Origin of the sequence: Nocardia fusca NBRC 14340 (assembly GCF_001618425.1) — a bacterium.
Lineage (GTDB): Bacteria > Actinomycetota > Actinomycetes > Mycobacteriales > Mycobacteriaceae > Nocardia > Nocardia fusca.
Window position 1 is genome coordinate 1 of record NZ_BDCU01000045.1, and the last position, 82865, is coordinate 82865.

Annotated in this window: 79 protein-coding genes; 41 read left to right on the plus strand and 38 right to left on the minus strand. The window is 67.9% G+C overall.

What is annotated here, in order from left to right; translation table 11 throughout:
- Positions 1-41: 41 nt before the first annotated feature.
- Positions 42-1259 carry a DUF445 domain-containing protein gene (locus tag NF4_RS27710; protein ID WP_063130398.1) on the minus strand — a complete coding sequence of 406 codons (1218 nt, stop codon included), beginning with the start codon at positions 1257-1259 and terminating at the stop codon, positions 42-44.
- 734 nt (positions 1260-1993) lie between these two features.
- Between NF4_RS27710 and NF4_RS27715 the strand changes: the two genes are divergently transcribed.
- From NF4_RS27715 to NF4_RS27760, 10 genes are all read left to right on the plus strand, one after another.
- Positions 1994-2680, plus strand: coding sequence for a TetR/AcrR family transcriptional regulator (locus NF4_RS27715; RefSeq protein ID WP_084533535.1), 687 nt, complete (start codon positions 1994-1996; stop codon positions 2678-2680).
- 127 nt (positions 2681-2807) lie between these two features.
- Positions 2808-4211, plus strand: coding sequence for an ABC1 kinase family protein (locus tag NF4_RS27720; RefSeq protein ID WP_063130342.1), 1404 nt, complete (start codon positions 2808-2810; stop codon positions 4209-4211).
- Between the two features lie 36 nt (positions 4212-4247).
- Positions 4248-5489 carry a saccharopine dehydrogenase family protein gene (locus tag NF4_RS27725; protein WP_063130343.1) on the plus strand — a complete coding sequence of 414 codons (1242 nt, stop codon included), beginning with the start codon at positions 4248-4250 and terminating at the stop codon, positions 5487-5489.
- Positions 5486-6160, plus strand: a complete 675-nt coding sequence (locus NF4_RS27730; protein WP_063130344.1) for a class I SAM-dependent methyltransferase — start codon at positions 5486-5488, stop codon at positions 6158-6160. Before NF4_RS27725 ends, NF4_RS27730 begins: the two co-directional genes overlap by 4 nt.
- A gap of 181 nt (positions 6161-6341) precedes the next feature.
- Complete coding sequence (locus tag NF4_RS27735; protein WP_063130345.1) at positions 6342-6770, plus strand: hypothetical protein; 429 nt, start codon at positions 6342-6344, stop codon at positions 6768-6770.
- Positions 6763-7326, plus strand: coding sequence for a hypothetical protein (locus NF4_RS27740; protein ID WP_063130346.1), 564 nt, complete (start codon positions 6763-6765; stop codon positions 7324-7326). The genes NF4_RS27735 and NF4_RS27740 overlap by 8 nt, the downstream gene beginning before the upstream one ends.
- Entirely contained in the window at positions 7323-8063 is a 741-nt protein-coding gene (locus NF4_RS27745; RefSeq protein ID WP_063130347.1) for an ESX secretion-associated protein EspG, read from the plus strand. Before NF4_RS27740 ends, NF4_RS27745 begins: the two co-directional genes overlap by 4 nt.
- Positions 8064-8075: 12 nt before the next feature.
- Entirely contained in the window at positions 8076-8921 is an 846-nt protein-coding gene (locus NF4_RS27750) for a polyphosphate kinase 2 family protein (RefSeq protein ID WP_063130348.1), read from the plus strand.
- Between the two features lie 139 nt (positions 8922-9060).
- Positions 9061-9807: a DsbA family protein gene (locus tag NF4_RS27755; protein WP_063814735.1), complete on the plus strand. Its 747-nt coding sequence runs from the start codon at positions 9061-9063 to the stop codon at positions 9805-9807.
- A complete protein-coding gene (locus NF4_RS27760) occupies positions 9804-10370 on the plus strand; it encodes a vitamin K epoxide reductase family protein (protein WP_063130349.1) in 567 nt (188 codons plus the stop codon). The genes NF4_RS27755 and NF4_RS27760 overlap by 4 nt, the downstream gene beginning before the upstream one ends.
- A 19-nt stretch (positions 10371-10389) precedes the next feature.
- Here the strand turns inward: NF4_RS27760 and NF4_RS27765 are convergent, their stop codons facing one another.
- The 6 genes from NF4_RS27765 to NF4_RS37000 form a co-directional block, all read right to left on the minus strand.
- Complete coding sequence (locus NF4_RS27765) at positions 10390-11460, minus strand: S1C family serine protease (protein WP_084533537.1); 1071 nt, start codon at positions 11458-11460, stop codon at positions 10390-10392.
- Positions 11461-12060: 600 nt separating this feature from the next.
- Positions 12061-13116, minus strand: a complete 1056-nt coding sequence (locus NF4_RS27770; protein WP_063130351.1) for an NAD(P)-dependent alcohol dehydrogenase — start codon at positions 13114-13116, stop codon at positions 12061-12063.
- Between the two features lie 417 nt (positions 13117-13533).
- Positions 13534-15861 carry a 5-methyltetrahydropteroyltriglutamate--homocysteine S-methyltransferase gene (gene metE / locus NF4_RS27775; protein ID WP_063130352.1) on the minus strand — a complete coding sequence of 776 codons (2328 nt, stop codon included), beginning with the start codon at positions 15859-15861 and terminating at the stop codon, positions 13534-13536.
- 588 nt (positions 15862-16449) lie between these two features.
- Complete coding sequence (locus NF4_RS27780; protein ID WP_084533523.1) at positions 16450-17319, minus strand: 3-hydroxybutyryl-CoA dehydrogenase; 870 nt, start codon at positions 17317-17319, stop codon at positions 16450-16452.
- Positions 17320-17951: 632 nt separating this feature from the next.
- Positions 17952-19241 (minus strand): isocitrate lyase, encoded by a 1290-nt coding sequence (gene aceA, locus NF4_RS27785; protein WP_063060249.1) that lies wholly within the window; start codon positions 19239-19241, stop codon positions 17952-17954.
- Positions 19242-19812: 571 nt separating this feature from the next.
- Complete coding sequence (locus tag NF4_RS37000) at positions 19813-20607, minus strand: ADP-ribosyltransferase (protein ID WP_198165504.1); 795 nt, start codon at positions 20605-20607, stop codon at positions 19813-19815.
- A 565-nt stretch (positions 20608-21172) separates the two neighbouring features.
- Between NF4_RS37000 and NF4_RS27795 the strand changes: the two genes are divergently transcribed.
- Entirely contained in the window at positions 21173-22162 is a 990-nt protein-coding gene (locus NF4_RS27795) for an XdhC family protein (protein WP_063130401.1), read from the plus strand.
- 106 nt (positions 22163-22268) lie between these two features.
- A complete protein-coding gene (locus NF4_RS27800) occupies positions 22269-23216 on the plus strand; it encodes a hexose kinase (RefSeq protein ID WP_063814740.1) in 948 nt (315 codons plus the stop codon).
- A 21-nt stretch (positions 23217-23237) separates the two neighbouring features.
- Here the strand turns inward: NF4_RS27800 and ramB are convergent, their stop codons facing one another.
- The 5 genes from ramB to NF4_RS27825 form a co-directional block, all read right to left on the minus strand.
- Positions 23238-24644 carry an acetate metabolism transcriptional regulator RamB gene (gene ramB, locus NF4_RS27805; protein WP_030524624.1) on the minus strand — a complete coding sequence of 469 codons (1407 nt, stop codon included), beginning with the start codon at positions 24642-24644 and terminating at the stop codon, positions 23238-23240.
- Positions 24645-24795: 151 nt separating this feature from the next.
- A complete protein-coding gene (locus tag NF4_RS27810) occupies positions 24796-25149 on the minus strand; it encodes a DUF3349 domain-containing protein (RefSeq protein WP_063130354.1) in 354 nt (117 codons plus the stop codon).
- Positions 25149-25430 carry a hypothetical protein gene (locus NF4_RS27815; protein WP_063130355.1) on the minus strand — a complete coding sequence of 94 codons (282 nt, stop codon included), beginning with the start codon at positions 25428-25430 and terminating at the stop codon, positions 25149-25151. Before NF4_RS27815 ends, NF4_RS27810 begins: the two co-directional genes overlap by 1 nt.
- On the minus strand, positions 25430-26635 hold the full coding sequence (locus tag NF4_RS27820; RefSeq protein WP_063130403.1) for an inorganic phosphate transporter: 1206 nt from the start codon (positions 26633-26635) through the stop codon (positions 25430-25432). The genes NF4_RS27815 and NF4_RS27820 overlap by 1 nt, the downstream gene beginning before the upstream one ends.
- A gap of 70 nt (positions 26636-26705) precedes the next feature.
- Positions 26706-27962: a multidrug effflux MFS transporter gene (locus NF4_RS27825; RefSeq protein ID WP_232330677.1), complete on the minus strand. Its 1257-nt coding sequence runs from the start codon at positions 27960-27962 to the stop codon at positions 26706-26708.
- Between the two features lie 51 nt (positions 27963-28013).
- Here NF4_RS27825 and NF4_RS27830 point away from each other — a divergent pair, with 51 nt between their 5' ends.
- Positions 28014-28493, plus strand: coding sequence for a MarR family winged helix-turn-helix transcriptional regulator (locus NF4_RS27830; protein WP_063130356.1), 480 nt, complete (start codon positions 28014-28016; stop codon positions 28491-28493).
- 64 nt (positions 28494-28557) lie between these two features.
- On the opposite strand, the gene NF4_RS27835 is transcribed toward NF4_RS27830, so the two are convergent.
- From NF4_RS27835 to NF4_RS27845, 3 genes are all read right to left on the minus strand, one after another.
- On the minus strand, positions 28558-30381 hold the full coding sequence (locus NF4_RS27835) for an acyl-CoA dehydrogenase (protein ID WP_063130357.1): 1824 nt from the start codon (positions 30379-30381) through the stop codon (positions 28558-28560).
- 168 nt (positions 30382-30549) lie between these two features.
- Positions 30550-31419, minus strand: coding sequence for a nuclease-related domain-containing protein (locus tag NF4_RS27840; RefSeq protein WP_063130358.1), 870 nt, complete (start codon positions 31417-31419; stop codon positions 30550-30552).
- Between the two features lie 173 nt (positions 31420-31592).
- Positions 31593-31970 carry a VOC family protein gene (locus tag NF4_RS27845; protein ID WP_063130359.1) on the minus strand — a complete coding sequence of 126 codons (378 nt, stop codon included), beginning with the start codon at positions 31968-31970 and terminating at the stop codon, positions 31593-31595.
- Between the two features lie 177 nt (positions 31971-32147).
- On the opposite strand from NF4_RS27845, the gene NF4_RS27850 reads away from it, so the two are divergent.
- The 6 genes from NF4_RS27850 (at position 32148) to NF4_RS27875 (ending at position 36293) form a co-directional block, all read left to right on the plus strand.
- Entirely contained in the window at positions 32148-33041 is an 894-nt protein-coding gene (locus NF4_RS27850) for a patatin-like phospholipase family protein (protein ID WP_063130360.1), read from the plus strand.
- A 300-nt stretch (positions 33042-33341) separates the two neighbouring features.
- On the plus strand, positions 33342-33998 hold the full coding sequence (locus NF4_RS27855; RefSeq protein ID WP_063130361.1) for an SRPBCC family protein: 657 nt from the start codon (positions 33342-33344) through the stop codon (positions 33996-33998).
- The gene (locus NF4_RS27860; RefSeq protein ID WP_063130362.1) at positions 33998-34396 is read left to right on the plus strand and encodes an ArsR/SmtB family transcription factor; all 399 of its coding nucleotides are present in this window, start codon (positions 33998-34000) and stop codon (positions 34394-34396) included. Before NF4_RS27855 ends, NF4_RS27860 begins: the two co-directional genes overlap by 1 nt.
- A 271-nt stretch (positions 34397-34667) precedes the next feature.
- Complete coding sequence (locus tag NF4_RS27865) at positions 34668-34820, plus strand: hypothetical protein (protein WP_157120645.1); 153 nt, start codon at positions 34668-34670, stop codon at positions 34818-34820.
- A gap of 85 nt (positions 34821-34905) precedes the next feature.
- Positions 34906-35622: a polysaccharide deacetylase family protein gene (locus tag NF4_RS27870; protein WP_063130364.1), complete on the plus strand. Its 717-nt coding sequence runs from the start codon at positions 34906-34908 to the stop codon at positions 35620-35622.
- A gap of 125 nt (positions 35623-35747) precedes the next feature.
- On the plus strand, positions 35748-36293 hold the full coding sequence (locus tag NF4_RS27875) for a carboxymuconolactone decarboxylase family protein (protein ID WP_063130365.1): 546 nt from the start codon (positions 35748-35750) through the stop codon (positions 36291-36293).
- Between the two features lie 12 nt (positions 36294-36305).
- Here NF4_RS27875 and NF4_RS27880 read toward each other — a convergent pair whose 3' ends face one another.
- The 4 genes from NF4_RS27880 to NF4_RS27895 form a co-directional block, all read right to left on the minus strand.
- Entirely contained in the window at positions 36306-36731 is a 426-nt protein-coding gene (locus tag NF4_RS27880; protein ID WP_157120646.1) for a hypothetical protein, read from the minus strand.
- Between the two features lie 355 nt (positions 36732-37086).
- A complete protein-coding gene (lpdA, locus tag NF4_RS27885; protein WP_063130367.1) occupies positions 37087-38490 on the minus strand; it encodes a dihydrolipoyl dehydrogenase in 1404 nt (467 codons plus the stop codon).
- Between the two features lie 10 nt (positions 38491-38500).
- A complete protein-coding gene (locus NF4_RS27890) occupies positions 38501-39904 on the minus strand; it encodes an MFS transporter (RefSeq protein ID WP_157120647.1) in 1404 nt (467 codons plus the stop codon).
- Positions 39905-39966: 62 nt separating this feature from the next.
- Positions 39967-40653 (minus strand): ZIP family metal transporter, encoded by a 687-nt coding sequence (locus NF4_RS27895; RefSeq protein ID WP_063130369.1) that lies wholly within the window; start codon positions 40651-40653, stop codon positions 39967-39969.
- Positions 40654-40898: 245 nt separating this feature from the next.
- Here NF4_RS27895 and NF4_RS27900 point away from each other — a divergent pair, with 245 nt between their 5' ends.
- A complete protein-coding gene (locus NF4_RS27900) occupies positions 40899-41531 on the plus strand; it encodes a TetR/AcrR family transcriptional regulator (protein ID WP_063130370.1) in 633 nt (210 codons plus the stop codon).
- Between the two features lie 43 nt (positions 41532-41574).
- On the plus strand, positions 41575-42435 hold the full coding sequence (locus NF4_RS27905) for an alpha/beta hydrolase family protein (protein WP_063130371.1): 861 nt from the start codon (positions 41575-41577) through the stop codon (positions 42433-42435).
- A gap of 9 nt (positions 42436-42444) precedes the next feature.
- On the opposite strand, the gene NF4_RS27910 is transcribed toward NF4_RS27905, so the two are convergent.
- Positions 42445-44517 carry a prolyl oligopeptidase family serine peptidase gene (locus tag NF4_RS27910; RefSeq protein WP_063130372.1) on the minus strand — a complete coding sequence of 691 codons (2073 nt, stop codon included), beginning with the start codon at positions 44515-44517 and terminating at the stop codon, positions 42445-42447.
- Positions 44518-44640: 123 nt separating this feature from the next.
- Complete coding sequence (locus NF4_RS27915; protein WP_157120648.1) at positions 44641-45762, minus strand: alpha/beta fold hydrolase; 1122 nt, start codon at positions 45760-45762, stop codon at positions 44641-44643.
- Positions 45763-46266: 504 nt separating this feature from the next.
- Here NF4_RS27915 and NF4_RS27920 point away from each other — a divergent pair.
- On the plus strand, positions 46267-47100 hold the full coding sequence (locus NF4_RS27920) for a siderophore-interacting protein (RefSeq protein ID WP_063130374.1): 834 nt from the start codon (positions 46267-46269) through the stop codon (positions 47098-47100).
- A 174-nt stretch (positions 47101-47274) separates the two neighbouring features.
- Here the strand turns inward: NF4_RS27920 and NF4_RS27925 are convergent, their stop codons facing one another.
- Positions 47275-48291, minus strand: a complete 1017-nt coding sequence (locus NF4_RS27925) for an ABC transporter substrate-binding protein (RefSeq protein ID WP_063130375.1) — start codon at positions 48289-48291, stop codon at positions 47275-47277.
- A 93-nt stretch (positions 48292-48384) separates the two neighbouring features.
- Here NF4_RS27925 and NF4_RS27930 point away from each other — a divergent pair, with 93 nt between their 5' ends.
- The 3 genes from NF4_RS27930 to NF4_RS27940 are packed head-to-tail and all read left to right on the plus strand — an operon-like array spanning position 48385 to position 51355.
- A complete protein-coding gene (locus NF4_RS27930) occupies positions 48385-49488 on the plus strand; it encodes a FecCD family ABC transporter permease (protein ID WP_063814736.1) in 1104 nt (367 codons plus the stop codon).
- Positions 49485-50567, plus strand: coding sequence for a FecCD family ABC transporter permease (locus NF4_RS27935; RefSeq protein WP_063814737.1), 1083 nt, complete (start codon positions 49485-49487; stop codon positions 50565-50567). Before NF4_RS27930 ends, NF4_RS27935 begins: the two co-directional genes overlap by 4 nt.
- Positions 50564-51355, plus strand: coding sequence for an ABC transporter ATP-binding protein (locus NF4_RS27940; protein WP_063130376.1), 792 nt, complete (start codon positions 50564-50566; stop codon positions 51353-51355). The genes NF4_RS27935 and NF4_RS27940 overlap by 4 nt, the downstream gene beginning before the upstream one ends.
- Positions 51356-51408: 53 nt before the next feature.
- Here NF4_RS27940 and NF4_RS27945 read toward each other — a convergent pair whose 3' ends face one another.
- A complete protein-coding gene (locus tag NF4_RS27945) occupies positions 51409-51888 on the minus strand; it encodes a MarR family winged helix-turn-helix transcriptional regulator (RefSeq protein WP_063814738.1) in 480 nt (159 codons plus the stop codon).
- Positions 51889-52004: 116 nt separating this feature from the next.
- Here NF4_RS27945 and NF4_RS27950 point away from each other — a divergent pair, with 116 nt between their 5' ends.
- Positions 52005-53009, plus strand: a complete 1005-nt coding sequence (locus tag NF4_RS27950; RefSeq protein WP_063130378.1) for an SMP-30/gluconolactonase/LRE family protein — start codon at positions 52005-52007, stop codon at positions 53007-53009.
- 150 nt (positions 53010-53159) lie between these two features.
- On the opposite strand, the gene groL is transcribed toward NF4_RS27950, so the two are convergent.
- From groL to NF4_RS27980, 6 genes are all read right to left on the minus strand, one after another.
- Positions 53160-54785, minus strand: a complete 1626-nt coding sequence (gene groL / locus NF4_RS27955) for a chaperonin GroEL (protein ID WP_063130407.1) — start codon at positions 54783-54785, stop codon at positions 53160-53162.
- Positions 54786-55125: 340 nt separating this feature from the next.
- Positions 55126-55419, minus strand: coding sequence for a DUF222 domain-containing protein (locus tag NF4_RS27960; protein ID WP_063130379.1), 294 nt, complete (start codon positions 55417-55419; stop codon positions 55126-55128).
- A 168-nt stretch (positions 55420-55587) separates the two neighbouring features.
- The gene (locus NF4_RS27965; RefSeq protein WP_063130380.1) at positions 55588-56349 is read right to left on the minus strand and encodes a Clp protease N-terminal domain-containing protein; all 762 of its coding nucleotides are present in this window, start codon (positions 56347-56349) and stop codon (positions 55588-55590) included.
- A gap of 58 nt (positions 56350-56407) precedes the next feature.
- Entirely contained in the window at positions 56408-57331 is a 924-nt protein-coding gene (locus tag NF4_RS27970) for a CDP-alcohol phosphatidyltransferase family protein (RefSeq protein ID WP_063060223.1), read from the minus strand.
- The gene (locus NF4_RS27975; RefSeq protein WP_063130408.1) at positions 57331-58056 is read right to left on the minus strand and encodes a phosphatidylserine decarboxylase; all 726 of its coding nucleotides are present in this window, start codon (positions 58054-58056) and stop codon (positions 57331-57333) included. The genes NF4_RS27970 and NF4_RS27975 overlap by 1 nt, the downstream gene beginning before the upstream one ends.
- Before the next feature lie 142 nt (positions 58057-58198).
- On the minus strand, positions 58199-58459 hold the full coding sequence (locus NF4_RS27980; protein ID WP_063130381.1) for a GlsB/YeaQ/YmgE family stress response membrane protein: 261 nt from the start codon (positions 58457-58459) through the stop codon (positions 58199-58201).
- A gap of 263 nt (positions 58460-58722) precedes the next feature.
- Between NF4_RS27980 and NF4_RS27985 the strand changes: the two genes are divergently transcribed.
- Positions 58723-59769 carry a beta-ketoacyl-ACP synthase III gene (locus NF4_RS27985; RefSeq protein ID WP_063130382.1) on the plus strand — a complete coding sequence of 349 codons (1047 nt, stop codon included), beginning with the start codon at positions 58723-58725 and terminating at the stop codon, positions 59767-59769.
- Here NF4_RS27985 and NF4_RS27990 read toward each other — a convergent pair.
- Positions 59744-60196, minus strand: a complete 453-nt coding sequence (locus NF4_RS27990) for an SRPBCC family protein (protein ID WP_063130383.1) — start codon at positions 60194-60196, stop codon at positions 59744-59746. The genes NF4_RS27985 and NF4_RS27990 overlap by 26 nt on opposite strands.
- Before the next feature lie 199 nt (positions 60197-60395).
- Between NF4_RS27990 and NF4_RS38145 the strand changes: the two genes are divergently transcribed.
- From NF4_RS38145 to mnhG, 9 genes are all read left to right on the plus strand, one after another.
- Positions 60396-60557, plus strand: coding sequence for a hypothetical protein (locus NF4_RS38145; RefSeq protein ID WP_157120649.1), 162 nt, complete (start codon positions 60396-60398; stop codon positions 60555-60557).
- A gap of 107 nt (positions 60558-60664) precedes the next feature.
- Entirely contained in the window at positions 60665-61135 is a 471-nt protein-coding gene (locus NF4_RS27995) for a hypothetical protein (RefSeq protein WP_063814739.1), read from the plus strand.
- A 281-nt stretch (positions 61136-61416) separates the two neighbouring features.
- Entirely contained in the window at positions 61417-63669 is a 2253-nt protein-coding gene (locus NF4_RS28000; protein WP_063130409.1) for an AAA family ATPase, read from the plus strand.
- A gap of 161 nt (positions 63670-63830) precedes the next feature.
- Complete coding sequence (locus NF4_RS28005) at positions 63831-66620, plus strand: Na+/H+ antiporter subunit A (protein ID WP_063130385.1); 2790 nt, start codon at positions 63831-63833, stop codon at positions 66618-66620.
- Positions 66617-66997 (plus strand): Na(+)/H(+) antiporter subunit C, encoded by a 381-nt coding sequence (locus NF4_RS28010; RefSeq protein ID WP_063130386.1) that lies wholly within the window; start codon positions 66617-66619, stop codon positions 66995-66997. The genes NF4_RS28005 and NF4_RS28010 overlap by 4 nt, the downstream gene beginning before the upstream one ends.
- Positions 66994-68589, plus strand: a complete 1596-nt coding sequence (locus tag NF4_RS28015) for a Na+/H+ antiporter subunit D (protein WP_063130387.1) — start codon at positions 66994-66996, stop codon at positions 68587-68589. Before NF4_RS28010 ends, NF4_RS28015 begins: the two co-directional genes overlap by 4 nt.
- 8 nt (positions 68590-68597) lie before the next feature.
- On the plus strand, positions 68598-69140 hold the full coding sequence (locus NF4_RS28020) for a Na+/H+ antiporter subunit E (protein ID WP_063130410.1): 543 nt from the start codon (positions 68598-68600) through the stop codon (positions 69138-69140).
- Positions 69137-69397 carry a monovalent cation/H+ antiporter complex subunit F gene (locus NF4_RS28025; RefSeq protein WP_063130388.1) on the plus strand — a complete coding sequence of 87 codons (261 nt, stop codon included), beginning with the start codon at positions 69137-69139 and terminating at the stop codon, positions 69395-69397. The genes NF4_RS28020 and NF4_RS28025 overlap by 4 nt, the downstream gene beginning before the upstream one ends.
- Positions 69394-69741 carry a monovalent cation/H(+) antiporter subunit G gene (mnhG, locus tag NF4_RS28030; RefSeq protein WP_063130389.1) on the plus strand — a complete coding sequence of 116 codons (348 nt, stop codon included), beginning with the start codon at positions 69394-69396 and terminating at the stop codon, positions 69739-69741. The genes NF4_RS28025 and mnhG overlap by 4 nt, the downstream gene beginning before the upstream one ends.
- Here the strand turns inward: mnhG and NF4_RS28035 are convergent.
- The 5 genes from NF4_RS28035 to napA all read right to left on the minus strand — a co-directional run bounded on the left by NF4_RS28035 (position 69701) and on the right by napA (position 74529).
- Entirely contained in the window at positions 69701-71155 is a 1455-nt protein-coding gene (locus tag NF4_RS28035; protein ID WP_084533531.1) for a phosphatase PAP2 family protein, read from the minus strand. The genes mnhG and NF4_RS28035 overlap by 41 nt on opposite strands.
- An 89-nt stretch (positions 71156-71244) precedes the next feature.
- Positions 71245-72390 carry a glutamate--cysteine ligase gene (locus tag NF4_RS28040; RefSeq protein WP_063130390.1) on the minus strand — a complete coding sequence of 382 codons (1146 nt, stop codon included), beginning with the start codon at positions 72388-72390 and terminating at the stop codon, positions 71245-71247.
- Positions 72391-72411: 21 nt separating this feature from the next.
- Entirely contained in the window at positions 72412-73104 is a 693-nt protein-coding gene (gene sodC, locus NF4_RS28045; protein WP_063130391.1) for a superoxide dismutase[Cu-Zn], read from the minus strand.
- A 125-nt stretch (positions 73105-73229) separates the two neighbouring features.
- Positions 73230-73793: a LytR C-terminal domain-containing protein gene (locus tag NF4_RS28050; protein ID WP_063130392.1), complete on the minus strand. Its 564-nt coding sequence runs from the start codon at positions 73791-73793 to the stop codon at positions 73230-73232.
- A gap of 388 nt (positions 73794-74181) precedes the next feature.
- Positions 74182-74529 carry a nucleoid-associated protein NapA gene (gene napA, locus NF4_RS28055; protein ID WP_030524682.1) on the minus strand — a complete coding sequence of 116 codons (348 nt, stop codon included), beginning with the start codon at positions 74527-74529 and terminating at the stop codon, positions 74182-74184.
- A gap of 247 nt (positions 74530-74776) precedes the next feature.
- Between napA and NF4_RS28060 the strand changes: the two genes are divergently transcribed.
- From NF4_RS28060 to NF4_RS28070, 3 genes are read left to right on the plus strand one after another with little or no spacing between them, the layout of a single operon-like run.
- Positions 74777-75367, plus strand: coding sequence for a peptide deformylase (locus NF4_RS28060; RefSeq protein WP_063130393.1), 591 nt, complete (start codon positions 74777-74779; stop codon positions 75365-75367).
- Positions 75357-76367, plus strand: coding sequence for an N-acetylglutamate synthase, CG3035 family (locus NF4_RS28065; protein WP_063130394.1), 1011 nt, complete (start codon positions 75357-75359; stop codon positions 76365-76367). Before NF4_RS28060 ends, NF4_RS28065 begins: the two co-directional genes overlap by 11 nt.
- 51 nt (positions 76368-76418) lie before the next feature.
- Entirely contained in the window at positions 76419-77234 is an 816-nt protein-coding gene (locus NF4_RS28070; RefSeq protein ID WP_063130411.1) for an exodeoxyribonuclease III, read from the plus strand.
- Positions 77235-77239: 5 nt separating this feature from the next.
- On the opposite strand, the gene NF4_RS28075 is transcribed toward NF4_RS28070, so the two are convergent.
- Complete coding sequence (locus tag NF4_RS28075; RefSeq protein WP_232330679.1) at positions 77240-77818, minus strand: Uma2 family endonuclease; 579 nt, start codon at positions 77816-77818, stop codon at positions 77240-77242.
- Between the two features lie 294 nt (positions 77819-78112).
- Here NF4_RS28075 and thiC point away from each other — a divergent pair, with 294 nt between their 5' ends.
- Positions 78113-79741, plus strand: coding sequence for a phosphomethylpyrimidine synthase ThiC (gene thiC, locus NF4_RS28080; protein WP_063130395.1), 1629 nt, complete (start codon positions 78113-78115; stop codon positions 79739-79741).
- Between the two features lie 127 nt (positions 79742-79868).
- The gene (locus NF4_RS28085) at positions 79869-81014 is read left to right on the plus strand and encodes a GTP-binding protein (protein WP_063130396.1); all 1146 of its coding nucleotides are present in this window, start codon (positions 79869-79871) and stop codon (positions 81012-81014) included.
- A gap of 214 nt (positions 81015-81228) precedes the next feature.
- Here the strand turns inward: NF4_RS28085 and NF4_RS28090 are convergent, their stop codons facing one another.
- Positions 81229-81852 (minus strand): NAD(P)-dependent oxidoreductase, encoded by a 624-nt coding sequence (locus tag NF4_RS28090; protein ID WP_063130397.1) that lies wholly within the window; start codon positions 81850-81852, stop codon positions 81229-81231.
- 122 nt (positions 81853-81974) lie between these two features.
- Positions 81975-82748, minus strand: a complete 774-nt coding sequence (locus NF4_RS28095) for a helix-turn-helix domain-containing protein (protein ID WP_439956776.1) — start codon at positions 82746-82748, stop codon at positions 81975-81977.
- Between the last annotated feature and the right edge of the window lie 117 nt (positions 82749-82865).

Genomic DNA, 82865 nt, shown 5'->3' on the forward strand with positions numbered 1-82865 from the left:
GCCGGTCTTCGCCCGGGCTCGCCGTGCCCCGGTCCGCACACTCACCCCCCGAACATCACATGCGAGACCGTATAGATCGCCAACCCCGCCAGACTGCCGACCACCGTGCCGTTGATCCGGATGAACTGCAGATCACGCCCCACCTGGACCTCGATCTTCTTACTGGCCTCCTCCGCATCCCAGCGGGCGACCGTATCGCTGACGATGGTGGCGATCTCGTCGGCGTAGTTGGCGGCCAGGTAGCGGGCGCCGCGCTCGATCCAGCTGTCGACCTTGGCTCGGGTCTCGGTATCGTCGCGCAGGCGTTCGCCCAGCTGCCGGACGTTTTCGGCGACCTTGCGGCGCAGGGTGCTGTTCGGGTCGTCGGCGGATTCGAGGATCAGGCGTTTGGCCGCCCGCCAGGTCGCCTCGGCGAGGCCGGTGATCTCCTCCCGGCCCATGATCTCGGTTTTGATCCGCTCGGCCTTGGCGATCATCGTCTCGTCGTACTGCAGGTCGTGGGCGAAATCCTCCAGGAAGCGGTTGGCGGCCAGCCGGACCTCGTGATCGGGGGTGGAGCGCACCTTCCAGGTGAACTCGACCAGCTCCCGGTACACCTTCTCCGACAGCAGGACGTTCACGAATTTCGGCGCCCACTGCGGGGCCTCACCGTTGACGATCCGGTCGATCGTCTCCTGGCTGCCGAGCGCCCACTGGTGGGCACGTTCGGCGAGCAGATCCAGTAGCGGCAGCTGCCGGTTGTCGGCCAGCAGCTCGGCGAGGACACGGCCGATCGGCGGACCCCACAGCGGTTCGGCGATCCGTTTCACGATGGTGTTGTCGATGACCTGTTCGACATCCTCGTCGCGCAGCACCCCCACGACCGCGCGCAGAATCGTCGAACTCTCGTCGGCCACCCGGGCCGCGTTACCGGGCGCGGCCATCCAGCGCCCGATCCGCCACGGGATCTGCGCGGAGTTCACCTTCGCCGTGACCACATCGGGGGACAGGAAGTTGGTGCCCACGAAATTGCCGAGACTGGCCCCGAGCTGATCCTTCTTCCGGCGGATGATCGCGGTGTGCGGGATCGGCAGGCCCAGCGGATGCCGGAACAACGCCGTCACCGCGAACCAGTCGGCCAGCGCACCGACCATCCCCGCCTCGGACGCCGCCCGCACATACCCGACCCAGTCGCCGGCGCCGCCGCGCGACTCCAGCCACCGGCACACCAGGTAGATCACCGTGGCCACGGCCAGCAGGCCGGTGGCGACGGCCTTCATCCGCCACAGGTCACGTCGTTTGGCCGCGTCATCGGTGAGGGTCGCGAACACGCCCGGCGGTTCCGCCTGCCCGCCGGGGGCGGTCGTCCCGGGGGCGGAGTCGAGCACCGCACTACTACCGGTCGGTTTCTGCATACTCCCATTCTGCTGTGTTTGTTTGCGGCGCCTCCGGCGCCGCGGGTCGGGGCCTGTGACCCCGATTCTTCCCTCCTCCGCTCAGTCGCTGCGCTCCTTCGCTCTGTCGCTCCAGAACCGGGGGCGGGCCCCGACCACCGAGGCCGACCCTCCGGAATAGACAGAAGGTTGCATGCTTGCGTGCGCCTCGACCAGCCTGGGGAGGCTCACATCACTGTCAGTGCTCAATGGTCACCGATCTATGGACGGACCTGCAGCACGCGCTCAGTCGCTGCGCTCCTTCGCTCTGTCGCTCCAGAACCGGGGGCGGGCCCCGACCACTGAGGTAGACCATCCGGCATAGGCGAAAGGTGAATGTGGACGTACACCTCGACAAACCGGAGCTCAGCGCATTGTCGGTGCTCGTTCATCGGACACAGACCTCCGGAGGGCTGAGCGCGCGCGTGGGAGTGTGGGATCTGCCGCACAGACGCCAAACGAGGCACCTGGGCAGGGATGGGGCCTAGAGTGGAACGCACGTGAACCGTCCGACCGAGGAGCCCACGCTGTCCACCGAAGATCTGCTCGATATCGGGACATCCGCCGATCGATCGGCGCCGGTGCGTACCCCGCGGACCGACGGGCGCAAGCGGCGCTGGCGCCAGCACAAGATCGACCGGCGCGAGGAACTCGTCGACGGCACGCTGGCCGCGGTGCGCACCCGCGGCGGGAATGCCGGCATGGACGAGATCGCCGCCGAGATCGGTGTGTCCAAGACCGTCCTCTACCGCTATTTCTCCGATAAGAACGACCTGGTCAACGCCGCGATGCAGCGGTTCATCGAGATCACCCTGATGCCGCGCGTCTACGGCGCGATCAGCCTCGATGCCGACGAGTATCGGCTGGTGCGGTCGGCGCTGGCCGAATACGTGGGCGCGGTCGACGAGGATCCCGAGGTGTACCGGTTCATCATGGGCACCGGTTCGGGCGATCCGTCGTCGCTGGCCGATTTCGAGAGACTGTTCGCGGAGGTCGTCGCGGCCGCCATCACCGAGCGCGGCAGTGCCCGCGGTATCGAGACCGAAGGGGTGATGCTGTGGTCCTATGTGCTGGTCGGCGGCATCCAGCTCGCGACCCACTGGTGGACCACCCATAAGACACTTCCCCGGGAAGAGGTCATCGACTACCTCACGATGATGGTGTGGAGTGCCATCGAGGGAATGGCGCGAGCCGGTGGTTCGCGAACCAAGTTCGCCGAACAGGAGCATGTGCTGCCCCCGGTCTCCCCCGGCGACCAGGCCGTCTGAGTCGGCGGGCTCGCCTGGCTCGACAACCCGGCCGGGTTGGCTAGTCTGATTGCCGTGCGGTGACGAGGAACCGGCTGTGTTCCTCTGTTGTCGTAGGCGCGGCGTCGGCACCAACGGAGGTTCCTCGATGGCGAAACAAGTGCCGACATCCCGGCTGGCCCGCGGCACCAAACTGGGTGCGGTGGCAGCCGGATCGATGATGCGCAAACAACGCGCCCGGCTCTCGATGCGCGGCCGGTCCGAGGCGGTACGGGCCCGGATGGCCGAGGAGTCGATCCTCCGCAGTACCGAACAGTTGGTCATGGTGCTGGGCACCATGAAGGGCGTGGCCATGAAACTGGGCCAGATGATGTCGGTGCTCGACCTGGACCTGGTGCCGCCGGAGCATCGGGAACGGTTCCAGAAACGGCTCGCGGTACTGCGCAATGCCGCGCCCTCGGTGTCCTTCGAGGCCATGCGCGCGGTGATCGAAGAGGATTACGGGCAGCCCCTGGACGCGGTGTTCGCCGAATTCGAACCCGAGGCCATCGCGGCGGCCTCCATCGGACAGGTCTATCTCGCCCGGTTGCACAACGGCCGCCAGGTCGCGGTGAAGGTGCAGTACCCGGGCATCGATGCGGCGGTTCGGGCGGACCTGAAGAATCTGAACATGTTCCGGCGGGTGCTGCAGTCGGCGATGCCATGGGTCACCCCGGCGGTTCTCGACGAACTGCGGCTGAACATGGAAGCCGAACTCGACTATCACATCGAGGCCGAAACCCAGCGCGATATCGCGGAGCTCTACGCCGACCACCCGTTCGTCGTGGTCCCGCGGCCGGTCCTCGAGCACAGCACCAGACGGGTGCTGGTCACCGAGTATCTGGCCGGTACCGCGTTCGAGGACATCCGCCGGATGCCACGGGCCGAGCGTGACCGGGTCGGCGAGATCATCTACCGCTTCTATGTGGGATCGCTGTTCAACTTCAACGAGTTCTGCGGCGACCCGCACCCGGGTAATGTGCTGCTCGCCGCGGACGGCCGGGTCGGGTTCCTCGATTTCGGGCTGTTCAACCGGATGGATCCCGAACATGTCCGGTTCGAGGCGATCTGCCTGTGCGCGGCCGCCGAGGACCGCGGCGCGGATCTGCGTGAGCTGATGATCCAGCGGGGGGTCATCGATTCGGCGGACGAGATCGGGGTCGAGGAATGCCTGGAATATGTGCTCTCGGCGTCGGAATGGTGCCTGGTGGACCAGGAACTCACCATCACCCCGGAACTGGCCAGTGGCGCGTTTCTGCTGGCAGTGGACCCGCGGTCCAGTGAATTCTCCGGGATGAAACAACAGAATCTACCGCCGGAGCATCTGTTCTCCCGGCGGGCCGATTTCCTGACCTTCGGCATGCTGGGTCAGCTCGAGGCGACCGCCAATTGGCATCGCATCGCCCGGGAATGGTTGTACGGCGAAGAGCCGGTCACCGAACTCGGGCGGCTCCATCGACAGTGGCTGGCCGGACGCCGGCCGGCCAAACGCGGTAAGCGGCGTACGGGCTAGCGCCGCGGCACCGGACATATCCAAGGGGTTCTATCCATGACCGACACTCGCGAATTCGACCTGATCGTCTTCGGCGCCACCGGCTTCGTCGGCAAGCTCACCGCCGGGTACCTGCGGGGCGCGGCACCGGCCGGGGCGAGGATCGCGCTGGCCGGACGTTCGGCGGACAAACTCGCCGCGGTCCGCGACGAGATCGGAGCCGCGGACTGGGGTCTGGTGGTGGCCGATACCACCGATCAGGAGTCGATGGACGCGCTCGCCGCCCGCACGACCGCCGTCATCACCACGGTCGGCCCGTATCTGCGCTACGGGATGCCGATGGTCGCGGCCTGCGCGAAGGCCGGTACCCACTACGCGGATCTCACCGGCGAACCGCTGTTCATCCGCGACGCCATCGACAGCTACCACGACGAGGCCGCGCGCACGGGCGCCAAGATCGTGAACTCGTGCGGCTACGACTCGGTGCCTTCGGATCTGAGCGTCTATCAGCTCTATCGACGGTCCGTCGCGGACAATACCGGCGAGCTCGGCGACACCACCCTGGTCGCGACCCTGCGCGGCGGGGTCAGCGGCGGCACCATCGATTCGGGCCGGGCGATGATGGAGGCGGTCGCGGCGGACAGATCGAAGGGCGCGGTACTCAGCCACCCCTATTCGCTGAGCCCCGACAGATCCATGGACCCCGACGTGGGCCGCCAGTCCGATCTCACCCTGCAGCGGGGACGCGAGATCGACCCGAGTCTGGACGGCTGGGTCGGCACCTTCGTCATGGCCTCGCACAACACCAAGATCGTGCGCCGGAGCAACGGCCTGCTCGGCTGGGTGTACGGCAAGAATTTCCGCTACCGCGAGACCATGGGTGCCGGGAACTCGGCCCTGGCGCCGGTGATCGCGGCCGGTATCTCCGGCGGTATCGTCGCCGGGATGGCGGCCGGCGGTCTGCTGTCCCGGTTCGGCGCCGGTCGCGCGGTGCTCGACCGGGTGCTGCCCGCGCCGGGCACCGGACCGAGCGAGGCCACCCGGGAGAGCGGCTGGTTCCGCATGCGCACCTACACCCGCACATCTTCCGGCGCCCGGTATCGCGCCGATTTCGCCGGTCTCGGTGACCCCGGGTACAAGGCGACCGCGGTCATGCTCGGCGAGAGCGGTCTCGCACTGGCCTTCGACGACAAGCCCGAACTCGCCGGTGTGCTGACGCCCGCCGCGGCTATGGGCGACGCGCTGACCGCACGGCTGCGCGCGGCCGGGATGACGATCGATGTCGAGCCGCTGGGATGAACCTCGCTCGGCGCACCATGAACGCCCCGGCACTGGCGGCGGTCTACGAAAAGGTCTGGCGGCCCGCGGTGTTCTATCTGGCCACCGGCCGCACGACCGCCGCCGATCGCCGGTTCGCGGTGGAGTCGCTACACCTCGACAGGTCGCGGCGCGTCCTGGATATCGCTTGCGGGCCCGGTAATTTCACCCATTTCCTGAGCGAGCACGTACCGGCCGACGGGTATGTCACGGGGATCGACTATTCGCCGCCCATGCTGGCGCGCGCCCGCGCCGACAATGCCGGGCCCCGCGCCGGATACGTACGCGGCGATGCGCGCTCTCTGCCGTTCGCCGACGAGACCTTCGACGCGGTTTGCTGTTTCGGCGCGCTGTACCTCATCCCCGACCCGTTGGTCGCGGCTCGGGAGATGATCCGCGTGCTGGCGCCCGGCGGCCGGATCGCCGTCACCACCAGCCATCGCCCGGACAACCCGGTCGGCGAATTGACCCGGCTCACCGCGGGAGTGAGCGGACTGCGCATGTTCGGCGGCCGGACCTTCCCGGAGTTGTTCGCGACGGCCGGATTGGTCGATATCGACCAATCCGTACACCGCTTCTTCCAATACGTGACCGCTACCCGCCCGGGCGCGGCGGGGCGCGCGGCCGGCCGGCCGGCGACGTCCGGCCTCTGACGGATTCCGCGACAGAAGTGCTCGACCCGTTGCCACCCCTCGATACACTGCTGCCCGCGGCCCGCCACGCGTGCGCCAATTCACAGCCGAATCCCTATGACCGGCGGGTTTTCCCCGGCGTACGCGGCTACTCGTCGGTAGAGTCGGCTGGCGTACCCACGGGCCGGAAGGGGGATTCCAGATGTCGGTACCGGAGGTGGGGCAGAGCACGGCTCGGCAGCTCTACACCGCGGCCACGGCCGGGGGCGAGAACTCCTTCACCCTCGCCGAGGACGTCGCGCTGCGCTTGGCCGAGGCCTGCGACACCCTGGTCGCCGATCTCGAAGCAGCGCGGGCCGGCGGCCACCGCATCGCCGAAACCCCCGGCACCGCCGGTTTCCCCGATCTGCCCACCGGGCACGCCCTCGCCGCGGGGTTCCGCGGTAAGGCAGTGCAGTACCTGGAAACCCTCACCGCGCTCCAGGAGACGGCGCTCCGCTTCAAAGCCGCCTATCTCGCCGCCGGCGGCCGGCTCGCCGAGGCCGATCTCGCCAACCGCGCCGCTCTCGCCGTGGTGGCGGCACATCCCGGCCTCGGCCCCGACCGACACGACGAGGACGGCCATGGCTGAGCCCGCCGGCACCGACCCGCCCTACGCGCCCGAACGCGAATGTTTCGGCAGTTTCACCCATCAGGAGATCTGGGACCGGGTGCACGAGGTCCTCGATCCCGGTGCGCTCGCCGCCGCCGCGGCGGCGTGGCAGTCGAACGCGGACGCCGTGGCGGATGCCTTCGCCGTGTTCACCGACACCACCCGGCGCGAATTCGAGCGCTGGTCGGGACACTCGGCGAACGCGGCCCGGCAGGCGACACGGGAGTTCATCGCCGGCGGTGACGAAACCCATGAGGCGTGCCGCGCACTCCAGCGCCTGATGGAGGGCAATACCGAAGCGGCACAGACCTTGCGGTCGGCGCTGGCCCCGCCGCAACCCTATCGTCCGCTCGACGACCCGGCGGCCGAGGCCGTACACGGCGGCCGCCGCCGGATGGACCACGATATCGCCGCCGCCGCGGCCGCCGCCGATGCGCAGGACGCGATGACCACCATCTACAACCCCACCCTCCCGGCTTCCGGCGACCGGGTACCCCGGTTCCCCGGCACGGGCGGCGGGAGCCCGCGCCGGTGAAGTGGATCCTGACCCCGGACGAGTTCAGTTACGTCTGGGCCAATGAGACAAGCCTGGATCGCCGGCCCTACCCGGTGAATCTGGCCCCGGCCAGCGCCGTGCGCACCGAATCCGAACTGGATGCGCTGCGATTACCACAGCGGTTCGCCAGACAGGCCGACCCGGATCTGGCAGCCGCGCTCATGCTCTGCGCCCGCCCGGACGCCACCGCAGTCACGATTTCCGGAGAGCGCCCGGCGCTCATCCGCAACGGCGACCAGCCGAATGCCGAGCAGATCCTCGGCTTCGCCGCCGTTATCGATCATCACGCCGCCGTCCTGCACGCCACACCCACGAAGGTCACCGTTCACATGTGCCATGCCCGGGACCTCGGGGGCCGGCTGGTCCAGTTGATCGGTTCCGCCCGCCCCGGCGCCCACGGCCCGTTCCACCAGCCCCAGGACGCGGTACTCACCGACGCTCCCCTGTCCACCTGCGACGGCGACGGAGACGCCGCCCGCTTTCGTGCGGCGCTGCGCGAACCCGTCGACGCCCGCGGTTTCATCACCGTCACGGTGGCGCCGGAGGAGCCCATGTCTCCGCCCACAGTGCACCGCAGCTGGCTCGATATCCGTGACGACGGCCGCTATCTCCTCACCACCGCCGATGTACTGACCCTCGCACCGGTCAGCGATGCGGAGTTCGCCGACAACCTGCAGAGCCTGGCCCGCATCCGCGGCAGCACTCCCGGACTGTGATAGGCCTGTCCGATGTCCGAGCTATGGAAAACCCCCGCGAGCCGGGCCCTGCGCGCCGACGGCCTGCGTATCGCCGATATCGATACCTCTGCCCGGCCCGGGTTCCGCGGTGGCAAGAAGGACGGGGAAGCGCTGCTGACCGAACGCGGCAAGGTGCTGGCCGGTTTGCAGGAGAAGCTCTACGCCAACGGCCGCTCCGGTGACAATCGCAGCGTGCTGTTGGTCCTGCAGGGGATGGATACCGCCGGCAAGGGTGGAATCGTGCGCCATGTCATCGGCTCGGTGGACCCGCAGGGCGTCGATCATGCCGCGTTCGGCGTGCCGACCGAGGAGGAGAAGCGGCACCACTTCCTGTGGCGGATCCGCAAAGCCCTGCCGCGGGGCGGGCAACTCGGGGTGTTCGATCGCTCCCATTACGAAGATGTCCTGGTCGCCCGGGTCCATGAGCTCGTGCCCGAAGCGGTCTGGCAGCAGCGCTACACCGAGATCAACGATTTCGAACAGGAGCTGACCGAAGCGGGAACCGAACTGGTGAAGGTCGCGATGTTCGTTTCGCTCGACGAGCAGAAGAGAAGGCTGCGGGAGCGGCTGGAACGACCGGACAAATACTGGAAATTCAGCCCCGGCGATATCGACGAGCGCGCCTATTGGCCCGCCTACCAGCAGGCCTATCAGGATGTGCTGGATCGCACCTCCACCGATTACGCGCCCTGGTACGTGCTGCCCGCCGACGCGAAGTGGTTCTCCCGCCTGGCCGTCACCGAACTGCTGATCGAGGCGTTCCAGAAACTGGACCTGAGCTGGCCGCCGGCGAATTTCGACCCGGCTGCCGAACTGCGCCGGCTCGACACAGCCTGACCGGCGCGGACCGGTGAGTTATGGAAACTCTCAGCAAGCCGGACAATGATGGGCGGTGCGCCGGGCAGCCCGGCGCCCCCTGGCGAACCTACGAGTGGTCGGGGCAGGCGAGGTGAGGGAAAGGCGTGGTGAACGCACGGTGAGCAAAAACCCCGGGCGGCCGAATCCGCTGGTGGCGGGCGCGCGCGCGGACCGCAACCGCAAGATCGCGATACAGGTCGGCGTGGCCGCCGTACTGGTCGCGCTGGTCGCCGCGATCGGTATCGGCCTGGCCGTGCGCAACTCCGGTTCCGACGATGTGGGCGCCATCCCGGCGGCGGCAACCGATAACGGCGCAATCCGGGTGGGACAGCCCGACGCGAAGGCGACCGTGCGGATCGTCGCGGATATGCAGTGCCCGGTTTGTGCACAGTTCGAGACCGACCACGCCGAACTGCTGAGCGAATCGGTTACCGACGGCACCGCCGCGATCGAATACAACATCGTGGCTTACCTGGACAAGATGTCCAGCACCGAATACTCCACCCGGGCCGCGAACGCCTCCTACTGTGTCGCCGATACCGGCACCGGCCGATACCAGGATTGGCTGAAGCTGATGTTCCAGCAGCAGCCGCCCGAAGGCGGCGCCGGCCTGACCGACGAACAGCTCATCGCCATCGCGCAGCAGGCGGGCTATACCGACCCCGCCATCGCCGACTGCATCACCGACCGCAGATACGAGGGCTTCGTCGGCGCGAAATCCCAGGAATCGCTGGACGAGGGCATCGACGGCACTCCGACGGTTTTCGTCGACGGTGAAAAGGTCGACCTCGCGCTGAAGCAGGACCGGACGGGCTTCGACACCGCGCCGCTGACCGCCGCGATCCAGGCGGCTGCGGGCCGGTGACCCGGACATCGCCGCCTGCCGCCTGGACGCTGCTGCTGTGCGGTCTGGCCGGCTGGATCGCCGCATTCGTCCTGCTGGTCGAAGACTTCAAACTGCTCAGCGAGCCCGGCTACATCCCCTCGTGCAGCTTGAACCCGGTGCTGTCCTGCGGTTCGGTGATGGCCACCGATCAGGCGTCGGTCCTGGGCTTTCCGAACCCGATCATCGGGCTGGCCGGGTTCTCGGTGGTGGTGACGCTCGGCGTGCTCTCGGTCGCGGGGGTGGTGCTGCCCCGCTGGATCTGGATCGGTCTGTGGCTGGGGACGGCCGCCGGAACACTGTTCATCTGCTGGCTGATCTTCCAGAGCCTGTACCGCATCAATGCCCTGTGCCCCTACTGCATGGTGGTGTGGGCGATCATCACACCGCTGCTCGCCGTCCTCACCGAACAACTGTGGGGTAACGATCGGGGTGCGCTGCGGGTGGTCGCGGAATGGCGCTGGACCTTCGTCGCGGTCTTCTACGCCGTGGTGCTGGTGCTGGTGTTCCTGCGTTTCCAGGACTACTGGCTGTCGCTGTTCTGATCGGCGTCGCCGGCCTGCCCTAACCCGGCGTGCCGGCGACCAGCCGCACCGCCACGAACCGTTCGCTGCCGTCGGGTGCTCGCACGCCCAGCCGCACCGTTTCGGCCGGTTTGCGGGTGTCGATCGCCGCGCGCAGCGCGCGTGCACTCGTGACGGCGCGACCGTCCAGCGAGGTGATGATCTCTCCGGCCGTCAGGCCCGCCACCTGCGCGGGCAGCCCGTGGATCGCCATATCGATGCGGGCGCCCTGCGGTCGCGCGTCGGAGATCAGTACTCCTAGGGTGGCGGTGGGGCCGATGTGCACGGAGTCGGTGGGCGTACCGGACCGGATCTGCCGCACGATGCGCATCGCGGCGTCGATGGGCACCGCGTAACCGTTGGGTGGATCCTCGGCCGCGCCGGGTGGCGGGTCTCGATTGCCGGAGGCCGCCGCGATCACCCCGACGACCGCACCGCTGGAATCGGTCACCGCCCCACCGGACTGGCCCGCGCTGACCGCCGCCTCGATCTCCAGCATTCCGGTCAGTGCCTGCCGGGACAGGTCCTGCTGGTTCAGGGCCATGATCGTGCTGTCCAGATCGCTGATCTCCCCGGTGACCGCGGTGGCCGTGCCGCTGCCGCCGGCGTTACCGATGGCCAGGACCTCGTCCCGGACACGCAGCCCGGCCGAACTGCCGATCCGCGCGGTGGCCAGCCCACGCGCGCCCGCGAGGGAGAGCAGGGCGATATCGGCGTGGGCGTCGTAGCCGAGCACCTCGGCGGTGTACACGGCACCGTCGGAAACGCGGCTGACCCGCACCGTCTTCGCACCCTTCACGACATGGTGGCTGGTGAGCACCTGTCCTTCTCCGGTGAGGACTATGCCGGATCCGGCCGCCGCGGCGCCGAACGGACGGGCGGCGGCGGTGATGTTGACCAGTACCGGGGAGATACCGCGTGTCACCTCGCTCGCGTTCAGCGGGGTCCGCGGCGCGGGACGGACGGGTGTGGCGACGACACTGCGGCCGGGTTGCGCCAGGCCGGGTAGTTCGCCCCGGTAGCCGAACAGGGCCCCGAGGGCCAGCACCGCGGCGCAGAGGGTAACGAGCACGCGACCCCCGCCGGTGGGCCCGCGGGAGCCGGTGCTCTGCCACTGGTTGTCCAAGGAGCCTCCCGCTGCCGCAGCCGATCACGACCATTGTCGCCCGGATCAACGCGCGATAGTCGAGTTTCATCCCCTTGTCGCAAGTTATCCACAGGTATCCCCAGTTATCCACAGGCCGGCGCGGACTTGGGGAAACACCGGCCGGATACCTGTTGATTCGTTACCACCGGTACGCCGAGGTCACATCCGTGTCACATCCCCGCGGCGGCCTTTTTCACCGCCCGGCCGAAAACCGGCCCGGATGTCGGCGTCTGCCCGCACGGAACGGCCCACGGGCGCGATCGGGAATACGGCCGCTCGTTATCCGGCGGAAACCGAATCAATAGAATTCCGTATCCCGGGCCCCGACACCCGGAAATCCATCCACAGCCGCTCGGCCTTCATCCACACCGCGGAGCTCGGTTTTCCACAGCCTTCTCCACAGTGTGGATAATCGGCGCGCACGAGCCGGAATCTCTTTGTTCGACGGTGACCGATTGTTCGACGACGGCCGATCGAATCGACTTTGCGGACCCGGAATCCGCGGGAACACACCGGCGGAAACACTCAGATGGTCGCAGTATCGATGACGAACCGATACCGCACATCACTGGCCACCACGCGCTCGTACGCGCTGTCGATCTCGTCCGCGGAAATCAACTCGATTTCCGCCCCGATTCCGTGCTCGGCACAGAAATTCAACATCTCCTGCGTTTGCTCGATACCGCCGATCATCGAACCCGACAGCGAGCGCCGGCGGCCGGCCAGGACCCGGGCCTGAACCTGGAGCGGGGCCTCCGGCAGTCCCAGCACGACCAGCGTCCCGTCCAGCCGCAGCAGCTTCATGTAGTCGTTGATCGGCAGATCCGCGGATACGGTGTTGATGACGAGATCGAAGCTGCCGCGCAACTCCCGGAACACCTGGGCATCACTGGTGGCGTAGTAGTGGTGCGCACCGAAACGCTTTCCGTCGTCCTGTTTGCTCAGCGAATGGCTGAGGACCGTCACCTCGGCGCCCAGCGCGGCGGCGATTTTCACACCGATATGGCCGAGCCCGCCCATTCCGATGATCGCGACCTTTTTCCCGGGTCCCACACCCCATTGTCGTAAAGGCGAATACAGGGTGATTCCGGCGCACAACAGTGGCGCGGCCACCGACAGATCGATTCCCTCCGGGATGGCGACCACGAAGTTCTCGGTCACCACGATCCGGGTGGCGTATCCGCCCATGGTGTGCCCGCCCGGCTGCACCTCCTCCGGCACCCGGGAGTTGTAGGTCATCACCGCGCCACGGGTGCAGAACTGCTCCTCGCCCGCCAGGCACGACTCGCAGACTCCGCAGGAGTCCACCATGCAGCCGACACCCACCCGGTCGCCCACCCGGTGGCGGCTCACCGCCGACCCCACGGCAGCGACGGTCCCCGCGATCTCATGCCCCGGCACACACGGATAAGCCGCGCCGCCCCACTCGTTACGGGCGGTGTGGATATCGGAATGGCAGATCCCGGCATACGCGATATCGATCAGGACATCGCGGGGCCCGAGCTCCCGGCGTTCGATGGTGACCTTCTCGAACGCGGCGTCGGGCCCGGCCATCGCATAGGCGCCTACAGCAGTACTCATGCGTCCATGCCTACCGGCGCATACCGGATTTGCCAAGGTGGTGTGACTTTCGGCGCCCGGACGTGAAGGTAGGGTGCGGGCCTGCTCGTGAAGGTGCTGTGTTTTCGGCGCGCTGGCGCGCGCGGGGTTGAGGCCCCCTGGGTCTCGCCGTTTCGGCCTCGAGACTCGAGCTTCGCGCATGCGCTTCGAGGCCGAAACGGCGAGACGGGCCTCAACCCTTGGAGGTGTCTCGCAAAACTCGACGCATGGGGTTACGTCGGCATTCGGCGATCGGATCCGCATGTGGAGTTCGGGTCCGGACGCGGCAGAAGTAGGGTCGCCTGTTATCCATCCGCTGCCGGTGTCTCGGAGACCGCGCGAGTGGACATCAGGAGAGGCACGCGATCCCGTTCCCGGAAGCTGCGCAGAGTTCTGCTCTCACTCCGGGGCGGGACCGAGGTCCTGCTCGGCTTGCAGGCGGCGGCGGACTCGGCGGGCGGCGGCGACCATATTGCGGAGAGCGGGGTCGAGCTGCCAGTGGTGGCGGGTCTTGAGGCCGCCGTCCGGGTTGGCCCAGAGCCGATCCGGGCCGACCGCCGCGGCGGCCGCGGTGAGCAGTTCATCCAGTTCGTCGATATCCGGGATGCGGGCCGAACGGCTCTCGTACACGCCCGGGCCGACCCCGTTACTGAGCCCGTGGCCGGAGGCGTAGTCCTCCTCCAGCGCTTTCAGCACCCACTCGATGGACCGGGTGGCGACGATCGCGGTGACGTCGGCGTCGAGCTGTTCGATGGCCTGGACGATCTCGGTACGGCCCGAGTACGGGATATGGGTGTGGATCTGGGTACCGGGCGCCACACCGGAGGTCGCGAGCCGGAATGCCCCGATCGCCCAGCGCAGGTATTCGGCGCGGCCTTCGGGCCGGGCCGGCCACAGCTCCCGCAGCGCCGGTTCGTCGACCTGGATGATGCCGATACCGGCGCGTTCCAGATCCACGACTTCGTCGCGGATCGCCAGCGCCACCTGGTCGGCCGTCTCGTAGAGCGGCTGGTCCTGCCGGACGAACGAACGCGCCACCATGGTGACGGGCCCGGTGACCATGCCCTTCACCGGTTTGTCGGTCAGCGATTGGGCATAGGTGATCCACTCCACCGACATCGGAGCCGGCCGCGACACGTCGCCGTAGATGATCGGCGGACGCACACAGCGCGATCCGTACACCTGCACCCAGCCGAAATGCGTGGTAGCGAAACCGTCCAGCAATTCGGCGAAATACTGGATCATGTCGTTGCGCTCGTGCTCGCCGTGCACCAGCACATCGAGACCGATATCTTCCTGCAACGCGATGGTGGCGGCGATCTCCGCCTCGATCTTCTTACGGTATTCGTCGTAGGACAACCGGCCCTCACCCAGCTGGTGGCGGGCCTGCCGGGCTTCGACGCTCTGCGGATAGGACCCCAGCGTGGTGGCGGGCACCGGCGGCAGTTGCAATTTCTGCTCTTGCGCGGCCCGGCGCTCGGCATAGGGTGCGCGTTCCCGCATCTGCGGGGTAATGGCGTAGACCCGCTGGCGCACCGCGTGTTTCTGTTTGAAATGCACTTCGCCAGGACGTTTACGCCATTTGTCCGAGGGCCCCTCGGTGAGCGCTTTGGCCAGTGAGACGACCTCGCCGACTTTCTGCTTCGCGAAAGCGAGCCGATCGGCCACATTCCCGTCGATATCGTATTCGGCGAGAACGTCGTAGGGCACGTGCAGCAGCGTGGTTCCGGTGGAGACCACCAGGTCCGGGCACACCTTGGCGAGTTCGTTCAGATATTCCAGGGTGACGTAGCGGTCGGCCCGCCACACATTCGTGCCACTGATGACCCCCGCGTAGAGCCGTTTGCGGCGGATACCCGGGATCTGCGCCAGATCTTCGGGCCGGACCCGGTAGGACGCCAGATCGAGGCCGATCGCCTCCACCCCGGTACCGGCGAGAATGCGCAGCGCCTCACCGAAGTCGCCGTACTGTCCGGTGACCAGGATGCGCGGCCGCAGCGGCGCCTTGGACAGCCGGTCGTAGACGCGGGCGAAGGCGGCGAGTTCGGCGGCCGAGCGTTCGGCGGTGAAGCAGGGTTCGTCCAGCTGCACACAGGTGGCGCCGCGCCGCGCCAGGATCTCGAACAACTGCTCGTAGACCGGGAGCAGCCGGTCCAGCAGATCGATGGTGTCGAACCCGGCCGATTCACCGGGCACACTGCCCGCCTTGGACAGCAGCAGCAGCGACACCGGCCCCAGCACCACCGGCCGCTGCTCGATGCCCGCCGCCATCGCCCGGTCCCATTCGTCCAGCAGCGCCTCGGGGTGCAGGGAGAATTCCGTATCGGCATCGAGTTCCGGCTGCCGGTAGTGGTAGTTGGTACCGAAGAAACGCACCAACTCCAGCGGCGGTAGATCGGGCCGGCCGCGCGCCATCAGGAAATAGAAATCCAGCGGGTCGAGATCGGCGCGGTATTCCGCGAAACGGGACGGGAACGCGCCGAAGAGCAGCGCATTGTCGAGCACGTGGTCGTAGAAGGAGAAGGTGTTCCCCGGGACCTGGGTCAGCCCGGTGGCGGCGAGCTCGTTGAACTGCTGCTCCTGGATATCGCGCCCGACCGCGCGCAGCTCTTCCCGGGTGATCGCCCGCCGCCAGTACGCCTCGAGCGCGCGCTTGAGCTCCCGGTGCGGACCGATCCGCGGATACCCGAGCACACTCGAGCCGAACCCTTCACCGACGTTGACCATTGCCGACCTCCTTGTTTATTTGCCCCGCCTGCGGCGGGGCGGGTCGGGGCCCTGTGACCCCGATTCTTCCCTCCTCCGCTCAGTCGCTGCGCTCCTTCGCTCTGTCGCTCCAGAACCGGGGGCGGGCCCCGACCACCGAGGTAGACCATCCGGAGCAGACAGAAGGTTGCCTGCCGACGTGCGCCTCGACCAGCCTGGGGAGGCTCACGTCACTGTCAGTGCTCAATGGCGGCACACGCTCCAGAACCGGGGCAGGCCCCGACCATGGATGCCGCCTACCTGGGTAGACGATAGGTCCTGCGACCAGTGCACGAGAGCTACCCGAAGCGAAGGGTTACACATAATCCCGACGCAACCCGCATGCGTCGAGTCTGACGAGACACCTCCAAGGGTTGAGGCCCTTCTCGCCGTTTCGGCCTCGAAGCGCATGCGCGAAGCTCGAGTCTCGAGGCCGAAACGGCGAGACCAAGGAGGCCTCAACCCCGCGGCGCCGGAGGTGCCGCCAAAAAACACAGCACCTTCACGAACAAGCCCAGTTCTCACCTGCACGGGAAGCGCACCTCTCATCTCGGTGACCGCCGACTCTGCCTACGCTTTGTTGTACTGGTAAAAGCCCGCGCCGGACTTCTTGCCCAGCAGCCCCGCCTCGACCATGCGCATGAGCAGCGGCGGCGCCGAGTACAGCGGCTCCTTGAATTCGCCGTACATCGAATCGGCGATCGATTTCACCGTATCGAGGCCGACCAGGTCGGTGAGTGCGAGCGGGCCCATGGGGTGGGCGCAACCGAGCACCATCGCCTTGTCGACATCCTCCTTGGTGGCGAAACCGGATTCGACCATGCGAATGGCCGAGAGCAGGTACGGCACCAGCAGCGCGTTGACCACGAAGCCGGAGCGGTCCGAGGAACGCACGATCTCCTTGCCGAGAACCTCGGCCGCGAACTTCTCGGCCCGCTCGGTGACGGCGCCACTGGTCTTGAGCGTGGTCACCAGCTCGACCAGCGGCAGTACCGGCACCGGGTTGAAGAAGTGCATACCGACGACCCGCTCGGGGTTGTTGGTGGCCACCGCGATCTTCATGATCGGGATGGAGGAGGTGTTGGAGGCCAGTACCGCGCTGGGGTCGGTGACCACCTTGTCGAGTTCGGCGAAGATGGAGGTCTTGACCTTCTCGTCCTCCAGGACGGCCTCCACCACGAGCTGGCGGTCGGCGAAATCGCCGAGGTCGGAGGTGAACCGCAGCCGCCAGGCCGCCTGTTCCCGCTCGCGCTCGGTGATCTTGCCGCTGCTCACGCCCCGGTCCAGGGACCGCAGGATCCGCGACCGGCCGGCCGCGGCGAGATCCCGGGTCTGTTCGTACACGAGCACATCGACATGCGCGCGAGCGCACACCTCCGCGATACCCGCGCCCATCTGGCCGGCACCGATGACACCGACACGCTGAATCTTCTCGTTCACGTCCCACTCCTGTGTTCGTGGCGCCGCCTCGGCGGCGCGGGGCTGTGTTCATCGGCGCCGCCTCCGGCAGCGCGGGCTCGGAGCCCTCGTGACCTGTCCACAATGCCGACCAACCGGCAAGCGGGTGAGCGCGGGCGGCGGTCGGGTTCGGCGCTTGGCGTCTCGCCGGAGAGACCGAAGCCCCCTCGCCGGGCTGTTGCGAGGGGGCGGTACACCCCTACCGAGGTAGTGGGTCCGGGATATCCGCCGGAAGACGGAGTACCACGATCGGTCCCGGAGGACTCGGGCCCACCGGCCCGAGTCCGGCTCGGAGCAGACACCCCGAGCCGGGGCCGTACTTCCGGCCCCTTGTCGCGGACGGCCGACAGACCCGTTCCCCGCGCCGCTTCCGATAACAACCGGAATCCGGACCGCAGAACACCGATCCTCACCGCAACCACCACCTGGTGCCGAGTCTTACGAGGCCTGCAAAGGGTTGAGGCCCGTCTCGCCGTTTCGGCCTCGAAGTGCATGCGATGTGCGGTGAGCCGCCCATAGAGTGCGGTCATTGAGCACCTTCGGCCAAGGCTCGAGGCTGAAACGGCGAGACCCAGAGGCCTCAACCCCGCGGCGCCGAAGGCGCCGCAGACAACTCAGTGAAACTGTCCTTCTTCGGTGGAGCCCTTCAGCGCCGCCGTCGAGGTGTTGGGGTCGACGGTGGTGGCGATGGTGTCGAAGTAGCCGGCACCGACCTCACGCTGGTGCTTGATGGCGGTGAAGCCACGCTCGGCGGCGGCCTTGAACTCGCGCTCCTGCAGGTCGACGAAGGCGGTCATACCCTCGCGGGCGTAGCCGTAGGCCAGGTCGAACATGCCGTAGTTGAGCGAGTGGAAGCCGGCCAGGGTGATGAACTGGAACTTGAAGCCCATGGCGCCGAGTTCCCGCTGGAACTTCGCGATGGTGGCGTCGTCCAGGTGGGCCTTCCAGTTGAAGGACGGCGAGCAGTTGTAGGCCAGCAGCTGGTCCGGGAACTCGCTGCGGACGGCCTCGGCGAACTTGCGCGCGACCTCGAGGTCCGGCACGCCGGTCTCCATCCAGATGAGGTCGGCGTAGGGAGCGTAGGCCTTGGCGCGCGCGATGCAGGGCTCGATACCGTTCTTCACTCCGAAGAAACCTTCGGCGGTGCGGGTGCCGTCGAGGAATTCACGGTCGCGCTCGTCCACATCGGAGGTGATGAGGGTGGCGGCTTCGGCGTCGGTGCGGGCGATGATCACCGAGGGCACCTCGGCGACGTCGGCGGCCAGGCGCGCGGAGGTCAGGGTGCGGATGTGCTGCTGGGTGGGGATGAGCACCTTGCCACCGAGGTGGCCGCATTTCTTCTCCGAGGCCAGCTGGTCTTCCCAGTGCACACCGGCGGCACCGGCGGCGATCATGGCCTTCTGCAGTTCGTAGGCGTTCAGCGCGCCACCGAAGCCGGCTTCGGCGTCGGCGACGATCGGGGCCAGCCAGTTCTCGACGGCGGTATCGCCCTCGACCTTGGCGATCTCGTCGGCGCGCAGCAGCGCGTTGTTGATGCGGCGGACCACGGCGGGCACCGAGTTGGCCGGGTAGAGGCTCTGGTCGGGGTAGGTGTGACCGGACAGGTTCGCGTCACCGGCGACCTGCCAGCCCGACAGGTAGATGGCCTTGAGCCCGGCGCGGACCTGCTGCACCGCCATATTGCCGGTGAGGGCGCCCAGCGAGTTGATGTAGTCCTCGTTGTTCACCAGATCCCAGAGGATCTCCGAGCCACGCCGCGCGAGGGTGTGCTCTTCGACAACGGTGCCCTGCAGCTTGGAAACCTGCTCGGCGGTGTAGTTGCGGGTGACGCCCTTCCAGCGCGGGTTGGTGTCCCAATCCTTCTGGATTTCCTCGGCGGTCTTCGGGGTGCCGGTGGTCGACATCTTGCGACTCCACTTCCTTGGTCGGTCGGTCCGCCGTGTCCGCGTCGACGAAGCGTTTCCGCGTCGCACTGCTGGAACGACGATTTGCAGGCTTGCAATGCCCGGTGGGTGTACTTCCACACCATGGCACACCATCAAAATGCCGTCTACCTGTTGCTTCTGTGAATCTGAGCTAGGATCGGCCATAACTTTGCTAAGCCTGTGAAAGTTGCCAGCGCGTAACCATCGTCAAGTCTACTCACCAGTAGCTCTGACATGGGGTTTTAGCGTAACGCTTGTACTGTTAGCGGAGGCAGGTATCCGGGTTCGATCCCCTCCGCCGCGGCTCGACCTTGTGAGGACGTTCATAACTGAGGTCGGCCGACTTCAGATGTGACATGCATCCGAACGACGTCCACGGAGGACCGCGACAGATACGGTCGGCAGCCAGAAGACCCGGTTCGCGATGGCGCACCGGCCAGGGCGTCGAATTCCGACGCAACCCGAATGAGCCGAAGCCATGAGACACCTCGAGTGGAAGTAGCGCGTGGCCGCAAGGACTCGTCTCGACCGATCGGCGGTGGCGGGTCGGTTACGGCGGCAGGATTGTTACCGCCGCTTGCCATCTGTCCCCATCCGGCTGTAGATCGGTGAGGTCGAAATCCAGCCCGCGCCCGAGCAAGAGTTCCTTTTCTTCTGGTGTGGCGGAAAGATCGCCGACGTAGAAGGCCGGGGTGCCGGGCGGTACGGCGATCGTCGCATCGACATTCCGGCCCTCTACGTTCTTCAGGCCGTTGACCCCGCCGGGGTACATCGAGGTGCTGACGAAGTCACGAAACGTGCCACGGTAACCGGGAGTCACCTCGGTGATGCCGCGGTCGGGAAACAGCCTGCCGGCCTGGATGGTCTTGGTGACCTGGACCCACTCATGAGTCGCCTGTAAACCCACGATCGCGTCGAGGCCCGCTGCCCGCTCCCGGACGCCCGGCCACAGGGGGATGCCTTCCCGTAGCAGATCGTTGATCAGAGTGCTGTCACCTCGGGTGTACTCCCAGAGCAACTGCCGCTGAGCGGGGTCGAGGCGATCGGCGACAGCGCCCCATGTTCGCGTTCCGTACGCATGCGCCTCTTCCGCATCGCGGAAGATTCTCGGCGTCACGGCGGTAGCCCCGGGAAGGTGTGTGCCCGGGATTCCGAGAGTGTCCACTGCGGCGAGAACTGATCGTGTGGCCGATTCGTCGCTGCCGGGTAGCGCACGATGCGCGTATTGCAGTGGATCGCCGATGATCTCGCGGATCCGCCGGGCGTCAGTAATTCCGAACCGTTGCACGTCATCGGCGAGTTGGGCGGCAAACCGGCGCATTGCTGCTGCCATCTCGCTGTACACGCTGCTCCTGCTGTTCGCACCCGCCGCCTGATTTTCTCGCAGACCCGGTGGGTGACGTCGGTGCCAGTATTGCAGGTGGCTTTCTGATCGTCGCACCTGATCAGTCCTGGGAGTGAGCCCATCCGGAACACTTCTGGCGATAGCCGGACGGCAGAGGTGAGCACTCACCCCACCTGGATTTCGACCCCCGATGACAGATCCTGCCCATGATGGTAGGCCGGAAGAGTTGCTCGCCGCCGGTATGTCGCGCCGGCCCGGACGGGATGTAAGCGCTACTCGATCGGTGGTTACCCCAGGTCCCGAGGCTTCCAGACGGTGCATCTTCCCGCCGACGGGGAGAACAACCCGCTGGTGAACCACCAAAATTTCACAACATGCCCAGAAAGGGACAGTGTCGGCACACAACACTTGGCCAACCATTCATGTTCTCGCCCGACGAGATTTTCGCAGGCGTGCCAAATTCACAGAGAACAGCGCTAGGGTGTCCGTCACGTGCGCGGTCATCGGTGACGGGTGCCGATGGTGAGCGCCTGCCCTCCGTCGCACGGTGGGATCGGAGCTGTTGATGCGCGACATCGTCGACGACCTGCTGCAGGTGTGGCGTTCGGGCCGGACCGGCGGGCTGGCCACCATCGTGCGCACGGGTGGCCAGGTGGACATTCCGGTGGGTACGGCGATTCTGGTGGATCCCGACGGCATGATCTACGGATCCATGGCGGCCACCGGGATCGAGGACACCGTCTACGAATCCACCCTGCAGTCGGCCCGGACCGGGCAGCGCGCTCTGCACCGGCTCCCGGTACCCGGCGGTGAGGGCGCGGTGATAGATGTGTTCACCGAACCGTTCTCCCGCGGACATTTTCCGGAATTCCCGACCATCGCCACCGAAATAGCCGAGCATCGGCGGGTCACGCTTTTCACCGTGGTGTGGAATCCGGAACCGGGAATGATCGGGCAGCATCTGATCACCGATAAAAGACACGCGACGGAACTGGTCTCGCTACCGCAGTCCGATATTTTCGTCGCCTCGTTCGCCCCGCCCCCGCTGCTGGTGGTGTTCGGCGCCAATACCGTCGCCGCGGCGCTTTCGACGCAGGCGCGGCTGCTCGGCTACCGGGTCGCCATCTGCGATCCGCGCCCCACGTTCGCGGTGCCGGAATCCTTCCCCGGCGCCGAGGTGGTCTGCGATTGGCCGCACCGCTATCTGAACGTGCTGGTCTCCGAGGGGGAGATCGATTCCTCCACCGGTATCGTGCTGGCCTCCCACGATCCGCAGTTCGAGATCCCGCTGCTGACGGTCGCGCTCCGACTACCCGAGATCGGCTACATCGGCGCGGTCGGCTCGCTGATATCCAGTGCGCGCCGCCTCGACGACCTGCGCGCGAGCGGGTTCGACGAGACGCAGCTGGCCCGGCTGCACTCCCCCGCCGGAATGGATATCGGCGCGGCCACGGCCGCCGAAACGGCTTTGGCGGTGATCGCGGAGATGGTGGCCGCGCGGAACGGGCGGCTGGGGCGGATCACCGTGCCGTTTCCGGCGGAGGCGGCGATCTGAGCGCAGCGCGCCCTCGCCCCGGGCCCGGCAGAGGGCGACCGAAATCACCCTCGCAATCCCGCCCCTCGATCTTGTGCCGTGCCGACTCTCGTGGACAGTGGTTCTCGTGATCCTCACCGTGACAATGAATCCCGCTTACGATGTGACCTACCGCGTCGAGAATTTCACCCGCGGGCAGGCCCACCGGGTTCGCTCGGTGGAGCAGCGCCTCGGGGGTAAGGGCATCAACGTCACCAGAGTGCTCAACCAATTGGGCCGTTATGCCCGTGCCACCGGTTTCGCCGATCACGCCTTCGCCGCGGCCGCCGAGGCCGAGATGCCGGTGGATTTCGTGCACGCGCTGCCGTGGGTCCGGCGCACCGTGGTGATCAGCGAATCCGATACCGGCACCGCGACCGCGTTGCGCGAACCGGGAGCGCGGATATCGAACCCGCACGCCTCCGAACAACTCGAGGTCCGCGTATCCGGCATGCTGACGCATATCTCGGGCCTGGTGATCGCCGGATCCCTACCGGACGGGATCGATCCCGGACTACCCGCCCGCATCGCTCGAACCGCCCTGGACGCGGGGGTGCCCACGGTCTGTGACCTGCACGGACCGGCGCTTCGGATGGCCGCACGGGTGCCCGGGGTGGTCCTGCTGCCCGGCCTCGACGAATACGAATCGCTCACCCACTGCCGCCCCGAAACCCCGGAGGCGCTGGTCACCGCGACCCGGCCGCTGGTGGATCGCGGGGTGGGCGCGGTGATCATCACCCGGGGAGCACAGGGCATGGTCGCGGTGACCCCGGACGGGTCCTGGGAGGCCCGGCTGCCGGAGCCACTGACCGGTAACCCGACCGGCGCGGGCGATCCGGTGACCGCAGCCGTGATCGCGGCCCTGGCCACCACGCAGACCCCGGATTGGCCGGCGATCCTGGTCGACGCGGTCGCCACCTCGGCCGCCTCGGTGGTCATCCCGGTGGCCGGTGAGATCGATCGGCGGCTGCGCGGTCATCTGGCCCCGACCGTGCTGATCTCCGAACTGGAGTCACCGGACCGGGAATCGGCCTGACCGCAAGCCCCGCGCCACCACCTATTTCAGGACATACGGGGAAACCGAACTCCGGTGTTCGCTGATATCGAGGGTTTTACCGAGCGGGGGGAAGGCGCGCTGGGGGCAGTTGGCGCGATCGCAGACCCGGCAGCCCGCGCCGATGGGGGTGGCGTTGGCCTCCCGCAGATCGATACCGTCGGCGTACACCACCCGCGCCGCGTGCCGGATCTCGCAACCCAACCCGATCGCGAAGGTTTTGCTCGGCTGCCCATACCGGGTCGCGCGGCGTTCCACGGTGCGTGCCACCCACAGATATTTCCGGCCATCGGGCATCTGCGCGATCTGCGTCATGATCTTGCCGGGATAGGCGAAGGTCTCGTACACATTCCACAGCGGGCAGGTACCGCCGCTGGAGGAGAAGTGGAAACCGGTGGCGGACTGCCGTTTCGACATGTTCCCGGCCCGGTCCACCCGGACGAACGAGAAGGGCACCCCGCGCAGTTCCGGCCGCTGCAAGGTGGACAGGCGGTGGCAGATGGTCTCGTAGCTCTGCGCGAAGAACGCCGATAACCGTTCGATGTCGTAGCGGAAGCCTTCGGCGACCTCGTGGAAGTAGGTGTAGGGCAGCACGGTGGCGGCGGCGAAATAGTTCGCCAGTCCGAGCATCGCGAGTCTGCGTGCGTCCGGGCCGGAGAAATTCCCCTCGTCCACCAGCTTCTCCAGCAGTTGCCCGCATTCGAAATAGGCCAGTTCGGCGGCCAGTTTGAACAGGCGCTGGCCGCCGGACAGATGCGGCGCGATCTCGAGCAGCTGGTTCTCCGGGTCGTACCGGTGCAGTACGCCCTCACCGAGATCGATACGTTCCATGATCCGCACGCCGTAGCTGCGCAGCACCTTGGGGATCTCGCTGTGCGCGTCACCGTTGTGGAAGCGGATACGGTTGGCCAGTTCCTCGGCCGCGGTGTCGAGCTCGTGGATATAGTTCTGCCGCTGATAGAAGTAGTCGCGTACTTCCTCGTGCGGTTTGCTGATGGTGGCGCTGCCCGAGCCGTCGGCGAATCGGTCCTCGGTGGCCGCGGCCAGCTGGGCGCTGGTGTTGCGGTAGCGATTGTGCATATTGACCAGGGCCCGGGCCATGCTCGGATGGGCCGACACCATCTCCGCGATCTCGCGGGCGTCGGCTTCGATACCGAGTTCCTGGTCCATCACCACTTCCTGCAGTTCGGCGATGAGCCGGGTGTCGTCCTGCGGGGAGAAGAAGGTGGCCTCGACGCCGAAGACCTCACTGATCCGCAACAGAACCGGCACGGTGAGCGGCCGGACATCGTGCTCGATCTGGTTGAGATAGCTGGCCGATATTTCCAGCTGCTGGGCCAGCGCCACCTGGCTGAGCCCGCGTTCGGTCCGCAGTTGCCGCAACCGGGCGCCGACATAAGTCTTGGCCATATGTCCAGCTTAGGGGTCGTTCGCACGATGCGATAAACGGGTTAGCAAGAATTTCGCTTCCGGGATCGGACTCCGACACGCCCGGGACGATCCCGCCGCGGCCGGTCCACGATCGAATCCAGCGCGTTCGGGACCCTCACCGGTGGGACCCTCACCGGTCCCCGTCCGGCTGCGCGATCTCGGCCAACGGCGAGGCCAGCGGCCAGCCGCCGGCGGCCAGATGCGAGGCCACCCGCGCGATGTCCTCCGGACCCGCCTGCTCCCGGGCGTGCCGGCTGACCGCCTCCTCGACCTCGGCGTGGGTGATCTCCCGGTCCCCCCGGTCGCGCACCAGTTGCTCGGCGACCAGCACCACCTCGTACTCGGTCAGGTCCCGGTGCAGGACAGCGAACAACGCCACATAATCCGATTGGGGCACACCTTGCGGGTACCCGGCCCGCAGCCACGCGAGCACCCGTGCCAGCAATCCCGACCGCTCCGGCGGCAACTCGTTCCCGGTGGTCATCACGCCTGCCCGAACAGATGGATACCGAGCCGGTCGGCCAGGAACGCCTTCGCGACGAACAGCACCGCGGCGACCACCACCACCAGCACGGCGATCAGGCAGAGGTACGCACCGGCCAGGGCGACCGGGTTCCGCCGTACCGTTCCGTCGGGCCCGGCCGACGCCGCCGCCGACCACCACCGCACCCCGAGCGCGAACACCATGGGCAACCCGGCGCCCAGCACGAGCGCCGCCAGAGTCACCTCCCCCAGCGAACGCAGATTGGTCAACACGGTTTCCATTACGCCTCCTCGGATGTCGACCCCGCGACCCGTGGCTGCTGCGCGGGCGAGGTATCCCCCGGCCCGAGGCCGGTGCCGGGGGGAGCGTTGACATTGCCGCTGGACACCTTGTCCCGCAACGAGCGCCGATAGATCACGGTAGCCAGCGCGATGAGCAACGTGAACACCACCAGCACCCCGGCCAGGCCGCCGATGTAGTAGGCGAGCGTCCAGCAGATGGCGCCGACGATGCCGGCGGCGGGCAGGGTCAGCAGCCAGGCCACGACCATCCGCCCCATCACCCCCCAGCGCACCTCCGCCCCCTTGCCGAGGCCGGTACCGAGGATCGCGCCGGTGACCGTCTGGGTCGTCGAGAGCGGCAGCCCGAAATGCGCGGAGGTCAGGATGATCGCCGCCGACGCCGATTCGGCCGCCAGCCCCTGCGGTGAATCGATATCGACGAGTTTCTTGCCGAGGGTGCGAATGATCCGCCAGCCGCCGAGGTAGGTGCCGGCCGCGATCGCGAACGCGCACGCGGCCATCACCCACAGCGGCATGGCCGAGTCCGGGGAGAGCTCGCCGTAGGCGATCAGGGCCAGGAAGATGACGCCCATCGTCTTCTGCGCGTCGTTGGTGCCGTGCGCCAACGACACCAGCGACGCCGACCCGACCTGGCCCCACCGGAACCCGGTGGTCACCTTGTCCGGGTCGGAGCCGCGGGTGATCCGGTACACCGACCAGGTCCCGATGGCGGAGACCAGGCCGGCGACGACGGGCGCGAGCAGCGCCGGGATCACGATCTTGTTGATCACCCCGCCCTCCGCGGAGATCCACACCACCCCGCTCCAGCCCAGCGCCGCCAGGGTCGCGCCGATCAATCCGCCGAACAGTGCGTGCGAGGAACTCGACGGCAGACCGAACAACCAGGTGAGCAGGTTCCAGAGGATGCCGCCGACCAATCCGGCGTAGACGATGAGCAGCAGGTCGTGCCCGGATACCGCGCCGAGCCGCACGATCCCCTCGGCCACTGTCGCCGCGACCGCCACCGACAGGAACGCGCCCACCAGGTTCAGGACCGCGGACAAGGTGACCGCGACCCTGGGGCGGAGCGCCCCGGTAGCTATCGAGGTCGCCATCGCGTTGGCCGTGTCGTGGAAACCGTTGGTGAAGTCGAAAGCCAGCGCCGTGACAATGACGACCAAGAGAATGAGCAGCTCAACTGTCACGCCCTGCATTGTGCGTCATACCCCGGCCGCCCTCTTCCGGCGGGATCGGCCGGTCGCCGAAAGATAGCGGTCACCTGCGTGTATCGAACGGCACACCGGCTCGGGCGTGGGCGGGCTCCGGTTCCGGCCGCACCATCGCACCCGCCGTGTCCCCCACCCGCCGCGCGACGATGCCCAGGCAGGCGCAGACCACGATCGCCACGCCCATCGGCACGCCGGTGGCGGGCCCGCCGAGACCGACCAGCGGGGAAACCACCGCGCCCAGCGCGAACTGCAGCGCGCCCATGAGCGCCGAGGCGGAACCGGCGGCATGGCGCGCCCGGCCGATCGCCAATGCGCTGGCGGTACCCATGACCGTCGGGGTGGCGGCCACCATCACGAAGAGGACGGGCAGCACCAGCGCCGCGGGCGCACCGGTGGCCAGCAATACGAGCAAGACGGTCGCGGCGGTCAGGATCACCAGCTGCCCGATCCGCAGGATCGGCGCCGGGCCGAACCGGCCGACGAGCCGGGAGACCACCACGCCGGCCGCCACCATTCCGGCGGCATTGGTGGCGAACACGATCGTGTAGGCCCGGTTGGACATGCCGAGCACGTTCTCGATCACGAACGGCGAAGCCGAGATATAGGACATCATCGCGGCGAATCCGAGCGCGAAGGCGAAGATGTACCCGAGATAGCCGCGCTCGGAGCCGATACCGCGCAGCGTACGGAGGGTCCCCCCGGCACCGGCGCGGTGTCGCTGCGCCGGTGGCAGCGATTCCGGCACCACGATCAGCGCGCCCAGGAACATCAGCACGAAGATCCCGCTCAGCACCCAGAATTCCGCCCGCCAGCCGGCGCTCACCAGCACGCCACCGAGCAGCGGTGCCACCACCGGCGCGATTCCGCCGATGGCGGAGAACAGGGTGAAGAGCCGGGCGGTGGCCGCTCCTTCGGTGCGGTCGGCGCCGACCGCACGACCGATGACCAGACCGGCGGAGGCGGTCAGCCCCTGCACGAAACGCATGGCGACGAGCAGCCAGATGGTGGGCGCCAGCGCACAGATCACGGTGACGACGACGGTGATCGCGGTGGCCACGACGAGTGGCCTGCGCCTGCCGTACCGATCGGAGAGCGGCCCGATGAGCAACTGACCCGCGGCGAGCCCGACGAGAAACGCCGTCAGCGTGAGCTGCACACTCGCCGCGCTGGTGTCCAGATCGGCGGCGAGGTCGGTGAACGCCGGCAGATACATGTCCACCGCGAACGGCGCCGCCGCCGAGAGCAGTGCCAGCACCACCAGCAGCAGCCCGGATACCCCGGGGCGCGTTCGGATCGGTAGCACGATGCCTCCTCCCAGATACTTATTTATACATACATAATCTATCATGACCGGGTGAGCAGCTACCCCTCCGATCTTCGTGCGCTGGACCACGCGCTGCGCGAGGTCGCGCGGGCGGTTCGCAAGGCCACCCCACGTCTCACCGGCGCCGAACCGCTCACCGACACCCAGTTCGAAGCGCTGCGAATCATCGTGCACAAACCCGGCGCCGCGGCGGGCGAACTGGCCGCGCTGGCCGGTATGCAGCCGAGCAATATGAGTGTGACACTGCGCCAACTGGGCGAATACGGCCTCATCGACCGCGAACCCGACCCGGCGGACCGCCGCTGCAGCCGGATCATGCCCACCGAAAAGGCCATCGCGCACGCCCGCGAGATGGAAGCGGTACGTACCCGGCTCGTCCTCGACGCCCTGGACACCCTGACTCCGGACGATCAGCAGAGTCTGACCGCGGCCATCGGCGGCCTGCGCGCCCTGGCCGACGCGCTCACCGGCGCGACACCGACGCGGACCACCCGCCCGCGCACCGGCTGACCGCCGCTACCGCCCGCACACCGGTACTACCCACCCGGTTTCCGGGCGGGTAGTACCGGTCGGATCAGAACGCCTCTTCGGGCATGCTCATGATGTCGGTGTCGATCGCCGCGAGGATCTCCTTGGTCGCGGTGAGGGTGGGCAACACGTTCTTCGCGAAGAAACTCGCCACCCCGACCTTGCCCGTGTAGAACGGCCGATCGCGCTCGTCCGCCGTGGCCAATGCCGCCGTGGCGACCTCCGCCTGCACCAGCAGCCGCCAGCCGATCAGCAGATCGCCCACCGCCAGCAGGAACCGCACCGAGCCGAGACCCACCTTGTACAGCTCGGTGGGTTCGGACTGCGCGGCCACGACATAGCCGGTCAGCGACCCCGCCATCGCCTGGACATCCGCCAGCGCGGTGCGCAGCAGGGCCCGCTCGGTGTCCAGCCGGCCGGTGGGCGCATCCAGGAAAGCGGTGATCTGGCCGAAGATCTGCCCCGCCGCGGCGCCCTTGTCCCGGATGATCTTGCGGAAGAAGAAGTCCTGCGCCTGGATGGCGGTGGTGCCCTCGTACAGCGAGTCGATCTTCGCGTCACGGATGTACTGCTCGATCGGGTAGTCCTGGAGATAGCCCGAACCGCCCAGGGTCTGCAGCGATTCGGTCAGGTACTGATAGGCCCGCTCGGAGCCGACACCCTTGACGATGGGCAGCAGGAAATCGTCTATCCGGTGCGCCGTTTCGGCATCCACCCCGGAAACCAGTTGCGCCACATCGGCATCCTGGTGGATCGCGGTGTAGAGGTAGACCGCGCGCATACCCTCGGCATAGGCCTTCTGCATCGCGAGACTGCGCCGAACATCGGGATGCCGGGTGATCGGGACCCGGGGCGCGGTCTTGTCGGTCATCCGGGTCAGGTCGGCGCCCTGCACCCGCTCCTTCGCGTAGGCGAGCGCGTTCAGGTAGCCGGTGGACAGGGTCCCGCTGGATTTGACGCCGACCATCATGCGCGCGTTTTCGATGACCTTGAACATCTGGGCGATCCCGTTGTGGCTGTCGCCGACCAGCCAGCCCACGGCGGGCTTCGCGCCGCCGAAGGTGAGTTCACAGGTGGGCGAGGACTTCAGGCCCATCTTGTGTTCGACACCCGTCACGTACACGCCGTTGCGCTCGCCCAGTTCCAGGGTCTGCGGATCGAACAGGAATTTCGGCACGTAGAACAGGGACAGGCCCTTGGTGCCCGGCCCCGCGCCCTCGGGCCGCGCCAGCACCAGGTGGAAGACGTTTTCCGCGGTGTCGCCGACATCGGCGCCGGAGATGAAACGTTTGACGCCCTCGATATGCCAGGTGCCGTCGGGCTGTTCGACCGCTTTGGCCCGGCCCGCACCCACATCCGAACCCGCGTCGGGCTCGGTGAGCACCATGGTGCCCTGCCAGTGCCGATCGAAACCGGCGGCGGCCCAATGCTTCTGCTGGTCGGTGCCGATTCCGAACAGGACCTGCGCCATCACCGCACCCATATCGAAGAACACCGCGGCCGGGTTGGCGCAGGTGATCATCTCGCTCACCGCCCAGCACAGCGCGGCGGGAGCGGGCATCCCGCCCATCTCCTCGGGTTTACCGAGGCGGTTCCAGCCGGCGTCCCGGACGGCATGGACGGTCTTGGCCAACGGTTCCGGGACGGTGACCGAGTGGGTGTCCGGGACGAACTCCACCGGATCCCGGTCGGCGGCCGCGAAGGATTCCGCCACCGGTCCTTCGGCCAGGCGTTTCACCTCCGCCAGGATCTCTCGCGCGGTATCGGTGTCCAGGTCCCCGTACGCGCCGGCGTCGAGAATTTTGCCCAATTCGAACACCTCGAAGAGGTTGAATTCGATATCACGCAGATTCGCCTGGTAGTGACCCACGGCTGTCCTCCTGGTCGGTACGGTCGGCGGCCGGGCCGACCGCCTGGTTACAGGCTTTTTGACATCGTACGAACTGAAGGGTGCCGGACCAGGCGCCGGGTACGCAACCGTAGCCTCACGGGCCCGGCCCAAGTCCGCCGGCAGTGTCCGGGACGGCGCGTTATCGCCTCAACAACCCGGCTGCAACGGCCAGCACTCCACCGGGCCCGCGGGCGTGGGTACGGCCGGCGCGACGGTGGTGCTGGGGGCCGCCGGTTCGGCGGCGGGACCGTCGGCGAGCAGGGAACCGGCGATCGCGCCCAGCACTATCAATACGCCCAGCACCGCGACCCCCAGCACCGCCCAGCCGATGATGTCCTGGGTGGGGCCGGAATCCGGGCGGCGCCAGCCGGGCCGCTCGCGCGGTTTCCGCGGCGGCTCCGGCAGTTTGTCCTCGAAGCCGGCGGCGATCAATTCGGCGCGATCCGGCGCCCAGCCGGTGAGCGCCCGGGTGGCCGCGCAGACCCGGCCCAGCGTCCAGCGGGGCGACCCGGGGGCGAAATTCTCCAGGAAGATCCGCAGTTCGGTGGATTCGACCGCGTTCCCGACCACCACATCCAGTCCCGGCCGCAGAGTTTCCCGGCCCGGCCGCAGTACCACGCCCCGCATGGGGACCAGCACCACCGCCCCGCACAGCTGTCCGGGATCGTAGGTGGCGCGTTCGAAGGTCAGCTCGACCTCCCGCACCGCGCTCTCCAACTGCCGAATCGGATTCGCGCCGAATTCCAGTTCCAGATCCGCGGCGGCCGCGCCCACCTGCCACGGCCGGTCCTGGGAAACCGTGAGCACACCGCTCTGCCGCCTACGGAACCCGACCACCTCGATCACGAGAACACCCTGGGGTGTCCAGATCACCGCCCCGATCTGCCGGGTCCCGCGCTGGGTGCCGATCCGCAGGTCGACGATGGCAAGGCCGGTCGTCGGCAACTGCCGCAGGCACTCCACGAATTCCTTTTCGGCCGCGGATAGTTCCGCCCGATCGTCGACCTTCACCAGCATCGTGCTCTACCTCTGCCGCGTGTCGTTGCCCCTCATGCCACCACCGACCCCCATGTCGATCATGACCCGCCAGTCCCTTTCGTACCACTCATATGACCTGCGGCTCAGGCGAATCGGGAATCAGCGCCCCGGATCTCGGGGCGCCGCTACCCGGTACGGCACCCGTGCGGGTCTCAGACCCATTGCACGAGCTGGTAGATGATCCCGTTCCGATCGGTCGTCTGGAAGTAGCGTTCCCCCCATTCCTCGGTCTCGACGGGGGTGACGATCGGAGCGCCTCCCTTCTGCAGGCGCGCGTATTCGGTGTCGATATCGGCCACCACGAACACCACGAGCAGCCCGTCCCCGGCGGAGCCGGCGGCGCGTTCGGGTTTGAAGGTGGACAGGCCGGTGCGCAGGTAGATGAGGTTCATTCCCGCTTCCGGATGGGCGAGCGAGACGAAACCGTCGGCCGCCATCTGCTCGGTGAAGCCGAAATGGGTGGTGACGAACTCCGCCGATGCGGCCGGGTCGGCAACGTTCAGCGAGATGGCAGAACCGGTGATTCGCATATGACCTCCGTTTTCCAAAAACACCGTATGGTGTACGTAGTATTTGTACCCGATGGGATCGCCGACCGCAGCGTGATCCGCCGCACGCCGGAGACTTCCCGGAGCCGACCGGCGGCCCTCGGCGATACCGACCGGTCGCGCCCGGCAGAACCCGCCCCCTCCGGCTAATCTCGTGCCATGCCTGACGCCCGGCCCACCGCAACGCCCACGATCGCGCTGGTACTGGGAGGCGGTGGCCCGGTCGGCATCGCCTGGCTGAGCGGCCTGGCGATCGGTCTACGCGACGCCGGAATCGATCTGGCGCTGGCCGACCGCATCATCGGCACCTCCGCCGGGGCGGTCGTCGGCTCGGCTCTCGCCTCCGGGATCGATATCGCTACGCTGCTGACCCCACGACCGCGGAACGCCGAACCGGCCCGGCACGACTACGCACCGCTGCTGGAGATCGCTTCGCTGCTGCGCGCCGTCGACCAGGATCGCGACCTGGTACTCCAACGGGTCGGCGAGCTCGCACTGGGCGCCCGCACCGGCGACCCGGCGGTGCACATCGACCGCATCGGCTCACTCGTCGGTTTCGCCGAATGGCCCGAGCACGATCTGCGGATCGCCGCCATCGATATCGGGTCGGGGACCCTCACCGCCTGGACTCGGGACGGCGCCGCCACCCTCGTCGAGGCGCTCGCCTCGAGTACCGCGGTGCCCGGCGTATTCCCCCCGATCGAGATCGCCGGCCGGCACTACATCGACGGCGGGGTCCGCTCCACCGTCAATGCCGACCTCGCCGTGGGCCACGATGTGATCGTGATCCTGGAACCGCTGGCCCATGTGTATCCGCGCACCCGCGCCGACCGGGAACTCGGACCGGCCCGGGAGATCTCGATACGCCCGGACGATATCGCCGTCGCCGCGTTCGGCACCGACCTCTTCGCCGACACCGCCCTCCATCCGGCCTACGAATCCGGCGTCCGGCAGGCGGCGGCAGCAGCGGCCGAACTGAAGGAATTCTGGCCCGCCGCACCGACCGCCGGGCCGGTCGGGTCAGATCACGCGCGGACCGCGGGCGGCGCGTAGGCCGCTGCGCGCCTGACCGGCACGGGCCGGCACCGGTGGGATGAGTGCCGCGTCCACCCCGATCCGCTGCGCGAGGCGCCGAGGCCGGGCATGGCCCGGTCCATGCCGTGGCGCCCTGGTGAGAGCCGTTCCCGGTCGATCTTTCCGGCGAGCCGGATTTCCGCCCCGGGTGCGCGCAATCGTCCCGAAACTATTGCCGCACCCGCCTTTCCGGGCCATCTCGCCCGCCCGGCGCATCCGGCCTGGCGCCACCGGCAGCGCCGCGCTAATATAAGTTCAAGCTTATAAAGGGAGGAAGACATGGGTTTGCTCACCGATCCCGCCGCCATCGCAGGACTGGTCGCCCGGGAGGTCCGCACCGCCGAACGGCAGGGAGCGGTCACCCGGATCGCCGTGGCGCGGCGCACCTACGCCACCGATCCGGAGGATCTGTGGGAGGCACTCACCGATATCGAGCGGATTCCGCGCTGGTTCCTGCCGATCACCGGCGAGTTGGCCGTCGGCGGCAGGTATCAGCTCGAAGGAAATGCCGGCGGTGTGGTCGAAGAATGTGAACGACCGAAACGGTTCGCGGTGACCTGGGAGATGGGACCCATGGTTTCCTGGCTCGAAATCCGGCTCGAACCCGGCGCCGGCGGGACCACACTCGAATTGGTGCACGAAGCACCGGTCGATCCGGATATGTGGAAACAATTCGGCCCCGGCGCGGTGGGCGTCGGCTGGGATCTGGCACTCATGGGACTCGGCCTGCATCTGGAAACCGGCGCCGGAGTCGACCCGGCGATGGCGCTGGAATTCCCGGCCACCCCGGAAGGCCGGGATTTCGTCCGGGCCGCGGCGAGCGGCTGGGCGGAGGCGGCGATCGCCGACGGTGACGATCCGGCGCAGGCCCGGGCGGGCGCCGAGGCGACCACCGGCTTCTACACCGTCACCCCCGAGGAGGAGGAGCGATCCTGATGGGCCGGCCCGCCCCGGCGAATGTGTTCGAGGCACTCGGCGATCCGGTGCGCCGCGCGATACTGCAACTGGTGGCCGGCGGTGAACGGTCCGCCGGCGCCCTGGTCGAGGAGATCCGCGAGTACACCCCGATCTCACAACCCGCTGTCTCCCAGCATCTCAAGGTGTTGCGGGAAGCCGGCCTGGTCCGCGTGCGCTCGGAAACCAACCGCCGCTTCTACGCACTGGAACCCGACGGGCTGGCCGCCGCCCGGGAATGGCTCGCCGAACTGGTGGATCCGCTGGCCGGGTTCGCCCAACCCCTCGATGCCCTGGCGACCGAGGTCGCCCGCGGCAAACGCGAACGCCGTGGGAAGAGCACCGGAGCAGCAACGGATCGTACGGACCGCACCGCCTGACGGTCGCTTCGATTCCCCTTGCACCACTGCAGCGGTAGGCCAGGTATCGCCGGATCAGTCGAGCCGGGGTCGTGGTCGATCCGGCGAACAATCCGAGTGTCGAGGATGCCCGGCGTCCAGGATGATGGAGATGTGAATGCTCCCGCGCCCGGCCCGGTCTTCGATGTGATCGCCGTACTGAACGGCGCCGTGGACCTGCGCTCCTCTCAGCGCCGGAACCTGGCCTGAGCACGCCTCCGCGCGGGTGGAGTACCGCAAAACGGGCGGCAGTGTGCCCGTCATCTTCGAGCCGATCGTCCACCTGCTCAATGGCATCGAACTGCTCGAATCCCAAGGGTGGGAGCTGGTCGGTGTGGTCGAACGGAGCGTCGACAGCACGAACTCCAAGGAGTGCTGCCTGGTGGCATTCCTGCGCCGCCCCTGACGTGGACCGGTCCATCGCACGTGACACCGCTCGAGCTCGGCGGCGCACTCCCACGCCGGCGCCCGGCACCTGATATACACCTGGGATGCGAAAGTGGTTGGCGGGGTCGGTAATCGCCGTGGTGGCGGTACTGATCGTCGCGATCGGTGGCTATTTCCTGGTGAACTCGCGGACCTACCAGCTGGCCGGACGGCTGGTGGACCGGGTGGAGACCAGCGAGAAGGTGGTGGCCCTGACGCTGGACGACGGACCGTCCGAGCGCGCCCCCGAGGTGCTGGATCTGCTCGCCACCGCCGGTATCCCCGCCACCTTCTATCTCAACGGCCGCGATCTGGCCGCCCGCCCCGAGCTGGGCCGGGCGATCGTGGCGGCCGGTCACGAGATGGGCAACCACACCTACAATCATCGGCGGATGGTGCTGGTCTCGTCCGGGACGGTCGCCGACGAGGTGGAAGGTACCGATACCGAGATCCGGGCCGCCGGATACCAGGGCGACATCACCTTCCGCCCGCCCTACGGCAAGAAACTGTGGACCCTGCCCAACTACCTCGCCGATCACGACCGCACGACGGTCACCTGGGATGTCGAACCCGAGGACGGCAACACCACCACCGAGGACATCGTCGACGCCACCGTCGACCAGGTACGCCCGGGGTCGATCATTCTGTTGCACACCATGTACGCCTCCGGAGCGGCCTCCCGGGCCGCCATCGTCCCGATCGCCGCGAAACTGCACGCGCAGGGCTACCGGTTCGTCACGGTCTCCGAACTGCTCGACCACGGCGACTCCGCCCGCTCGTGACACACGCGGCGAGAAGCCGCCTGTTCGAGCGGCACACCGGCGGGTAGGTTCGGGAGCGGTGCCGCGCCACGGGAGCCCGGCGGGCACCGTGGCCGTACGACAGTTCCACCGGAGAGGACGATGTGATGGTTTCGCAGGAGCGACCACGGATAGCCCCCGGCCGCCTCCGCGAGCTGGGCCCGGTCAACTGGGCGGCCTGGCAGGTGCTCTCGCGGGCCTCGGGTACGGCCGACGCGCAGCTGTTCAGCACACTGGGCCGGGCCGGGCGGCTGTTCCGCGGCTGGCTGCATTTCTCCGGAACGCTGATGCCGGGCGGTCGGCTACGCCGGCACGACACCGAACTGGTCATCCTGCGTGTGGCCCATCTGCGCGACTGCGCGTACGAGACCGACCACCACATCCGCCTGGGCCGGCGGGCCGGGGTGACACCGGAGATCCTGGAGCGTATCCGGGCCGGAGCCGACGCGGAGGGCTGGACCGACAAACACCGGGCCCTGCTCACCGCGGTCGATCAACTGGTCCGCACCCGCGATATCGACGACGCCGCCTGGGAACACCTGTCCACCTATTACGACGATCGCCGCCTCATCGAAATCGTGCTGCTGGTCAATCAATACGAGGGACTGGCCGCCACCATCACCACCCTCCGTATCCGCCGCGACGATTTCTGATCGCCCGCGTGGCTAGCGGCCGCCGGTGAAGGCTGCTGCGGGAACGAATATCTCGTGTCCGGAATCGAGGCGAACCGTCACCCCTTCCGGGCTCCATCGCGCCGACTCGAGCTCCGGGTCGCGGTTGCCGAGGATCTCGAAGTACACCGGGTGGCCGTATCCCATACCGGGATCCCGGCCGACCACGATCACATCCGGCAGCCGCCGGTGCAGCAGCAGGCTCTCCCGGCGCAGCAGACCCGCGTAATAGGTGGCGCCGTCGTACTCGACGGCGACCGGCCGGGTTTCGGTGCGCAGCACCTCGGTGCGCACCATCCGGGTGTCGACGAAGACCGCGATCAGCAGAAACACGAACAGCAACAGGGCCGCGGCCACGCCGAGAACCAGGCGTATCCCGGATACCCGGGCTCGGGCGGGCGGCGGCGGGTCCGGGCTCACCGCCGGAATATATCCCGGAAGAATCCGCTGCGCACTCGCCGCTGCGAGCGGCCGTCCGGATCGACCGTTCGGCCACCGCCGGGCTGCGGCGCCGGAAAACGGCACCACCGAGGAAACGGTCCCGGGCAGCACGGCGCCTTCGAGACGGTCCACCCATATTCTCGAACGCAGCCGGAACCTGCCGGTTGCCGACGGGTCGACCGCGGTGCCGGGTGATCAACCCGGCCGTCTGCTGCGGGCCGTTCGCGAACAGTGGGACGCGGGAGCTCGCCGGGCACGGCGGCCGGCAACGAACCGACCCGGCACCGTGCGGGGCACGATGCCGGGTCGGGGGAACGAGAGGATCCGAGCGGGATCAGAAGTTGATCATGTGCCCGGCCAGGCCGTGGATGGCCTCCTGCAGCGCCTCGCTCAGCGTCGGGTGCGTATGCACATTGCGGGCCAGCTCGTTGACCGTGAGGTCCCACTTCTGGGCCAGGGTCAGTTCGGGCAGCAGTTCGGAGACATCGGGGCCGATCAGGTGGCCACCGATCAGTTCGCCGTAGGTGTTGTCCGAGATCAGCTTGACGAAACCGGTGGCGTCGCCGAGACCGTGCGCCTTGCCGTTGGCGGTGAACGGGAAGGTCGCGACCTTCACGTCGTAGCCCTCGTCGCGCGCCTGCTGCTCGGTGAGACCGAAGCTGGCGACCTGCGGCTGACAGAAGGTGGCGCGCGGCATCATCCGGTAGTCGCCCAGGGGCAGTGTCTCCGCGCCGCCGATGGTCTCTGCCGCGACCACGCCTTGGGCCTCCGCGACGTGCGCGAGCTGCAGTTTCGCGGTGACATCGCCGATGGCGTAGATATGCGGCACATTGGTGCGCATAGTGTCGTCGATGGCGATCGCGCCGCGGTCGGTGAGCGCCACACCGGTGTTCTCCAGGCCGTAGCCCTCGACCCGGGGCGCGAAGCCGACGGCCTGCAGCACCTTGTCGACGGTGACGGTCTCGACCGAACCGGACTTGTTGTCCTTGATCGCGACGGTGACCTTGGACCCGTCGTCGTCGATGGACTGCACGGCCGCACCGGTGGTGATGGTGATACCGAGCTTCTTGTACGCCTTGGTGATCTCCTTGGAGACATCGGCGTCCTCGTTGGGCAGCGCGCGGTCCAGGAACTCCACGATGCGCACGTCCACACCGTAGTTGCGCAGGACGTAGCCGAACTCCATACCGATGGCGCCGGCGCCGACGATCAGGATCGAACCAGGCAGGTCGCGGGTGAGGATCTGCTCCTCGTAGGTGACGACGTTCTTGCTCAGGGAGGTGCCCGGCAGCAGTTTGGTGTTGGTGCCGGTGGCGATGATGACGTTGTCGAAGGTGATCGACTCCGTGCCACCCTTGCTGAGCTCGACCGAGAGCGCATTCGGGCCGGTGAACGAACCCTTGCCGTCGTACTCGGTGATCTTGTTCTTCTTCATCAGGAAGTGGACGCCCTTGACCCGGCCGTCCGCGACCTTACGGCTGCGATCGAAGGCCGCTCCGAAATCGAAGGTCGCCTCCCCGCTGATACCGAAGGTTTTCGCTTCCTTGGTGAAGATATGGGCCAGCTCCGCATTGCGCAGCAGCGCCTTGGACGGGATGCAGCCCACGTTCAGGCACACGCCACCCCAGTATTTCTGCTCGACGATCGCTGTTCGCAGGCCGAGTTGAGCGGCGCGGATCGCGGCGACGTAACCGCCGGGACCAGCACCGAGAACGACGACATCGTAGTGGGAAGTCACGGTGTCGAGCCTAACTCTCCCGGCTGCGGCCGGGGCCACCCGCCCGCCTCCCGCCGCTGAGCACACCGGTGCCGCGCCGCCGGTGCCACCGGGCCCTGACGGGCCGCGACGCCTCGACCGGGGCCGCCGCGGACCCCCACCGGGCGGGCGCGGATGTGCGCATGGTCACCCGGACGGCGACGGTACAGCCGAGCAGCACCACCGCGACCCCTACCGCCACATATTCGACTCCGGTGAGCGCCCACCCGCCCGCGATCATCCCCGCCGGGACACCCGCGGCACCCAGGAACCCTTCCACCGAACTGAACACCCCGAGCTGCTCGGTCGGCAATTCCGCCTGGATCAGCGACTGCCAGACAATGCCGGTGACCGAAACCACGAAACCGGCGATCAGACAACCGGCGAACAGCAACACCGGCCCGCTCATCTCCCGGCCGTAACCGGCCAGCGCGACCAGCTCCAGGACTACAGCGGCGGCGAGGGCGGCGCAGGCCGTGCGCCAGCCGAACCGCGCGGCGCCGGCGATCACCGACAGCGACCCGGCCAGGGCCGCCAGGGCCATACCGGTCGCGAGCGCCGCCCACAGGCCACCGCCGCCGGTCGCGGTGACCGTCAGCGCCGGGCCGGCCACCGCGACCAGCCCGATCGCGAAGGACACCGCGAACCACAACCCGGCCGACCAACCGAGCCAGGGCGCGCGGCCCACGATCACGCGCATCGATGTCCACCCGGCGCGCACCGCCGGCCCACCCACGCCCCGCCACCCGCCCACACCCTGCGGTCCGGCCGGATCGCGGACGGACCCCGCCGCCCGCCGGGCGTAGACCAGTGCGAGCAGATTCGCGCCGAAGGTCAGCGAATCCAGCACCAGGATCCAGACGAACCCCACCGTCGCCGACAACGCCACGGCCGCTGCGGGACCGACGAGCACACTGATATCGGCAACCAGCGCGACCAGGGCGTTGGCCCGGCGCAATTCGGGTCCGGGCACCACCCGGGGCAACACCGTGGCAAGAGCGGGAGCGTAGAAAGCGGTGGCCGCGCCGTAGAGGGCGGCCGACACCGCCATGGCCGGCAGCGACTCCCGGCCCGTGCCCACCAGCACCAGCGCCAGTCCGGCCTGGGCGAGGATGCGTGCAAGATCGGACCCGATCATGATCGCGAACTGGTCGCGGCGGGCGGCGGTGATCCCGGCGACGGGTGTGCACACGAACCGCCCGGTCCACAGCGCGATCAGGATGACGGTCAGGGATCCGGCGGAACCGAACACCGCTATCGAATGAACGGCGAAGGCCACGGGCACGATTCCGTCTGTCGCACCCGAGCACGCGGCGCCCAGGAAGATTCCGCGAAAGGACCGGACCCGGAGCAGCCGCAGGTCGCGGAACAGAGAGCGGGAGGCGTCGGCAGCCATACTGCCGCCATCCTGCACCGACCGGCCGCGCGGGAAAACCGATTATCCGCCGGTCCGGTCCGTCAGCCCAGCAGGAAAGCGACCAGGAAACCGATCGAGGTCGCCATGCCGACCCACCAGCCACCCTCCCGGTATGCCTCCGGCATGAGCGAATCGGCGAGGACCGCGATAGTGGCGCCGCCCGCGAAGGCCTGGATCGCACTGATATGGGTCGGCTCGAGGTGGTCGGAGAGCAGGCTTCCGGCGACGGTGACCACGACGAGGACCGCGCCCGTGAGGAGCCACAGGCTGAACGCCCTACCGGGGGAGACATTCCGCTGCCGGTGCAGCAGTGCCGATCCGCCGATCGCCTCCGGTACGTTGCCCGCGGCGATGGCGACCAGCAGGACGAACCCGCCGCCCGACCCCAGCGATACCCCGAGGGCCGTGTTCTCCGGAACACCGTCGAGAACCGTTCCGAGCATGAGCGCCCAGCCCACCGCTCCCGTACCCTGCCGGCGTTCGAGGAGCCGGTTGGCGACCACGTACACGGCGGCGCCGAGAAACAGCGCGGCTCCGGCGGTGAATGCCCCTGCCTGCACGAAGGCGGGTTCGAACAGTTCGTTGGTCACCGCGGCGATCATGGTGCCCGCACCGAACGCCATCAGTGAGGCGAGCAATGGCTTGGGCAATGTGGTTCGCAAACCGATGGCCGCACCGACCAGCAATGGAATTGCCGTACCCAGCCCATACAGCAGTGCGGTTCCCATAAGGTGAACCCTATGTGTTGCCGGGTTATTGCAATGGTCATGCCGGGCCTGTGGAAATTATTCTAGAATTTCCCTCTAAAATCCGCTGGACCAGCGGGATCCGGGTATTGTCCGGTTTGGCAGTTTCACCGGCGACCCGGGTTGCGGACAGCCAACTTTCGGCAAACCCACACTGTGCTACCGGCATGCTACGAAAGGCCCGATCGATGACGTGAGGATCGGGCTTTTCGGTATTGTTCTGCGCGATGTCACAGGAAGCGAATTCGGGACGACGGTATGCCGGGCAGCCCGTAGAAGATCGGCAACGCGAGCGGCGCGCTCGTTTTCTCGAATCCGGCCTGACGGTTTTTGCGAGAGACGGGTATGCCAATAGCTCGGTAGGGGCCATTTGTAAAGACGCGGGGTTGTCCTCGCGCCAGTTCTACGAAGAGTTCACCGGCCGCGAATCGCTCCTCGTCGAACTCTTCGCTCTCATCGACCGGGAATCGCGGACCGCGGTGCTCGCCTCCCTCGACCAGAGCACCGACCAGAGCGCGCTGGAGCGGATCGACGGCGCCATCCGCGCCTATGTGCAATCCATCGGCACCGATATGCGGCGAGCTCGGGTCGTGCTCGTCGAAGTGGTCGGCGCCGGGGCCAAAGTCGAGAAGATGCGCGGGGAGTCGCGCCGGGCCTGGAGTTCGGTGCTCGCCAAGGCCGCCGAGGACGCCGCACTGCACGGTGAGATCCCGACCGGTGATTACGACCTGCGCATGCTCGCCATCATCGGCGCGGTCAACTATGTGGTGGACGAATGGAGCGGGGCCGAACCGCGCCAACCGCTCGACGAGGTGATCCGGGTGCTGAGCCGAATCATCGTGGGCGCGATCCGGGCCTGACCACGCCGCCGGTCGAGTGCGTCCGGCGGCTAGCCTTGACCCGGTGGAGACCGTTGCGATCCAGATGCCCGACGGCAGTACCGTCCCGGTGCGGCTGGTCCCGGCCACGGGATCGGACGGGCGTGCGGTCACCCCGGATACACCTCGCCCGGTGGTCGTACTGATACCCGGGCTCGGCGTTCCCGGCGAGTACTACCTCTATTTCGCTCGTGCGCTCGCCCGGCGCGGCATCGATGTCGCGGTGGGCGAACTGCGCGGCAACGGCGCCAGCTCACCGAAACCGAGCGCGGCCAGCACCTACGGATACCACGAACTCGCCGCGGTGGATTTCCCGGCGATCTTCGAGGTGGTACGCACCCGCTTCCCCGACCGCACCCCGTACGTACTGGGCCACAGTATGGGCGGGCAACTGTCGGCGCTGTACGCGGCGCGGGTCCGCGGCCGCCTCGCGGGACTGATCCTCGTCGCGTCCGGGACCCCGTACTACCGGGGATTTCGCGGCCTGCTCGCACCGGGCATGCTGGTCGGCACCGCTGCGGTCTCGCTGACCGCCGGGCTGGCCGGAGTGTGGCCGGGCGACAAACTCGGCCCCAATGGTTTCGGCCGCCAGTCGAAGGTGCTCGTCTCCGACTGGGCCCGGCTGGCCCGCACCGGCCGGTTCGACCCGGCCGGTGCGGATATCGACTACGAGGAACGTCTCTCCCGGCTGAAGCTGCCCGTACTCTCGATCACCCTGACCGGTGACGAACTGGCCCCGCCGACGTCGGCCGGGCATCTGCTGGACAAACTGCCGAACGCCGACAAGACGACCTGGCACGCGCCCCGGCCGCTGGGCCACAACGGCTGGATCTCCGAACCCGCCGACGTGGTCGACCGTATCGAGAAGTGGCTACACGATCGGTGATCGGCCGGATCACTTCCCGGTTCGGCGCTCGATGAGCATCTGGGTGAAGAACTCGTAGATCAGGGCCGCCTGGAACGCCGACTGCTTGTTGTCGGCGGCGCCGCCGTGCCCGCCCTCGATGTTCTCGTGGTACCAGACCCGGTGCCCCTGGTCCTCCAGCAGCGCCGCCATTTTGCGGGCATGCCCCGGATGCACGCGATCGTCGCGGGTGGAGGTGGTCAGCAGGATCGGTGGGTAGGTCGCGCCCGCACCGGTTTCCGCGGCGCGCTGGTAGGGGGAGTACCGACTGATATACGCCCATTCCTCCGGCACATCCGGGTCACCGTATTCCGCCACCCAGGACGCACCCGCCAGCAGCCGGTGGTACCGCCGCATATCCAGTAGCGGCACCTGGCAGACGATCGCCCCGAACAATTCCGGGTACCGGGTGAGCATCACGCCCATCAGCAGACCGCCGTTACTGCCGCCGACGGCACCGAGCCGGTCGGCGGTGGTTATTCCACGGGCCACCAGATCGCGGGCGATCGAGGAGAAATCCTCGTACACCTTGTACCGGTTCTCCTTCTGCACCGAGGTATGCCACTGCGGCCCGTATTCCCCGCCGCCGCGGATATTGGTCATCACATAGGTGCCGCCCTGTTCCAGCCATCCGATACCGGAAGCGCCGCCGTAGCCGGGAGTCCGGGACACCTCGAACCCGCCATAGCCCGACATCACCGTGGGCGCCGGCGTATCCCGGGTATCGCGGTGCCGGATCACGAAGTACGGGATCGACGTTCCGTCATCCGAGCGCGCGAAGAACTGTTCGGTCTCGATACCGGTCGCGTCGAAGAACGCGGGCTCCTGTTTCCATTCGGTCACCGGCGCACCGACCGACCCCGCGAGCAGTGTCGTGGGTGTGGTGAACCCACTGGTCATGAGCATGTAGTCGTCCCCGCCCTCGAGCGGGTCGAGATTCATGATGCCGGTGGTGGCCATGGCGGGGGTGTCGGCGAGCGGTTCCGTACGCCAGCCCTCGGCGCCGGGGGTGAGGACGTACAGCTTGGTCTGCACATCCTCGAGGGTCACCAGCAGCAGATGGTTCTCGGTCCAGCCGTAACCGTGCAGCGAGGTGTGCGCGTCCGGCTCGAACAGCACGTCGAAATCGCGCCCGCCGGCGCGGAAATCGGAGAAATTCGTGGCGACCAGGGCACCGGCGGGATAGGTGTTGCCCCCGACCTCCCACGGCGATTTCAACCGGACCAGCAGCCATTCCTTGTACCACGACTCGTCGGCGTCCGACGGTGTCTCCAGGTGGGTCCGGGAACCGTCGTCCTCCAGCAGGAAGACCTCTTCGTTGAAGAAATCGGTGGCCTGTGCGATGTAGTGCCGCTCGTAGCCGGGGGTCCGGTCGTAACCCGCCGAGACGGAGACATCGGTTACCGCGCCCTCGAAAACTGTTTCCGCGGCTTCGAGCGCGGTGCCCCGGCGCCAGCGTTTCGCGATCCGCGGATATCCGGATCCGGTGAGCGAGCCGGGGCCGAAATCGGTTCCCACATATACGGAATCGATATCGATCCAGCTGATCCGCGACTTCGCCTCCGGCAGGAAGTAGCCCCCGTCCTCCGGAGCGATGAATTCGCGTGTTTCCATATCGAATTCACGGACGACCTTGGCGTCGGCACCACCCCGCGACAGGCTGATCAGCGCCCGGCTCTGGGCCGGGCGCAACACTCCGGCACCGCCCCAGACCCAGTTCTCGTCCTCGGCAGCGGCGACCGCGTCCAGGTCGATCAGGACATCCCATTCGGGATCCGCTTTCACGTATTCGGCGAAGGTGGTGCGCCGCCACAGACCGCGCGGATGCGCCGCGTCGCGCCAGAAGTTGTACAGCCACTGCCCGCGCCGCCCGGGGAAGGCGATCTTGGCATCGGTATCCAGCATGTCCAGGATCCGGCGCTGCAGTACATCGAACCGGTCGGCCGCGGCGAACCGCTCCATGACGACCTCGTTGTGCGCCCGGGCGAAATCGAGTGCCCGCTCGCCGGTGACCTCTTCGAGCCAGAGGTAGGGATCGGCTTCGCTGTCCTGTACGCCACTCATCCGACCATTGTCACCCAGCCGGGCGGGCGGTACGGAACCGTGGCGGATCCGACGCGGCCGCACCCATGCGCACGGCCGTCGAGCAGGTCGGCGAAGGCCACCCCGGCGCCTCCCGGTCCGAGCTCACCCGGCCTCGGGTTCGGCCAGCTTCGTCCACTGATCGAGGCTGGTGGGGATGGCGGCGCCGGGCGGGTGGTCGGAGGATGCACCGGTCGGGAAGAGGGCCAGATCCTCCCGCCCGGACAGCCATGCGTAGGCACCGGGCTTGGTCTCCATAGCACCCAGATGACCTACCTCACCGCCGGGCACCGTATACACCTGAACTTGCTCCGGCCGTAGTTGTTCAGCGATTTTGTGCGCATGGGCGGAGGGTGTGAGTCCGTCTCCGCTCGCGGTCCATATCATCGTCGGACAGTTGATATCGCCGAGTTCGAAGCCCCAGGGTGTGCCCATGGAGGTCGTCAGATCCTTCTTCCAGGCCACCTCACCCTTTGCCAAGGCTTCGGTGTACATCGCGCACAGCTTTTCGGCGTTTCTGCCCACGGTTTCTCTATCGGCCGCGCCGAGCTCATCTCTCGGAATACCGATGATCGTTGTCGGATCGGTGGGAGAGGCCCGAAAATTCATGATCTTGGTATCACACGCGTCGATGAGTTGCCCCACCTTTGTATCCAGGCCCTTGGCCGATATATCCAACCCGGCTTGCTGGGTCATGCCCACGAAATAGTCATTTTTCATCAGGTCGGGCGGTGCGAGGGGGACGAGCAGCGCGAGCCTGGTGACCCGGTCGGGCAGGCCGGCCGCTACAGCCGCTGCGTGGGGAGTGCCGCCGGACCTACCGACGACAGCGAATTCACCGATTCCCAGATGGTCCGCGATCGCTCGGACATGCTCGGCGGAATCGGCAACTCTCGCTCCCGGCTGTAGATCGGATCCGCCGTAACCCGCGCGGTCGTAGGTGATCAGCCGGACGTCCAGGCGATCGAGTAGCTCGGGCGGAGCGGTGTCCACTCGGCTGCCCGGCGTTCCGTGGATCTGGATTATCGGTGTTCCGCCTTCCGGCCCCTCGGCACGGCACTGCAATCTGCTTCCGTTGGGGAGAATGACGACGAAATCACCAGGATGCCGATCCCCTCCCCGCATTTCTGGACCAGGCGGACCAGGCGGACCACCACCGGATCCGGAGCCGCCGGACATTTCGTTCCGGTGGCCGCGGCCACCGCTGACATTCGTGTCGCTGTGCATGGGCGACACGCTGCGCGACGCACCGAGTCCACCGGGGGTGAGCTTTCGAAATCGATCGGCGCCGCGGTACTCGGACACTGCGGACGGAAGAGCGTGCCCGACGGCCGCGGACGGAGTCGCGAATATCGTCGCGTAATCGCCCGTGGCTGCCCGCAATCTATTGCAAACAGCCGCACACAGATTCTGAAGGCTATCTCCGAGCACGAATTCGACCGCATCCAGCCATAACCCGGACTGCGGCGAATTTCGAGTCGAATAGCGAATCAGGGCGGACCGGTGTGGACCGGCCGATCTCAGCGCGGGAAGAACCGCTCCGGCCGACCGCTGACAACTTCCACGTCGACATCAACCCACACCTCTAGAACACTGGGAAAACCGGGGCCTCATCTAACCACGAGGATCGACGCCGGGCCCTGGACGAGGGTAGCCACCGTCGGACAGTCGATCGGTTGCGCCGGAAACGGCTGCCACTCCAGATGGTTAGGCTTTGCTAACCTAACCGGCATGGCGACGCGGACCAAATACGTCAAACCGGAGCAGCGGCGGATCTGCACCGCCGAAACCTTGGCCGCCGAGCGTATCGGCCACAGCTTCATCCGGGTCACGGTGGGCGGTCCCGATCTCGCCGATTTCGTGCCGATGGGCTACGACCAGTGGATCCGTCTCTTCCTGCCGCGGGAGCGGCAAACCGGTCTGCGCCTGCCCACCGCGGCACAGAACACCCTCTGGTACACGCAATGCCTGGCGATGAGCAGTGATACCCGGCCACTGATCCGCAACTACACCGTGCGCGGGTTTCGCCCCGCCGGCGCCGGATTCTTCGGCGAGCACGCCGAGATCGATGTGGACTTCGTCGCCCATGGGGATTCCGGCCCGGCCTCCGCATGGGCCGCCCAGGTGCGCCCGGGCATACCCATCGGCCTGCTCGACGAAGGCATCATGTATCAGGCTCCGCCGCATGCCAGCTGGTCACTGCTGGTCGGCGACGAGAGCGCCTTGCCGGCGATCGCGGGTGTGCTGCGATCGGCGCCGCGGGATCTGTGCGGGGCGGCGTATATCGAGGTCCCCCACCGGACGGATATCCAGGACCTGGGCGAGCCGACGGGCGTGCGGGTGCACTGGCTGCCCCGCGCCGACCCTCGCGTCCGGATCGGTAGGCCGGCCACCGAAGCGGTGCGCGCGGCGGCCCTCCCGGACGGGCCCGGCTACGCCTTCGTCGCCGGCGAGCAGCAACTCGTCGCCGGAGTGCGTCGCCACCTGGTGCGCGACCGCGGAGTGCCCAGATCCGACATCATGTTCAGCGGTTTCTGGCGCCTCGGCCAGGCCGCCTCGAATTGATCGCCAAGCCGGTCGGTCGCGCGATCGCGGGTGCCCGGATCCGCACGACGGGGCGGATATCGGTGAACACACCCGGCGGTCATCGCGATCGTCCCGAGCACCGCCCTCCCGACGGAGTCGTGGCAGCGGGTCTGCCCACGACTCCCCGGCAACCGGTGATCGGCGCCCGATCGATCAGGGGATCAGATCCTTGCGCGGATCGACACCGAAGTGTTCGGCGAGCGTGGTGATCGAGGCGTGCGCACCCTGCACACTCACCGAGAGGACGAACGGCTCGTCGTCGACGTGCACGATATCGCCGGTGAGGCGCTGCCACAGCGGATTGGCTTCGAAGGACGCCTGTTGATCCCGGCTGGAGTCCCCTTCGGCTCCCGGCGGGGTGTACGCCGACACCATGACGATTCCCGCGTCGGCCGCGAGGATCTGCTCCACCGACAGCGGGGTGAAGATGCTGTCGTTGTCGTCGGGTGCGCCGGCGGGGCGTGGGATACCCATATCCGCCATGATCTCGCCGATGAACGAACTGCTGGAGTAGAGCCGGGCGGTGTTCTCACCGGCGAATCGGACCAGCGAATAGGTGACGCCGGGATGCGCGGCCCGGATCTGTTCACCCACCGCGGCGGCGCGCTCCTCGTAGCCGGTCACCAACTCTTCGGCTCTGTCCTTCCGGCCCAGCGCCGCGCCGAGGAGTACGACGTTCTGCTTCCACGTGGGACCCGTGGTCTCCGAGAACACCGTCGGTGCGATCTTGGACAACTGATCGTAGAGCGGCTCGTGGCGCACTTTCGCCGAGATGATCAGGTCGGGTTCGAGTTCCAGGATCTGTTCCAGATTCGGCTCGGCTATCGTGCCGACGTTGACCGAATCGGCCACCACATCATCGATATCGCCCAGGTAGTCCGGGAAGGGATTGTCCCGGTCCTCGCGATACTGGACGTAACCGACGAGGGGGGCGTCGAGCAGCAGCGCGGCGTCGGAGAAGCTCGGATCCAGTGCGACAACGCGTTCCGGTGGCGCCTCGATGGTCGTGGTCCCCATGGCGTGCTCGATCGAGATCGGGGCGCCCCCCGCATCCACGGAAGCGCTCGAACCGGGGTCGCCCGAACCACACGCTGCGGCGAACAGCAGTCCGCCTACCAACAGGGGAGCCAGTGATCGCTGGGCTATCGACCGCGGGGACGTCACTCGCATGAGGTCACCTTTCGTTCAGGTGGGCTACCACGCGACATTCCGATAAGGATAGGCTGCCCAATGCGTTGCTGAACCTTAGCAAGGAGAACCGAGATGGCGACAGGTACCGGTGCGAGCGAACCGGTGACCGGCGATACCACCTCGGAGGTGCCGGGATCACCGGTCGGATCGCCGGTCTCGCCGCGCAGCGGGGCCGCGCCTCGTCCCGGCCGCTCACCGCTGGTCATGGTGGGCGTGCCGGTCGCCGCGGTGGTGGCGGCCGTACTGGTGAGCGTCTGTGTCGGCAGCAGCCCGTCGACGGTGCCGGAGGCATGGCATGCGATCTTCACCCCCACCGGCACCGATATGGACGTGACGATCCGTGAACTCCGCTGGCCGCGCACCCTCGTGGGCATCGCCGCGGGAGCGTGTCTGGGTGTAGCCGGAATCCTGACCCAGGGGCATACGCGCAACGCTGTCGCCGAGCCGGGCCTGCTCGGTATCAACCAGGGCGCGGCGCTCGCGATCGTCTCCGCCACGTTCCTGTTCGGCGCCCTGCCGGTGCATGCCCAGGCGGGTTTGGCCTTCGTGGGCGCCCTGATCGCCGGTGTGGTGGTGTTCGCGGTCGGTACCGCCGCCCGTAACGGGGCGACGCCGATCACGCTGGTGTTGTCCGGCGCGGCCGTCACCGCGCTGTGCGGCGGCCTGGTCACCGGACTGGTACTGCTCGACAGCGCGTCCTTGGACACGCTGCGGTTCTGGCAGGTGGGCTCACTCGCGGCGCGTCCGCACACGCTCGAGGCGATCTGGCCCTTCGCGGTCGCGGGGCTGGTGCTCGCCGTGCTCAATATCGGCGCGCTCAACACGCTCGCTCTCGGCGAGGATGCGGCGCGATCGCTCGGAACCTCGGTACCGATCGCGCGGTGTGCCGGCATCGTGGCGATCACGCTGCTGGCCGGCTCCGCGGTCACCATGGCCGGGCCGATCGCCTTCGCCGGGTTGCTGGTGCCCCATATCGCCCGGGCCCTCGTCGGTGCCGACTACCGTCGTTCGGTGCCCGCGGCGGCCGCGTTCGGCATATTCCTGGTCCTCGTCGCCGATACCGCCGGCCGGGTCATCGCCCGGCCGGGAGAATTGTCGGTCGGGGTCGTGCTCGCGGTCATCGGAGCCCCGTTCTTCGTACTCCTCGCTCGGCGCCGCCGGCTGGTGACCGTATGAGCGGCCCGGTCCCGGACCTGCTCGCGCCCACCCGCGTCGTGCGGTGGGGCCCGGTGTCGGTGCGCGTCACGCCCCGAGCGCTATGGGTCGGTGGGGCGTTGGCCCTGCTGGCCTTGGCGGCCACCGCGATCCATATCGCCAACGGCGGTTCCGCGCTACCGCTCGACGCGGTCGTCCGGGCGCTGCTGGGCGACGACTCGAATTCCCGGCTCCACCTCGCCGTGACGGAATTCCGGGCGCCGCGCGCCGTGGGGGCCGTCATAGCGGGCGGCTGTCTGGCCATGGCGGGGGCAATCACCCAGACCGTCGCACGCAACCCGCTCGCCAGCCCCGATGTCCTCGGCGTGACGGCCGGCGCCTCGCTCGGCGCGGTCTCCGTGCTGGTGCTGGCCGGTGGTGGCGCCGCCGGGCTCAGTGGGTTCGCCGCTCGGGTCGGGCTGCCGGTCGCCGCATTCGGCGGCGGGATCCTGGCCGGAATCCTGCTCTTCCTGCTGGCCTTTTCCGCGAGTCTCGACAGCTACCGCCTGGTGCTCGTCGGGATCGGCATCAACGGGCTCGCGGTGAGCCTGACGACCTGGATGCTGACCCTCGGTGATGTCAGCAACGCGGCCCAGGCGCTGACCTGGATGTCCGGTTCACTCAACGGCAAGGACTGGCCGCTGATCCAGCCGATGGCACTGCTGGCCCTGGTCCTGCTGGTGGGTGCGCTGCTGCTGGGGCGGCGGCTGATGCTGCTGACCATGGACGACGATATCGCGCTCGGACTGGGCATCCGGATCGGCCGCCTTCGCCTGTACGCCCTGTCCCTCGCGACGCTGCTGGCTTCCACCGGTGTCGTGGTCGCGGGTCCGCTCGTCTTCGTCGCTCTGGCGAGTCCCCAGATCGCACGGCTGCTCACCCGGTCGACCGTGCCACCGATCCTGGCTTCCGGATTGGTCGGCATCGTATTCGTCTCGATCGCCGACACCCTCGCCGCGAACGCGCTGCCGGTATCGCTGCCGGTCGGTGTGGCGACCGCGGTGCTGGGCGGGCCGTATCTCCTCTTTCTGGTCCTGCGGAACCAAAGGAAGCTGACGTGAGTCACCCGGAAACGAAGTCCGTACTACGCGCGGAGAATCTCGCCCTCGGCTACGACGGCGCCGCTGTCGTCACCGATCTGACCTTCGATGTTCCGACCGGATCGGTCACGTCGATCATCGGCCCCAACGGCTGCGGGAAGTCGACGTTGTTGCGCGGCCTCGGCCGGCTGATAGCTCCCCGGGCCGGTCGAGTCCTGCTCGACGGCAAGCCGATCGGCACACTGCCCACCCGGCAGGTCGCCCGGCGCGTCGGCATCCTGCCTCAGTCCCCCCTCGCGCCGCCCGGTCTCACGGTCGCCGATCTCGTCTCGCGCGGGCGCCATCCCAGGCAACGCTGGTACGAACAGTTCTCCGTCCTCGACGAGGCAACGCTGCGGCACGTCCTGAACAGCACCGGAATGCTCGACCTGGCCGGCGCCCGGCTCGAAGAACTCTCCGGTGGCCAACGGCAACGGGCGTGGATATCCATGACACTCGCCCAGGAAACCGACATCATGCTGCTGGACGAGCCGACGACCTATCTGGACCTGGCACATCAGGTGGAACTGCTGGAATTGATCGTGCGGATGAACCGCGAGCACAACCGGACCGTTCTCATGGTGCTGCACGACATCTCGCTGGCCGCCCGCTACAGCGACCATCTCGTCGCGATGAAGAACGGCGCCATCGTCACCCAGGGCACCCCCGAGCAGGTCGTACGCCCGGACGTGCTGCGCGATGTCTTCGGCCTCGCCGCGCAGGTGGTCACCGAGCCGACCGCGGGCCGCCCGCACGTCATCCCGCTCTGATCGGTGCGAGAACGCCGCGGCCGCCTGCAGCTGGTGGACCGGCCTGCGGGGGCCTATTTCTCGGCGCTGCCGGCGGCGAAAGCCGCCGGCACGTCCACTCGGGCGGTATCGAACAGTTCGGCACAGCGGGTGAGCAACCGGCACAGCGTTTCTCGTTCGGCATCGGTGAATCCGTCGCCGACGGTTCGCTCGACCGCGATCGCACGGGCGTCGGCCTCCCCCATCACCGTTTCCCCTCTTTCGGTGAGGCGCGTTTCCAGCATGTTCTTGTGCCACGGATGCTGGGTGCGTTCGATCAGGCCGCGGTCGACGAGGTTGGTCAGCACCGTGTTCATCGTCGGGGGTGTCACCCCGCACAACCGGGCCAGGGCCGCCGCCGAGATACCAGGATTCTCACTGAGGAACAACAGCGCCGCGTACTGCGCCTCAGTGACGCCGATGGGTTTGAGTGCGGCACTCTTGGCCGCGTTCCGCGCCTGTTCGGCACGTTTGACATACGAACCGATGCGCTCCTCGGCGGGCATGGACGTCATGCAGGCATGGTATCCATGCCGACCTTCATTAGAGTCTTGACTAATATTAGAACTCTAATCTAAGTTAGCCTACACATCACCTGGCTGAACATCTTGTGTACAGAAGGGCATGGGCCATGTCTCGTACCACCCGCCGTCGCTGGTCCGCCGCAGTTCTCGCGGCTGCCGCCGGCCTTGTTCTGGCGGGCTGTGGGCACCCGGCAGAACCCACCCCGGCGCCCCGTATCGACACCGCATTCGAACTCCCCGGCGACCGCGTCTATCCCGAAGGCATAGCCCTGGACGAGCGCACCGGCGATGCCTATGTCGGCTCCTACATCGATGGGACGATCTACCGGAACACCGTCGGCGCCACCCGGGCGGAAGTCTTCCTGCCCTCCGGAACCGACGGCCGCCGGACCGCCAACGGTTTACGGGTCGATCGAGCAGGTCGGCTGTGGGTTCTCGACTCGACCGCCGGAGTAGCCGTCTATGACATCGATTCGCGGCAGCTGCGCGCGCGATTCGATGTACCGGGAACGGGCGACCGTTTCGTCAACGACATCGCCTTGGGGCCCGACGGGACGGCTTATCTCACCGACAGCCGACGCGACCTCATCTACCGGGTCACCCCCGTCGACCTGGACCGAGCGCTGACCGGGGCCGGGCACGGGGAACTGAGCCCGGCCTTCGATCTGGCGTCCGTCCTGGAACCACACGGCCCCGACGCCTACACCCTCAACGGAATAGTCGCCGACCCCGCCGGCGCCTATCTGCTGACCGCCGACTCCACCGGAGGCGATCTCTACCGGGTCGCCCTCACCCCGGATTCCACGCCGATCCGCCGAGTGAATCTCGTCGGCGGCGAACTCCCCCTCGGCGACGGTCTGGATCTGGAGGGCACCACCCTGCGGGCGGCCCTCAACACCAACAATATCGTCAGCACCTGGATCCTGTCCGATAACGGTTACACCGCCACCCGGACAGCCGAACACCACGACGACTCTCTCGGCACTCCCACCACACTGGTCCACGACAGGGACCGCGTTCTCATGGTCGCCTCGCAATTCGACAGAGGCGGGCCGTTGGGCCCCGGCACACCCACCGCCCCGTTCCGTGTGCTCGCGGTAACAGGCCTCTGAGCGCCGACCGAACGAACACGCGGGGGCCGGACCGTCGGACGGCGGGGCGGCCCAGCGGGTAGTCCGCGGCGTCCGTGAACAGACCGAGGGCCGGTCCACCGTGACGGTGGACCGGCCCTTGATTCGAAAAGGATTGCCGGGTGGCGGGACTCAGAAGTCCATGCCGCCCATGCCGCCGGTCGGATCGGCCGGCGCGGCGGCCGCCTTCTCCGGCTTGTCGGCGACAACGGCCTCGGTGGTCAGGAACAGGGCCGCGATGGAGGCCGCGTTCTGCAGGGCCGAGCGGGTGACCTTGACCGGGTCGGCGACACCGGCGGCGAGCAGGTCCTCGTACTCGTTGGTCGCGGCGTTGAGGCCCTGACCGGCGGGCAGGTTGGAAACCTTCTCCGCGACCACGCCGGGCTCGAGGCCGGCGTTGAACGCGATCTGCTTCAGCGGAGCCGACAGCGCCACGCGAACGATGTTCGCGCCGGTCGCCTCGTCACCTTCGAGCTTCAGGTCGTCCAGAGCCGGGGCCGACTGCAGCAGGGCCACGCCACCACCGGCGACGATGCCCTCTTCGACGGCGGCCTTGGCGTTGCGCACGGCATCTTCGATGCGGTGCTTGCGCTCCTTGAGCTCGACCTCGGTCGCGGCACCGGCCTTGATGACCGCAACACCGCCGGCCAGCTTGGCCAGGCGCTCCTGCAGCTTCTCGCGGTCGTAGTCCGAATCCGAGTTCTCGATCTCGGTGCGGATCTGCGCCACGCGGCCCTGAATGGCCTCCGCGTCGCCCGCGCCCTCGACGATGGTGGTCTCGTCCTTGGTGACGACGACCTTGCGCGCCTGGCCGAGCAGCTCGATGCCGGCGGTCTCCAGGGAGAGGCCGACCTCTTCGCTGATGACCTCGCCACCGGTGAGGATGGCGATATCGGCGAGCTGGGCCTTGCGGCGGTCACCGAAGCCCGGGGCCTTGACGGCGACGGACTTGAAGGTGCCGCGGATCTTGTTCACGACCAGGGTCGACAGGGCCTCGCCCTCGACGTCCTCGGCGATGATCAGCAGCGGCTTGCCGGCCTGGATGACCTTCTCCAGCAGCGGCAGCAGGTCCTTGACGGTGGAGACCTTCGAGCCGACCAGCAGGATGTAGGGATCCTCGAGGACCGCTTCCTGACGCTCGGGGTCGGTGACGAAGTAGCCCGAGATGTAGCCCTTGTCGAAGCGCATACCCTCGGTGAGCTCCAGCGACAGACCGAAGGTCTGCGCCTCTTCGACGGTGATGACGCCTTCTTTGCCGACCTTGTCCATGGCCTCGGCGATCAGCTCACCGATGGACGAGTCGCCCGCGGAGATACCCGCGGTAGCCGCGATCTGCTCCTTGGTGTCGATCTCCTTGGCGGAGTCGAGCAGCCGGGCGGTGACGGCCTCGACGGCCTTCTCGATGCCGCGCTTCAGGCCCAGCGGGTTCGCGCCGGCCGCGACATTGCGCAGACCCTCACGCACGAGCGCCTGGGCGAGCACGGTGGCGGTGGTGGTGCCGTCGCCCGCGACATCGTCGGTCTTCTTGGCGACTTCCTTGACCAGCTCGGCGCCGATCTTCTCGTACGGGTCCTCCAGCTCGATCTCCTTGGCGATGGATACACCATCGTTGGTGATCGTGGGGGCGCCCCACTTCTTCTCGAGCACGACGTTGCGGCCCTTCGGCCCCAGCGTCACCTTGACCGCGTCGGCGAGGCTGTTGAGGCCCCGCTCGAGGCCGCGACGGGCCTCTTCGTCGTACGCAATTGTCTTGGCCATTGCGGTGAGATCCTCCAAGTAATGAGGCTGACACACAGGATGACCGCATTGTCGGGTCACCCTTTAGCTACGCTTGTGGCCAGGTTCGGTGCCCGCGACGGACGACCAGGGGTGTCGTGGTACCCGATCTCACCGTCCCGACCTTGGCACTCTCCGGTGGGGAGTGCCAAAGCCATTTTTAGCACTCGCCGGTGCCGAGTGCAAGGTCGTGTTCATTTGCCCCGCCTCCGGCGGGGCGGGCCGGGGCGGGCCCCGACCATTTGCGGGTGAACGATCCAGGGAGGTGGGCCGCGAGAACCAGGCGGTTCCCCGGCCACGTCGGATGCGACCCCGAATCGGGTCAGAGACTGTCGGTGACCCGCAGCGCAAGAGCCAGAAAAGCGTCCGCGCGCCGTTCCTCCGGGGTGCGCGGCTCCCCCTCGTCGATCGTGACGAATTCGGCATCGTGCAGCAGCAGTTCGGCCTCGACCCGCATGATGGCGCGAACGAACGGCGGCGCGACCTCCGGCGGTAGATCACCGTTGACCACATAGCTCCCGTCCGACAACGATTCGGTGGAGATGTAGGTCAATGCGCGCAGCAGATCGTCCCGATGCTCACCGGCCACCAGGTCGGAGTCCGTTTCATCCGCCATTGCTATAGATTACCGGGACACCGGCCCGGATCGGGCACATCAGAGCCCCCGCCTGCGGTAACACCAGCGCGGCGGCCGGGCGCCACCCGCACACGACTCGCCGTGGACCGGTTCGAATCGCGGTGATCGCGCGGCGCGGAGTCCCGGAGACTCCGCGGCCGGGCAACCTTACTTGTCCTTCTCCGCGACGATCTGCCGGAGCAACTCGATCAACCGGGTTTCGAGCGGTTCCTTGCGCAACCCGGTGTCGCTCAGGATCCCCGAACCGTTTTCCTGCTCCAGGACGGCAAGCAGGATGTGCTCGGTACCGATGTAGTTGTGCCCGAGCCGCAGTGCCTCGCGGAACGTCAGCTCCAGCGCTTTCTTCGCATCGGCGCCGAAGGGGATGAGCCCGCTCATCTTGCCGGCGGCGGTGGCGGCCTTGAGGGCCTCCGGCGCGGCCGTCGCGTCACCACCCACCGTGGTCAGTGCCGCGCTCGCGATATCGGCGAGGGTGACACCCTGTTCGACGATCAGCTGACCGGCCAGCCCATCCCCCTCACTGAGCAGTCCCAGGACCAGGTGCCCGATGGAGATCTCGGCACTGCCGGTGATATTCGCGGCCTCCTGGGCCGCGACCACGACCGTACGGGCGCGCGGGGTGAATTTGCCGAATCCGGCATTGGGGTCCATCTCGGCGGCGGGATCACCCGGCGGTTTGGGCACGAAGCGTTTCTGGGCGGCCTGTTTGCTCACGCCCATACTCGCGCCGATCTCGGTCCAGGAGGCGCCCGAACGGCGGGCCTGATCGACGAAATGACCGATCAGATGGTCGGCCAGCTCACCGAGATGACCCGCGGTGACCACCGCATCGGCGAGTTGTTCCAGGGCGTTGTCGGGCCGGGCCTTCTTGATGACCTCGATGAGGTCGTCCAGACGTACTGTTGTCATGCGTCAACTATAGGTTGACGCATGACCATCGTCAACCAGGAGTTGACGGCAGAACCCCTCAGTTCCGCCCACCAGGCCGGCGCAACCGCAACCGCGAATCGCCCCGCAGCGCCGGCCGCCGGATATCGGGGCGGCGCAGTACCGGCCGCCGGATCTCCGGGCGGCGCAGGACGGTCAACCGGCGGTCGGCCCGGCGTTGCGCGCGGCGCTCGGCCGGTTTGTACTGCCAGGTCTCGGGCCGGGCCGCGACCCAGCGCCGCGAGTACCACGCGAAGGGGATATGCCCGAGGTACAGCACGATCAGTACCAGCAACAGCACGATGGGGTAGGTGATGAGCGCCGCGCCGGCCAGCGCGACCAGCACCAGTAGGCCGGCGGCGGCCTGCGGGGCTACCGATACCGACTTGAGGGCCAGCGTGGGGATGGTGCTCACGCACAGCGCCGCGGTGAAGACCGTCCAGGCCGCGACCACGGGGAAACTCGTCCACCAGCCATCGCCGAACTGCACGTACACCGCGATCGGAGCCATGGCGATGAGCGCGCCGGCCGGAGCCGGGACCCCGACGAAGTACTCGCGCGCCCAATCGGGACGGGTGTCGTCGTCGAGCAGGGTGTTGAACCGGGCCAGCCGCAGCACGATGCTCACCGCGAAGAGCAGCGCGATGATCCAGCCCGAGCCGCTGCTCTCACCGTTGAACAGCACCACATAGAGCACCAGCGCCGGCGCCACCCCGAACGAGATGGCATCGGAGAGGGAGTCCAGCTCGGCGCCGATCTTGGTGGTCGCCGACAGCAACCGCGCCAGCCGGCCGTCGAGGGTATCCAGGACCGCGGCCGCGCCGATCATGGCGAGCGCGATCTTCAGCTCTCCCTCCAGGCCGAACCGCACCGCGGACAGTCCCGAGCACAGCGCCAGGATGGTGACGATACTGGGCAGCAGCCGGATCGATCGGCGCCGCCTGCCTTCGATGACCTGCTCCATCACGCGCCCGCCGACGGCAGCACCGCCAGTACCGTTTCCCCCCCGATCGTCCGCTGGCCGATATTCACCAGCAGTTCGGTCCCGGCCGGGAAGTAGGTGTCCACGCGGGACCCGAAACGGATCAGTCCGTAGGTGTCGCCGATGGTGACCCGGTCACCGGCGGCGGCGTCGCAGACGATGCGCCGGGCCAGCAGACCGGCGATCTGGACCACCACCACCTGCTGCCCGTCGGCGGTATCGATCAGCATGCTGCTGCGTTCGTTGACCTCGCTGGCATCGGCCAGATCGGCGGACTTGAACTGTCCGCGCCGGTAGCGCACATCGCGCACCACACCCGAGACCGGCGTGCGCTGGACGTGCACGTCCAAAACCGACAGGAAGATGCTCACGCGGGGCAGCGGCTGATCGCCGAGACCCAGCTCGGGCGGCGGCGCCGCCGTGTCGACCAGGGCGACCTCACCGTCGGCGGGGGCGACCACCACTCCGGCCCGATTCGGCGGGACCCGGTGGGGGTGCCGGAAGAAGGCGGCGCTCGCCCCGGCCGCCGCGAGCGCGGTCCGGCGGACCCAGCGCCGCCTGCGGCCCAGGACGGCGACCCCCAGCGGAACGGCCACGAAGGGCAATCCGGCCGGATGCATCGGCGGGATCGCACTGCGCACCAGATCGGCCAGATGGGCCGGACCGGTGGTTTCCGGGGTGCCCGGCGGCGTGGGACGGCGTGCCACAGATTCCTCTTTCGTACTCGGTTCGATCGGCGCGGACTCCAGGTGGCGACCGGTCACCGCGCACGGGCCGGCCGAACCTGTCGGCGCAAGCGTTCACACCTTACGCCGAACAGGCCGGTGGCACCGGGTGTCGAACCGAGGCCTACCTCCGGACGACCAACTTCACCAGGAACAAGAGGATGACGGCGCCGGCCAGGCAGGTGAAGAAGCTGAACCACCAGCCTCCACTGTTCACGTCGACACCGAATGCCGCGAGCAGGAAGCCGCCGATCAGGCCGCCGACGATACCTACCACAATGTTGAGAAGAATGCCCTGCTGGGCGTCGGTTTTCATGATCTTACTGGCGATCCAGCCGGCGATACCGCCGATGATGATCCAGCCGATGATGCCGAGTCCGAGCATGAGTTGTTCCTCGCTTGTTCTCCGGAAACCCGCCAGCGGCCGCGGGCGGGTATCGCCGCAATACCCGGAGTCGATCTCGATAACCCCGGCGAATATCGAATAAGCGATGCCGTCGTCCGCACTTGGGGATAATATGAGGGTGCCTCATGTCTCCGGATTGCCCGGTGACCGCGACCACACACGCGGCCGGCGGGTGAGGAATCCACATCCGAATCGGGTCCACCCTCGCGGCGACCCAGCCGCAGGTACATAGGAGAAGCACCATGGCTACTCAGATCGCCCAGACGACCGGAGCCCAGCACACCGCGATCCTGGGACTGGGCGTGTACCGCCCGGCGCGAGTCGTGACCAACGACGAAGTAGCCGGACCGATCGATTCCAGCGACGAGTGGATCCGGACCCGTTCGGGTATCCGCACCCGCCGCTTCGCCGACGACACCGAGACCATCCATTCGATGAGCGTGGCCGCCTGTCGCGGCGCCCTGGACTCGGCCGGTATCGCCGGCGACCAGGTCGACTGCGTGATCGTCGCCACCTCGACCCATCTGCTGCTGACTCCCGCCGCCGCGCCCCGGATCGCCACCGAACTCGGCACCGGCGGCGCCGCCGCCTTCGATATCTCGGCCGGCTGCGCCGGCTTCTGTCACGGCCTGGCCATGGCCTCGGACCTGGTCCGCGCGGGCACCGCCTCCCACGTGCTCGTCATCGGGGTGGAAAAACTCAGCGCCACCGTCAACCCGGCCGACCGCGGTACCGCGTTCCTGTTCGCCGACGGCGCGGGCGCGGTGGTGGTGGGCGCAGCCGAGGAACAGGGCATCGGGCCGACCGTCTGGGGTTCCGACGGCACCCAGCACCGGGTCATCCGCCAGGACAAGGACTGGGTCGAGTTCTTCGCCGAGATCGAGGAGAAGGGTACCGACGCCGTCCGTCCCTACCTGGCCATGGAGGGCACCGCGGTGTTCCGGTGGGCGGCGCACTCCTTGGAGAAGGTCTGCCGCGACGCCATCGACCGCGCCGGACTGTCCACCGACGACCTGGACGCCATGATCCCGCACCAGGCCAACGGCCGGATCATCGAGATCATGGCGCGGGTGCTGAAACTGCCGGAGAACTGCGCGCTGGCCAACGATATCGAGGAGGCCGGCAACACTTCGGCAGCCTCGATTCCGCTGGCGATGGAGGCCCTGCTGCGCACCGGGCAGTCCAAGCCCGGCGATACCGCGCTGCTCATCGCCTTCGGCGCCGGGCTCTCCTACGCGGCCCAGGTCGTGAACCTGCCGAACTTCAGTTCGCCTCGGCCGCTGTCCTGATCTTCGCCAGCGATTCGTTCATCCCGGCCACCAGGTTCTCCTCGAACGCCGCCTCCCCACCGAGCACCGCATCGATCAGGGTCCGCGATACCCAGGTGGTGCCGTTGGGGACGTCCCGGCGTTCGACGAGCCGGGTCCCGTTCTCGGTGGGCTCGAGCGTGTAGGTCCACACGGTCCGGTTCTGGCTCACACGAAAGGCCAGCGCACTGTTCTTTTCGTAGCGCAGGATGCGCGAGGTGGTCGGCCAGAACTTCCATCCGTCCCGGTTGAGATTGACCGTCAGCGTGCCCGCTCTCGGCTTGCCGATCGGGATCATCCGGACACACTGGGGGCTGAACTCCGGCATACGGCTCGGGTCGGCGAGTACCGCCCAGACCCGCTCCGGCGGGGCGGCGATATCGATGCTGGCTTCGAGGTTTTTCGGCAACGTTGCCTCCGGGTAGATGAAACTCCAAGTACCAGAAAGAGTAGCGATAGGCGACGGGTCGGTCACATTTTCCGCGCCGCGTATCGATATCACCGATCCGGCAGCAGAATCGATTGCGGGACCCCATCGGTTGCCGTACACGCCACCGCCAGCAAGACGCGTCGCCAGCAAATACACAGCTACCGTGAGGTGATGGGCCGTGAACTTTCGCTCGCTACTGCGCCGCCAGACCCCCGAGGGACTGCCGCAACTCCCGGCACTCGAACCCGATGACCCCTCCGGAACCGCCAGGATCGACGAACAGCTGGAACGTCTACTCACCCCCACCGAACTGGATATGGTCCTGCACCACCGGGTCTGAACCCCGGCGTCCGGAGCCCCGGCTGCGGCCGGGGCCGCCGTGCACCACCCGGTACGCTGCTGGTCGCGCCGGAGGCTCCGGCGTGGCTGACCACCGGGGAATGCGTTATGAAGCGAATCTCAACTGTTGTGCTCGCCGCTGCCGCCGCCGCGGCGCTGGCGCTTTCGGGTTGCTCTTCCGAAGATGAGCCGGCCGAAGCGTCGGGCCTGCGCAAGAACACCGCGACCGCGCAGACGGCGCCGCAGACGGAATCCGGCGACGGCACCACCGCCGAGGCCACCGCCCCCGGCGCGGAACAAACCCCCGCGCAGCCGCCGGAAACCACCGCGACCGAGGACGATTCCGCCGGCGACGCCCCCGCCTCGGACCGCCCCTCCGACACCACCTGCGGCCAGTTCGCACAGCTCGACGAACCGCAGCAGCAACAACTCATCGGCCAGATCCTCGCCGAGAACCCCGACAGCGCGTTCGTGGGCAACCCCAATGCCGCACTCGGCACCGCCAAACTGGTGTGCAACTCCCAGAAGCTGGCCGATCAGAAGGTCGCCGTGGTCGCGGGGATCGTCGTCAACGGATGAAAGAGGGTGCGGCCGGTCGCGGCCGCACACTTTCAGCTACCGATCGCCGAGATCTCGTCGTTGGCGTGGGTGAGGTGAGCGGTATCTCCGCCGGTATCGATCGTGATACCTCCGGGATACCGGCGGAATCGAGAGCGACGGTGGCGCTCATCGCCGGGTCGGCGTCGGCATCCAAAATTCGGCCCGCGGCAGGCGAGCGCGGCACGCGAACCGCGCGATACTCGACGCCGGTCACCGGGGGCCGCGCCCCGGCATTCCCGAAAGCGGCGCAGAATGGCACGGTGGCTGAGTTGGCGTTGACCGTCCGTCTGAATCCCTCCGCCGCCGACGCCCGGCGCGGGGTGGTCCGGCTGCATCCCGAGGCGCTCACCGCCCTCGGGTTACGCGAATGGGACGGTGTCTCACTCATCGGCGCCCGCCGTACCGCGGCCGTGGTGGGCCGGGCGCCCGCGGGAACTCCGGCCGGTACCGCGCTCCTCGACGATGTGACCCTGTCCAATGCCGGCCTGCGGGAGAACGCGGGCGTGGTGGTGGCGCCGGCCGTGGTGTACGGCGCCCGCCGCGTCACCGTGAGCGGGTCCCGGCAGGCCACGCAGTCGATTCCGGCGGCCACGCTGCGCCAGGCGCTGCTCGGCAAGGTGGTGACCGTGGGTGACACGGTATCCCTGCTGCCCCGGGAGCTGGGACCCGATATTCCGTCGTCGGTGGCGAGTCAGGCGTTGTCTCGGGCGTTCGGGATCGCCTGGACCTCGGAATTGCTCACCGTGGTCACCACCGATCCGCCCGGTGCGCCGGTGAGCGTGCAACCGAACACCGCGGTCGAGTGGACGGCGGGGGTCGCCACCGGTGCGGGGCCGGCTCCCGTCCGGGTGAACGAGTATTTCGGTTCGGCACAGGCGCCGGCGCCGAGCCACCTCGATACGGTGACGGGCCGCGACCTGCCCGGATCCGTTCCGGTCGGGACAGCGCCGCCTCCCGAACTGAAGGTGGAGGACCTGGCCGGGGTCCAACCGCAGGCGGCGAAGCTGACGGAATGGCTGAGCCTGGCACTGGACGAACCGGAATTGCTGAAGGCGCTGGGCGCGAACCCGCGGTTGGGTGTGCTCGTCACCGGACCGGCCGGGGTGGGTAAGACCACGCTGGCCAGAGCGGTCGTGGCACCCCGCCGGATCGTGGAACTGGACGGGCCGTCGGTGGGCGCGGCGGAGAGCGGGGCCCGGTTGCGCGCGGTCGCGGCCGCGGCCGCGGCCGTGGGGTCGGGCCGGGGCGGCATTCTGCTGATCACCGATATCGATGCGCTGCTACCCGAACCGGCCGAACCGGTCGCGACGCTGATCCTGGATCAGTTGCGTGCGGCGCTGGCCGAACCGTGCGTGGCGCTGTTGGCCACCACCGCGCATCCGGCGGCGATCGACCGGCGGTTACGGGCGCCCGATCTGTGCGACCGGGAAGTCGCGCTGACGCTGCCCACCGCCGGGATGCGTCGGGCGTTGCTCGAACAGCTGCTGCGCAAGGTGCCCACCGGCGAGCTGCGACTGGACGAGATCGCCTCGTCGGCCCCCGGCTTCGTGGTCGCCGATCTCGCCGCACTGTGCCGGGAGGCGGCCCTGCGGGCGGCCGCACGGGCGAGCCGGGACGGCACCGAACCACTCCTCGAGCAGGAGGACCTCCGCGGTGCCCTGGAGGTCATCCGGCCGCTGTCGCGTTCCGGGACCGACGAGTTGGCGCTCGGCGACCTCGGTCTCGACGATGTGGGCGATATGGCCGAAACCAAGCAGGCGCTGACCGAGTCGGTTCTCTGGCCGCTGCGGCACCCCGATTCGTTCGCGCGGCTCGGTATCGAGCCGCCCCGCGGGGTGCTGCTGTACGGCCCGCCGGGGTGCGGGAAGACCTTCCTGGTGCGGGCGCTGGCGGGTAGCGGCCAGCTGAGCGTCCACACCGTCAAGGGCGCGGAACTGATGGACAAATGGGTGGGTTCCTCCGAACGTGCGGTGCGCGAGCTGTTCCAGCGGGCCCGGGACTCGGCGCCCTCGCTGATCTTCCTGGACGAGGTGGACGCGCTGGCGCCGCGCCGCGGCCAGAGTTCCGATTCCGGAGTCGCCGACCGGGTGGTGGCGGCGCTGCTCACCGAGTTGGACGGAGTGGAACCGCTGCGCGATGTGGTGGTCGTGGGCGCCACCAACCGGCCGGAACTGATCGATCCGGCGCTGCTGCGACCGGGCCGGCTCGAACGGCTGGTGTTCGTGCCCCCACCGGACGCCGAGGCCCGGGCGGCGATTCTGCGTACCACCGGCCGCGCGGTCCCGCTGGCGGAGTCGGTGGATCTGGACCGGCTCGCGGCCGAGCTGGACGGTTTCTCCGCCGCGGACTGCGCGGCACTGCTGCGCGAGGCGGCGCTGGCGGCTATGCGCCGTGATGTGGATGCCGCGGATGTGACGGCCGCGGATGTCGACGCCGCCCGCCGTGCGGTGCGCCCCTCACTGGACGCCGAACAGCTGGAATCGCTGCGCCGGTACGCGGAGTCCCGCCGCTGACCCGTTCCCGTTCTGTCCGATATGCCTGACCTGGTGAAACAGTTGCCCCAGGGTAGCCGGATGCGGGCACGCATCTCTTAATCTGTACGATTGTCCCAGTTCGTGCTCGCTTATGATGAGCGCGCAATACCCCGCCGCCCCTATCCCGACGGAGGTAACGCTTGCTCGCCATTCTGCTCGCACATGCCCTGGCCGCGCTGATCGCGCCCTCCGCCGTGCGAGTACTGGGCCGCAACGCGTTCTATCCGCTGGCGCTGGTACCGCTCGGCTGCCTCGGCTGGGTGATCGCGCACTGGAACGACGAGATAAAGGTCCGGATACAGTGGGCTCCGACCATCGATCTGAGCCTGGACCTGCGCTTCGACTCCCTGGCCACCGTGATGAGCGCGCTCGTCCTGGGTATCGGCGCCCTGGTCCTGGCCTACTGCGCCCACTACTTCACCGACGACGAACCGAAGCTCGGCTCCTTCGCCGCCTGGCTGGTCGCCTTCTCCGGCGCCATGTTCGGCCTGGTCACCAGCGACAACATGCTGTTGCTGTTCACCTTCTGGGAAGTGACCACCGTACTGTCGTTCCTGCTGGTCGGCCACAACTCCGACAGCGTGCCGGGCCGTCGCGCGGCCCTGCAGGCCCTGCTGGTCACCGGCGCGGGCGGCCTGGCCATGCTCGCCGGCATCGTCATGCTCGGCGAGGCCTACGGCAGTTACCTGCTGTCGGATCTGCTGGCCGCGACCGACCGTCCCGGCGGCGTCGCGATACAGGTCGCGGTGGTCCTCGTCCTGGTGGGCGCGCTGAGCAAATCCGCCATCGTGCCGCTGCACTTCTGGCTACCCGGCGCCATGGCCGCACCCACCCCGGTCAGCGCCTATCTGCACGCCGCCGCCATGGTGAAAGCCGGTGTCTACCTGATCGCGCGCCTGGCACCCGCGTTCGCCGATGCCCCGGTCTGGCGGCCGCTCGTCCTCACCCTCGGCCTGGCGTCCATGCTGCTGGCCGGTTTGCGCGCAATGCAGGTCACCGACCTGAAACTGGTGCTGGCCTTCGGCACGGTGAGTCAGCTGGGTTTCCTGGTGACCATGGTGGGCCTGGGGACCCCGGATGCGGCGCTCGCCGGAATCGGCCTGGTGGTGGCACACGCGCTGTTCAAGGCCGCGCTCTTCCTGGTGGTCGGCATCATCGACCACGGGGCCGGTACCCGTGACCTGCGCGAACTCTGCGGGTTGGGCCGGCGCGCACCTGTCCTCTTCGGCGCCGCGTCGCTGGCCGCGCTGAGCATGGCGGGCATCCCACCGCTCTGGGGATTCGTGGCGAAGGAATCGGCGCTGGCCGCCGAACTCGACGCCGCGCCGCTCTCACCCACCGTGCGGCTGCTGCTCGCCGCCGGATTGGTGCTGGGGTCCATGCTCACCGTCGCCTACAGCGCACGCTTCATCTGGGGCGCTTTCGCCGACAAACCCGGGGTCCCGGTCCGGGGGTGGCACGCGCCGGGCATCGGATCGAGCGCGGCGCCGGTGCTGCTGGCCGTGGGCTCGCTGGGTGCCGGACTCGCCGCCCCCTGGATGGACGGTCTGCTGGCGCCCTACGCCGAAACCCTGCCCGGCACGCTGACCGGCCATCTCCAGCTCTGGCACGGCCTGACCTGGCCGTTGCTGCTGACCGTCGTGATCATCGCCGGTGGCCTCGCCCTGTTCGCGGCGCGGGACCGGTTCGGTGAATCGGCGACCCTGTTGGGCAACGCCGACCGCGGCTACGATGCCGCGCTGCGGGCGGCCGACCGGCTCTCGCTGCGTATGACCGGTGCCGTCCAGCGCGGTTCGCTGCCGCTCACCCAGGCGGTCATCCTCGGCACCCTGGTAATCGTGCCCGCGGTGGTACTGGCGGTCGGCACCCGGACCGGGGTCGAACTTCGCCTGTGGGACTCCCCGCTGCAAATGGTGATCGGCGCCATCATGATCGCCATGGCGCTGGCCGCGACAGTGCTGCGCAACCGGCTGGCCAGCGTGCTGGTGGTCGGGCTCACCGGCTACGGATGCGGCGTCATCTTCGCCCTGCACGGCGCGCCCGACCTGGCGTTGACACAGTTCCTCGTGGAGACGCTGACGCTGGTGGTGTTCGTCCTGGTCCTGCGGGCCTTCCCGGCCGAGATCGGACCGGAACAGCAGGCCGGCTTCCAGGTCGGCCGGGCGGCGATCGCCATCGCGGCCGGTATCGCCGTGCCGGTGCTGGCGGCGTTCGCCGCGGCGGCGCGCAACGCCCGGCCCATCTGGGAACGCATCCCGGACGCGGCCTACGAGTTCGGCGGCGGCAAGAACGCGGTCAATGTGCTGCTGGTCGATATCCGGGCCTGGGATACCCTCGGCGAGATATCGGTGCTGGTCGTGGCCGCCACCGGGGTGGCCTCGCTGGTGTTCCGCAGCCGGCGGTTCGGTCTGCCGCCGCGCGCCGCCGACGCACCCAACTACCGGCCCGGCAAGGTGGGCTGGCTGCCCGCCGGCCGGCTGGTCGACCGCCGCGACCGCTCGATGGTTCTGCAGATCACGACCCGCCTGGTGTTCCCCACCATCATGGTGCTGTCGGTCTACTTCTTCTTCTCCGGCCACAATGCGCCCGGCGGCGGTTTCGCCGGTGGTCTCATCGCGGGGCTGGCGCTGGTACTGCGTTATCTCGCGGGCGGCCAGTACGAACTGGGTGAGGCACTACCGGTGGAGGCCGGCCATCTGCTCGGCGCCGGACTGATTCTCGCCGCCGGTACCGCCGGCGCCTCACTGCTGCTGGGAGCGCCGCCGCTGAGCTCGGTCATCCTGGAGACGACCGTGCCGCTGCTCGGCCATGTCAAGCTGGTGACCTCGCTGTTCTTCGACCTCGGCGTCTATCTGATCGTGGTGGGTCTCGTACTGGACGTATTGCGTAGCCTCGGCGCGCGCCTCGACGACGAGTTGGTGCAGTCATGAGCGCGAATACGACCCTGCTGATCGTCATCGGCGTACTGGTGGCCTGCGGGGTGTACCTGCTGCTCGAACGCACCGTGACCAAGATGCTGCTCGGCATCCTGCTGTTCGGCAATGCGGTCAACCTGCTCGTTCTCACCATGGGCGGACCCGACGGGGCGGCCCCGATCCGGGGCACGGACGATATCGAACACAGCACCATGGCCGACCCGCTGGCCCAGGCGCTGGTGCTGACCGCCATCGTCATCACCATGGGTGTTTCGGCGTTCGTGCTGGCGCTGGCCTATCGCTCCTACATCCTGACCACGAGCGAAAAAGTCGAGAACGACCCGGAGGATGTCGGGATCGCCGCGCGCCGGCCGGAGGAACCCGAAGAATGAGCTTGTCCCCCGATCTGGTCCCCGCCTTCGCCCCGCTGCCGGTCCTCATCCCGTTGCTGGCCGCCGCCGCGACGCTGGTGGCCGGGCGTCGCGCCCGGGTCCAGCGGATCCTGGCCACGGTCGCGCTGAGCGCCGCGGTGGCCGTCTGCGCGGTGCTGCTGTATCTGGCCGACCGCGACGGGACGGTGGCCGTTCAGGTCGGCGGCTGGGAGACCCCCATCGGTATCACCATCGTGGTGGACCGGCTCTCCGCGACCATGCTGCTGGTCTCGGCGATCGTCCTGCTCGCGGTCGCCCTCTACGGTGCCGGCCAGAACATCAGCGACGCCCAGGTCCGCCAGCCGACCTCCATCTTCTGGCCCACCTATCTGGTCCTCAGTGCGGGTGTGGCGATGGCGTTCCTGGCAGGCGATCTGTTCAACCTGTTCGTCGGTTTCGAGATCCTGCTGGTCGCCTCGTTCGTCCTGCTCACCCTGGGCGCGACGGCCGAACGTATCCGCGCCGGGGTGTCGTACGTGATGGTCTCCATGGTGTCGTCGATGATCTTCCTGATCGGCACCGCTGTCACCTACGGCGCCACCGGGACCCTCAACTTCGCGCAACTGGCCCAGCGGATGGACGCCATCCCGGACGGCATCCGCCAGGCGGTGTACGCCGTGCTGCTGGTCGCCTTCGGTATCAAGGCCGCGGTGTTCCCCCTGTCGAACTGGCTGCCCGACTCCTATCCCACCGCGCCGGCGCCGGTCACCGCGGTGTTCGCCGGTCTGCTCACCAAGGTCGGTGTGTACGCGATCGTGCGCACCCAGACCCTGCTCTTCCCGGACGGCGGATTCGACAATCTGCTGATGATCAGCGGCCTGCTCACCATGCTGATCGGCATATTCGGTGCCATCGCGCAGAGCGATATCCGGCGACTGCTCTCGTTCACACTGGTCAGCCATATCGGATACATGATGTTCGGGGTGGGCATCGCCAGTGCCATCGGGCTGGCGGGCACGGTGTACTACATCGCGCACCACATTCTGGTGCAGACGGCGTTGTTCCTGGTGGCCGGACTGATCGAACGCCAGGCGGGCTCGACCTCGCTGCGGCGGGTGGGCGGGCTGGCCGCGGCCAGCCCGATACTGGCGGGGCTGTTCCTGATCCCGGCGCTCAACCTCGGCGGGATCCCGCCCTTCTCCGGTTTCATCGGCAAGGTGGCCCTACTCCAGGCCGGCGCGCAGGACGGCAGCGTGCTCGCCTGGGTGCTGGTTGCCGGGTCGGTGGTGACCAGTCTGCTGACCCTGTACGTCATGGCGCGGGTCTGGAGCAAGGCGTTCTGGCGTCCCCGGGAGCAGGCCCCCGAGGGGCATCTGGTGGCCGCCACTCTGCCGTCGCTGGTGGAGGACAACACCGACATGCTCTACGACGAGCGCATCGACCCGGGCCGGTTGCCGGTCATGATGGTGCTGCCGACCGCGGCGCTGGTCGCGGTCGGACTGGCGCTGACGGTGTGGGCGGGCCCGGTCCTGGGGATCGCCGACCGTGCCGCGACCGAATTGCAGGACCGTGGCGTCTATATCGGCGCGGTCCTGGGCGGGGGGCCGCGATGAAAAGACTGGTGAACCGCGACAATGTGCTGCGCATCGGCGTCCTGATCTGGCTGACCGCGGTATGGGTGGCACTCTGGGGCCAGGTCAGCGTCGCCAATGTGCTGGCGGGCGCCGGGGTCGGCGTGGTCATCATGGTGACCCTTCCGCTGCCCTGGATCCCGGTGCGCGGGCGATTGCGACTGCTACCGCTGGCGAAACTGGCCGCGGTCAGCGTGTACTACGGGCTCGAGTCCAGTTTCCAGCTGGCCTGGTTCGCCCTGCGCCCCGCGCCGCCGCCGGTCTCCGGCGTGCTCAAGGTCGGGTTCGCGTTCCGGTCGGATCTGGTCATGGTGCTGTGCACCAACTTGATCAATCTGATCCCGGGCACCATGGTGCTGGAGATCGATCGTGAACACTGTGCGGCCTACGTGCACGTTATCGATGTGAGCAGCGCGGAGGCGGTGGCGAAGTTCTATCACACCATCCGAGTGCTGGAGCGGTTGTTGATCGATGGCCTGGAACGTCGTGCCATCCCGCTCCCGCCGCCGACCGGTCAGGAGGTGACCACATGATCGTCGTGGCCGTGGTGGCCGCGGTCCTGCTGAGTACGGCCGCGTTGATCACCGCTTACCGCATACTCGCCGGCCCCGACACCCTCGACCGGGTGGTCGGTATCGACTCGATCATCGCGATGGCGATCTGCGGCCTCGCGGTGTGGGCGGCCTACAGTCGCGACACCAGCGTGGTGCCCGCCATCGTCGCGCTGTCGCTGGTCGGTTTCCTCGGTTCGGCCGCCGTCACCCGCTTCCGGGTCCGGGACGACCGATGAACACCGTATTCGACTGGATCTCCGGCATCCTGATCATTTTCGGCGCGGTACTGGCGCTGACCGCGGCTATCGGCATCGTCCGGTTCCCGGACACCCTGCTCCGTATGCACTCCGCGACCAAGCCGCAGGTCATCGGCCTTCTTTCGGTGCTGACAGGCACCTGTATCCGGGTCTACGACGACCCCAATGTGTGGATGCTGGTGCTCGTCGGCCTGTTCACGTTGCTCACCGCACCGGTGATCGCCCACCTGATCGGCCGCACCGCCTACCGGGAGCAGCTGCACCGCAAGGATCTGCTGGTGGTCAACGAACTCGAGGACGAACTGGATCGGCGGCAGCCGTGAACCCGTCGGCCGCCACCGCCGCCGTATCGAATGCCGCCGTATCGAGTGGGTCGGCCGTGGCGACCACCGCGTCCGCGGCGCGATCCGGCAGTGTCGCGACCTCGGCCGGGACCGGCCGCTCGCCGCGGCGGCGCCGGGCGAACCACGTGGCGTGGAAACCCGCCGCCATCGCCGCGAGCAGCGCCGAGACGATCGAACCCGCGACCACCGGATAGTCGGCCATATGCACCGCCAGATACCGGTAACCGACGAGCAGCGTGACCAGTATCACCGCCCCACCGGCCACCAGCCGGATCCGGAACCGGCCCCAGCCGCGTTCGGGTTCCCGCAGCGCCGATTCCACGGTCAGGCACAGCACCGCCCCGGCGACCAGGTCCACGCCGTAGTGGTAGCCGAAACCGAGGGTCGCGGCCAGCGTGCACAGCAGCCAGAACATTCCGCCCCAGCGCAACCAGGTCGGCGCGAGCGAACCGTCGGGGTTGCGGCGGGTGTGCAGGAAGAGCGCCAGCGCCCACGCGGTGTGCATCGAGGGCATGCAGTTGCGCGGGGAGAACGAGTCGAAGGCCATCGCCTCCGGGGCGCGGTCGAGCGGCGGCAGCACCTCGGGCCAGAAATTTCCGAGCTGGAAGCCGTTCCCGTCGACCCCGTAGGCGAACATCGGTCCGACCACCGGGAACAGTATGTATACCAGCGGTCCGACCAGGCCCAGCACCAGGAACGTCCGCACCAGATAGTGATTCGGCCACCGGCCGCCCGCCGCCACCGACCGCAACTGCCAGACCGCCACCACGATGGCCGCCGCCGGCAGTTCGATGTACACCCAGTGCAGTACCGCGTCGGGTATCGGCCCCAGGGTTTCCAGTACGCGGCCCATCACCCACGCCGGATCGCCGAGCGCGTGATCGGCCAGCATCACGTACTGGTCCAGTACCTGTGGCCGCAGGTCCACGGTGATGTGCAGCCAGACGTCACCGACCTTGGTCGCGAGGATCAGCAGCGCGCCCAGCGCGGCGGCGTGCAGCGCGTTGCGCCGTTCGACACCCGTCCAGCGCAACCAGGCCACCAGGGCCAACGCGGTGAGCACGAGCACCGGACCGTTGCCCACGGTGAACGATTCCCCCAGCAGCAGCCGCACCCCCGCGTACGCGAGATCGATCACCACGGCCGCCCCCACGGCGATCCACCGGCGCCGGACCGGGATACCGACCAGCGCGAGAACCAGGCCCGCCCAGGGCACGGTCATGGATTTGGGGGTACCGATATAGTCGCGGGCCAGGCTCGTCAGCGGCCCTTCGAAATCCCGCCACATCGCCACGCCCTGCAACACCAGCAGCAGTACCGGCACCGCGGCGACGGCGGCGACCCGAACCCCCCGGCGCGGCACAGCACTGTGCGCCGCTGCTCCAGCTCCCATATTCGGGTTTTCGACTAGCACCCGACCATCGTAAACGGCACGTGAACGGCAGGTCACCGGGCTGCTGAACAGCAGCGTACCGACCCGGGTCAGCTATCGAGTTCGCGGACCAGCGCGTCCACCACCGCGACCAGATCACCCTGCGCGGCCGCCGCGACCTGCCGCTGCCGCTGATAGTTGGCTCCGCGCCGCGGAATATCGGCCACCGCGGCAAGTTCGGCCACGCAATCCAGGCGCCGCGCGGTCGGCTCCAGCCGGTTCAGCAGATCGTCGAGATCCTCGGTGACCAGACGTTCACGGTTGTCGTCGCCCACGATCACGATGGCGTCCAATCCGTAACGCGCGGCCCGCCATTTGTTCTCCTGCACATGCCAGGGCGGCAGGGTGGGCAGCGACTCACCGCGTTCCACCCGCTCGTCCAGATGCACGATCAGGCAATGGATGAACGCCGCGAGGGCGGCCAGTTCCGCCCGGTTGGAGATACCGTCGCAGATCCGTACCTCGATGGTCCCCCATTTCGGGGCGGGCCGGATATCCCAGTGCATACCGCCGAGCTGTTCGAACACACCGGTTTTCATCTGGTCGTGCACATAGCGTTCGAACTCGCCCCAGTTCTCGAACTGGAACGGCAGTCCCGCCGTGGGCAACTGCTGGAACATCAAGGCGCGATTGCTCGCGTAACCGGTATCCGAGCCCGACCACATCGGCGAGGAGGCCGACAGCGCCAGCAGATGCGGATAGGACAGCAGCAGGGAGTTGAGAATGGGAAAAACCTTGTCCCGGTGCGACACCCCGACGTGCACGTGCACCCCCCAGATCAGCATCTGCCGACCCCACCACTGCGTGCGTTCGATCAGTTCGTCGTAGTGCTCGGACCGGGTGAGCTGCTGGGTGGACCACTGCGCGAACGGATGCGTCCCCGCACAGAACAGATCCACGCCGAGTTCGTCGGCGGCCCGGCGCACCGTATCCATGGTGCCGGACAGATCCGCCACAGCGGCACCGACGGTGTCGTGCACCCCGGTGACCAGTTCCACGGTGTTGCGGAGTAGCTCCTTGGTCACCTGCGGGGTGCCGTCGTGCGCCCGCAGCTCACCCACCGCGTCGAAAACCGCTGCCGCCGTATTGGACAGATCGCGGCTCGTCTTGTCGACGAGCGCGATCTCCCATTCGATCCCCACGGTCGGCCGAGGCGAACCGCGGAACGGCACCGGCTCGATCCGCGCCCCACCCATATCGGCCCCTCCGTCTTGCGTCTAACCGATGACGCCGCAGGCGACCCGGCCGCCCGCGTCACCGGTGCTCATCGTCTGCTGGTCCGGGCCGGTGCCGCCCTCGCGGCTGTAACGGTCCGGGATATTGGCGAAGTTGTCCGAAGCGGCGTGCACGATGATCGCCTTGCCCCGGATATCGCTCAAGGTGACGGTATCGGTGGTGGTCACCAGGTAGCCGTGGCCGTCCTTACGGACCTGCAGCGAGGTCAGGTCACCGCTGGCAGGGTGCCCGGTGGCACCGCCGACCTGCAGATGCCCGCCCGCGGACAGGAAGTCACCGGGCGCACCACCGGCGGGCGGGGCCGAATTCGCCTCGCATTTGCCGTCCTGGTGGATGTGCAGGCCATGGAAACCGGGGGTCAAACCGGTCGTGTCGACGGTGATCCGCAGATGGTTGCCCTCATCGGCGATATTCGCCGTCCCGACCTTCGCGCCGCTCGGCGACTTCAGTTCGACCTCGGTACCCGAGCCGGCCGGGGTCTCCTGCTCTTCCTCTTGCTCACCGTGCTCGCCCGCACCGGCCGGGGCCGGGGACGAGGTCCACACCGGCGGAGTCGTCCCCGGCACGTCACTGGATTCCTGACTGTTGGTGCAGGCAACGAGGCCGAAAGCCGCGACAGCCAGCACCGGGGTCACGCTCCGCCAGGACCGGCGACGAGAAGTGGACTGTGCCATCAGGGAACTCCTTTACGAGTACCGAGTTTAAGGGTAGAGCGTTTCGACAACGATCTTTCGACGCCCAAGATGATGCCACGCCGCCCCGGCCCGGCCCGGACGCCCCCGACCCCCGGAGACGCGTGTCACCGCCCGGTCACCACCACGACGACTCCCGAACCGTCGCCCAGACCCGGGATCATCGGCGCGGTCGTGGCGCCGATATCCGCGGCGACCGCGGCGGCGGTGGCCTCGTCGGCCGGCGCCGGACCGTAATACACGGTGGTGTTCTCGAGCGTGGTGGCCGCGTAGTTGCCGGTGGAGGTATTGGTCCAGCCACGCGCCGTGAGCTCGTTCGCGGTCGTGGATGCCAGACCCGCGACCATGCTGTTGTTGAGCACCCGGACCGGGGCCGATCGATCGACCCCGCCGGCCGCCGCCGTGGTGCTCGGCGCGGCGGCGGTGGTGGTACCGGATTCGACGGCCGCGGTGGTGGGCGCGGCCGCGATGGTAGTGGTGGTGCCGGCGCGCGGCGCGGCCAGCGCGGTCGTCGACGAGGCCGCCGAGCTCTCGGCGTTGTCCGGACTCTCCGAGTCCGCACTCGACAGCGACATCGCGCCCAGACCGGCGAAAACGATCGACAGGGCGATCAGAACCATTGCCGTCGCACGCAGCGGCGGTCCACCGGAGCCAGGGTTCGAATTGCTCACCCGCCCGAGCCTAGCGGTTGCTGTGTTCATTTGCCCCGCCTCCGGCGGGGCGGGTCGGGGCCCTGTAACCCCGATTCTTCCCTCCTCCGCTCAGTCGCTGCGCTCCATCGCTCCGTCAGTCCAGAATCGGGGGCGGGCCCCGACCACTGAGGTAGACCATCCGGAATAGACAGAAGGTGCACGCTGGCGTGCGCCTCGCCCGGCCCGGGAAGGCTCACATCACTGTCAGTGCTCAATGGTTACCGGTCTCTGGACTGCCGACTGCACGCGCTCGGTCGCTCGAGAAACCGGCTCGGGACCCGACCACGGATGGTCGGCCGTCCAGGGGACCGAACGAGGCGTACGGCAGCGATCCGGCTCCGCCGCGCCGAACGGCGGGCGTCCGGCTTCAGACCTGGAAGCCGAGCTTTCGCGCCGCCCGGGACTTCTGCCGGCTGGCACGTAGCCTGCGCAGGCGCTTCACCAGCATCGGGTCGGCGGCCAAGGCTTCGGGCCGGTCGATGAGGGTGTTGAGCACCTGGTAGTAACGGGTCGGCGACAGCGCGAACAGTTCGCGGATCGCCTCTTCCTTGGCGCCCGCGTACTTCCACCACTGTCGCTCGAAGGCCAGGATCTCGTGTTCGCGGCGACTCAGGCCGCTCTCGGGATCTCGAGCCCCTTCGGGATTCGTATTCGCTGTGTTGGCCGGAGGACCGCCCTGGATTGCGGAAAGATCCCGCGCTGCTGCGCCGTCCATCTTGCTCCTCGCCGAGTTACCACCGGACGTGATCGCCGTATCAGAGCACGATCAGGTCACCGTGTTACTGCCTTGCGATATTCAACCACGCCGCCCGGACGCGCGCTGGCGTCGACGTCCGGCGTGTCCGGTACGGTGGTACCACATATTCTGTGAGAACCCGTTCCACCTGCCCGGATCGGTAACGGCGGCCACGCAGAGCAGGCCCTTTTTCACCGACCGCGGCGGCCCCCAATAAGCTCATGTCATGTCAATCCTGCCCATCGTGATCGTCGGCGATCCCGTGCTGCACGGCCCCACCGCGCCGGTGACCGAATCGCCGGCGGAACTGGCCGGGCTGATCACGGATATGTACGAGACCCTGGACGCCGCCAACGGCGTCGGCCTGGCCGCCAACCAGGTCGGAGTGTCCAAGCGCCTCTTCGTCTACGACTGCCCGGACCGGGCCGAGGACGGCACGGTGGTGCGGCGCCGGGGAGCCGTGATCAACCCCGTACTGGAGACCTCGGCGATCCCGGAGACCATGCCGGATCCCGACGACGACGAAGAAGGCTGTCTGTCGGTACCCGGCGAGCAGTTCCCCACCGGCCGGGCCGATTGGGCCAGGGTGACCGGCACCGACGAGCACGGCGAACCGGTGACCGTCGAGGGCACCGACTTCTTCGCCCGCATGTTGCAGCACGAGGTCGGCCATCTCGACGGCCACCTCTATATCGATGTCCTGGTCGGACGCCACGCGCGGGCGGCGAAGAAGGCCGTCAAACGCAACGGCTGGGGCGTCCCCGGCCGCACCTGGCTACCCGGCAGCGACCCGGACCCCTTCGGACATGACGACTGATCCGCACGACCACGACGGCGACATCCCGATCACCCAGATCCCGCTCGGCGAACGGGTCGTGGTGCGATACCGGCTTCCCGAGGGCAGCACCCCGCCGCTCACCGATGTGATCGGTGAGGTGGTGGAAACGAATCCGCTGACCGTCCTGGCCGCCGACGGGCATCCGGTGATGATCCCGGCGGCCAGCGTGGTGGCGTTGAAATCGCTGTCCCCCCGGCCGATTCGCACCTCGGAGATCCGCGCGCTGGAGACCGCGGCGGCGTTCGGCTGGCCCGGCACCGAATCCGCCTGGATCGACGGCTGGCTGCTGCGCGCCGGACACGGTTACACCCGGCGCGCCAATTCCGCGGTGCCCATCGGTGATTCGAACGGGCCGGCCCGGATCACCCCGGATACCCTGCACCGCATCGGCGCCTGGTACGCCGCGCAGGGATTGCCGCTGCAATTGGCGCTTCCGGACCGGCTGGCCACCGTGCCGCCGGGCTGGAACAGCTGGGGCGAAACCCGTGTCCTGGGCATCGACCTGGAGAACTTCGTCCTCCCGCAGGGCCCGTCCATGGTGCGTATCGCGCCCGAACCCGATATCGCGTGGCTGGAGATCCACCGCTACCGCGGCGACGAACCGAGCGGCCACTCCGCCACGGTCCCGCTGCCGGAAGTACTCTCCGCCGTGCACGACGGGCAGCTGGGTTTCGCCTCGCTGGGCCTGCCCAATCCCATCGCCATCGCCCGCGGCGCGCTCACCTCCGCCTCCGACGGCCGCCGCTGGGTCGGCCTGACCTGTGTGGCGGTGGTGGCCGCCCATCGCCGGCACGGTCTGGCCGCACTCGTCTGCGGGGAACTGCTGCGCTGGGGTCGCGATCGTGGCGCGACACACGCGTACGTCCAGGTCGAGGCCGGTAATGTGGACGCCCTGGAGCTGTTCGGCGAGCTCGGGTTCGTCGATCACCACAGCTACCGCTACGCCGTCCCCGGCAGTGCCGGGGTGGCCGGACGGTAACGCCGGTACACCCCGAACTGTGGTTCACCCGACTCGCGAAAAGGTAATTTGTTGCGCCTGGCCACCTGGAATGTCAATTCGATCCGCTCCCGGCAGGACCGGGTGCTGGCCTGGCTGGATCGCCAGGACATCGATGTGCTGGCGATCCAGGAGACCAAATGCCGGGACGACCAGTTCCCCTTCGAGCGTTTCGCCGAGGCCGGTTACGAGGTCGCGCATGTGGGGTTGAACCAGTGGAACGGGGTGGCGATCGCGTCGCGGGTCGGTCTCGACGAGGTGGAGATCGGTTTTCCGGACCAGCCGGGATTCGACCGTGACGCCGCCGATACGCTCATCCCCTCGCCGACCGTCGAGGCGCGGGCCCTGGGCGCCACCTGCGACGGAGTCCGGGTGTGGAGTCTGTACGTACCCAACGGGCGCGCGCTGACCGATCCGCACTACGAGTACAAACTGGCCTGGCTGGCCGCGCTCCGGGACAACGCCGCCCGCTGGCTGGCCGCCGACCCGCAGGCGAAGACGGCTCTGACCGGGGACTGGAATATCGCGCCCACCGACGACGATGTGTGGTCACCGGAACTGTTCGCCGGCAGAACCCATGTCTCGCAACCGGAACGGGACGCGTTCACCGCGATCACCGATACCGGTTTCACCGATGTCATGCGGCCCTTCGCGCCCGGCCCCGGCGTGTACACCTACTGGGACTACACCCAGCTGCGCTTCCCGCGTAAGGAAGGGATGCGTATCGATTTCGTGCTGGCCTCACCGGCCCTGGCCGCGACGGTGGTCGACGCCGGGGTGGACCGGGAGGAGCGCAAGGGCAAAGGCGCCAGCGACCACGCTCCGGTGATCGCCGAATTCACCCTGTGAGGCCGTTACAGCCAGTCCGCGAGCGGATCGGTGGCGAGGAAGACACCGAGCGGCTCGGGAATTTCGATATCGGTGCCGAACGGCACGGTCACCTTGGTGCTGTAGCGCCCGTCCTCGGGCTCGCTGTACACGCTCACCTCCGCGGCCCCGCGGTCGATGAGGAAGTAGAGCGGGATACCCGTGGCGGCGTACAGGAACGGCTTGTCGAGCCGATCCCGCAATTCGGTGTGCTGGGCCCGGGAACTGATCTCGATGGTCATGAACACCGGCTGCGGGTCCGACCATTCACCTTCACCGGCGAAGGCCGACGCGGGGGCGAGGATGGCGTCGGGTCGCACGCGGCTGCCGCCGGTGCGCCCGGCCCGCAGGCCGCGATCGGCGAAAAGCCACAGTTCGGACCGGCGCGGCACCAGGAACCGCGCCAGCCACTGCACGATCCGGGTGTGGTTGGTATCCGGTCGCGCCTTGGCGGCCAGCAGGCCGTTCAGATATTCGAGCCGCAGCCCTTCGGAAATCCGCTGGGCCGCCGCGTCGAGTTCCTCGAACTCGTCGACGGTCATCAGCGATCCATGCGAGAGGGTCACGGATAAACCCTATCTCTCGCAGTCCGCAACAGCCGCACCGAACACTCTGGGCTTATCCGCCCCGCTTCCGGCGGGTCGTGGTCGGGCCCGGCCGGCACGGTAGGACGCCGGGAACCGGCGGAGTTCGCCGTCCGGGACCGAGACGGTTTGCGGGCGGGTATGGTCGGCGGCGGAAAATTTCACATACCAACGGGGGCTCGCACCAGCGGGCTGAGAGGACGGCTAGCTCCACGGAGCGCTCAGGGCTGTCGACCGTATGAACCTGACCGGGTAATGCCGGCGTAGGGAGGAAATATGACGACCACACCTGTCGATTCGGTAACCACCGGTCCGATCGAGGGCAGCGTCAAGCACTATCGGGATATCGACGGTCTACGCGTTCCGGTACGCCGGATCGAGCTGACCAACGGCGACCATTTCGACGTCTACGACACGTCCGGTCCGTACACCGACGACGCCGCGACCATCGACCTGGAGGCGGGCCTGCCCGCACTCCGGAACGAGTGGGACAAACCGGATGTGCCCGGCCCGCGTACCCAGCTCGCCTGGGCCCGGGCCGGGATCGTGACCCCGGAGATGCGCTTCGTCGCCGCTCGGGAGGGCGTGCCGGCGGAGCTGGTACGTGCGGAGGTCGCCGCCGGCCGCGCGGTGATCCCGGCCAATCACCGGCATCCGGAACTGGAGCCGACCGTCATCGGCAAGAAGTTCCTGGTGAAGATCAACGCCAATATCGGCAATTCGGCCGTCTCGTCCTCGATCGCCGAGGAGGTCGAGAAGATGGTGTGGGCCACCCGCTGGGGCGCCGACACCATCATGGATCTGTCCACCGGCAAGAACATCCACGAGACGCGCGAGTGGATTCTGCGCAATTCTCCGGTCCCGGTGGGCACGGTGCCGATCTATCAGGCACTGGAGAAATGCAACGGTGACCCGACCGCGCTCACCTGGGATATCTACCGCGACACCGTGATCGAGCAGTGCGAGCAAGGCGTCGACTATATGACCGTGCACGCCGGCGTACTGCTGCGCTATGTGCCGCTGACCGCGAAACGGGTCACCGGAATCGTCTCGCGCGGCGGTTCCATCATGGCCGCGTGGTGCCTGGCCCACCATCGGGAATCGTTCCTGTACACCCATTTCGAGGAGTTGTGCGAAATCCTGGCGCGCTACGACGTCACCTTCTCGCTGGGTGACGGTCTACGGCCCGGTTCGATCGCCGACGCCAACGACGAGGCCCAGTTCGCCGAACTCCGTACGCTGGGCGAACTGACCAAGATCGCGAAATCGCACGGCGTGCAGGTGATGATCGAGGGCCCCGGGCATGTGCCCATGCACAAGATCGTGGAGAACGTGCGGCTGGAAGAAGAGCTGTGCGAAGAAGCTCCCTTCTACACCCTCGGTCCGCTGGCCACCGATATCGCGCCCGCCTACGACCACATCACCTCGGCCATCGGCGCCGCGATCATCGCGCAGGCCGGGACCGCGATGCTGTGCTACGTCACACCGAAGGAACACCTCGGCCTGCCCGACCGTGACGATGTGAAGACCGGTGTCATCACCTACAAGATCGCCGCGCACGCGGCCGATCTGGCCAAAGGCCATCCGCACGCCCAGCGCCGTGATGACGAGTTGTCCAAGGCCCGGTTCGAATTCCGCTGGCGCGACCAGTTCGCACTGTCGCTGGATCCCGATACCGCGCGCGAATACCACGACGAGACGATGCCCGCGGAACCGGCGAAGACGGCGCATTTCTGTTCGATGTGCGGTCCGAAATTCTGCTCGATGCGCATCTCCGCGGACGTCCGCGCATACGCGGAGGAGCACAATCTGACGGATGTCGATGCCATCGAGGCCGGGATGGCGGAGAAGTCGGCCGAGTTCACCGAGGCCGGTAAACGGGTGTATCTGCCACTGACCACCTGAGGGATGAGCGCCCGGCCTCGACCACGTGGGGCCGGGCGCCCGGGCATTCGGCCCCGGCTCTCGGAGAGCGCGCACCCGGCGCGACTCGAGGGCCGGCCGCTTAATGAAAACCGTTATCGTTATCTATATGACTGCGATGAGCCCCCGCCCCCTGCCCGTGACCGTCCTGTCGGGCTTCCTCGGCGCCGGCAAGACCACCCTGCTCAACCACATACTCGCCAACCGGGAGGGGCGGCGCGTCGCGGTGATCGTGAACGATATGAGTGAGGTGAACATCGACGCGGCGCTGATCGCGGGGCAGGGCCATCTCGACCGGACCGAGGAGAAGCTCGTCGAGCTCACCAACGGCTGCATCTGCTGCACCCTGCGGGAGGACCTCATCGAGGCGGTGGGCCGGCTGGCCCGGGACGGGCGCTTCGATCAACTGGTCATCGAGTCCACCGGCATCTCCGAGCCCATGCCGGTGGCGGCGACCTTCGAATGGGAATTCGAGGACGGGTTCTCCCTGGGCGAGCTGGCTCGGCTCGACACCATGGTCACCGTGGTGGACGCCTCGACCTTCCTCACCGAGGTGACCCGCGGCGAGACCCTCGCCTCCCGGAATCTGGAGGCCGGCGCCGGAGACGAGCGCGGTATCGCCGAACTCCTCGCCGATCAGGTCGAATTCGCCGACGTCCTGCTGCTCAACAAAATCGATCTGGTGAGCCCGGCGGTGGCCGGCGCGGTGGAGGCGACGCTACGCCGGATGAATCCGCGCGCCGAACTGATCCGCACCAGCAAGGGGATCGTCGAACTGGCCGAAGTACTCGACACCGGACGCTACGACCCGGCCGTCGCCGCTACTGCCGAAGGCTGGGAGGCGGAACTGGCGGGCGGGCACACTCCCGAAACCGAGGAATACGGCATCAGCAGTCTCACCTACACCGCCGACCGCCCGTTCCACCCGCAACGCCTCGCCGACGTCCTGGCCGGGCTGCGCAGGCTGTTGCGCAGCAAGGGTTTCTGCTGGATCGCCAGCCGTCCCGAGATCGCCGCGGTCTGGTCGCAGGCCGGGCCGAACCTCACTTTCGAACCCGCGGCCCGGTGGTCGGCACTGGAGATCGCGGCCGGGCAGGAGATCGTATTCATCGGAGTGACGCTGGATCGACAGAGTTTGCGCGCCGCGCTCGACGCGGCCCTGCTCACCGACACCGAATACGCCGCCGGACCGCGCGCCTGGGTGCGCTACCCGGACCCCTTCCCCGCCTGGGACACGCTGCACGAGCACAGCTGAACCGGACCGTGCGCCCGGTCTCCCCGGTCGCCATCTCCCCGGTCCCACCCCTCCAGGCCGACGCCCCGGCGGGCTCCCTGTCGCGGCGCCGGAGGCATTCCGCGCCGAGCCTGCTCCAGCGGGCGATAGCCCGGTGCTCGGCTCGGAACGGACCGCGACAACAGCGGATCCGGTACTCGCCGAGCCCGCAGACCCCACCCACTTCCGGAGCCGATCAGTGGGAGATCCCGGGAGCCCGGTGCACATAGGTACGGTCGGTGATCTGGTCGAGCAGGAACTCCGCGATATCGGCGCGGGCGATCTTCAGGCCGAGCCCGGTCTCGTCGGCACCGAAACCACGTCGGTAGGTGCCGGTGCGGGGGCCGTCGGTGAAGGCGCTGGGCCGCACGATGGTCCACTCCAGGTCGCTGGCCCGGACATAGGACTCCTGCTGCTGGTGGTCGGCGTAGGCCGGGCGCAGCAGCAGGCCGAACATGATGTACTTCCAGAGGAAATTCAGATTGGGACGGCTGTCGCCGGCACCCAGCGTGGACTGGCAGATCAGCCGTTTCACGCCGGTGCGGTTCATCGCCTCGATGACCGTACGGGTGCCCTCCGCCCGCACCACGCCCTTGCGCCCGTTGCCCAGTGCGACCAGTACGGCGTCCTGGCCCTGGACGGCGCGCTCGACCGCACCCGGATCGAGCACATCCCCCTCCACGATGTGCAGGCGTTCGTGGGTGCGGGTGATCCGGCCGGCGTCACGGGTCAGCGCGGTGACCTCGTATCCGCGCGCCAGCGCCTGCTCGACGATGTGCCGTCCGACCGTGCCGGTCGCTCCGAAAACCGCGATTCGCATGATTGCTCCTGACTCGAAACCGTTGCCTTGTGGCTGGTTCCAGTACAGCAATCCAGAACGAGACGAACCATCGCTCGAACGCTCGCCTGCATAAGCGAGCGTCTACGGCTCCGGGTGGCGGCTCAGGTGCGCAGCAACCGGGCCGTCGCCTCGTCGGCGGGATAGAAGGCTTCGATATGGAGTTCGTCGATGGTGACGTCGGTGGCCGAGAGGGCCGAGGCGGTGATGCTGAAGAAGGAGAGCTCGGCGTCGCCCACCCGCAACTGCAACGGCACCACCACATCGGTGCGGGCCCGGGCGCCGCCGTCGTGGCACGGATAGGCGGTTACCTCGTCGAGCAACGCTTTCAGCCGGCTGTCGCCGGTGGCTTCCCACCGCCCGCGCACTTGGCCGAGCAGATGGTTGCGCCACTGACCGAGGTTGCGGATCCGGGGCGCGAGACCGCCGGGGTGCAGTGAGATCCGGATGGCATTGACGGGCGGTTCCAGCAGCTCGGGGGCACAACCGTCGAGCAGCGCGTCGGTGGCGGCATTGCGGTCGACCACGTCCCAGCACCGGTCCAGCACCAGGGCCGGATGCGGAAGGTGCGCGTCGAGCAGGATCCGGAAGGCGTCCATCACCGACCGCAGTTCCGGGGCGTCCACCTCGCGCTGGCCGTAACTCGGCGCGTAACCGGCCGCGAGGAGCAGTTCGTTGCGTTCGCGCAGCGGGACGTCCAGGTGCCCGGCCAGTCGTTCGACCATCTCGCGCGTGGGCCGGGACCGGCCGGTCTCCACGAAACTGAGGTGGCGGGTGGACACCTCGGCTTCCGACGCGAGCTGCAACTGACTCAACCGGCGCCGCTCCCGCCAGGACCGCAGCAGGCCGCCGACAGAGGGTTCGGAATCCGAGATCACCACATCCGAAATCGTAGTCGCCGCAGTAACGGATCCCATTACCTCCGAGGTAATCGTCGGGGCCGCCGATCCCGGTGATGCTTATGGCACCTGGTTCACACAACCCCGGAAGGACTC

Bases quoted from the DNA above. Each gene is read 5' to 3' on its own strand.
- NF4_RS27710 (WP_063130398.1), bottom strand. From the start codon at position 1,259: ATGAAGGCCGTCGCCACCGGCCTGCTGGCCGTGGCCACGGTGATCTAC.
- NF4_RS28060 (WP_063130393.1), top strand. From the start codon at position 74,777: ATGTCAATCCTGCCCATCGTGATCGTCGGCGATCCCGTGCTGCACGGC.
- NF4_RS27910 (WP_063130372.1), bottom strand. From the start codon at position 44,517: ATGAGTGGCGTACAGGACAGCGAAGCCGATCCCTACCTCTGGCTCGAA.
- NF4_RS27945 (WP_063814738.1), bottom strand. From the start codon at position 51,888: ATGACGTCCATGCCCGCCGAGGAGCGCATCGGTTCGTATGTCAAACGT.
- NF4_RS27840 (WP_063130358.1), bottom strand. From the start codon at position 31,419: ATGCTGGTGAAGGTCGACGATCGGGCGGAACTATCCGCGGCCGAAAAG.
- NF4_RS27795 (WP_063130401.1), top strand. From the start codon at position 21,173: ATGCGCGACATCGTCGACGACCTGCTGCAGGTGTGGCGTTCGGGCCGG.
- NF4_RS28090 (WP_063130397.1), bottom strand. From the start codon at position 81,852: ATGCGAATCGCGGTTTTCGGAGCGACCGGCACGGTCGGACGGCACATC.
- NF4_RS27925 (WP_063130375.1), bottom strand. From the start codon at position 48,291: ATGCGAGTGACGTCCCCGCGGTCGATAGCCCAGCGATCACTGGCTCCC.
- NF4_RS27735 (WP_063130345.1), top strand. From the start codon at position 6,342: ATGTCGGTACCGGAGGTGGGGCAGAGCACGGCTCGGCAGCTCTACACC.
- NF4_RS27930 (WP_063814736.1), top strand. From the start codon at position 48,385: ATGGCGACAGGTACCGGTGCGAGCGAACCGGTGACCGGCGATACCACC.
- napA (WP_030524682.1), bottom strand. From the start codon at position 74,529: ATGGACGGCGCAGCAGCGCGGGATCTTTCCGCAATCCAGGGCGGTCCT.
- NF4_RS27870 (WP_063130364.1), top strand. From the start codon at position 34,906: ATGCGAAAGTGGTTGGCGGGGTCGGTAATCGCCGTGGTGGCGGTACTG.
- NF4_RS28015 (WP_063130387.1), top strand. From the start codon at position 66,994: ATGAGCTTGTCCCCCGATCTGGTCCCCGCCTTCGCCCCGCTGCCGGTC.
- NF4_RS28035 (WP_084533531.1), bottom strand. From the start codon at position 71,155: ATGGGAGCTGGAGCAGCGGCGCACAGTGCTGTGCCGCGCCGGGGGGTT.
- aceA (WP_063060249.1), bottom strand. From the start codon at position 19,241: ATGTCGACCACCGGCACCCCGAAGACCGCCGAGGAAATCCAGAAGGAT.
- NF4_RS28040 (WP_063130390.1), bottom strand. From the start codon at position 72,390: ATGGGTGGGGCGCGGATCGAGCCGGTGCCGTTCCGCGGTTCGCCTCGG.
- NF4_RS27770 (WP_063130351.1), bottom strand. From the start codon at position 13,116: ATGAGTACTGCTGTAGGCGCCTATGCGATGGCCGGGCCCGACGCCGCG.
- ramB (WP_030524624.1), bottom strand. From the start codon at position 24,644: ATGGCCAAGACTTATGTCGGCGCCCGGTTGCGGCAACTGCGGACCGAA.
- NF4_RS27750 (WP_063130348.1), top strand. From the start codon at position 8,076: ATGTCCGAGCTATGGAAAACCCCCGCGAGCCGGGCCCTGCGCGCCGAC.
- NF4_RS27960 (WP_063130379.1), bottom strand. From the start codon at position 55,419: ATGGCGGATGAAACGGACTCCGACCTGGTGGCCGGTGAGCATCGGGAC.
- NF4_RS27985 (WP_063130382.1), top strand. From the start codon at position 58,723: ATGGCTACTCAGATCGCCCAGACGACCGGAGCCCAGCACACCGCGATC.
- NF4_RS28010 (WP_063130386.1), top strand. From the start codon at position 66,617: ATGAGCGCGAATACGACCCTGCTGATCGTCATCGGCGTACTGGTGGCC.
- NF4_RS27995 (WP_063814739.1), top strand. From the start codon at position 60,665: ATGAAGCGAATCTCAACTGTTGTGCTCGCCGCTGCCGCCGCCGCGGCG.
- NF4_RS27845 (WP_063130359.1), bottom strand. From the start codon at position 31,970: ATGCGAATCACCGGTTCTGCCATCTCGCTGAACGTTGCCGACCCGGCC.
- NF4_RS27915 (WP_157120648.1), bottom strand. From the start codon at position 45,762: ATGCACAGCGACACGAATGTCAGCGGTGGCCGCGGCCACCGGAACGAA.
- NF4_RS27890 (WP_157120647.1), bottom strand. From the start codon at position 39,904: ATGGCTGCCGACGCCTCCCGCTCTCTGTTCCGCGACCTGCGGCTGCTC.
- NF4_RS27980 (WP_063130381.1), bottom strand. From the start codon at position 58,459: ATGCTCGGACTCGGCATCATCGGCTGGATCATCATCGGCGGTATCGCC.
- sodC (WP_063130391.1), bottom strand. From the start codon at position 73,104: ATGGCACAGTCCACTTCTCGTCGCCGGTCCTGGCGGAGCGTGACCCCG.
- NF4_RS27970 (WP_063060223.1), bottom strand. From the start codon at position 57,331: ATGGAGCAGGTCATCGAAGGCAGGCGGCGCCGATCGATCCGGCTGCTG.
- NF4_RS27740 (WP_063130346.1), top strand. From the start codon at position 6,763: ATGGCTGAGCCCGCCGGCACCGACCCGCCCTACGCGCCCGAACGCGAA.
- thiC (WP_063130395.1), top strand. From the start codon at position 78,113: ATGACGACCACACCTGTCGATTCGGTAACCACCGGTCCGATCGAGGGC.
- mnhG (WP_063130389.1), top strand. From the start codon at position 69,394: ATGAACACCGTATTCGACTGGATCTCCGGCATCCTGATCATTTTCGGC.
- NF4_RS27965 (WP_063130380.1), bottom strand. From the start codon at position 56,349: ATGACAACAGTACGTCTGGACGACCTCATCGAGGTCATCAAGAAGGCC.
- NF4_RS27895 (WP_063130369.1), bottom strand. From the start codon at position 40,653: ATGGGAACCGCACTGCTGTATGGGCTGGGTACGGCAATTCCATTGCTG.
- groL (WP_063130407.1), bottom strand. From the start codon at position 54,785: ATGGCCAAGACAATTGCGTACGACGAAGAGGCCCGTCGCGGCCTCGAG.
- NF4_RS27950 (WP_063130378.1), top strand. From the start codon at position 52,005: ATGTCTCGTACCACCCGCCGTCGCTGGTCCGCCGCAGTTCTCGCGGCT.
- NF4_RS27875 (WP_063130365.1), top strand. From the start codon at position 35,748: ATGGTTTCGCAGGAGCGACCACGGATAGCCCCCGGCCGCCTCCGCGAG.
- NF4_RS28025 (WP_063130388.1), top strand. From the start codon at position 69,137: ATGATCGTCGTGGCCGTGGTGGCCGCGGTCCTGCTGAGTACGGCCGCG.
- NF4_RS27920 (WP_063130374.1), top strand. From the start codon at position 46,267: ATGGCGACGCGGACCAAATACGTCAAACCGGAGCAGCGGCGGATCTGC.
- NF4_RS27855 (WP_063130361.1), top strand. From the start codon at position 33,342: ATGGGTTTGCTCACCGATCCCGCCGCCATCGCAGGACTGGTCGCCCGG.
- NF4_RS27850 (WP_063130360.1), top strand. From the start codon at position 32,148: ATGCCTGACGCCCGGCCCACCGCAACGCCCACGATCGCGCTGGTACTG.
- NF4_RS27725 (WP_063130343.1), top strand. From the start codon at position 4,248: ATGACCGACACTCGCGAATTCGACCTGATCGTCTTCGGCGCCACCGGC.
- NF4_RS27810 (WP_063130354.1), bottom strand. From the start codon at position 25,149: ATGACCACCGGGAACGAGTTGCCGCCGGAGCGGTCGGGATTGCTGGCA.
- NF4_RS27900 (WP_063130370.1), top strand. From the start codon at position 40,899: ATGTCACAGGAAGCGAATTCGGGACGACGGTATGCCGGGCAGCCCGTA.
- NF4_RS27860 (WP_063130362.1), top strand. From the start codon at position 33,998: ATGGGCCGGCCCGCCCCGGCGAATGTGTTCGAGGCACTCGGCGATCCG.
- metE (WP_063130352.1), bottom strand. From the start codon at position 15,861: ATGGTCAACGTCGGTGAAGGGTTCGGCTCGAGTGTGCTCGGGTATCCG.
- NF4_RS28065 (WP_063130394.1), top strand. From the start codon at position 75,357: ATGACGACTGATCCGCACGACCACGACGGCGACATCCCGATCACCCAG.
- NF4_RS27730 (WP_063130344.1), top strand. From the start codon at position 5,486: ATGAACCTCGCTCGGCGCACCATGAACGCCCCGGCACTGGCGGCGGTC.
- NF4_RS28085 (WP_063130396.1), top strand. From the start codon at position 79,869: ATGACTGCGATGAGCCCCCGCCCCCTGCCCGTGACCGTCCTGTCGGGC.
- NF4_RS27720 (WP_063130342.1), top strand. From the start codon at position 2,808: ATGGCGAAACAAGTGCCGACATCCCGGCTGGCCCGCGGCACCAAACTG.
- NF4_RS27935 (WP_063814737.1), top strand. From the start codon at position 49,485: ATGAGCGGCCCGGTCCCGGACCTGCTCGCGCCCACCCGCGTCGTGCGG.
- NF4_RS27815 (WP_063130355.1), bottom strand. From the start codon at position 25,430: ATGGAAACCGTGTTGACCAATCTGCGTTCGCTGGGGGAGGTGACTCTG.